Origin of the sequence: Paenibacillus oryzisoli (assembly GCF_001653565.1) — a bacterium.
Lineage (GTDB): Bacteria > Bacillota > Bacilli > Paenibacillales > NBRC-103111 > Paenibacillus_E > Paenibacillus_E oryzisoli.
This window is the reverse complement of record NZ_LYPB01000089.1, coordinates 57672-173014: the sequence shown is the minus strand read 5'-3', so window position 1 is coordinate 173014 and position 115343 is coordinate 57672. Positions and strand designations below refer to the sequence as shown.

The window sequence follows — 115343 nt, the reverse complement described above, 5'->3', positions numbered from 1 at the left end:
CACTATTGATGATCGGGATTACCACAGTTATCGTGCTAATTCTTGCTATTGCAGGAGCGAGCCGAGCATCCGTAACAAATCCTTCGAAACTTCAAAACTTCATGGAATGGACGATTGAGTTCGTAGAAGGCATTATTGGAAGCACGATCGGTTCCAAGCATGGCAAAGGGTTTATCGCACTTGGTCTTACGCTCATCATGTATATCTTTATCGGCAACATGCTCGGCCTTCCTTTCTCAATCGTGACGGAAGATCATGTATCTTGGTGGAAATCACCGACTGCTGATATTGCGGTTACAGGAGCACTAACGGTTGTTGTTATCGTACTAAGTCACTACTTAGGGATAACGCGTAACACGAAGCATTACTTCGCGCATTATTTTGAGTTCAAAGGGGCAATGTTGATCCTTCATTTAATTGAAGTTGTATCGAAGCCGCTTACGCTTGCGTTCCGTCTTTACGGTAACATTTATGCAGGTGAAATTATGATATCTGTCATTATTGGAGCAGGTTGGTTTGGAATTGCGCCTCTCTTCGTATGGCAGGGCTTCAGTGTGTTCGTAGGTGCGATTCAAGCCTTCGTATTCACGATGCTAACCATGGTTTATATCTCACAAACATTGATTCATGAAGAAAAGCACTAAGCATTAGACTTACCTCGGGAAGTCTCGAGTCACTTATAAAAACAACAAAAACCTAAGAGTTTAAGGGAGGATTTTATCAATGGGAGCAATAGCATTAGTAGCAGCAGGTATCGTATTCGGTTTGGGAGCACTAGGTGCAGGTATTGGTAACGGTTTGATCGTAGGTCGTGCTTTGGAAGGTATTTCTCGTCAACCAGAACTTCGTGGTACGCTTCAAACAACAATGTTTATCGGGGTAGGTCTAGTTGAGGCAATGCCGGTCGTTGCATTGGTTCTTGCGTTCATCTTTATGGGAAAAGCTTAAGAAACCGCTTGGCGTTGATGGCCGAAGTTGCCACCACGCCTTCGTTTTGCCCATGTTATCAGAAGGGAGTGACGTTACTTGCATATTGAATGGTCCACATTTTGGATACAACTTGTCGCGTTTTTAATTTTATATTTGTTGCTTTCTAAATTTGCGTTCGGTCCTCTGTTCGGCATGATGGAGAAACGCAGACAATTGGTGAAAGACCAAATTCAAACAGCTGAAACTAGCCGCAAACAGGCAGAGCAACTGTTGGAGGAACAAAAGCAAGCGCTGCAACAAACTCGTAAGGAAGCTTACGACATCATTGAGCAAGCGAAGCACACAGGCTCCAAGCAAGCGGATGATATTATTCATGCAGCTAGTGCAGAAGCAAACCGTCTGAAAGACGAAGCGCTTAAAGATATCGAAAATGAGAAGAACAAAGCGGTTGCCGCTCTTCGCAGCCAAGTTGGCGCGATGTCCGTTCTGATCGCATCCAAAATTATTGAGAAACAAATCGACGAAAAGTCACAAGAAGAACTTGTTGAGCATTACCTCAAAGAGGTAGGAGGCAACGTATGAGTGACATCGTCGTAGCGAAGCGTTATGCCAAAGCTCTATTCGAAGTAGCGAAGGAAAAGAATATCATTTCCCAAGTTGAAGATGAGCTTAAATCTGTAGCTAGTGCGATTAGGGATAATGCAGACTTGCAGAAGTTCCTGAACCATCCGAACATCGGGAATACCGCTAAAACGGACCTGCTGAAGCAGATTTTCGAAGGCAAAGTTTCCGAACCGGTGTGGAACACGCTGCTTGTCTTGATTGATAAAGGTAGACAGTCCATTGTTAGTGCTTTGGCGAATGATTATGCCAAGGTTGCGAATGAGGCACTTGGTCAAGCGAGTGCGACCGTATACTCTGCATACGTACTTTCGGATGCACAGCAAGCTGAGATTGCTTCACATTTCAGTAAAGTAACTGGTAAAACGATTCGTGTCTCGTCTGTAGTTGAGCCTAAGCTGCTCGGCGGCATTCAAGTGCGTATCGGTGATCGTTTATATGATGGAAGCTTGGCAGGCAAACTTGATCGGTTGGCCAAAGCGTTAGTTTAATATAACCACTGTAAGAATAGGGGTGAAGTTCGTTGAGTATCAAACCTGAAGAAATCAGCTCATTGATTAAACAACAGATCGAAAACTATAATTCCGATATCCAAGTAGTTGATGTAGGTACAGTCATTCAAGTAGGTGACGGTATTGCTCGTGCTCACGGCTTGGAAAACGTTATGGCAGGCGAGCTGCTTGAGTTCCCGAGCGGCGTACTAGGCTATGCTTTTAACCTTGAGGAAAGCAACGTAGGTATCGTTATCCTTGGACCTTACCGTGATATTCGTGAAGGCGACCAAGTTAAACGTACAGGCCGTATCATGGAGGTTCCTGTTGGTGAAGAACTTCTAGGTCGTGTAGTTAACTCCTTGGGTCAACCTGTCGATGGCAGAGGTCCAATCAACACAACAGCATTCCGCCCTGTAGAGAACATGGCTCCAGGCGTTATGGCTCGTAAATCCGTACATGAACCAATGCAAACAGGTATTAAAGCGATTGACGCTATGGTACCAGTTGGCCGTGGTCAACGTGAGTTGATCATTGGTGACCGTCAAACAGGTAAAACGGCGATTGCGATCGACGCGATCATCAACCAAAAAGGCAATGGCGTGAAATGTATCTACGTTGCTATCGGTCAAAAACAATCTACAGTTGTAGGTGTTGTTGAAACACTGCGTGCTGCTGGTGCGCTTGACTACACAATCGTAGTAACAGCTTCCGCTTCCGAGCCTTCACCGATGCTATGGTTAGCTCCATACTCCGGTTGTGCGATGGCTGAGTATTTCATGTACAAAGGCGAGCACGTTCTTATCGTATACGATGACTTGTCCAAACAAGCTGCCGCATACCGTGAGTTGTCCCTCTTGCTTCGTCGTCCACCAGGTCGTGAAGCTTATCCAGGGGACGTATTCTACTTGCACTCCCGTTTGCTTGAGCGTGCTGCGAAATTGAACGATGAGCTTGGCGGCGGTTCCATTACGGCGCTTCCATTCATCGAAACACAAGCAGGCGACATCTCAGCTTACATTCCAACGAACGTAATTTCCATCACCGATGGTCAAATTTTCTTAGAATCCGATTTGTTCTACTCCGGTCAGCGTCCAGCGGTTAACGTTGGTAACTCTGTATCCCGTGTAGGGGGCTCCGCTCAAACGAAAGCGATGAAAAAAGTTGCCGGTACACTTCGTGTTGACTTGGCACAATATCGTGAGCTTGCTGCGTTTGCCGCATTCGGATCCGATTTGGATAGAGCGACTAAAGCTCGTTTGGATCGTGGGGTTCGTACGCTTGAAATCTTGAAACAAGGCGTTCACCAACCAATGTCTTTGGAGAAGCAAGTTGCTTCCCTATACACGGTTGTCAAAGGTCATGTGGATGATATTCCAGTTCAAGACGTAACGCGTTTCGAAGCACAATTCCTTGCTTTCTTGGAATCCAACCGTCCTGAAATTCTGCATAGCATTCGTGACACGAAAGATATTACTGCGGATAACGATAAAGCATTGGTTGATGCAATCAATACATTTAAAAAGAGCTTTGCAGTTTCAGAATAATTCATGATGGCAGGGCTTCATGATGTAATGAAGCTCTTGCTACCATGTGAATCCTGGGCAGGCGGACGCCTGATTTCAGGTCTTCGAATGAAGGCTTTTCTAAGCCTCAAAAGAGAGGTGAGCAGGTATGGCAAAAGGAATGCGCGAGATTAAGCGCCAAATTAAATCCACACAAAGCACGAAGCAAATCACGAGAGCAATGGAAATGGTTGCAGCAGCGAACTTACGTAGAGCACAGCAATCAGCGGAAGCGGCACGTCCGTACTCCGAGAAGTTGAAAGAAGTGGTTGCAAGCATTGCAGCTGGCACGAAAGGCGTGAAGCACCCGATGCTACAATCACGTGAAGTGAAGAAAACGGCCTATTTGGTCATTACTTCCGATCGTGGTCTCGCTGGTGGTTACAACGCAAACGTGTTGCGTAAAGCAATGACTGAAATTCGTGAAAATCATAAATCTACAGCTGAGTACTCCGTCTTCGTAATCGGACGTAAAGGAAGCAATTTCTTCTCGAAACGAAATATTCCGATTGTTGAAGAGGTAACCGGTGTTCCGGATACGCCGAAATTCTCGGATATTAAGCCTGTTGCCACAGCAGCGGTTTCTAATTTCGTTAACGGCACGTATGACCAACTGTTCTTGATTTACAACAAGTTCCAAAACGCGATTACCCAAATTCCAACCATGATTCGTCTACTTCCTATGGAAGATGTATCCGGCGTGGCTGCTGCTAGCTATGAGTATGAGCCGTCACCGGAAGGCGTTCTGGAAGTACTGCTCCCTAAATATGCTGAGACGCTTATTTACAGTGCTGTTCTGGAAGGTAAAGCGAGTGAGTTTGGCGCGAGAATGACAGCGATGAACTCCGCTACGAAGAATGCAACGAAGATGATCAGCAGCTACACATTGGCTTACAACCGTGCACGCCAAGCTTCGATTACGCAAGAGATTTCGGAAATCGTTGCTGGAGCAAACGCGAACGCATAATGAAAAACGGTCTCGATGGAGACACAAGCTTTACTTAGGAGGGAAACCATGAGCAAAGGGCGCGTTGTGAATATTACAGGGCCCGTCGTCGACATTGAGTTCGAACGCGGACAACTCCCTGAAATTCTGAATGCAATCAAAATTGAAAGAACCGAAGGTGGAGTATCCTCCACTATGACGGTTGAAGCGGCTGTTCACCTTGGTGACAACCTCGTACGTTGCGTAGCAATGTCCTCAACAGACGGACTTGTACGTGGTGCCGTAGCAACAGATACTGGCGCAGCGATTACTGTACCTGTTGGTGCAGCAACACTTGGTCGTGTATTTAACGTATTGGGCGATCCGATCGATGGTGTTGAAACGGTTGACCGTACATTTACAAGCCCGATCCACAAAGAAGCTCCTGCATTCGACAACTTGTCGACAAAATCAGAGATTCTTGAAACGGGTATTAAAGTTATTGACTTGATGGCTCCTTATGCAAAAGGTGGTAAAATTGGTCTCTTCGGTGGTGCCGGCGTAGGTAAAACGGTAACAATGCAAGAGCTAATTCACAACATTGCACAAGAGCACGGCGGTATCTCCGTATTTGCGGGCGTTGGCGAGCGTACTCGTGAAGGTAATGACCTTTACCACGAGATGAAAGACTCCGGCGTTATTGCAAAAACAGCGATGGTATTCGGTCAAATGAACGAGCCTCCAGGCGCGCGTCTTCGCGTAGCATTGTCCGGTTTGACAATGGCTGAGTATTTCCGTGACGAAGAAGGAAGAGACGTTCTTCTTTTCATCGACAACATCTTCCGTTTCACACAAGCAGGTTCCGAGGTTTCCGCTTTGTTAGGCCGTATGCCTTCCGCAGTAGGTTACCAACCAACCCTAGCTACAGAAATGGGTCAATTGCAAGAGCGTATTACCTCCACGAAAAAAGGTTCCGTTACTTCCATTCAAGCGATTTACGTTCCTGCCGATGACTATACGGATCCGGCTCCAGCAACGGCTTTCGCCCACTTGGACGCAACTACGAACTTGGAGCGTAGTATCGCGGCTGCAGGTATTTTCCCTGCGGTAGATCCACTAGCTTCATCTTCCCGTGTATTGACACCAGAAATCGTTGGTGAAGAGCACTATAAAGTAGCACAAGGCGTTAAACAAATTCTTCAACGTTACAAAGAGCTTCTGGATATCATCGCGATCTTGGGTATGGATGAGTTGTCTGATGAGGACAAATTGGTCGTTACTCGTGCGCGTCGTCTTCGTTTGTTCTTGTCTCAGCCGCTTCACGTTGCTGAGCCGTTCAACGGATTCCCAGGCTTGTATGTACCAATGAAAGATACCGTGCGTAGCTTCAAAGAAGTTCTTGAAGGTAAGCACGACAATCTTCCTGAAGTTGCTTTCCACAACGTGGGAACAATTGAGGATGCGATCGCGAAAGCTAAAACGCTGTAAGTTGCATTTGCATACTCGCTAAGTTAGCTTAGGAAGGAGAATCCAAGTGAGTACATTCCTACTGGAAATTGTAACACCGGAGCGCAAAGTGTACGCTGAACAAGTGGACATGGTAAGCGTGAAGGGGTCTGAAGGGGAGCTTGGAATTCTGCCGAATCACATTCCATTGGTCACTCCACTTAGAATTGCACCGATTACTGTGAAGAAGGCGGGCTCCAAAGACGCAGTCATCGCAGTGAACGGCGGTTTCATGGAAGTGCGCAAGGATAAGGTGGTTATTTTGGCGGAAAGCGCCGAGCTACCTGAACAAATTGATATCGATCGTGCGAGAGCAGCGAAAGAGCGTGCGGAGAAACGTCTTGCAGAAACAAAGCAAGATAACGTAGATTTCAAACGTGCTGAAGCTTCTTTACAAAGAGCATTGAATCGTATCGGTGTGTCCGGGAAATAAATAAATGAATGAAAAGCGGGGGAACTTCGGTTCTTCCGCTTTTTCTGCGTGTAATGGCGCAGAAAAAAAGCTGCTCCTCTCGGGGGAGAGGAGCAGCTCGTTGATTTCTTTTATGCGTGGTGCCAGACTGTAGATTCGCCTGTTTTCGGGCATGGAGGGAACGTTTGACCTGCTACAAGCTCGACGCTTTGCCCGTCGGCATCGCGATAGCGACCAGTTTCGGTAACCTTGTCATTGGTTCTATGTTGGTGATTAGCGTTTGATGCATTTGCCATAAAAAATCATTCCTTTCGTATCGTAAAGTAGGGGAATTGGACAAAACTAGAATGCCCAGTGAATAGTATTACCCACAATTGTGTAATGCTACTCATAGGCGAAAAGAATTAATGTCGACGCCCATACCCCTTTTTGGTATACTAATAAAGGTGATTATTACCAAAATGACGGAAATCGTAAGGAATGCAAATAAGAAATGGAGGCGGTTACATTCACATGATGTATACAAATAACTATGTAATCGTAGCGGTTTTTCTAGGGCTAGGTATTTTCCTTCCCATAGCAGCGCTGACGATTGGCAAATGGTTAAGACCGAGTAAACCCATCGATGAGAAGTATACGACGTATGAGAGTGGTAATGAGCCTGTAGGTGAGGGGCAAATCCGGTTTAACATTCGATATTATTTGTACGCTTTGATGTTTGTTATCTTTGATGTGGAGACCGTATTCCTCTATCCGTGGGCAGTTGCCTTTAATCAACTAGGGTTATTTGCTTTAATTGAAATGTGTATTTTTGTAGCCTTGCTTGCCATAGGATTAATATACGCTTGGAAGAAGAAGGTGCTACGATGGACTTCAGTCTAGAGTCAATCTCTCCCGAGGAACGGGAAGAAATAAACCGTAATGTATTTATGACAACACTGGAGCAGGTGAAAGCTTGGGCTCGCAGTAATTCGCTTTGGCCATTAACCTTTGGCTTGGCTTGTTGTGCGATCGAAATGATGGGAACAGGTGGTTCTCACTATGATTTAGACCGATTCGGAGTCATCTTCCGTACATCCCCGAGACAATCAGACGTCATGATTGTAGCAGGGACTGTTACGAAGAAAATGGCTCCTTTGTTGCGCCGACTTTATGAACAAATGCCTGAACCGAAATGGGTTATTGCCATGGGCTCTTGTGCAACAGCAGGCGGACCCTATGTCAAATCGTATTCGGTTGTGAAAGGTGTCGACCAAATTGTTCCGGTGGACGTGTATATCCCTGGTTGTCCGCCGAATCCAGCTGCGCTGATCTATGGCATCAACAAGCTTCAGGAGAAGATTCGCTATGAAGCGAAGACTGGGAAGCAGGTGATCAATCGATGAGCGAGGAGAAAAAGCCGGATGAATCTACGGTTCCGACTCCTCCTGTTGGCGAGGATGGGAATGAGGAAGGCAAGGCAGTAGGCAATGAGCCCGCTAAAGCGGAGAGCTCACCGATTGAGAACAAACCGGAAGTTGTGCAGACCAATCCGACGGTAGGGAGCTCTGAGGGCCAAGCGGAAGGAAGCTCAGAGAGCAAACCGGCAGCTGGCGCTACGGACGCGGCGGCAGAGCGCGCCGCGGCAAGAGCCGCGCGCCTCGCAGCGCGCGCGGCCGCAGAGTCGGGCGAGCCTGCGCCCGCCGGAGCGGCAACGCCAGCGTCCGCAGACGCTGGCACAGATGAAGAGAAGGCGGCCAAAGCCCAGGCCGCCGCAGAAGCCCGCGCTGCGCGAGCCGCAGCGCGCGCCGGAGCGAAGCCCGAATCGGCGGAGCCAGCCGCGCCGAAGGAGCCTTCCCCGAACCAGCCGCTGCTGGACCGGCTGGTCGCGATCTTGAAGGCCGACGTAGGCGAAGACGCCGTCGTCGAAGCTTTCATCAACGAAAGGGACGCGCATCGTCCTTACGTCGTCATTCACAGCTCGCGCTGGCCGCAGGCCGCGCTGACGCTTCGCGATCACGAGGAGTTGCGCTGTGATTACTTGCGCAATCTCTCGGGCGTAGACCAAGAAACGCACCTCGAGGTGGCGTATCATCTCCTTTCGCTCACTCACAAGCATGAGTATTGCGTGAAGGTGAAGACAGACCGCGAGCAAGCCAGCATACCTTCGGTAGCTGATGTCTGGCCGACGGCCAACTGGAACGAGCGTGAAGCCTTTGACCTGTTCGGCATCGATTTCCCTGGCCACCCGAACTTAGTAAGGATCATGATGCCTGATGATTGGGTGGGTCATCCACTGCGCAAAGACTACGAACCGCTTGACCCGGAGGTGTAGCACGTGTTACGGACAGAAGAGCTCCTGTTAAACGTTGGTCCTCAGCATCCAAGTACGCATGGCGTTTTCCGCGTGATTGTAAAGTTGGATGGTGAAATCATTCGAGAAGCCATACCCGTTATGGGCTACTTACATAGAGGAACAGAGAAACTGGCTGAGAACCTCAGCTATACCCAAATTATCCCGTACACAGACCGCATGGATTATGTATCGGCGATGACGACCAACTACGCGTTAGTTAACGCTGTAGAGAGAATGATGCAATTAGAAGTCCCAGAACGCGCAGAATTCCTCCGATTAATCGTGATGGAGCTGCAGCGAATCGCCTCTCACATGGTGTGGTGGGGAACATACTTGCTGGATATCGGGGCTATGAGCCCGTTCTTGTATGCGTTCCGTGACCGTGAGATTATTATCGATCTATTCAATGAACTATGCGGCGCGCGTTTGACGTACAACTACATGCGTGTTGGCGGCGTGAAATGGGACGCACCTGATGGTTGGATTGAAAAGGTCCGGAAATTCGTGCCTTATATGTACGGCAAATTAGAAGAGTATCACACACTTGTCACCGGAAATGAGATCTTCCTTTCACGTATCAAGGGCGTGGGCAAATATGACGCAGAGACAGCCATTGCGTATGGCCTTAGTGGAGCGAACCTGCGTTGTACGGGTGTAGATTGGGATATTCGCAAAACGCAGCCCTACAGCCTGTACAGCCGCTTTAAATTCGATGTGCCTGTGCGCAGTGGCGGGGATTGCTATGACCGATATTTGATTCGTATGGAAGAAATAAAACAGTCTCTTCGCATCCTGGAACAAGCCCTAGACGTGTTCCCTGAGGGAGGCGAAACGATGGGCAAAGTGCCGAGAGTCATCCGCCCGCCAGAAGGCGAAATCTATGCAGCAATTGAGTCTCCGCGTGGGGAAATTGGCTGTCATATTATTTCCCGAGGTAAGCAAGAGCCTTACCGCCTGAAATTCCGTAGACCATCCTTCGTGAATCTGCAAATATTGCCCAAGCTGCTGGTTGGCGAGTCGATGACCAATCTAATTACGATTCTTGGCGGCATTGATATTGTCGTTGGGGAGGTGGATGCCTAATGGTCAATTTATTAGAAGAGAGTCTGACATGGACGAACTTCTTCGTGTTTCTATTCTGGGGCGTCGTGATGCTCATGCTCGTTCTCGGTTTCGTTACATATGCGATCTACTTCGAGCGTAAAGTTATCGGGTGGATGCAATTGCGGATTGGGCCGAACCGTACAGGACCATTCGGGCTGTTGCAGAGCGTTGCCGACGTATTCAAGCTCCTCATTAAGGAAGATACAATTCCTAAGAAGGCTGAGCGTGAACTTTTCATACTCGCACCGATCATTACCTTTATCCCGTCTTTTACGATCATTGCGACGATTCCCTTCTCTGATCGGATGTTTGGCGCGAATCTGAATGTGGGATTGCTTTATTACGTAGCACTAACAGGAATCTCAACCATCGGAATTATTCTGGGCGGTTGGGCATCCAACAATAAATATGCGTTACTCGGCGGCATGCGTTCCGCAGCCCAAATGATTAGTTATGAAGTTCCGTTAGTCATTTCCGTTGTTGGTGTCATTATGATGACGGGCAGTCTCAATCTGCATACCATTGTCGATCATCAAACAGGCGGCTTCTGGCACTGGAATTTCATTCCGCAGATCCTAGGTTTCATTATCTTCGTGATTGCGGGTGTGTCGGAGCTGAATCGGACGCCGTTTGACTTGCCTGAGGCAGAATCTGAGCTCGTTGCGGGCTACCATGTGGAATACAGCGGATTCCGCTTCGCTTTTTTCATGCTATCCGAGTATGTGTACGTCTTCGTCATTGCTTCACTGGTGAGTCTGATTTTCCTTGGTGGATGGCATGCGCCATTCGGATTCCTTGATTTCATTCCAGGTGTTATCTGGTTCCTGTTGAAATTCTCATCGGTCGTGTTCTTCCTCTTCTGGCTGCGGGCGACACTGCCACGTGTTCGAATTGATCAATTGATGGGGTTCGGCTGGAAAGTGCTATTACCACTGGCACTAGTCAATATGTTGGTGACGGCGATTATCATGACCATCTTTTAAGTATAGTTGCTTAAGAAGTAGTTAGTTTTGCTCTCGCGAAACTTGAAGGAGTTGAAACACATGAAGGGCATTATGAAAGGTTTAGGCTTCACGTTCAAGCATTTGACTGAGAAGAAAGTAACGTACGCATATCCCGAAGTTCCGATTAAAATGCCGGATCGCTTTCGTGGTATTCAATATTTTGATCCTGAGAAATGCATTGTGTGCAATCAATGTGCGCGTGTGTGCCCGACGGAGTGTATTACGTTAACTGGAAAAGCAAACCCAGACCCTGAGAAAAAGGGGAAGGTCATTGATACGTATGACATCAACTTCGAAATTTGTATTCTGTGCGACCTGTGCACAGAGGTGTGTCCGACAGAAGCGATCGTGATGACGAACAATTTTGAGCTTAGTTCCTACAGTCGGGATGACTTGTTCAAGAATATGGAGTGGCTGAGCAACAACACCCAAAACATTCGTCAAGAGAACAACTCTGCGATGCCTAAAGGGGGCGCGAAGAAAGATGTTTAGTGGACTCGGCGATTTCTTATCCAGCGGTACGAGTTGGGCGTTCTTCATTTTCGCGCTGCTCGCGATCGGTGGGGCGATCTTCATGATCTCTTTTACGAAAGTCGTGCACATGGTTGTAGCAGTGGCCCTGACGTTTATCAGCCTGGCTGGCTTATATGTCATCCTTGAAGCAGAGTTTGTCGCTTTCGTGCAGGTCTTGATTTATGCCGGTGCCATCTCCATTCTGATGATTTTCGGGATTATGATGACGAAGCATAGACAAGGTGAAGACGAGGGACCTAAACGTCCATGGCATGAAGGCTTGGCGATACTTGGAGCAGTCGGATTGTTCGGCGTTTTGTTCTATGCGATTCAGAAGTCGACTTTCGTCTCTTCAGGGACATTGGATGCAGGCAAGGATAATACGCTCGAAATCGGGAAGCTGCTGTATAACGTACATGTTATTCCCTTCGAAATCATGTCCGTGCTGCTGACGGTAGCGTTCATCGGTGCTATCGTAGTTGCCAAGAGAGAGGAGGATTAGCGTTGGGTAACATAATTACTCCTTATCTGACCTTAGCGGCGATCCTATTCTGCATTGGGCTATACGGTGCATTAACGAAGAAAAACGGGGTAATCGTCCTGCTCTCCATCGAGCTTATGCTTAATGCGGTGAACTTGAATTTGATTGCCTTCTCGAAGCTAGGAGATCACCCCGCATTGACGGGGCATATCTTCTCTCTCTTCAACATTACGATTGCAGCTGCTGAGGCGGCTGTGGGAATTGCCATATTGATCACGATTTACCGAAATAAAGGTACCGTCGAAGTGACAGATTTGGATTCTATGAAGCGCTAGGAGGCTAACAAGGCTATGGTATCGGACTATTCACAGTACGCCTGGCTCATTCCATTGTTTCCGTTGCTTGCTTTTCTAGCGCTTACGGCAATGGGGCGTCAACTAAAAGATTTAGGAATTTACATTAGCATTTTTGCGATGCTGCTTTCATTTATTGTGGCTTTGCTCATTTTTGTGGAGCGCATTGGCGGCAATGTTGAGGATTTCACGTGGGATAAAATGAACTGGCTGCAGGTTGGCGATTTTACGCTGAAAATGGGGTTTGAGGTCACGAATTTGAACTCCCTCATGCTTGTAATTGTCACTCTAGTTTCGCTTCTGGTGAACATTTATTCCAAGGGCTACATGAAAGGCGACGAGCGTATTCACGTGTTCTTCAGTTATATCGCGCTGTTCTCCTTCTCCATGCTAGGCCTTGTTATTTCTGAAAATATGCTAGAGCTATACATCTTCTGGGAGCTAGTCGGGGTATGTTCCTTCTTGCTCGTTGGATTCTGGTACTTCAAGCCGGAGGCGAAGGCTGCCGCCAAAAAGGCATTCATCGTCACCCGCATTGGAGATGTGGGCTTGTTTATTGCGATCCTGTTGCTGTATCTCTACATGCCAGGGCACGCGCTAGACTTCACATCCATACATAATGCCTTCACCACTGGCAAAATAGACCCTACGATCGTCACATGGATCGCAGTTCTGATTTTCATCGGAGCGATGGGGAAATCAGGGCAATTCCCGCTGCACACATGGCTACCTGATGCCATGGAAGGGCCAACGCCGATTTCGGCGCTAATCCATGCCGCAACGATGGTTGCTGCAGGGGTATACCTTGTGGCGCGGACGTTTGATATTTTCCACGCTTCACCGGATGCTTTGATGGTCGTTGCTTATGTAGGTGGGTTTACCGCCATCTTTGCAGCAACAATCGGTGTTGCCCAGAACGATATCAAGCGGATTCTCGCTTACTCTACGGTGAGTCAACTCGGCTACATGATGATGGCGCTAGGGATTGGCGTTTCGATTACGTCTGGTATGTTCCACTTATTCACGCACGCCTTCTTCAAAGCGCTGCTCTTCTTGGGTGCAGGTAGCGTGATTCACGCTGTTCATACGCAGAATATTAACGAAATGGGCGGCTTATCCCGCAAAATGAAAATCACCACATGGACCTTTGCGATTGGTACGCTGGCTTTAGCTGGTATCTTCCCATTCGCAGGCTTCTGGTCGAAGGATATGATTCTAACGGAAGCGTACGAGCATAACCAGCTTCTGTTCTGGGTTGGTGTGATCGCGGCGTTCTTCACCGCCTTCTACATGTCCCGCCTGTTCTTCCTCGTCTTTATGGGCTCGTCTAGAGCGAAGCCAGTGGCTTCGGAGGATCAAGATGATCATGCTCATGGCCACGCGCATGAACCGCATGAATCACCTGCGTCCATGACGGCACCGCTGATTATTCTGGCTGTGCTTGCTGTAGTTGCAGGCTTCGTGAATACGCCATTCAACGAATGGCTGGGTCATTGGCTGACAGGGCAGGAGCATGAGGAAACGGCCAATTGGATGGTTATTATTTTATCCACGTTAGCTGGCTTGTTAGGAATTGGATTGGGCTATCTGATGTACCTCAAACGCACGATCCCTCGGGACGTCGTTTCGGGTAAAATGCCTTGGTTGTACACGTTGCTTAATCGCAAATATTTCATCGATGAGATCTATGAGGCTATTATTGTCAAACCGCTTCGCGGTCTAGGCTATATCCTAGAATTCATTGATATTTATATCATTGATGGGATTGTGCGCTTAGTTGCTTTCACCGTGGTCAGTCTTGGACGCTTAGGCTCTCGACTCCAAAATGGTCAACTGCAGTCCTACGGGGTCATCATGCTGCTCGGGATGCTGATTCTGGCACTTGCCATTGCAGGAAGGAGGTTCATACATGCCGGCTAACTTACCTATTCTTAGTATGATTGCCTTCTCACCTCTGCTTGGTGTGCTTGTCCTGCTCTTCCTTCGAGGAGATCGTGGACGTCTGATCAAAACCGTTGGAATTGTTACGACGCTGATTCCGTTAATTCTGGCAGCATGGCTGTATGTGGACTATAACTATCAAGGGGATCCACTTCAATACAAAGAACAGTTAAGTTGGATCAAAGTCCCCTTAAATCATGAGGGAATTCAGCAAATTACACAATTCTTCTTCGAGTTTAAATATTCGTTAGCTGTCGATGGCATTTCGTTGCCACTCGTCTTCCTAACGGCACTGATTTCGTCGATGGCCGCATTGGCGTCCGTTTACATTAAGAAACGTTGGAAAACGTATTTCATTCTGTTTCTTTTGCTAGAAGTGGGGATGTTCGGCGTATTCATGGCGCAGGATCTGTTCTTGTTCTTCCTGTTCTTCGAAATTACACTCGTGCCGATGTTCTTCTTGATCGGAATTTGGGGGTATATGAACCGAGAGCAGGCAGCTAATCGCTTCTTGCTGTATAACGGTTTAGGCTCAGCGATTATGCTGATTGCCTTCCTGATTCTGGTTACGACTGCAGGGTTTAATCAAGATCCATCGCAGACAGAGGCTATCATCTACTATAGCGGCGACATTCATACGATTGCACACAATCTATTGCAAGCCCCTGAGGCTTATGTGAATCAGAGCGGTACGCCATTCTTTATGAGTCAAGCGATGAAATGGACCGTGTTCATCATGCTGCTGGTTGCATTCGGGATCAAGCTACCGATCTTCCCGTTCCATACGTGGATGCTGAAAGTGCATACTGAGGCTCCGCCTGCTGTTGTTATGATTCACTCCGGGATTTTGCTCAAAATGGGGGCCTACGGCCTTATCCGTTTCGGCATTCTGTTCTTCCCGGGAGAAGCCCAGCAATGGGCGTGGGTACTCGCTCTCCTTGGCGTCATTAACATCGTGTATGGCGCACTTCTCGCGATGGTCCAAAAGGACTTCAAACTCGTGCTCGCCTACTCGAGTATCAGCCACATGGGCATCGTCCTGTTGGGACTTGCCGCTTTCAACATCGCAGGTCTGCAAGGGGCCGTGTTCCAGTTGATCTCGCACGGGTTGATTTCAGCTCTGATGTTCCTGCTCGTCGGCAGCATCTACGAGCGAACCGAGACCACGCAGCTCGATCGCTTGGGCGGCCTCGCTCGCAATATCCCCTTCATCAGCGGTATTCTGCTGATTGGGGGCATGGCCTCGCTCGGATTGCCAGGCTTATCCGGTTTCATCAGTGAGTTCCTCGCGTTCGTCGGACTCTTTGAAACGCACCGCGTGTACGCCATTGTCGGTACATTGGGTATTATCTTCGCAGCGGTTTACGTGCTGCGTGGGGTACTGAACATTACGTTCGGCCCTCAGCAGCCGAGCCTCTTGCAGCAAGGGATGCGCGACGCGCGTCTCATCGAGGCTGTGCCGATGATTACCTTGGTCGCGTTCATTCTCTTGCTGGGCGTGTACCCAAGCGTGCTGAGTCAGCCGCTTCAACAAACCATTGGCAGCTTGGATCAATTGATCCATAGCGTAGCCGGGAAGATAGGAGGTTAGTCCAGTGGAACAGATTAGACTCCATGCCAGTGATTTATTGTATCTGCTCCCTGAGCTTGCGCTGGTTGCTACCGCGATCATCCTATCTCTCTTGGATTTGGTCCTGCCGAACCGAGTCAGTCGTTCCATAATCGGATGGTTGACCCTGGTCGGCATCGTGATCTCCGCCGTTTTCGTTGTCTTACAATTGAATCCGGATGAAGCGATTCAACTGCTGAATCAAAGCTATCGCGTCGACGATTTCTCGAATTTACTTAAATTATGTACCCTTGTCGGTACGGGACTGATCGTTTTCATGAGCTTAGGCTTCGTGAAAGAAGAAAGCATCCCGCATGTCGGGGAGTATTATTACTTCTATTTGCCGGCTGCCCTAGGGGCCATGATCATGTCATCCTCGGGGGATTTGATTACACTCTATGTTGGCTTGGAATTGCTGAGCATTACGTCTTACCTCATGGTGGCTATGAAGAAGAAAGACAAGAAATCCAATGAAGGAGCATTCAAATACTTGGTGATGGGCGGTATTTCATCCGCAATTATCCTGTATGGTATGTCCTTCTTGTATGGGATGGTTGGTTCTGCGAATCTGCAAGAGATTGGCGCAGCTCTTCCAACGTTGGTCACTTCGTACGAGCCGCTATTGTATGTTGCTTTCTTCTTGCTGCTGGCAGGATTCGGGTTCAAAATTGCGGCCGCACCATTCCACAGCTGGGCGCCGGATGTTTATGAAGGTGCGCCAACACCGGTTACGGCATTCTTGGCTGTCGTGTCCAAAGCGGCCGGTTTCGCGATCTTGTTCCGCGTATTCTATATCTTGTTCGGATTTAGCGATTTCGGAGAGAGCAAGTTACAATCCGATGTATTCCTAGCGATATCCGTTATGGCCGCAATTGCCATGGTCGTGGGGAATTTCATTGCGCTGAAGCAAACGAATATGAAGAGGCTACTTGCCTATTCGGGAATTGCGAATGCCGGTTATCTACTCGTTCCAATCGGAACGTATTTCTCGGCTACGCATTATGCCAACTTCTCTGAATTCATTTTCTATTTGATTGCGTATATGTTCATGAACATCGGTGCTTTCGCCGTATTGATGATTATCGAGCAGGCAGAGGGTCATACTGAAGCCAAGGGCTACGCGGGTCTCTACTATCGTGCACCTTTAACAGCTGTAGCGATGGTATTGATCATTCTTTCTTTAGCGGGTATACCGTTATCCGGCGGATTCTTCGGTAAGCTGTACATCATCCTCGGAACGATGCAGACACAACAATACTGGCTAGGTGCTTTAATGATCGCAACCAGCGTAGTTTCGTTCTACTACTATTTCAGCATTGTGCGTCAAATGTTCATGCGCAGTGATTATGAGCCAGCCCCGATCAAAGTGTCTATGCCATTAGGCATAACTGTCTGGTTATGTGCGCTAATCAGCGTGGCGCTTGGCGTGGTTCCTCATTTGGTGCTGAAAGGTATCGAGAATGTCTTTATGTTGACCAAGGATTTTATTATCCAATAATCCTTATATTAAGAAACCCTTCCTACTTGAATGTAGGGAGGGTTTTTTTTGGATGAATAGATGGATTTTATCCAGTTAAATATGGGTGATATCTGCCCAAAAATAGTATAGATGGAAAACCTGCAGTTAAATCTGATTAATTGACTCGATCTGAACGAAAAAGGCATTTTTAACTACATATTTTACAGTTAAATCAAGTTTTCGAGGGAATTTTACTTAAATAACTGTACAATTTCCAGTTAATACAATTCCATGCGCAGTGATCACATATCGCACCCCGAACGCCCGTACTAGGCCCTCAATTTGACAATATGTAATCCATCTCATTTCCCCGGAAATATAGGCTGATTGGCCCATCGGTCCTTACTTGTACGCCTCAATAGACGAGCTTTCAACCATTCCCAGAAAATACATTAAAAAATATTTCATAATATCTGAACTTTTTGCGAAGTTAAGCCGTTATAGGTATCGAGAAGATGTTTAATATGGTATAGATATATGAGGAAACTTTTATCGAAGCCCCTCGAAGATGAGCGAGCGCATTCGATGTAAGTTTGTTGCCATGGTGAGGAAATGACAAATAGATTTAATTTGGGATAAAGGACCTGATGTGATGACTTATTTGCGATACGTAGGCCCCATGATACTGATATCAATGCTGGTCCTAGGACTAACGAATTTCGTGCCTAATGTAGATGCGGCATACGCGGTATCTTCGGATCCCATGAGAGTGAAACAAACTTATCTGGATATGATTCGCGTCGATCAAGCATGGGCTGCAGCAGGCGATGCTCGTACGCCAATTGTTGTCGCTGTTGTTGATACAGGTGTTGATCTTGGACATCCCGATTTAACAGGTAATCTAGTGGATGGTGTGAATTTACTTCAGGCTTCGAAGAAGCCTTTTGATGATAATGGACATGGAACGAACGTAGCTGGCTTGATTGCCGCTGTGGTTAATAATGATAAAGGTATCGCGGGAATTGCCCCCAATGCCAGAATTATGCCTATTAAAGCACTAGAAGCTGATGGGACTGGCGGCGAAGCGAAGCTGGGCGAAGGCATTAAATATGCGGTCGATCACGGGGCCAAAATCGTTGTGCTTTCCTTGGGTTTGAACAAATACTCAGATTATCTGGCAGGCATTGTGCAGTATGCAGAAGATCATAACGTATTACTTGTTGCAGCAGTTGGTAATGAAAGCACGAGTGTCAAATACCCCGCAGCGTATCCAACTGTGCTGTCTGTGGGTGGTGTAGGCCCCAATAAACAGGCTGATTCACGATCGAATTACGGCTCTGAGCTTGATATTATGGCGCCTTGGGATGTGTACACGACGGCACTTGGCGGTGGTTATCAGTATCAAGATGGGAGCTCAATGGCTGCCCCTCAAGTGGCGGCTGCCGCTGCGCTAGTATGGGGGAAATACCCGGCTATGTCGGCGTATCAAGTGCGCTCACAGCTAGAGCAAACAGCCACGGACCTCATGTCCAAAGGGTGGGATGCTAAGACGGGGTACGGTTTACTAAATATTGAGAAGGCGTTGACAGAACCTTATAAGCAAGATCGCTTCGAACCGAATGATCTTGCTAGCCAGGCAGCTTCGCTGCCTAATCATACAATAGTCAAAGCGAATCTTAGCTCGGGGCAGGATCTGGACTGGTATGCGATTGATGCAGCGTATGACGGTTTCATTCAGGTAGTCGTACAGCCCGAAGATGGGGCAGGTATTCGTGTAAAGTTCGATTCCGGACAGAGCTTTGATGCAACAAGCGGTACTGATGAAGGAAAACAGACGTTCACTGTGGCTGTGACCAAAGGTATTACATATGTGCAATTGGAGAATGTTGATCGCGCACGCCAGACCCTGCTTAATTACACATTGCGAACGGATTTTATTATTTATACGGATCCGTTTGAGGATAATGATAAGCAGTATAAAGCTTTTACATTACCAGAGCGCAGTCAGACCATCAAAGGTACGTTTCATAAAACAGACGATATCGATTGGTTCGCCATGACGCTTGAACACTCAGGTACGATGCGCCTTAGACTATCCACAGATACGGGAAGGATTGATCCGATGCTTCTTTTTCAGAAAGAAGGGGAGAAGTCGACGACCATCGATCAGGCGGGTGATGGCGGTATTGAAGTAAGTTCTCAGATGGATGTTCTGCCTGGGCAATATTATATTCGTGTTAGTAATGTGAAGGATTACGCTGGACCTATCACGGGTGAATACACGTTAGAGATTGAGTATACGCCTAAACTAATCGATGCGAATGAACCGAATGATAAATCGTATCAAGCTACATTTGCCGCGATGAATGCCGGATATGAAGGTGTTTTTAATACTAATGAAGACGTTGATTGGTTCGAGTTTCGATTGACTTCAAATAGTTTGGCCCAAATTAGATTAACCAATATTCCTACCTCACGAACATTATATGCTACTTTGTATAATCATTCGTTGCAGGAGCAGGGCACTTACCGGAGTGAAAGTGGTTCCAATCAATTGAATTTCGAGAAGCCATTGCCCGAAGGGACGTATTATATTAAACTACAGGCGAATCAGTGGTTCATGAGTCAGATGTATCGTTTGCAGGTGAGCAGTTATGGACTGGTCAGCGGGTATGTTGACATTACTGGGCATTGGGCCCGGGATGCCATTAGCAAGCTTACTGAGCAAGGAATGATTAGCGGCTATGGAGATTATCGTTTTGCACCAAATCAATCCATTACAAGGGCTGAGGCGGCTACGGTGCTATCGCGTGCTTTGCGTTTATCGAAACGCAAGGATTTGCGATTCAGCGATTTAGCCGTTTCGCATTGGGCTTACGCGGATATAGCCAAAACCGTTCAGGCTGCCATCGTAGATGGTTATCCGGATGGGACATTCAAGCCTGACGGCAAGCTGACCCGTATGGAAATGACGCAAATGCTTGCGCGCAGTATGAATATGACAGGGAAGCTGAGAGGCAGTACACCTTTTAGTGATGTGAATGAATCTTACTGGGGGATCGGCATTCTTAAACAGATGGCGGCAGATGGCTGGATCAGCGGCTTTCCTGACGGTACCTTTCATCCCGAAGCTCAAGCAACACGGGCTGAATTTGTAACCATGCTGGACAGAGTCGTTAGTCGGTAAAATTCGAAGAGGAGTGACCTATGGGCGAGACGGACAAATGGAGTGAAGTGGCGCAATACGCGTCGCTGATGAACATAGCTAGTATAGCTGTCTATATTCTTTGCATTGGTTTGGCATGGTGGTCGCTGCAGGCGTTCCGTTTTGATGTTTTCCTACGAAATCCCAAAGGTGCACAATCGATTATGCTGCAAATTTTACTTTCGATTGGACTTGGGCAGCTGGTTGCAGGCTTTTTCATACAGTATTTAGGTCTCTCAATGAGCTTTAGTAAGATGTTTTAATGTGATTTTCCGAATAATGAACAAGTTTGTTGTCAACAATGGATAATAGAACGGCATGAAAATCACAATACGCTTCGAACTCTATGTAGGGCATCTCTGACTGCCAAAAGAACACAGTTGTATCTATGTGGCTTCCAATGATAAACTTAGGAAATGTGCAAACCTGTCTTTTAAAATAAGTGCGCGGAGGGACCATGATGAGCAAAATTATCGTCCGCGGTGGCCGAAAGCTAGCTGGCAATGTAAAAATCAACGGGGCAAAAAATGCGGTACTGCCGATTATTGCGGCTTCCATTCTGGGGTCGGAAGGTGAAAGCGTCATCCACGATGCGCCTCCCCTTGACGATGTACTAGTCATTAATAAAGTATTACAAAGCTTAGGAATTGAAGTCGAATACAACCGTCAGGTGATTCGAGTAAGAGCTGGGCAGATTAATACCTGTGAAGCTTCCTATGATCTAGTCCGTAAAATGAGAGCCTCTTTCCTCGTAATGGGTCCTTTGTTAGCTAGGTTGGGTCAAGCGAGAATTTCGCTTCCAGGTGGTTGTGCGATTGGCACAAGACCGATTGATCAGCATCTCAAAGGCTTTGAAGCGATGGGTGCCGATATTGAACTGGGTCAAGGGTACATCGAAGCCAAAGTGAAAGGGCGCCTGAAGGGTGCCAAGATTTATTTGGATGTGGCCAGCGTAGGCGCAACCGAGAATATTATGATGGCCGCAACACTTGCGGAAGGAACAACAACCATCGAGAACGCGGCCAAAGAGCCGGAAATTGTTGATTTGGCCAATTATCTGAATGCGATGGGCGCTGTGATCCGCGGTGCGGGAACGGGTGTTATTCGTATTGAGGGTGTAGAGAAGCTTCGTGGTTGCGTACATACGGTGATTCCGGATCGTGTTGAAGCAGGTACATACATGATTGCCGCGGCTATTACAGGCAGTGATTTGTATATGGAAGGCGCGATTGGAGACCACCTTCGTCCTGTCATTTCCAAAATGCAGGAAATGGGTGTAACGATTGAAGAAGATGAGAATGGTATTCGCGTTCGAGCTACAGGCCCGTTGCGCGCGGTAGACGTGAAAACGTTGCCTTACCCTGGCTTCCCAACCGATATGCAGTCACAAATGATGGCACTTTTGATGGTTGCGGACGGAACGAGCCTGGTTACGGAGACGGTTTTTGAGAACCGTTTCATGCATGTAGAAGAATTCGCGAACATGAATGCAAATATTAAAGTAGACGGCCGGACAGCGATTATTAGCGGTAACTCCAAGCTGCGTGGTGCCAAGGTTTGCGCAACAGACTTGCGAGCTGGTGCAGCACTCATTCTAGCGGCGTTAGCGGCTGATGGTGAGACGGAGATCACGGGTGTTCACCACATTGATCGTGGCTATGTCGATATCACAGACGTTCTGCGCGAACTCGGTGCCGATATTCATCGCTCGGTTCCACAAGAGATTGAACAAGAAGTGGCAGAGCTTGGATTTTTCAATATCCAGCCAACGCTAGCGTAAGTCAAAGGAATCATCAGGGAACAGACCTGATGGTTCTTTTTTTGAATCAACTTCTATAAAAATTTCAAACGGACTGAATTAGCGCGGCAGTAACTCTACACTTCAGCTTGGCATTACAGCCACAATACACCGGGCACGGGCACCAGCCAGCACCCACCACCAGCACCCCCAAACCCCAAACCCCAAACCAACCACCACCATATTAGGTCGTAGCGCTGTCCCCACCTTGCAGCAGTCTATACAGGTACCTGTACCCTAATCCTTTCTACATCTTTCTACTACTATGACCTGAATGTTGCCGACTCGCATGTTTAACTGTAAAAACTACAGCTAATCCCATCGTTTTTATCAGATTAGATAAACTAAATGGATTTCCTGTAGTTAATTCCGCGAGATTTTGCTGATATAGGTAATTACGGCGAATTTACCTGTAGGTTTTCTTAGGTTTTCCATCTATTGCGCAATTTCATGTGTTTTCAGCGAGAATAGCGGGAGGTTTTTCAGTTAAATCGTAGCAGGTAGAGCGTGGCGCTCCACTGCCCTATCTCGCACCCGTTCCAAATAAAATACTAGACAGAGGACGTATTCACCTCACATTTTGCCCAACTAGCAGGTATCTATTTAGGTCGTTTTGGGCGCCTTCCAGTCTCGTTCGGGTTCTATTCTAGCAACCCCTCTCATAAGCTAAGACATACCAAAATTGCTGCTAGTAATCGCGCTAATGGAGGCTGCACAGACATATGTTCAAAAAGAAACGCGTGCTCAGAAAAGAAGTCATCCTGTGGATGGCTGTTTGCTTATCTTCCATGTTGTGTGTCACTATCATTGTTCCTGGATTGCTAGTCAAGAAGATTCCGACCAACCAGGTGTACCCGGTGCCTATTGAAGACGCCTCAACTCTGCAACAGACTAGCACAGAACAAGGGTTGATGATTCCCGTGTATTTGACAAAACAAGCCACCATTCAAACCGTTCCGTTAGAACAATATGTAAGAGGTGTGTTAGCTGCTGAAATGCCAGTAGATTTCGAGTTGGAAGCCCTCAAGGCACAAGCGATGGCAGCGAGAACCTATGTTGTGCGTAGAGTCATAGAGAAGGATTATAGCAATATGCCTGTGAATGATGCACTTGTGACAGACACGACAGCCCATCAAGCGTATCTGACTGACGAAGAACTTAGAGCGAAGTGGGACAAGACCAAGTACGAAACGAATATGGCGAAAATTGATAGAGCCGTCAATGAGACTAAGGATAAGATACTTACTTATGGACATGTGCCGATTAATGCGACGTTTTTCTCAACTAGCAATGGATATACCGAGAATTCGGAAGAATATTGGCCCTTCAAGAGCCCCTATTTGCGCAGCGTACCTAGTCCATGGGATATCAAGCTTTCCTCTCGCTATCAAGATAGCATCACGATCTCTTATAAAACAATGCTACAGAAGTTAGGTGTGCCGAGTATTGCAACGACGGATACCAGTGCTAAAGGCATGAAAGTCCTCTCCTGGTCGACTGGACATCGGATTAAAAGCATGACAATCGGAGGCAAGGTATTCACAGGACGTGAAGTCAGAGAGAAGCTAGGTCTAGCATCCTCTCAATTCGCTTGGAAATGGGCGGGGTCTCAAATCACGATTACCACGTACGGATACGGCCACGGCGTAGGTCTCAGTCAATGGGGGGCCAACGGAATGGCGAAGGAAGGGAAAACCGCAGAGGAGATTGTAACCTATTATTACACGGGCATCTCTATTGAAAATGCAGCCTCTTTTCTTAACAAATCGTAAACTTGTAATGTTTATATAAAAATATCTTTCTTCAAGTATAAAACCTTGTAAAGTGTCAAGAATGGTTGATGAGGTGATAACCATGAGTGATAATAACAAAGGTTTTCAGAAAGAAGAAGCTCCTAAAACTGTTCAAGGAGCACAAAGTTCAACATCTGCATGGAAGAAGTTGCTTGCTAAAAAATGGGTATTCCCAGCGACGTATGTGGCAGCAGCAGCAATTATCTTAACCTTAATGTGGGTGTACCAGGGAGCAGGAACGAAAACAGTCAGCCTAGATGATCCAGGTCTTAAGGTTAGCAGCAGCGAACAAACCGATAATCCGAAAGCACCACAAGATGGGGCTCTCGCGGTTAACGGAACGACGGAAGCCATGCAATGGCCTGTGAAGGACAGAGCAGCAGTCGAAGTAGCAATTCCTTACTATGACACGAATGCATCCAATGATGTGAAGGCAGCGGCTATGATCGAATACCTCGATCAACTAACACCGCACACCGCAATCGACTTGAAAGCCAAAGATGGTGCAGCATTTGATGTACTAGCCGCACTAGGTGGTAAAGTTACAGCAGTTGAGCAAAGCCCTGTTGTTGGTAAGCTAGTTGAGATTACACACAGCAACGGTTTGATCAGTATTTACCAAAGCTTGTCTGATGTGAAGGTAACGAAGGGTGCTGAAGTGAAGAAAGGCGATGTCATCGCCAAAGCTGGCAGCAACGATTTCGAGAAGGAAGATGGCGTGCATTTACACTTTGAAGTACGTCAAGTTAGCGACAATGCAGCCGTTAACCCAGAAAGCCTCTTGAACGTAAAGCAATAAATAGCATTTCGAGCATTACGATACATGGGGCTAAGGCCTACATATAGTGAACGGCAGCGGGTATATTCCTGCTGCTTTTTCACATTTTTCTTGAACATTGGCTCGTTTTGGCGCCTAAAGCTCATTTTTAGTGATTATTTTGAAAATAAATATGGGAAATGAGCTTGTCAGGCTTGGTTACGTAGAATATCTAGTCATGCCCCTCATATACTTTACCAAACTATCTCGAGTAGGGAGGCGAGGGGAGTGCACGATTACATCAAAGAGCGAACCATTAAGATTGGTACCTGTATCGTCGAGACCAAGAATACGGTTCGCACCATTGCTAAGGAATTCGGCGTTTCCAAAAGCACAGTGCATAAGGATTTGACGGAAAGACTACCGGAAATCAACCCGGACCTGGCCAATCAGGTGAAGCACATTCTAGAGTATCACAAGTCAATTCGGCACCTTAGGGGAGGAGAAGCGACGAAAATTAAGTATCGGAAGACCCGTAATCCCAAGCTTTCCGAGATCCTGGTTACGGTTAAGTCCTAAGATACCCTTCATCCCGAGATGTTTCCTATGTTTCCTTTAACTCGGTGTGTCGAAATTTCACGGAAAAAGAGGAAAACATGCATTTATAGCGAATTTAGCTTATAATTAGAACTGTATATCAGAGCGCCGATTCTTCACGGGATGGACGGTAGGTTTAGGGAGGATTAATTAGAAATGTTCAGCAAGGATATTGGAATAGATCTTGGCACGGCAAATGTGCTTATTCATGTAAAAGGTCGCGGGGTTGTGCTTGATGAGCCATCCGTCGTTGCGATTGAAAGCGATACGAAACGTGTGTTAGCTGTTGGGGAAGAAGCCTTCCGCATGGTAGGTAGAACACCTGGTAACATTATTGCGATTCGTCCCCTTAAGGACGGTGTTATCGCGGATTTTGATATTACGGAAATGATGTTGAAGCATTTTATTGCCAAAATTGGGGGCAAGAATTGGTATTCTCATCCGAGAATACTGATCTGTGCCCCTACCAACATTACCTCAGTTGAGCAGAAAGCGATTCGCGAAGCAGCTGAGCGCAGCGGTGCCCGAGAGGTATTCATGGAAGAAGAACCGAAGGCGGCGGCTATTGGCGCTGGCATGGATATATTCCAACCTAGCGGTAACATGGTTGTTGATATTGGTGGAGGGACGACGGATGTTGCCGTGTTATCCATGGGCGACATCGTCACCTCCTCTTCCATCAAGATTGCGGGCGACAAGTTCGATATTGCGATCATGAAGTATATCAAAAATAAGTACAAGCTATTGATCGGTGAGCGGACAAGCGAAGACATTAAGTTGAAAATTGGAACGGTATATCCACATGGTCGTGATCAAGAAATGGATATTCGCGGAAGGGACATGGTTTCTGGACTTCCATTGACGATTACGATTCACTCCAGCGAGGTACAGGAAGCGCTATGGGATCCGGTTTATTCGATCGTCACAGCGGCGAAGAGCGTACTTGAGCGGACACCACCTGAGTTGTCTGCGGACATTATTGACCGTGGCGTTATTCTGACAGGCGGCGGTGCCTTGTTGCACGGGCTTGATCAATTGCTTGCGGATGAGTTGAAAGTACCTGTACTTATCGCTGAAGATCCAATGTCTTGTGTCGTTAAAGGCACGGGGATCATGTTGGATAATTTAGATAAAGTAACCAAACGTAAATTTTAGAAGATAACCTAATTTAAGACTTTCTAAGAGGTGACTAGATGTTAAGAGGACTGTATACCGCGGCGGCAGGGATGATTTCTGAGCAACGTAGACACGATACCATAACGAATAATATTGCGAATTTGAATTCCCCGGGCTTTAAACAGGGTAATGCCTTGTCGCGTTCCTTTCCAGAAATGCTGATCTCTACGATTCGCGGTGGAAAAGATGCCTCTCCAGCGCCGCTTGGAAAAATGAGCTTAGGTGTGTTCTCAGAGGAGAGCATCTCCGTTCACACCCAGGGTGATCTGCAGGAAACACAGAATCCCTTCGATTTTGCATTGGTGTCTAACATTCAACTACCAGGAGTTGTATTTGATGCAACGGGTAAATATGTAAATGCGGAAGGGGAGCGAACATTCCAACCGCAGGCACTATTTACCGTCTTGAACCCGAATGGCGAGCAGCGTTACTCCCTGAACGGGAAGTTCACTGTCGATGCAGCAGGTCAGCTAGTGAATGCCAATGGCGAACTAGTATTGGGACGAGATGGACAAGCTTTAGTCTTGTTGGATGGCGCGGGGCAACCGATCTCCAATTTCAAAGTAACAGCCAAGGGCGAGTTCATGGACAGCAATGGCAGACCGATTCTGGATGCGGCAGGTGATCCAGTCGGTTTGATGCTTTCGCGTGCGGAGAATCCGAATCTGTTACTTCGTGAGGGGAATGGGTTATTACGAATTAATCCAGGGGATGAAGCGACGATCTCGCAAGTAGCGCCGGGCGATCAAGTTGAAGTGCGCCAAGGCTTTATCGAGCGGTCGAACGTGGATTCCGCACAATCGATGGTCGATATGATGTCTGCGCTTCGTGCCTATGAAGCCAATCAGAAGGTCATTCAATCCTATGATAAAAGTATGGACAAAGCAGCCAACGAAGTAGGACGCGTCTAAATCTAGCATGCGGAGGAGCCAAACATGAACAATTCCATGATCAATTCATCGGTATCCATGCATAGCTTGCAGCAAAAGCTGGATATTCTGTCCAATAACATAGCAAACGTGAATACAAACGGTTTCAAGAAGAAGGAAGCTTCCTTCGAGGATGTGTTGACGAACGTGCAAGCACAGCCAGAGGGGTTTCGCCAACAAGGCCGCTTCTCGCCGCTTGGGTTTAACCAAGGTTGGGGATCGAGACTTGTGCAAATTCAAACGAATTTGGCACAAGGGCCGATTCAGCCGACAGGTAATACGACCGACTTCGCCATTCAAGGTGACGGCTTGTTTGAAGTAGCCGTTAGCAAGGTCGACGAGAATGGTGATCAAGTATTTCAACCCGCTTGGACACGTAACGGAGCATTCAGCTTAACACCGGACGGACAAGGCGGAACGGTGCTTACGACCAAAGAAGGTCATTATGTTGCCGATATCGATGGAAGCCCGATTAATGTACCAACAGGACTTCGACCTGTCGTTGAGCAAGATGGTACCATCCAAGGTTACGATAAACAAGATCCAGCAGCAGCACCCGTAACATTAGGGCAAATCAAGCTGGTGCGTGTCGTACGACCGCAGCTTCTTCAAGATATGGGAGATAATTTGTACACACTTCCAGCGGGGATTACAGCGGGTGAGAAAGCAAATATCTTGCAAGATGTGAACGGTGTAGCCGCGACACAGGCAACTCGCGTTAGCTTAATGCAGGGCTTTCTCGAACAATCCAATGTGACACTCTCGGATGAAATGACAGACCTAGTTATTGTCCAACGCGCATTGCAGCTGAATTCCCGAGCTATCACATCCTCTGACCAGATGATGAACATGGCGAACAATTTACGTGCATAGTCGTAGAAAGGAAGGGATAGGCTATGGTGGCAGATAAGCCTGCTCCAGTCAAGAAGAAGCCTAGGCCGAGATGGCAGAAGATTCTATGGCTTATTTTCAAAATTGTACGAATTCCCGTGCTGGCCATTGCAGCGATCTATATTGGTTTATGGGTGGGCTACACGAAGTTCGGCAATCAACCTTCATCAGAAATCTTACATGTGAGCACATGGCGGCATTTATACGATCTCGTTTTTGCGAATTAATCGAACTCCCGTATGGGAGTTTTATTTTCAATATAGACATTATAAGTTTCACTTCATAAGTGAGCTATATTTCTTGATAAACCCATCCGTCCAAGAAGGACGGGTTAGTGGTTTATTTTGTGTAAGAGCAGTTGTATAATGGAGAAAGACTTTATCTACCAAAAATTCAAATTCGGATCGGATACTTAAGCGCAGGAGGAGTACTTTGAATATACCGAACATGCTCACGATCAGCAGGTTTGTACTAATCCCCGTGTACCTCGTGCTTTTTTTCAATGGCTACATCCGAACCTCTTTCATCATTTTACTTGTAGCGGGATTAACGGATATTCTAGATGGTTACATCGCTAGAACGCGCAAGATGATCACTCCGATGGGTGTCATGTTAGACCCGTTAGCAGATAAATGCATGATGATTGCAGTCATCCTCTCTCTCCTCATCTCAGAGATGATTCCTTGGCAGGCAGCCCTGGCTATGTTCATTCGTGATGCAGGTATGATTATTGGCTCCGCCTTCTTTCATTTCAGAGGCAAAATGACCGTTCCAGCGAATGTTATGGGGAAGCTAACGACAGTACTCTACTACTTCGCCATCCTCTTTATTGTGTTTGAGTTCACCTTTGGCATCACCTATTTGTGGTATGTAATCGGGGTCTCTTTTTTGACATCATTCATTTATATTTTTCAGTTTCTTCTATTGAATCGTGGGGCTCGAGCCAAATAAGAAGTACAAACAAATTGGAAAAAGAGCCTATGTAGGGGTCTGTGATACAGACCGTTACATAAGCTCCCCTTATATGAACCTTCACTTCTGCAGGATATGAAGGGACTTCCCTATTGTGGGTAATTTTCTTGTATTTTATGACAAGTGTTTGAAAGGAGTATGAACAACGATGTTAGATATTAATCAAATTCAAGAGATCATTCCTCATCGCCCGCCGTTCCTTCTGGTTGACCGTATATTGGAGGTAGAAGAAGGGGTTAGAGCGGTAGGGATCAAGAATGTTACGATCAATGAACCTTTCTTTGCAGGGCATTTTCCTGGTTACCCGGTGATGCCGGGGGTTCTAATTGTGGAAGCTTTAGCGCAAGTTGGTGCTGTAGCTGTGTTGTCGATGCCTGAATATAAAGGCAAAATTGGCCTTTTTGCAGGTGCAGATGGCATTCGCTGGCGTCAGCAAGTTGTGCCTGGCGATACGCTTACCTTAGAAATGACCATTACACGGGTAAAAGGTACCATTGTTAAAGGTCAAGCTGTGGCTAAAGTTGGCGATAAAGTGGTAGTTGAAGGTGAACTTATGTTCGCCCTTGCTAATAAATAGCCCATACATATAAAGGAGATGAACCTACGACGATGACGCGTGTGCAAACAGAGTATCAATTATGGCTCCAAGATCCAGCTGTCGATGAGCAAACGAAGCAAGAACTTCAAGCTATTCGGGAAGACGAGAGAGAAATCGAGGATCGCTTTTATAAAGATCTTGAATTTGGGACGGGCGGTCTCCGTGGGGTCATTGGCGCGGGTACCAATCGTATTAATGTATATACCGTGGGTCGTGCAAGCCAAGGCTTAGCTCAATATGTAAACGGGACAGGAGCGGTTAATCCGGCTATCGTTCTAGCTTATGATTCCCGCCATATGTCTCCTGAGTTTGCATTGGAGTCTGCGCTAGTATTTGCGGGTAATGGAATTAAGGCGTATTTGTTCAAGACGTTGCATGCGACACCGCAGCTTTCTTTTGCCGTGAGATACTTAGGCGCGACAGCGGGTGTTGTTGTGACGGCGAGCCACAACCCGCCAGAATACAATGGATATAAAGTGTACGGTGCAGACGGTGGGCAATTGGTGCCTGAGTTTGCAGAGCAAGTCATTGATCACGTACAAAGTATCAATACTTTTGATAAAGTGAAAAAGTTGTCTCAGCAGGAAGCAGAAGCGCAAGGGCTTCTCGCTTGGTTAGGCGATGATGTTGATCAGGCTTACATAAAGGCCGTTACGGCTGTTAGTCAAAATCCAGACATTATTAAGGAAATCAGCGATGATTTCCGAGTGGTTTTCACGCCGCTGCATGGCGCAGGGAATATACCGGTACGCGAAGTTCTCAAGGCCGTGGGCTTTGAACAAGTACGTGTTGTTCCCGAGCAAGAGTTGCCAGATGCACAGTTCTCAACGGTTAAATCGCCGAATCCGGAAGAGCGTGAAGCATTCACACTAGCCATTGCACAAGCGAAGGACTGGAATGCCGATATCATCATCGGAACCGATCCGGATGCTGACCGCATGGGCGCTGTTGTGAAAGATCCGAATGGTGAATACGTCGTGTTATCGGGCAATCAATCCGGTGCGATCATTGTGAACTATTTATTGTCGAGTATGAAGGAACGTGGAACGCTTCCAGCTAATGGCGTTGTGATCAAAACGATCGTAACGAGTGAGATGGGCGCAGTTATCGCGAATCACTATGGTATTCCAACACTGAATACCTTAACGGGCTTTAAGTATATCGGTGAAAAGATGTCGCAATTCGAGAAAACAGGTGAATACACGTATCTGTTTGGCTATGAAGAGAGCTATGGCTACTTAGCTGGCGATTATGCAAGGGATAAAGATGCTGTCATCGCAGCGATGTTAATCGCGGAAGCTGCTGCGTACTATAAGAAGCAAGGCAAAACCCTGTATGAGGTGCTGCAAGAGCTATACGAATCCTTTGGGTACTTTTTGGAAAAACTGGAATCAAGAACCCTTAAAGGGAAAGATGGCGTGGAGCAAATTGGCCGCATGGTGGAAGCGTGGAGAACGAATCCGCCAACCGAGATTAGCGGTACACGTGTAAGCTCCGTTGAAGACTATGCACAAGGGATTAATGGCTTACCTCGGGAGAACGTGTTGAAGTTCAAACTAGAGGACGGTTCATGGTTCTGCTTACGTCCATCCGGTACGGAGCCGAAAATTAAATTTTACTTTGCAGTCCAAGGAGCAACAGGGCCTGAGGCTGCGCAGCAACTAGATGGTATCATTCAATACGTGCTTAATCGTATAGACGGATAGCATAATAGGTGTACAAAACCTCTTCAGAACCTAAGTGAGGGATAGCTCGTCTAATTCATGGCTGGATACGAAATCTACCATGTATTGGGCGTATTCCCCGCGTTTGGGGGCGGAGAGGTTTTCGAGTGTATACGGGATTGGAAAGTAAAATGCTCTAAGGAGTGGACGAACTAGTGAATTTGTATCAAACCTGGAATAACCCGTTAAGAAATATGTTGTGGTGGATCGTGATTGTGGGGATGCTGTGTTCCTTGCCGCTCGCTTATACACGTCACCAAACGGAAACGTCCGCGAATCAAGTTGAGTTCGTGTTCGACTATCGTGATTTATTGGATATTGCCGATGTGCAGACCAATCCTCAGAACTTTGTGAACACAGAGCTGAAGAACATGAAAGCCGCGGGCATTAGCTCTATGGCTGTCTACGAGAGTACGTTGGGGGAGTTCAAGGAAAGCCGTCGTATTGAGATGTACAACTCACGTGACGCGGCTATGCTGACCCAAACGCTTGGGAACCCGAGCGAGAACTATACCTATGTGCTGTTCGCAGATAACCAAACGCAGCAGAAGTTAGAGCCGCTGATCCAGAAGACATTTGGGGATCTTCAAGTGGGTGTCAAGCCTTGGAGCTTCAAGAATCGGAACGGGCTCATCATTCAGATGAGCATGGATGATGCCGCTATCAAGGCGATGGATCCAGATCCGATTACGCTGCAAATGTTGAAGGACCAAGGTTTCCAAATCGTCGTGCGGTTAGCAAATCGCAGACCGTTCCATACGAATGAGATGGATATTCTGTTGAAGCAGTTTCATAGTTACGGTGTTAAACGCATCATCGTGGACGGGAACGAAGTTCCTGGGTATACCGAAGAGGATACAGAAGTCAATTTGAATAAAATGGCGGATCTGCTTAATAAGTACGGCATTGGACTCGCAGCAATTGAGCTATTGAAGGAGCCGCAAAAAGGGTTTAGTACGTTAGCCAAACAAACGAATTATAACGTTGTGCGTCTGCACTCTTTTACAGAGAAGGATGGCGAGAAACTGACAGAGCCGCTGAAGAAAGCCGAGCTTGCAGATCGAGTGCAAGGCGTGTCAGATCGACTTGTATTAGCTGTGAAGGATCGCAATATCCGCATGGTGTTCCTGAATGCCAGACCAGTGAAAAGCTTAGATAAAGGCAAGCTTGTTGATCCTCTTTCGTCCTATTATGCAGCCTTGCAGGGGAAAGATGGTGCCATTCCTCGTATCCAAGATGTAGGCTTTACACTAGGACAGGCTGAGGCATTCGAGGTACAGACGACAGGGTGGCAGAAGATTGCTCGCTTCTTCTTGCTGTTAGGCGGATTAAGCTTAATCGTATGGATGATTTCGTTCTTCCTGCCTGAATTAACCATTGTTTTCTTTGTTGTTGGGTTGCTTGGATTGGTTGCGCTGCACACGCTATCGGCGAATTTGTACGCGCAAGGCCTTGCCTTGGCGACGGCCATTAGTGCACCTAGCGTTGCGGTCATGCTGGCCATTCGATCCGTACGATCGGGTGTTGCAGCAAAGTGGAAATCAGGACTCGCTTATGGGTTATGGCAACTGCTTCGAACATCGCTCATTTCGTGCTTAGGCATTGTTTATGTCGTTGCGTTGCTGAATCATGTGACCTATTCCTTGGTGCTGCAACAGTTTAGAGGGGTTGGGATGCTGCATTTGCTTCCAATTGCCATAGTTGGTGTGTATCTCTTATTCTTTAGTGAGAATAATACGTATAAGGAAAAAATCGCGAATATTCGCCAATTGCTTTCTTCCTATATAAGTGTGTTGTGGATTGTGATCGCAGGCGTAGGGCTTGCAGCTGTCTACTACTACTTGTCCCGCACAGGGAATGAAGGACAAGCTTCTTCGCTTGAGAAGTTATTCCGTTCTTTCTTGGAAAATACATTAGGCGTACGCCCACGAACGAAGGAATTCCTAGTTGCTCATCCGATATTCGTATTGGGAGCATACTTATCCGTTCGATATCGTCATGCGGTGTACTTGTTGTTCATCGGTGTCGTTGGCCAACTTTCCTTAGTGGATACGTTTGCTCATCTGCACACGCCGCTGCACATTTCCTTAATCCGTATTTTCTACGGACTTGTGCTAGGTGCAATCATCGGCTTAGTTCTCATAGCAGCTTGGGAAATACTCGCAAGGAGTTGGAAACGATGGGTACAGCCCCAATTGTCAAAATAGCGTTATCCGGCTACTATGGTTTCGATAATAGCGGGGATGAGGCTGTGCTGCAGTCGATACTGTTCGCTTTGCAGGAACAAAGTCAGGCGCAGGGCATTCAGATTGAACCTATCGTGCTTTCAGCCAATCCAGAGAAAACCGCAGCTATGTACGGAGTGAAAGCTTATCATCGGATGAAGCCAGGTTCGCTGTTGCGGGCTTTGCGCGAATCGGATGGTTTGATCAGTGGTGGCGGAAGCCTATTGCAAGATGCCACTAGCTCGAAGACGATCCCGTATTACTTGGCTGTGTTAAAAATAGCGCAATGGCTCGGGAAGCCAACGTTTATTTATTCGCAAGGCATCGGGCCGGTGAGCCGGCCGATGTTCTTTGGCTGGATCCGCAGCGTGTTTAAGCGCTGCGCCTTCGTATCGGTCCGCGATACGGAGTCCGCGGACTTACTGGGTACGATGCGCCTCCCGCGGGAGCGCATCACGGTCGTGCCCGACCCGGTGATGGGCTTGCCCCTCCGGGAGGGCGGGGTTGGCGCGCCGTCGGAGGGCGGCGCGGCAGCAGTGGCGGTGCGGACGATCGGCGTATCCGTCCGCTTCTGGAACGAGGACCGCTCCGAGCTGGAAGCTCTCGCGCGGTCTCTGCAAGAACTGCTCGCAGCCCGCACGGATGTGCGGCTGCGGTTCTTGCCCTTCCACCTCCCCTCGGATGAGGTGGCGTCGCAGTTCGTGATCGACCGCTTGGGCGATCACAAGAGCAGGGCGGAGATGGTGCGTGGCATCACGCATCCGCAGGATATGCTCGCGCAGGTCGCGGGATGCGACCTGCTGATCGGGATGAGGCTGCATTCATTGATCTATGCAGCCTCGCAGTACGTGCCTATGGTGGGGATCTCGTACGATCCGAAGATCGACCAGTTCCTCCATAGGCTTGGTATGAAAGCTGCCGCATCGACAGCTCGCTTCGATGCTTCGGCCTTTGCCGAGGAGGCGCTTGGCCTCCTCGATGGTCGTGAGCAGTGGGCGGCTGCCTCGCGCGCCGCCATCGAGCAGCTGAAGGCGCAAGCCCAGCTGCCCGCGCAGCGGATTGTTTCTTTTTATAAGAGGAGTGGAAGTTGATTAGTTCGACTTTCCTATTAATTACAATTTAATGCTAATTAGCAACCAAAACGTAACCTATAACGTCAATAATAAGGAAGAGATAAGATGAGCTCTACTTCTGTTACCAATCAGCCAGGAACACTGGCCGCATTGAAAGCCATACCGAAAGTGCGCATTTACGGTGTGCCTATCTCCAAAATGAGCATGAAACAAACCGTCGATTACTTAACGAGAGTCATCGAATTGAGACAGCCGCATCAGGTTATTACGGCTAACCCAATTATGGTGATGGCTGCGCAGGACGATCCTTCTTATCTGAAGATGATGCAGCGCGCAGAATTAATCGTTCCAGATGGAACGGGTGTTGTTTGGGCAGCTAATCACGTTGGTCAACCTGTGGCAGAAAGAGTGCCGGGCTACGATTTAATCCACGAGCTTATGAAGGTCGGGGAGAAGAAGGCTTGGAAGGTTTACCTTTTAGGTGCTTCAAATGAAGTGATTCAAGCGGCGGCTGAGAAAATTCGGACGACTTATCCCAAGGTGAACCTAGTCGGTGTAAGAGATGGCTATTTCGGCGATGCCGAGGATGCGCAAGTGATCCAAGCGATTAAGGATGCTGAACCTGATCTTCTTCTAGTAGGTAGAGCTGCGGCTAACCAAGAGCCTTGGATCGGGAAATACAAAGAACAATTGGGTGTACCAGTCATGATGGGAGTTGGCGGAAGTTTTGATGTGCTTTCGGGCAAACTAAAGCGAGCACCACTTTTTTTTCAAAAACTACGTCTGGAATGGTTTTACCGCCTTCTTCAGGAGCCGTGGCGCTATAAAAGAATGCTTCTACTCCCGAAATTCGCAGTGAAAGTGATGCGCGACAAAGAGAACGTCACAAAACCATGAAAATATCTTTGAAAATTGGCTGAAAACGGTCATTTCAGATGAATTTAGCAGTAGTATTTGTGACGGAATGGGAGTATAATTCATTTCGGCGGAGACCTGCCACCCATGATAAGAGGAGCTGTGAAGAAGACATGTATGGATTATATGCGATAGGGTTTATTGCTGCGTGCGTTATGGCGTTGTTGCTGACACCCCTGGTCAAAAAATTTGCCTTCTGGGTAGGAGCCGTTGATGCCCCCAACCACCGGAAGGTACATACGCGAATTATGCCGCGTCTAGGAGGATTAGCGATTTTCCTTGCGTTCGTCGGAGCTTATTTCGTCGTCTCTCCAGCACTTGATGCCGTGAACTCGGATGCTGCTTTTGGACTTCTGCTCGGAGGCTTTGTGATTGTTGTCACAGGTGCTCTGGATGATCGCTTTCAATTATCTCCCAAATGGAAGCTGCTAGGACAGCTTATCGCTGCCTGTATCGTTGTTTCTTTTGGACTCAAAATAGATTTGGTCAATATTCCGTTTGGTGAAACAAACTTGCCAATTGGTTGGTTGAGTATCCCGATTACGATCGTATGGATTGTTGGTGTATCCAATGCAGTTAACTTGATTGATGGCCTTGATGGCTTGTCGGCAGGTGTGTCGGGTATTGCAACAACTACAATTCTGATTCTTGCCTTAATGATGGGGAATGTCACGGTAATTTTACTTTGTGTGATTTTGCTAGGAAGTATTTCAGGCTTTATGTTCTTTAACTTCCATCCGGCCAAAATCTTCATGGGCGACTCCGGCGCCTTGTTCCTGGGCTTCGCCCTTGCGACACTTTCGATTCTCGGCTTTAAGCAAGCCGCTGTTGTTTCACTGTTAATCCCGATTATGATTTTAGGTGTGCCCTTATCTGATACATTCTTCGCGATGCTTCGCCGTTATGTGAATAAACTGCCGATCTCGGCACCGGACAAAAGCCACTTGCATCACTGCTTATTGCAAATGGGGTTCAGCCATCGTACAAGCGTCCTGATCATCTATGGAATTGCTGCTATTTTCGGTGGTAGCGCGGTTGTCTGCTCGGTATTTATTTCCCAAGATTCCACGTGGGGACTTATTATGATCATCGTTGCGCTCTTTCTTGTTATGCTAGTTGGGGCAGAAGCTATCGGTATTATTAGCAAAAGCCGTAAGCCTGTAATCAACTTCCTGCAAAAACTAGTTGGTAAGCAAGTACAGAGCGATCGTGTAGGTAAGTAACTTCTCATTTATAGCAAGTATGTAATCCAGCCCTTGTGGCTGGATTTTTTGTATTTATAAGGAAAAACCTTTCTTTCTCTAAACATTTACCTGCAATCAACCGATAAGTAATATACAGTAACTTGTAACTTTTGGCGATTAGCCGCGTCTAATCATGTAGAATGATAGAAGAATTTGGGAGGGATTGTCGAAATCTAGTAAGTGATGATTGATAAGTGGTACAATCCGTCCCCACATAACAGCTAATAACATTTAGATTACATAAGGAGGAACTTGTTTTGAAACGATTACGGACCAAATTAGCAAGCATACTGTTGATCATGTCATTGATGATTAGTTTAATGCCTGCGATGACAGCGAGTGCAGCTTCAACGCTAGTTATCAAAAATTTATACACGGACACGGATAATGCCGGCACATCCTTAGCCAAGCCGAAGGATAACAACTTAGTTACCCGAATTACGCAATTACCTTTCACATTAAATGTAGAAACAACCAATGTAACAGATTCGCAGATTCCATCCATTTATTTCGAGATTACGAACATGAATTCAGGCGCGGTGTCAACAGAGAAGAATAATAAAGCGGTTGTTACTGCAACCAATCTAGTTAAATTCGATAATATTCAGTTAACAGAGGGTTTGAATAAAGTCGTTGTTTACCTAGGAGATTCTAATGCTATTGCTTCTGCACCAGGATGGTTGTACTATGCTCCAACGACCAATTTATCCGATATTACGGTAAATAACGCTCAACTGGAAGATGGAAAGATCTATCCAGTCGATCGCGGTCCTTTGAAAGCTGGGACGACAGGTATTCAAATTAAAACGAAGGCATCCAATGCTAATGCTGTTCAAGCTACATTAACTGGCGATAGTCTGCCTAAACAAGGCTTTAAAAGTAATGATGGTTACTTTTATTTTACTGGGGATGATAAGAACAAATCTGCATCGACTTGTGCATCTGTTACCAGTTTCTGTTTGAATCCAGGTGACAACATCATCAACTTTATTGCGAGTAATGATACGAATAAATATCAAGTAGTCAAAAAACTTTGGTACGATAATGGTCAACCGTTTGCTTTTAACGGGAAAATACAAGATACATTAGCTACACTGCCTCAAAAGGATTTAATTACGATTCCAACATTCCAAACAAGTGCTTTGACTTTCACAGCTAGCGTAAAAAGCGATTTGGAAGCATCAGGGTCATTGCGATACCGCTATGTAGATGTGGCAGTTAACGACGCTTCCGTGGCTACAATTGATCTAGGGGGAGTTGACTTTTCGCCAGTAACAGTATCGGGAGTTACCTACTCAGCATCTAAAAATACTTCATTGTCTCGTAGCAACGAATATCTAGTTAAAGACTTGAAGATTGCGATACCTAACATTACTTCTGTCGCGGCGAATGAGCAACGTCTAACATTTACTTTTAGAGATGTTACGAATAGCTTAATTCCAGCTATAACAGAATATAAATTCAAATATGTTGATCCTAGTCATCCTTACATTGATAGATCAACAATAAGTAATGGAACGATTGAAAATGAACTTAGCCTAAGTGATGCAACGCTTGTTAATGAGCTTCCAGCTGACATTCATGTGTATGCAAATGACAAAACACTTGCAGTTAAAGCTCTGATTGATGGCGTTTATTACCCTGATCCAATTGTAGGAACATGGGATTCCGTAGCCCAGTTATTTAAGTATGACCTTAGGTTGCAAGGTTTAACTGACGGCTACAAGAAATTGAGTATCGAGCTTTATAGTGACTCTACGGGAACAACGCGATATAGCACGGTTGATTATAAGTTGAACATCAGTAACGCTCCTTATGTTCTGGTTAATAATATCTCTAACAGCATGACGATCAAGAATATTAAGAATCTAACATGTGGAGCGACAGAAGCATGTATTTCGGGTAGACTTGTTAACTTCTATCAAGATCCAGTAACTGCCCCCGCGGTACCTGTTAATAAGGTGGAAGTATCTTTAAATGAGAGTGTTTATACACTAGATTCTAGAACTGTTGAAGCGATATTTGGGAAAGTCCCTTCTACACCAACAGTTCCAGGGACATTGAATACATTCACATTACCATTGACTTTATTTAATGCTGATCTCACGAAGGTAATGGTTGAAGGCAAAAATACGTTGAAGTTCAAAATTTACGTCAATAATGTATTTATCACTGAGCAGTCCTATGACATCTATTTATTCTCAACAGACGCTCCTCAATTTACGGCTATTAAACCAGTGGAAAGTGGTACTTCGGGAATTCAATTCATAGCAAACAGCAATCCAGATACGTATACCACTACACAGCGTACTGTATCATTTGACGGGTTATATTCAAGTCTAGATGCGAATGGCGTGGCGTCACCCATTAAAGCTTTAACGCTAGTTGTGCATACGAAAGATGCCAAGGGAGATGCGCTGGTCTATCAGCAAACGATAGGCAGTTCCAGCTCGATTGCTGTTATTGATCAAACGCCGAACTCACAATCCGTGACTTCCGCTGGCACTAATTATTTTACATCGATTAGCAGTACAAACTTTAAAACAACAGCATTTAAATTACTGGATGACTCTGATGTTGTTTTTGAGTTTAGAATCACCAACAATTCCAATATCACAGCAACGAAGTCTATTACGATTACAAGACAGAATGTTCCTTACACGGTTGTCCAACCCCTCTTGATTAAGAATCCTAAAGGGGAGTTGCAATCCAACATTAATAGTGATTTTTATAATATCATTATTGAAGCTGAGAACGCTGAAAGTGTTTTGTTCGATAAAAATGAAGCAACCAAACGTACAGTGAATTCTGTGGATCAATATTTATATCAAGTCACTAATTTGAAGCCTGGTGCAAACCAAATTAAGTTTACGATTAATCGTAACGGGGCTAAGGTGAATGGTAGTTTTATTCTTTTCAATACCAATACCAATGTTCAGGGTGCAGCAACGCTTCAAAATATGAATACGAAGTTTAAACTCTTTAATAGTGGTCTACAGCTATCTTTCCCTAAAGACACTAAACTAATGAGAAATGTACCCGATAGCAATAACAATCAGTATATTACAACAGGACGTAAGATATTGTTTGGTATCGCGGATACTGATGATGGCCGAGTAGATAAAGCATTATTTCCAGTGCCGAATGGATACTATAAATCCAAGATTAATGTCAAAGTTGTTGAGGATACCTTCCATTCAGCAAGTAATCTCTACTATATGGACGCAGGTTTCATTCCAGCACCTAACTCAACTACGACAACACCTGAAGACTTAACAAAAGGACTTAATGGCACTGGTGTTGATCCATATGACACTACGAATTCAGGAAGAGCCTATTTTAACCGTCTGAATGATGAGATCGTTGTACCTACGCAAGATGGAGAACTGACACTACAGTTTGATCAGTCCATCCGTCAAGATGCTGGCAAGTACATTACTGTATTCTTCTATGATATTTATGCGAATTATTCAAATACAACAGACTATGGCTGGAAGAACCTCGGCGGCGTTGTAGATAACAAAAACAATACGATCACAGTGCCATTCCGGAAGTTCGGCTACTATCAAGTCATGTACATGGATCGTAGCTTCGATGATATGACGGGGCACTCATTCGCAAGAACTGAGCTCGAGACACTGTACTCCAAAGGATTAATGAGAGCAAAAACTACGTTCTCATTTGGCCCGAATGACTACATTACACGTGGCGAGTTTGCTCAAGTATTAGTCAAGATTTTTAAACTTCCTTTGAATTATGCTGGTAACTCAACTTTCTCCGATGTTCTGAAAATCGATAACGCAATTGGTATGCTTTACGACTACAAGTACATCGAGACAGCTGCAAGAGCTGGGATTATCCGTGGTCAGGCGAGTAATCGATTTAATCCAGGAGGATCCATTACGCGTCAAGATGCTGCTGTAATGATAGCCAGAGCGGCTGAAATGAAAATGAACACTGATCTTGCTAAATCTCTCGTTACGTTGCAAAAAGCGTTCACAGATGGAGATCGAATTGAGTCATATTCCAGACCTGCTGTTGAAGCTGTGTCTAAAGCTGGGCTCATTGAAGGTATTCCGAATACATTGCTTCCAGGAGAAAAGAAAGAAACAGTGCGATTTGACCCAACTGAGCTACTAACACGTGCCCAAGCATCCATAATCGGATATCGTGTTATGAAACAACAAAAGATGGTTCCATAAAGCAACTTCTAATAAAAAGAGATCCAACAGCCGAATCTGGGGCTTGGATCTCTTTTTTGTTTTAGGCCATTTTTGAAAAGGTTGCACTTTATCATTTGGAAAATACTTATCAATGAAATGTAGTATAGAGTGTCGTATACTAAGTTTGTAGCCGAGGTGATAGACGCGAAGCTACACGAAAGTGAATCAGAGCTCATCGAGCAAAAGGATTCAAAAGTCGCCCCGTTGGTTATAAGTTTTTATAACAAAAAAACTTTAAAATATTAGGAGGAAACACACTTTATGAAGAAAACTTTATCCGTAGTTCTTACGTCCGCAATGGCTTTTTCCATGTTCTCAGCTGTAGCTTTTGGTAAAACATCTGCTGATTTCACGGATTTGAAAGACCTTGATGCAGCAACAAAAGCAAAGTTTGACGCGATGATCTCCGCTGAAATCTTTGATGGCGTAAGCGACACAACATTTGGTCTTAAAGAAGAAATGAACCGCGCACAATTCGCTAAAGTGGCAGCTTTGATCATGGGTCTTGAAGTAAATAAAGATCTTAAAACATCAAGCTTCACTGACGTTAGTGTAACCGACCCAGCGAATGGCTATGCACTTCCTTACATCGAAGCTTTGAAAACTGCTAATGTAACTGATGGTTATGCAGAAGGCCAGTACAACCCGGCTGGTAAAGTAACAAAAGAACAACTAGCTACTTTCTTGGTTCGTGTTCTTGGTAAAGATGCAGAAGCAAAAGCATTGACTGGCACAGACAAAACAGTTTCTGGTTGGGCACAAGGTTATGTTGCTGAAGCACTTGCATTGAAAGTTCTTTCCAACAATGCAGACGGCACTTTCGGCGGCACAACTAATGCAGTTCGTGAACTTCTTGTAACTGGTGCATACGAAGCGAAACAACAATACGTACCAGCTGGTAAAGTTTCCGTAACAGAAGCAAAAGCGACAGGTGTGTATAAAGCGACTGTAACGTTTAATAAACCAGTTGATACAACTAAAGCAGTAGTATCTTTAACAAAAGGGACACTTGCTGTTTCTGCAACGACAACTTGGTCTGAAGATAAAAAAGTCGCGACACTAACAACTGACACGAAAATTGGTGAAGGTGAGTATAAAGCGACTGTTTCAGGTCTTGATGCAGCAACTGTAGAGAAGACTACTGCTACTTTTACTGCTAAAGAGGAGCAAGTTAGCAAAATTGATTTCGTAAATGCTGGGGATACTGTAGCTTACAGCAAAAATGCTGTTATTAAATTGAAAGCTGAGAACCAATATGGCGAAGCTGTTTCTATGGGAACTTCAAGTTTTACAGCACTAGTATCTGGGCAAGCTCCGGCAAGTTTCAAAAAAGATGCAGCGGGTAACTTAGTAATTACTGCTGATATTACAGGATCTGGAATTAGTCAAGGTAACGGAATTGTTCCTGTGACAGTTTACTTGAATAATAGCAATGTAACAGTATCTAAAAACTTTAAAGTAGGTACAGTGCCGATTCTAAGTAAAATCGAGACAGGTGCAGTTACTTACTCTAATAACGGAACAAAATTGGTAGCAGCAGATGAAAAAGCTTCAGTTGCTCTGGACTTATTTGACCAATATGGTAACCCAATTACTAAAGGGCAATTCGTATCTGGAGAAATCGCAGCAAGTAATATCAACCCAGTCATTACACCATATGAGCAAAACCTTGAAATCGTCAAAGCAGGTTCATCTTTTGCAGCGGGTGACTTATTCGATGAGAATGACAATGCTCGTGTACAAGTGAAATTAAAAGCAAAAGTTGATAAAACTGCTGATTACACAGTAAATATCTATGGTGGTTCTTCATCTGCGACAGCGACAGTAAGCGTAAGTGCGGCTAACTTGCCAGCAAAAGTTGAGTTTGATACTTCCGCTGTTACACTAGCATCAAATGATGCAAGCGTGTATGTACCTTTAAATGTAACTGATGCGAATGGAAACAAACTTAGCGCGCAAGATATTGTAGACAACAAAGACCGTATGAATTTTAGTGTTACAAATGGTACGTGGTCAATTCAACCTACTGGTACAAATAAAGGGAAATTGAAATTGAGCTTTACAACAGACAACGTAGTGGGAACGAAAGTGTATGTAACAGGTCAAATTAACCAATCGCAATCCAACACGTTTGTACAAACAAGCATTCCAGTACAAGATGCACGGATCGCTGAACGTATTACAGTTACGGAAGAGCCAGCAGCTAAAGCTATCCTTGGTGCATCTGATGACGTTGAATTCCAATTGAAAGATCAATACGGTAAAGATATTTCTGATATCGATTCCAACATCGCAAATGCAAATGGTCAAACATCTAACTACCGTATTAAAGTCGAAGTGACAACCGAAGGTGCTGGTACAGCAGCGGCACCAAAAACGGCACATGCACCAACAGCAGTAACAGGAGCACCGGCCAATGTAACAACATACTACTACGACAATACGCAATTTGATGACTTCAGCAATGGATTTAACTTAACATCTACTTCAGGTAGTGAAGGTAAAGTAACTGTTAAAGCAGTTATTGAGAAAGCATCCAATGGAACTAGCAACTACTCTGATTACTCTTCAGCAGTAACGCGTACATTTGAGGCAGTTAAGTCTGACACAGCTTTAACGTATTCTATCGACACGGTAGGGACGTTGTTCGCAGCGCAAGATAAATTAACAGCAGGCTTTACCTCAGGAGAAGCATTAACAGCGGGTAACAGCCAATTTGATAAAAAAGTAACTGTAATCGCGAAAGATTCAGCGGGTAATAAAGTTATTCTTCCTTCAAACAATGTACGTGGTATTTCAAGCTCTGACCCATCTGTACTTGCAGTAGACGGAGATGGAACAGATGCTTATGTACTTGGTAACAAAGCAGGATCAGCTACACTATCTGCAGTAGTATACACGAACAAAGGTGAAACAATTAACTTGACGCAAGAAGTTACTGTAAAAGCGGATGCAATTGCAGTAGATAAGCTTGTGGCTGGGGCAACAAGTGCAACATATACAGGTCTTGGATATGCGTACACTTACTTCACAGATGGCGATGATACACTGAAAGTGACAGACCAATACGGAATTGAATACAAAAATGCTGATATTGCAAAATATGATGCAGTTCTAGGTTTACGTTACACAGTATCTGTAGTAAGCGGAACTGGCGCTGTTGAACTAAATGCAAAAACAGGCCAAATTACAGCAGTTGGTAATGATGTACAAGAGTTCTTAGTTACAGCAATTGCACCGAATGGTAAATCCGTTCAAGTATTGGTAGCTAGACCATAATAGAAAAGTAAGTATAAATAAAGACCCCTCGGGGTCTTTATTTATTGGCGTTTTAACAATATTTTGATTTGCATTCAGAAATTTTTAAGCAAATTTTTAGCCAGTATTAAGTTGCCTTTCTTATTTTATTTACAATTGGGCATTAAAATTAACTTATAGCTAAGTAGCGAGAGTGATAGGGAATACTTTTGGAAAATACTTAGCAGTGATATGTAGTATATAGTGTCGTATACTAAGTTTGTAGACGAGATGATACACGAAGTGCTACACGGAATGCTAAACGATATTATATCGAGAAAATCCAAAAGTCGCTCTGTTGGTTATAAGTTTTTATAAAAAACTTTTAAATATTAGGAGGAAATACCCTTTATGAAGAAAACATTATCCGTAGTTCTAACATCTGCAATGGCTCTTTCCATGTTCTCAGCTGTCGCTTTCGGTAAAACATCTGCTGATTTCACAGATTTGAAAGACCTAGACGCAGCAACACAAACGAAATTTGATGCTATGATCGCTGCTGGCATCTTCGACGGCGTGAGCGATACAACTTTCGGTCTGAAAGACGAAATGAACCGTGCACAATTCGCTAAAGTAGCAGCTTTGATCATGGGTCTTGAAGTAAATAAAGATCTTACAACATCCAGCTTTACTGATGTTAGTGTAACCGACCCAGCGAATGGTTATGCACTTCCTTACATCGAAGCTTTGAAAACTGCTAATGTAACTGATGGTTATGCTGAAGGTCAATACAACCCAGCTGGTAAAGTAACGAAAGAACAACTAGCTACTTTCTTGGTACGTGTACTTGATAAAGACGCAGAAGCAAAAGCTTTGACGGGAACAGACGCTACAGTTTCCGGTTGGGCACAAGGCTATGTGGCTGAGGCACTTGCATTGAAAGTTCTAGCAAACAATGCTGATGGTACTTTCGGTGGTATCACAAATGCAACTCGTGATCTTCTTGTAACTGGTGCATATGAAGCGAAACAACAATATGTACCAGCTGGTAAAGTTTCTGTAACAGAAGCAAAAGCAACAGGTGTGTATAAAGCGACTGTAACGTTTAATAAACCAGTTGATACAACTAAAGCTGTAGTATCTTTGACAAAAGGTACACTTGCTGTATCTGCAACGACAACTTGGTCTGAAGATAAAAAAGTTGCCACACTGACAACTGACACGAAAATTGGTGAAGGTGAATATACAGCGACTGTTTCTGGCCTTGATGCAGCAACTGTAGAGAAAACGACTGCTACTTTTAGCGCTAAGGATGAACAAGTTAGCAAAATTGATTTCGTAAATGCTGGGGATACTGTAGCTTATAGTAAAAATGCAGTAATTAAACTAAAGGCTGAGAATCAATATGGCGAAGCTGTTTCCATGGGAACTTCAAGCTTTACAGCGTTGGTATCTGGCCAAGCACCAGCAAGCTTCAAAAAAGACGCTGCAGGTAACTTAGTAATCACTGCTGATATTACAGGGTCTGGTATTAGCCAAGGCAACGGAATTGTTCCTGTGACAGTTTACTTGAACAATAGCAATATAACAGTATCTAAAAACTTTAAAGTAGGTACAGTGCCGATTCTAAGCAAAATTGAAACGGGTGCAGTAACATACTCCAATGATGCAACGAAATTAGTAGCAGCAGATGAAACGGCATCTATTGCATTAAATCTATTTGATCAATATGGTAACCCAATTACTAAAGGGCAATTTGTATCTGGAGAAATCGCAGCAAGTAATATCAACCCAGTCATTACACCGTACGAGCAAAATCTCGAAATCGTCAAAGCGGGTTCATCTTTTGCAACAGCTGACTTGTTCGATGAGAACGACAATGCTCGTGTACAAGTGAAATTAATAGCAAAAGTGGATAAAACTGCTGATTACACAGTAAATATCTATGGCGGTTCTTCATCTGCGACAGCGACAGTAAGCGTAAGTGCGGCTAACTTGCCTACAAAAGTTGAGTTTGATACTTCCGCTGTCACACTAGCGGCAAATGATGCAAGCGTGTATGTACCTTTAAATGTAACTGATGCAAATGGAAACAAACTTAGTGCGCAAGATATTGTAGACAACAAAGATCGCATGAACTTCAGCGTAACAAATGGTACGTGGTCAATTCAACCTACAGGTTCCGATAAAGGGAAGTTGAAATTAACCTTTACAACAAATAATGTAGTTGGAACGAAAGTGTACGTAACAGGTCAAATTAACCAATCGCAATCCAACACATTTGTACAAACAAGCATTCCAGTACAAGATGCTCGTATCGCTGAACGTATTACAGTTTCAGAAGAGCCAGCAGCTAAAGCAATTTTGGGTGCATCTGATGACGTAGAATTCCAGTTGAAAGACCAATATGGTAAAGATATTTCCGATATTGATTCCAACATCGCAAATGCAAATGGTCAAACATCTAACTACCGTATTAAAGTTGAAGTAACAACAGAAGGTACTGGCACAGCAGCGGCGCCGAAAACTGCACACGCACCAACGGTAGTAACAGGAGCGCCAGCCAATGTAACAACATATTACTACGACAATACACAATTTGATGACTTCAGCAATGGATTTAACTTAACATCTACTTCAGGTAGTGAAGGTAAAGTAACTGTTAAAGCAGTTATTGAGAAAGCGTCCAATGGTACTAGCAACTACTCAGACTATTCGTCAGCAGTAACACGTGCCTTTGAGGCAGTTAAGTCTGACACGGCTTTAACGTACTCTATCGACACGGTAGGAACATTGTTCGCAGCGCAAGATAAATTAACAGCAGGTTTTACATCAGGAGAAGCGTTAACAGCGGGTAACAGCCAATTTGACAAAAAAGTAACAGTAATCGCGAAAGATTCAGCAGGTAATAAAGTTATTCTTCCTTCGAACTATGTACGTGGTATTTCAAGCTCTGACCCATCTGTACTTGCAGTAGACGGAGATGGAACAGATGCTTATGTACTTGGTAACAAAGCAGGGTCAGCTACAGTATCTGCAGTAGTATACACGAACAAAGGTGAAACAATTAACTTGACGCAAGAAGTTACTGTAAAAGCCGATGCAATTGCAGTAGAAAAGCTTGTGGCTGGGGAAACAAGTGCGACGTATACAGGTCTTGGTTATGCGTACACTTACTTCACAGATGGTGATGATACACTAAAGGTAACTGACCAATACGGAATTGAATACAAAAATGCTGACATTGCAAAGTATGATGCAGTTCTAGGTTTACGTTACACAGTATCTGTAGTAAGCGGAACTGGTAATGTTGATTTAGACGCAAAAACAGGTGAGATTACTGCGGTTGGTACAGATGTACAAGAGTTTTTGATTACAGCAGTTTCGCCAAACGGTAAATCGGTTCAAGTATTAGTTGCTAGACCATAATTGATAGAATCAAAACAAACCCAGTACATTTGTACTGGGTTTGTTTTGTCTACTTCAATATTTAAGTCAACTAAAGTGCTATTTAGTAGTTGATTTGGTCTTTTAAAGTCGTGGCTATGTATGAAAAAAACTTTTTTGCATGAAACGCAACTTTTTACGAAACAGTGCGTTTAATACATTGAACAAGAAAGATAAAGGCAAAAGGAAACATTCTGAGAAGTTTATAACGACGAAAATATTTCTTTACGATCTAGTTTGATCAATGTATAATGTAAATTGGTCTAGGTTCCTATTTTATTTAATTGCAGTTTACTAGTTTCAAATGCAGCATGGAATGCTGCAAGCGAACCTTAGTTATATTATGCTCTAACTCTGGAGGGGGGGTGAACAATAAAATGAGTAAATCGAGCTGGAATAAAGAAAATATCAACATAAAAAATAAAACTCACGATATTCAAGGAGGAGAAAAAAAGGTTATGAAAAAAAGTTTAAAAGTAATCGCAACAGCAACACTAGCATTCTCCATGTTCGCTTCCGTAGCAATGGCTGCTGAAACAACAACAACTCCAACGGCTACTACTACAGCAGCTGTTAAGACTTCCAAAGATTTCAAGGACCTTGCAGATTTGGATGCAGCTACGCTTGCGAAAATTGACGCTATGCTTGCTAAAAAATACTTCGAAGGTACAGCTGATGATTCCTTTGGTATCAAAGAAAACATGACTCGTGCACAATTTGCTAAAGTTCTTGCTTTAGTAACTGGTGTTACGGTTGACACTACTGTAAAAGAATCAAGCTTTGCTGATGTTAAAGCTGATGATACAGCTAATGGTTGGGCAATTCCTTTCATCGAAGCAGCTAAAAAAGCTGGCTTGATTGATGGTAAATCCAACACTTCCTTTGACCCATCTGCTAACGTAACTCTTGGTGAGTTCGCAACTGCATTGATCAAAGGTCTTGGAGTCAAACCAGATACAACAGGTACTCCTTGGTATGCCGATGCAATCAAACAAGCAGTTGACAAAAAGTTGCTTGCAGAAGGTACTGACGGTTCCAAATTCGCAACTCGTGCTGACCTAGTAGTTGGTGCATTCACAGCTGATGCAGCTATCGCAAGCATTGGTAAAGTATCCCTAACTGAAGCTAAAGCAGTAGGCGTATACAAAGTGAAAGTAACATTCAGCAAAGCAGTTGATACTGCTGTTGCGAAATTGGCTTTGACTAAAGGGACACTAGCTGTTGGCACTTCAACTACTGCTCCAGTTTGGTCTGAAGACAAAAAATCCGTAACACTAACTACTGATACAAGAATCGGTGAAGGTGATTACACGGTAACTTTGTCAGGTCTAGCTGCGGATGCTGTTGATAAAACAACTGCAACTTTCAAAGCTACTGACGAGACTGTTAATAAAATCGACTTCCTAAACGCTGGCGACACTGTTGCTTATAGCAAAGTTGCTACAATTAAACTTAAAGCAACAAACCAATATGATGAGGCTGTTTCTCTTGGTACTTCTAGCTTTACAGCTCTTGTATCCGGTCAAACTCCAACTAGCTTCAAAAAAGATGCTGATGGCAATCTAGTTATCACAGCTAATGTTTCTGGTACTGCTGGTGTGACACAAGGTAATGGTATTATTCCAGTAACAGTTTACTTGAACAATAGCAATGTAACAGTTTCCAAAAACTTCAAAGTAGGTACAGTGCCGATCTTGAGCAAAATTGAAGCTGGTAAAGTAACGTACCCTAACAACGGTACTAAGCTTTCTGCTAAAGATGAAACTGCTTCAATCGCATTGAGTCTAATTGACCAATACGGCAATTCAATTGTAAAAAGCCAATTGCAACCACAGGACCATGATAGCAACAATGCGACACCTCTTGTAGCAGAAATTTCTGCAACAACGATCAACCCTGTAATTACACCTTATGAGCAAAAATTGGCTGTAGTACGCACAAATAACGACTACACAGACTTCTTCGATGATAACGATAATGCTCGTATTAAAGTTCAATTGACAGAGAAACTTGACAAATCAGCTGACTACACTGTTAACATTTATGGTGGCTCTTCTTCAGCTACTGCAACAATTAGTGTAGGTGCTGCTAACCTAGCTACTAAATTTGAGTTTGATGCTGGTGCAGTAGTAATTGCTGCTGGTGATGCAACTTCAATTGTTCCTTTAATTGCTACTGATGCTAATGGCAATAAGTTAAGTGCTCAAGATATTGTTGACCAAAAGGCTCGTTTTAACATCAGTGCTAGCAATGCTACTGCTGCAATTGTTGAAACAGGTTCTGACAAAGGTAAAGTGAAACTGACTTATACTGCTACAAACACTGTTGGTGGTAAAGTTTACGTTTCTGGAACAATCAATCAATCACAAACTAACACATTCGTACAAACTAGTATTGCAGTTAGCGATGCTCGTGTTCCTGAAAGCATTTCAGTGAAAACTGAACCTACTGCGAAAGCAATTCTTGGTGCGGATAGTGAAGTTGTATATCAACTTAAAGATCAATACGGTAAAGATGTTAAAAATATTGCAGCTAATATCGCAAGTGCAAATGGCCAAACTTCTAAATATCAAGTTAAAGTAGTTGTAACTGCTACTGGTACGACAAGTGTTACTTTGAAAGGTGCTCAAAATTTAACTAATACTGATACAAGCGATGATGCAGCGCTTCCTACTCCAACATCGACTGGTACAAATGAAACAACTTATGTTTTCGGACCTGATCAATTGGTATACTTCAACAAAGGCTTTAACTTGTTGACTAACACAGCTGAAGGTAAGGTAACAGTTAAGGCGACAATCGAGAAGGCTCCAAACGGAACGTCCAACTTCTCAGATTACTCTTCCGCTATCACTCGTTCACTTGAGTCTATCAAACCAGACACTGCTTTGACATACTCACTTAATACTGTTGGTAGCCTATTTGCAGCAAAAGATAAATTTGCAAGCAATGCAGCAGTTGTTGGAACTAACCCTGGCCAAGCAGCCGACGGACTTGTTGCTGGAAACAGCCGTTTTGACAAAAAGCTTGGTGTTGTTGCTAAGGATTCCGCAGGAAACACAGTTAAGCTTCCTCTAAACTATGTTCGTGGTATCTCCAGCTCTGATCCGAATGTATTAGCTGTTGACACATACACTACTGGTGGAGTAGAAGATGGATATGTTCTTGGTAACAAAGCAGGTACAGCTACTGTATCCGCAGTTGTTTACACTAATAAAGGTCAAACACTTAACTTGACTCAAGAAATTACTGTAAAAGCTGATACAATTGCAGTTGAAACACTGACTGCAGACAACAGCACAGCAACTTATGCTGCAGGAAATGACTATGCTTACAAGTACTTCAATAACTTGAAAGTTGTTGACAACTACGGTATCGAGTACAAAACGGATGCAGCAAACAGCGTTGATCCAATCGCTCAATACTTCGCAGTACTTGGTGTTCAGTACACTGTACAAACACTTCAAGGTACTGGATCAGTAGAAATTGACTCCAAAACAGGTCAAATTATTACTGTTCCTACTACAGTAACAGAATTCTTAATTACAGCAATTGCACCTAACGGTAAATCCCTAACAATGCTAGTATCGAAATAATATTTAAATTTTATAAAAAAGATTGAGACCCTTAGGGGTCTTTTTCTTTTTAAATGATGAGGTGAACTCCAATGAAAACATTCATAAGACAATTAATATGTACTATTGTAATCTTACTCACTTTAAGTCAGGGTACCCAGGCCGAAGCCCCATCTCCAGGGACAACCGACCCGGTGATTACCCAAAGCTACTTCGAACTGCACACCTTAAGCGAAGCAAAGGTGAAGGAGATTGTTGCCTCCGCGATCGCAGCGAATGCTGGCGGGAGCAACGGAGGCACGAGCACTACCCCTACGGCAGCGGCGAATATGAAGGTTGTCCAATTGGCAAATGGACAAACGTTGTATGCTGGAGCTGGCTCGGAATTTATCGTGCGCAGCGGCAAATTATTAGCCGTGAGCAACGATGAGAACGGCATCCCGGATGTCACGGGAGGTAAAGATCTGCCAGCGGGGACGGAAGTCGCGCTGAATCATCTTTTGATTTTCCCGACAGAGGGCCGCGGTATCAAGCCTTCGCCAAAAAATGACACGTCCATTTATGTCATGGTACGTGGTTCATATTTAATTTTAAATGCGGATGGAAGTAAAGTTTCGCAATAAATGTTTACTCCATAATTTTACCCAAAATGACAACTTCTTATTCGTTTCAGCATGCCGATTCTAGCCATACTATTAGCGTACCCCATAGATCGGGTAGCTGCTTATTGAGTACATGATCTGAACTAAAACTCTTAGGGAGGCGTTTGGTTATGGCTAGAAGTAAAGTGGTTCCAGAATCGAAAAAGGCGTTAGATATCTTAAAATACGAGATTGCTGCTGAGTTAGGTCTTCCAGTAAGTTATTCTATGTCAGCTCATGCGGATACTGAATTTGCTGGTGAGCTTGGTTCTATCCCTTCAGCTCCTACGAAAAAAGACTACTGGGGGCATATCACGTCTAGAGATAACGGGGCCGTTGGTGGCCGCATGACTCAGCGTCTGATTCAAAGAGCAGAAGAAACTTTATTTACTTTGTAGTTATTATTATTTCCTAATTATTGTAATGAGAAAGAGGTCGGCTATAGGCTGACCTCTTTCTTCAAATTTAAGAGATTGCGAATGTTATCGAATGCTGTAGTTTCATATAAAAAGTATTATAGACAATAGCTGTGAAAAAAAAGTGAAGCGTACCTTAAAGTAAACTTAATAAGAAAATTGCTAAGATTTAAAATTATAAATTGACATTACACGACAAATAAAGTAGGATGGTTAATTGAAGGTCAATATTCAATTTAACCTTTTCCAATAGGGGAAGGTTCATTTTAATGTTGTCTTTATTCATGTAATGTCTTTATTTATGTGTTATCCATTTGTACCAGAGCGGAATTCAGAGATCTTGTCAGCGCATGAGCGCAAAAGAGGGATTCCGTTTGGCGAGAAAAGCTACCGCTAAAGCCGGGCCCACTTTTTTTATCATAGAGGCATCGAGTAGAAGCTTTTCAAACATACTAATTGTAATGTAGGAGGATGAATAATATGGCTCAAGTTCGTGGACGTCGTTTATTTACATCCGAATCCGTAACAGAAGGTCATCCAGATAAAATTTGTGACCAAATTTCTGACTCGGTTTTGGATGCATTTCTAGCTAATGATCCGAATGCTCGTGTAGCATGTGAGGTATCTGTAGCAACTGGTTTGGTTTTGGTAATTGGTGAAATCACGTCGAAGTCTGAATATGTAGATATTCAAGCTATCGCAAGACAAACAATTAAAGAAATTGGTTATACACGCGCGAAGTATGGTTTCGACTCCCAAACGTGTGCGGTTCTTGTTTCGTTGAACGAGCAATCTCCTGATATTGCACAAGGTGTAGATAGAGCTCTTGAAGCAAGAGAAGGTAACATGTCTGATGAAGAAATCGAAGCAATTGGTGCTGGTGACCAAGGTTTGATGTTCGGTTTCGCAGTAAATGAGACGCCTGAGCTTATGCCTCTTCCGATCTCAATTTCTCACCAATTGGCTCGTCGTTTGACTGAAGTTCGTAAGAACGGCACTCTTCCATACCTACGTCCAGATGGTAAAACTCAAGTAACGGTTGAATACATCGATGATAAACCTGTTCGTGTAGATGCAATCGTTGTATCCACACAGCATGATGAAAACACAACTTTGGAGCAAATCCAAAAAGACATTAAAGAACATGTTATTCTTCCAATCGTTCCAGCACACTTGTTGGATGAGAAGACGAACTACTTCATCAACCCAACTGGCCGTTTCGTTATCGGCGGACCTCAAGGGGATGCAGGTCTTACAGGTCGTAAAATTATCGTTGATACGTACGGTGGTTATGCTCGTCATGGCGGCGGTGCATTCTCCGGTAAAGATCCGACAAAAGTTGACCGTTCTGGCGCATACGCGGCGCGTTATGTTGCGAAGAATATCGTAGCAGCTGGTCTTGCAGAGAAATGTGAAGTTCAATTGGCTTATGCGATTGGTGTTGCTCGTCCTGTATCTATTGCTGTAGATACATTCGGTACGGCTAAAGTAAGTGAAGAGAAGCTTGTTGAGCTGATCCACAATAACTTTGACCTTCGCCCAGCGGGTATCATTAAAGAGCTTGATCTTCGTCGTCCGATCTACCGTCAAACAGCGGCTTATGGTCACTTCGGCCGTAATGATCTAGATGTTCCTTGGGAGCGTACAGATAAAGCAGAATCATTGAAAGCGCAAGCGTTAGAGCTTAAGCATTAATATAGAGAGGCCGTCCTTCATGGGCGGCTTTTTGTTTTGGATTTCGCCAAGAAATTAATTTGCTAAAGTAAATAATTATGTATTCTTTTGTTAATAATAGTGGTATTATATGTATATGTCATCTGATGCTAATTCATAGGGAATTATGTTATGATGAATATTAGATAAGTTCTGTTTTATTAAAAGAAGGGAGAGCGATGTATTGGAAAACGAATTGAAAGACGCACTTACCGCTATACTTAAGGCAGAATTATCACCAGTACTTGTAAGGTTTGATGGTATTGATTCTCGATTAGATGGCATTGATACAAGACTAGACAGACTAGAATTAGAACAGTCTCAAATCAAACAAGCTGTACTAGAAACGAATGAAATCGTGAAGCGGTTGGAAAATGTACAAGAGCAACAACACAGGATTATTGAGCTCCTCTCAGCGCGTTCGATTGAACAAGAAGCTAAACTTAAAAAGATCATATAAATATCACATATAAGCATCTCAAGCAGAGAGCAAACCCGGAAGGGTTGTGCTCTTTTTTACTTTTTCACAGTTAATCTATGACATATGAATACAACATGGGGAATTTCGTAACTTTTTCCATAGTTTAAGAGTCTATATAGTTATCGCTATAAAGATAGATACTAGACTTAGATGAAAAAGAGGAGTGGAACGGCAACGTGAAGGTACAGAGGCAAGTAGGAGTGGCTGCAGTGGCTTGCGCTATGGTGTGGCAGTTGGTGTCGGGAGTAACAGTGAGCGCGGCGGGATCGAAGCTAACATTGAGCTCGCAGGAGACGATCACATCAGGTGCAATTATGAAGAACTACGTATGGTCGACAACGCGAAGCAATAAGGAAGTATCGGTGAACGCCAATGTGATCGAAGTGGATCTGACGAACCCGAACGTGAAGATAGACGCAATGGCAGGAACGAACAATCAGTTCACGAAAAACCAGAGTGTGCTCGGCATGGTGAAGGATACAGGTGCTGTAGCCGGGGTAAACGGGGATTTCTACAATACCCAGGCAGAAGGAGTACCAGAGGGTGCGCAGATCACAAACGGACAGGTGATGGCGACGCCGGCGAAGATTTCGGGGCTGTACTCTTTTGCTATTACGAAGACGAATCAGCCGATTATTGATATTTTCGATTTCCAAGGTACGGTTACGGCTAAGGATGGGACTAAGTTCGAGCTGGGTGGCGTGAACAAAACGTTCTACTGGGACGATAATGATGTTCCGCTGATTGCAGACGGTCTTTTCCTTTATACAAGTGCTTGGGCGATGACACAGCGCGCTGTGGATGGTACACACGTGCCTACGGAGGCACTCATTCAGAATGATATCGTCAAGGAAATTCAAGTGGATACGAATGTGAAAATGATTGCTCCAGCGGATGGTTATATCCTGAGAGGCTCCGGTTTAGCAAGAGAGTTTATTGTAAACCATCTCAAAGTTGGTGATAAAATTACGACGAAATATGATATGGTTCCACATGATGCATCCAAGACGTACGATTGGAAAAACTTCAAAATGCTCATCGGCGGCAGCACGCTGCTAGTGGATGAAGCAAAGCCGAGCTATTTTACGCGGAATATTAATGATTTTAGCGGATATAGTCCTGTTTCTAGGACAGCAGTAGGTTACTCCAAGGATCTGAAGAAGGCATATATCATAACAGCAGACCGGAACGGTCCTAGTGCAGGGATGACGCTGCCAGAGCTGCAGCAATTCATGATCGATGCCGGAGTTTGGAGAGGGATGGTCCTCGATGGCGGTGGATCGACGCAGATGGTGTCTAGGCCGCTTGGTGATGTAGATCCGAAACTAGTAAACAAAACACAGAATGGGAATCAACGTGCGGTAGCCAATGGTTTGGGTGTATATTCGACAGCGCCGAAGGGCGAGTTGTTAGGTCTTATTTTAAAAGGACAATCCCTATTATTCGTAAATGAATCCAGCACTTATCAATTTAAAGCGTATGATGACTATTATAATCCAATCGCCGTAACAGGAATTGTCCCACAATGGAGCAGCACGGTGGCTAATGGCTCGTTCAAGGATAATGTATACACACCAACAATGCCTGGAAAAACACAGATTGTCGCCAAATCAGGCAAAGGATCCGCAACGATGGATGTTGAAGTTGTCGGGCGTGATCAGATTACGTCGATGGCATTCAGCTCGGGGTCCTTCTCATTGACAGAGGGCGGCGATTTCAAGCTTCCGATTACCGTTACAACACGAAGTGGAGCAACGAGAGAGTTACCCGCGGCATCAGCGACTTGGGAGCTAAGCGGAGTTAAGGGGACAATCACCAACGGTGTCCTCCACGTAGATAGCACTGCTGGTGCGCAAACGGCGCAAGTCATTGCACGCTATGATGGGTATAGCACCATGGTAACTTTACCTGTCGGGCAGGAGAAAGTGTGGTACGATTTAGATAAGTTTGCTGTCATGACAACAGGGGACAAATATCCGGCAGAGGTTGTTTCGACTGTCAATATTGTTCCTAACAATGGCAACAAGAACTTGGAAATTGCATATGATTTCTCCAAAGGACTAGGAACGAAAGCTGCTTATGCAAGGTTTAATAATGGAAATGGTGCTCCGATCGAAGGTGCTCCCGAATTTATAACGGCTAAAGTCATGGGAGATGGCAGCTTCAATTGGGTGCGTGCAGAGGTCATTGATGCAGATGGCAAGCTGAATTACGTTAGTTTTACGGAAAATATGAACTGGACAGGCTGGCGCAAGGTGACGGCAGATGTTTCGGGTCTGAAGGCTCCTTTGCTCGTGAAAAGCGTTTATGTGGCAAATCCACTCAACGGGCAGGATGAAAGAGCCACTAAAGGGAAAATTAATATTGACGATATTTCATTTATTTATAAAGGACAATTGCCAACACTGCCGAAGAATGCAATTAAACTGACTGTCAATAAGAAACAAGCAACATTGAATAGCAAACCGATGACATTGGAACAAGCACCGACGATCGTGAAGGATAATACGTTGGTTCCGATTCGTTTTGTTACAGAAGCATTGGGTGGCACTGTGAAGTGGGACGACAAAGAGCGTAAGGTAACCGTCCTGCGTGGCGATAAATTAATTGACCTATGGATTGATCAAACAGATCTGCTTGTAAATGGTGTTCGCGTCACGGCAGAAGTGGCTCCAGCGATCATGAATAATGTGACAATGGTCCCATTACGCCTCATTTCAGAGAGGTTAGGCTTCAAAGTAGGCTGGGATCCCCAAAATTACGGAATATCAATTGAATAAATAGTACTAGAAGTACACGGCAAACGGCGAGAACTATGCTACAATATGGGGTAGACAACTTACTATTATAAGGTTTTATTAAAAGGAGCTCGTTTCATGTGCAACCAGACGCTATAGACAAGGTCATAACCAACGCCATTAACGTCATGGAAAGCAGCAAGTATCAACTATTTGAGATTGCTGAGTCATCACGCTTAGAGAAGGAGTCGCTTACTCGGGAGCTTAATGACATTAAGCATGAGACGGGTGTCACGATTGATCTCGTGGATATGTTAGAGAAAGAATACAAACGGTCGCGGATCCGGCTTACGGAAGTTAGTCGAGATTTCAACAAGTATCGTGAAGAAGATATCAAGATTGCTTATGAAGCCGCTATCGCTTTTCAATTACAGCTAACCGTTGCGCGGGAAAAAGAGAATAATCTCAAGATTCGCCGCAATGACTTGCAGGTTCGCATGAAGAATGTGGACAAACAGGTAGAACGCGCTGAAACGATCGTCTCACAGATGAATGTTGCACTGGAATATTTATCTGGCGATCTTAATCAGTTAACACGTATTATTGAGTCTGCTAAGAATCGACAGCTGCTGGGGTTGAAAATTATTTTGGCCCAAGAAGAAGAACGCAAACGCATCGCGCGAGAAATTCATGATGGGATGGCTCAAACCTTGGCGAATGTTGTCCTTCGGACTGAGATTGCTCATCGGATGCTCGTTAAGGAAGATATTTCAGCGGTGAAGGATGAGTTAGTCGATTTAAAGGGACAAGTCAGAAATGGCCTTGAAGAGGTGCGCAAAATTATTTTCAACCTCCGGCCAATGGCGCTCGATGATTTAGGGATTGTACCTACATTACGGAAGTATGTGCAGGATTTTGAAGATAAACATCGAATTCACACACAGTTTAACTTGGTCGGAAAAGAAACACGCATACCGTCTGGGTTGGAAATTGCCATTTTCCGCTTGGTGCAGGAAGCTCTATCGAATATAAACAAACATGCTAAGGCAACCTTCTTGTCTGTTGAACTCACGCTAGAACCAGATCAAGTACAGATTTATGTTGTGGATAACGGAATCGGTTTTGATGTTCCGCTAACAGAACAAAGAATAGCCAAGGGAAATAACTTTGGTTTACTGGGAATGAGAGAGCGTGTGGAGCTGCTGGAAGGTACCATGGTTCTGGAGTCCGAGAAAGATTCAGGAACAAAAATTACGATGCTCATCCCTATCGGCGGCGTTGGAGAGAACAAGGAGGATAACTAGAATGGACAACACGGCGAGTCACAAACGCAATGTGCATATTGTCATTGCAGACGATCATCAGCTTTTTCGTGAAGGTGTTAAACGGATTATTAATATGGAAGATGACATGGAAGTTATCGGTGAGTGTGGCGATGGCATCCAAGTTATTGAATTGTGTAATCAAATTACGCCCGATATCGTGCTCATGGACATCAATATGCCTCTTGAGAACGGAGTAATTGCAACAGAACGTCTGAAACTGATTTTTCCAGATATTAAAGTCATCATTCTATCTATTCATGATGATGAGAGCTACGTATTTGAGACGCTTCGTAAAGGGGCTTCAGGTTACTTGCTGAAGGATATGGAAGCAGAGTCGCTGATTAATGCGATTCGTTCTGTTGTTGCAGGACATGCCTACATTCATCCTAAGGTAACGGGTAAGCTTATCAATCAACTAAGACGTATGACGTATCTGGATGACGTTGGTGTGGTTGGTACGGGAACAGGCGTGAAGGATTCTGGATTGAAGTACATACATAATGCAAATAGTCCATTAACCAAGAGGGAAGCAGAAGTGCTTCGACTTATGGCAGAAGGCAAAAGCAATAAGCTGATTGGCGAGTTCTTGTATATCAGTGAGAAAACAGTGAAAAACCACGTGAGTAGTATTCTTCAAAAAATGGAAGTTGATGACCGTACACAAGCGGTAATTATCGCAATAAAAAATGGTTGGGTAACGCTGTAATCCACGATACCGCATTTCCGGGCCTATAGGAACCCCCCTTTGCTCTGCCGCATACACTGCAGGTAAGGGAGGGACCCGCTATGTGGATTGGATTGCTTTGTATCTTCGGTTGCTATGGCGTGAGCATTATCGTGCTGCATCTCTTATTACGTAAGGGAACGATGAAGAAACCAGCTACTGTTTTACTTGTTACCAAAAATAATCAAAATCAAATTGAGTGGGTAATTCGCTCATTATTTTTCTTTTCGCGTGTAAGAGGCAACCAGGTCAAGGCAACGATTATTGACGAGGGTTCGTCTGACGATACTAGAGAAATCATTGAGCGTTTATCCCATACGTATGCTCTTGAGCTGCGTTTACAGTCTGACTATGATGCCGTTGATCGTTTTTTAAGTCAGCATGATGAAGATCCTGTTGTACTCGTTCACCTCAGTAATAGAGAGGAACTTGTAAAGATTCCTGTTGTTTGATGGAAAACGCTTTAAGAATTGACTAACATAGACCTTCAACCAACACGCACGCTACACTATTTGATGAAGAGAGAACGGTGAGGAATGAAGGTTCAGATCTATGCTGTTCGCAAGAGACATGTGTGGGAGTGGAAATTTACGTTACATGCCCAGACAGATATCCAATATTGGTTCGAGCATTACGCAGCCGACGCCGGCCTCGTATTGTTCGAACCTTTTGTTTCGTTTGGGCAGGGGATTCGACTGCTCGAGGGGCTGAGAAAGAGGGATGCGGCTTCTAAAGATTACAGCGAGAGTCAGGTACTCGAGATGGTTAAACGGGAAGCTGCTTTGCGTGGAATGGCGCATGTGGATGCAATGTGTTCGGAAGTGATTGACTACATGTCTTGGTTTGGCAAAAATAATAGTAAGATTCAACTACACGCACCCACGTATATTAGTCTCGTAGAAGCTTGCAGGGGGCGCTCCCTATTGGTAGATGAGCTTCAGCAGCTAATCGAATCTCCTGGTGTCGAGACGGCAGGGTTGAAGGCTTCGTGGCCATCTTATTTGCAACTTGCCTATCTCAATGGCGATGTGTCGCTCACTAGCGGCCTGCTCTTGCAGGTGAAGCGCGACTGGCGGCGATGGCTTCGGAAGGCTTCGCATTACGCCTGTAAACGCTGTGGAAGCGGAGAAGCCCGGATGTTCTGGTCGCCCTGCTTGGATTGCGGACAAGACTGCCCCTATTGCGAGGAGTGCCTCACCATGGGCAGGGTCCGATCCTGCTCCTTGCTGGTGCTCGGCGGTTCGGGCAGTGGGCTGTCCGCCGCAGGCGAAGAGGCTGCCCACGAACTGCAAGCATACATCGAGCCCTGGGGGCTCAGTGATGCTCAGACCCATGCTTCCCTTGAGGGGCTTCGCTACATCCAAGGGAAGCAAACTGGCGGCCCAGGGAAGTTCCTCATTTGGGCCGTTACGGGCGCCGGGAAGACGGAGATGATCTTCCCGTTCATTCACTACACCGCCGCTCGTGGCGGGCGTGTGCTCATTGCTACACCACGCAAGGACGTGGTGTTAGAGCTAGAGCCGCGCATCCAGCGGGCGTTCGCAACGTACAGCGTGGTTACGCTGTACGGAGGGAGCGAGCAGCGCTGGGAGCAAGGGCAAATCACCATCGCAACAACGCACCAGTTGTTGCGGTTCCATCAAGCTTTTGACCTCGTCATCATCGATGAAATCGATGCCTTCCCGTACCACAACAACCCCATGCTTAGCTATGCAGCAGAGAAAGTGTGCAAACCTAGCGGGACGAATATCCTGCTATCAGCGACTCCACCTACGCGCGTTAGACACGCCGCCGAACGTGGGCGACTGCCACATGTCCGTGTCCCTGTAAGATTCCATAAACATCCCCTTCCAGTACCCCAGTTGATCTCTACGCCTGCTTTAAGACAATCCATCGCAGCCCAGTCAATCCCGCAGTCAATTCAAACCAGATTAGAAGTATCTATTGAGCGTGGAGCTCAAGTTTTCGTGTTCGTTCCGAATATTCAGCTAGTGGAACCGATGGTGGAGTTGTTAAGAAGTAAATTGAGGGGAACCGACCTGGATGTTCGGGTTGAAGGTACCTCCTCCAAAGACATCTCGCGTACGGAGAAGGTTCAGCTTTTCCGAAGTCGGGAAATTCGCGTGCTCGTCACGACAACCATCCTCGAACGTGGGGTAACTGTACCCCAATCTGATGTATTTATTTTGGATGCAGACTCGAAGTTATTCGATGAAGCAGCGCTTGTCCAGATGGCAGGTCGGGCTGGGAGATCGAAGGATGACCCCTATGGAAAGGTTTATTTGGCGGCAGCGGAAATAACAAAATCACAGAAAGAAGCCCTTCGACAGATTCGCACGATGAATCGTATTGCACGAAAACAAGGCTTTCTACAAGGAGGTAAGGTATGAGCGAGTGGTGGAGGCGGATGGGGGACTCGTTATTTTCACTATTAAGTCCTAAGCGTGAAGCGTGCTTATTATGTAAACAGGTGACCAGTCTAGAGAGAGGTCAGTTGGGGCTATGTCCTGTGTGTTACACACGGATTCCGTGGATTCGTAAGGTCGTTTGTGTATCTTGTGGGCGGGGTGAGTATTGTCCAGATTGTCGCCGAAGGTCTAACACCAATTTTACGAAAAGCCGAAGTGCCGTTCGCTATGATGAGACGATGAAAGAACTGCTAGCCAGATATAAGTACCGTGGGGATGAGCGATTAAAGACCGCGTTCGGTCAGATGTTGGTACATGCCATGCAGCAACTACGGATAGATAGGCGGCCATCTCCATCAACGGAGCAGGTCCGAGAGATTATCACCTACGTTCCCGTAAGTGAGCAGCGCATGCAAGAGCGTGGATTTAATCAAGCGGAGCAAATGGCGAGAGAGTTAGGCCGGCTAGCTGGCTTCCCGGTCGTGCGTTTACTCACTCGTTCTAAACATACCGCGAAACAAAGTTTCAAAAAACGAAACGAGCGGATCGACGATCTAGCGCATGTTTTTGAGTGTGATGCCATAGAGTTGAGGGAAATTGTTGCTCAAGGAGGAGCTGTCCTTATTTATATCGTAGACGATGTGTACACAACGGGGAGTACGATGAATCAGTGCGCGATGGTGATCAAAGAGAGAATGTCGATACCTGTCGAAATATGCGGATTAACTTGGGCGAGGTAAATGGGGGATCGTCTTATTTTCACAAAAATAGTATTAGGCAAAAGCTGTCGAATTGCGGTAAACTGGAATTAAAAAGTGGAAAATGGGAATACTGAGAGGGGGATATACAATGAGTATGAATGTGCAGAATTGTTCGCGTTGTGGGAAAATATTTGTAAAAGGCTTCGCTGATTTTTGTCCGAATTGCATGAAGGACTTAGAGTTACAATATGAGAAATGTGTGAAGTATCTTCGTGAAAATAAAGGGGTCAATATTAACGATTTAAGTGAAGCGACAGGTGTCTCTCTTAAACAAATTACAAAGTTTATTCGTGAAGGCCGCATTTCTATTCTGCATGCGCCTAACATGTCGTATCCATGTGAAGTATGTGGAACTCTGATCCGTGAAAATACGATTTGCGAACCTTGCCGAATGAAGCTCGTAAAGGATGTAAGGAATAATTCGGAGGATGAGCGGCGTAAACAGGATAATGCTTCTCAGGAAAGTAAAGTTAGCTTTAAAATTCAAGAACGCTTACGGGACCGCCATTAATTTAGAAATAGGTCAGTAGAGATATAAAGTTTCATATAGAAGATGCCGATAATAGTTCTAACGATTATCGGCATTTTATTTTTTAGGTCAGAGAATATAGGAGTGTATCGGTATGAAAATTAATGATAATGGGCGCATTGGTAATGTGAATCCATATAAGAAATCGGGAGAATCGACATTCGCACAGGCTGCAGGGAAGAAGGGTAAAGCGAAGGATCAGGTTGAGATATCTGCTGAAGCGAAAGAGCTGCTTGGTGCTCAAGGAAATCGAACAGAAGAGCGATCCCTCCGAATTGATCAATTGAAATCTTCTGTTGTATCTGGCACTTACCATGTGGACGCAGGTAAAATCGCAGAGAAGTTGTTACCATACTTGAAATAAACAACTCGTTTATACATTAGATAAAAGTGGGTGACGACCATGTCCATACAGCCTTTATTGGAAACGATGAACACACTGCAGGAAGCACATGAGGCGCTTCTTGAACTATCCAAGGTAAAGAAGCAGGTTCTTGTCAACAACAATATTGATGAGCTCAATATGATTGTTAATCGAGAGAATAAGTGGGTTAGAGCGATTGCAGAAGCCAATCAACAACGTATTATATTCATCGGTTCTTACTTGATATCGAGAGGTTACAATCCTAATCCCAATATCACGGTAAGTGATTTAATTAAAGTTATTTTTAAAGCTGAAGAGAAGCAAGCACTTACGAAAGCTCAACAAACACTGCTTGTTACCATAGAGGAATTGAAATTAAATAACGTAATCAATCAACAATTGATTGAGCAATCATTGGCTTTTGTAGACTATTCACTGGATCTTATTATTGGACCGCCAGATGATGATATGATGTACAAAAATCCGAACCAAGTTAAGAGCGTAAATCGGCAAGGTCTTTTCGATCGAAGAGGTTAGGTTAAAAACGTAATCAGAATACCCAGTAGGGCATAGGAGAGAGAACCATGAGATCAACTTTTGGCGGAATTGAGATTTCCAAGCGTGGGATTCTAACGCAGCAAGCAGCACTTACTACAGCTGGACATAACGTCGCGAATGCGAATACGCCAGGCTTTTCACGCCAGGTTGTCAAAATGGTTGCTTCTGAGCCTATTGAGGCATTAAGTTTTAACCGTTCAACCATCCCTGGTCAAATGGGGCAGGGTGTCCAGTTTACAGAAGTGAAACGTATTCGTGAAGCTTTTCTAGATAAGCAATATGCGAATGAAAATAAGAGTCTAGGCGAGTGGACTGTTCGCCAAGATACTCTAGAGAAATTAGAAGCGATTATTAATGAGCCTTCTAATACAGGTCTTCGCCAAGTTCTTGATAACTTCTGGAATTCTTGGCAAGAGCTGAGTAAGCAGCCAGATAATTTGGAGACAAGAGCTGTTGTTAAAGAGAGTGCATTAGCAGTCACTGACGCGTTTAATCATGCAGCGAAGCAATTGAACGATCTTGCGTCCGACTTAAACGACAATATTACGGTTAAAGTCACACAAGTGAATACAACACTAAAGCAAATTGCCGGCTTGAATAATGAGATTTTCCGGGTTGAGGGTCTTGGCAATAATGCGAATGATCTTCGTGACCAACGGGACTTGTTAGTCGATGAATTGTCTAAGGTTATCAATGTTTCCGTTCAAGAAGAATCCGGCGGTTATCGGGTGAAGATGGGTAATCAGGATTTGGTGGTGGCAAGCACTGCAACGGAGTTCGATGAGAATACGGTAGCTTCAGCGTATCCAGCTGATTTGAACAGCGGTGAGCTTTATGGACTTGTACTATCTAATCAACGTTACGTTACAGAGTATAAGAATCAACTAAATTCGATGGTTTCTACCATTGTAACTTCAGTGAATACGGCGCATAAAGAAGGATACACGTTGCAAGACCCTCCTACAAAGGGTGGCGATTTCTTCGCTCCGGTTACTGATTTCAGTACAGCTGCAGCCACATTCAAAGTTAGTGCGAATATTACAGATAATGTTGAAAATATTGCAGCTTCTTCGAAGACTTATTTTGATGCCAGTGGTGTTGAGCATGTTGTCAAAGGTAATAATGAGCTAGCGCTGAAAATGGCGGGAATCAAAAATCAGAAATATAATTTTGACGGATCGGGTGTTACCAAAATCATTTTGAATGGTGGGACATTTGACGAGTTCCTTCGTGCAGTAGTCTCCGAAATCGGGGTCCAAACGCAAGAGGCTCAACGTCAGGTTTCTAACCAGAAAATACTCGTCGATCAAGTGGATGCAAGACGTCAATCCGTAAGCGGTGTTTCGTTAGATGAAGAAATGGCCGATATGATTAAATACCAGCACGCATACAACGCGGCAGCGCGTTCCTTAACTACATTTGATGAGATGCTAGATAAAGTAATCAATTCAATGGGTATGGTAGGCAGATAGAAGTAAGTAACAAAACTAGAGGTATGGGGTGGAATTGGTATGGCTCTTCGCGTCACACAAGGCATGTTGAATACACAATTGTTACGTAATTTAAATGGGAATTTGTCTCGGATGGATAAGCTTCAAGATCAATTGTCGACTGGTCGCAAGATCAATAAGCCTTCAGATGATCCAGTGGGAATTAGTTTCTCTATGCGCTATCGCAGTGAGTTAGAAACGAACGATCAATATCAGAGAAATGTCGATGCGACGGTTTCTTTTCTAGATTATACGGATACGATGTTGGATCAAACAGGAAGCGTATTACAAAGAGCTCGTGAACTTGCTGTAACAGCTGCGAATGGCACTAACTCGGAAGAGTCGTTGAATGCGATGAAAACGGAGATTGACCAGTTGTATAATCAGTTAACGAACATCGGAAACAGTCAATTCAATGGGAAATTTGTCTTCAATGGGCAAATCACAGATAAGGCGCCATTTCCTGATCCGGATAATGCAGCTAATGCTGTAACGGATAGTGGTGAAATTAAGTTCGAAATTGGTGCTGGCGTTCAAATCGCCATGAATAAAACTGCGGAAGAGATTTTTGGTAAATCCGGTGATGTTAATAACGCTTTTCAAATTCTAAAAGATTTGTCTGCGGCTTTAGCATCAGGTACAACACCAGGTATTCAGAAGTCTATTGAACTTATGGATCAACGAATGAGTGGAGTCCTAGGAGCACGTGCGGATATTGGTGCCAAAACAAATCGTGTTCAGCTCGCGGAGGAACGCCTGCAAGACATTGGTATTAACTTGCAAAGTCTGCAATCGAAGACGGAAGATGCAGACATGTCATTGGTCATCACTAATTTGAAAATGGAAGAGAATGTCTATCAGGCTTCGCTTTCTGCCGGATCCAAAGTGATTGTTCCTACATTAGTTGATTTCTTGCGATAATAATTTCGATTAGGAGGCGGTTGAAGTGCCAAGTATTCCACAAATACAAATAAGCCAGCAACCAGCTCTAATTGGAATAGATGCCGACCTCGGAACGCAAGATATTCGACAGCCTAGAGCTACTTATGAAATGCAAGTCGATCGTCCTAAACAGGACATAAGACAGCCTAGAGGAGAATTAGAGATAGATCAAAGCCGAGCTTGGGATGCCCTTGGGCAAGGACCAATTCTAACAGCGTTGAGCCGGATCTATTCTCAGTGCTCTCAAATCGCTATGCAAGGAATCGCCAGGCGCGTAGAGGATGGCAATAGAATGGCTGCCATTCATCGTGGCGGGAATGCAATTGCTGATATTGCGAAAGACCTTAGTATTAGCCGTCCACAATTCGATTACTACGGTGAAGCGAGTTATGACAATGTCGATATAACGTACACTGCACGTAAAGCTGAAATCAACGTTACGGACGGCAAAATAAATGTTAATGCGCAAGTAAACAAGCCTGAGATTGATTACAATCGAGGTAAGCTGGATATTTACATGAGACAATATCCTAAGGTAGATATCTCGGTCTCACAAATTGATTTCAAAACATAATGGGGTATAATCAAGCTATAGATGATTTCTATAGCTTTTTTTATTCGTTCAAATGAAGGAGCTAGGTAGATGAAGATAACGACTTTATTTTTCGGAGAGATCGAAGTGCAGGACTCAGATATAGTCACGTTTACACAAGGAGTGCCAGGCTTTGAAGAACTAACCAAGTTTACCCTGGTTCAGCCAGCTGATAGTGCTCCTTTCTCATATTTCCAATCCGTGCAAGAAGGCGGTCTTACTTTTTTGGTAACAGACCCTTTTCTTTTCTTTAAAGATTATGAATTAAGTATTCCCGACGCTGTGCAGACTGAATTAAACATTGAGAAACCTGAGGATGTGCAAGTCTGGTCCGTCGTTACGGTAAATGATGATTTTACGAAAATTACACTTAACCTCCTGGCGCCTATCATATGGAATGTAGAAGAGCAGTTAGCCAAGCAGATTATCTTGCACGACTCGGAGTACAACGTCAAACATGAAATCGTGTTAAGCGAAGTAGGCGAACCAACACAAGTGGAGGGGTGAGGAGTATGCTCGTATTGGCCAGGAAAAAAGGAGAGTCGATTATGATCGGTGATCAGATCGAGATCGTCGTTCTGGGCAGCGAGGGAGACACGATTCGTGTCGGCATTCGCGCTCCAAAACATGTCGAAGTTTTCCGCAAAGAGATCTATCAGAACATACAGGAATCGAATAAAGAGGCGATTTCTAATCCGATTAGTCCTTTAAACCTAAGCAAATTAATGAATAAGTCCAAATAAAGCGGAATGTCGACCCTGGTCGACATTTTTTTGTAATTACCTATAAACTTTCGGAATCGCTAGGACGATATATATAACAACGGGCCTCAAGCTGGGCGGCCGACCCGCTTGTGAGCTCAAAATAAATCCACATGGATGTGGATCAAACGAACCTTCAGGAGGAAGAAACACATGAGAATTAATCACAATATCGCAGCAGCGAACACTCACCGTCAATTGACGGGTAACACAGCAGCAGCAAGCAAATCCCTTGAGAAATTGTCTTCCGGTCTTCGCATCAACCGCGCTGGTGATGATGCAGCTGGTCTAGCAATCTCCGAGAAAATGAGAGCACAAATCCGTGGTTTGGATATGGCTTCCAAAAATGCTCAAGATGGTATCTCCTTGATCCAAACAGCTGAGGGTGCATTGAACGAAACTCACTCCATCCTTCAGCGTATGCGCGAATTGGCTGACCAATCCGCAAACGGAACGAACACAAACGACGATCGTACAGCGATTCAAGAAGAAGTAAAACAATTGAAAGACGAAATCGATCGTATCGGTAACACAACTGAGTTCAATACTCAAAAATTGTTGAATGGTAACTTGAAGAATGGTGGCGGTGCAAGCGTTGCTACTGATTCAACAACTGGGGCTGTTGTAGCTAAGTTATCTGGGGCTGTTCTTACTGGTGGTGCTTCAATCGATAGTGGGACTTTAAGTTCAGCTTCATTTACTGAAGAAACGCTAAAAATTGATGGAAACGAAATTAAAATCAACTGGCAAAACCTTACTAGTTCTGAAAAAGGTATTCTGAGCGGTGTTACAAGCAGTTCCACTTCACAGAATGCTGCTAAAGACTTGATTATCAATAAAATTAATGAGGCAATTGATGCATCAGGTAAGAATGTTGCGCATGTATCAGGCTATATAGATTCAAGCGGCGCTTTAGTATTGAAAAGTGGAACTGCAGGAAAAGACTCTAAGTTAGAAGTAGCGTCTGGTGGCGTTCTTGCAGCTACTGGATTAAGTACAACGGCAACTTCAGGAAGCACATTATACAATGGAACAACAGTAGGTAGTAATTCAACAGCATGGTTGAAAATTGGTGATATTGATTTTAGAGAAATCACGTTTTCATCTGCCATTACTGGCGGAACTACAACCATGAGTGGCGCTGCATCAACTATCCAAAGTGCGATTAATACTGCAATTGCGACTCATAACACAGGTAAAACTGAAAGTGACCCTGGGTACTTGCAAGATGTTGTTGTTAACGTGACGAAGGATGGCAGATTCCAAATTACTAGCGAATCCGGTGCTGTTCAGCTATCTGATAAAGAGGGCAGTACATTTATTAAAGATCTTGGATTGAGCGCAGCTCAAACAGAAGGCATGAGTGGTGGCGGAGTTACTTTCCAAATTGGTGCGAACCGTGGACAAACAATCAGTTTTGGTATTGGCGATATGAGAGCGACTGCTCTTGGTGTAGCTGATGTAGATGTTTCAACGGCTACAAGTGCATCCCAAGCTCTAGATAAACTTGATAGTGCAATCAAAAACGTTTCTTCCCAACGTTCCAAAATGGGTGCTGTACAAAACCGTTTGGAGCACACAATCAACAACTTGCAAACAGCTTCTGAGAACTTGACTTCCGCTGAATCCCGTATTCGTGACGTTGATATGGCGAAAGAAATGATGGACTTCACGAAGAACAACATCCTTTCCCAAGCAGCTCAAGCTATGTTGGCTCAAGCAAACCAACAACCACAAGGCGTTCTGCAATTGCTTCGTTAATATCTATTTTATATTTATCAAGACTGGGGCTTTTCTTCCCAGTCTTTTCTTGTTATTACCTCTTTATTATTGTTCGACAAAAACCGATAATATTGTATAAGACTACATAACACAGGATATATATTGAAGAGGTGCCTTATGCAAAATAACCCTATTAACTCCCAATTAAACGAAGTAATAATGAGCTGGGAGCAATATCTGAATCGTTCTTTGCCTTTGATGAAGGAGTTAGCGGATCGTTTTTATAAATCTATTGAACAACAGCCATGGGGGGAATTGCCGCAACTAACTGAAGCGTTTTTGTGGATCTTTCAGGTGTTTGAAACGTTGGCGCAAGCTGGGGGTTCTTCCTATGAAGCTTGGAAAGATGTTGAACAAGCGATGAACGCGATTTCTCACGAATTGCAGACGCTGAATGATGCGATAAGCGATAAAGATCCGGTCGCAGTTGGGGATATCTTGAATTACGAAGTGTTGCCTAAATTAGAAGGACTGCATAGCGTTGTTTCGATGATAATTAAACATGAGGTTGCTCAAAATGAAACTAACTGACAATGTAGTGTTTTTAAAGTCCAGATATCCCTTTCTTACAAACAGAATCGATTTAAATGGTCGTAATGATACTGTAGAAGTTATAGAAACGAAGTCGGGGCATCCAACATTAGCAGCTAGTCATTCTGGACATATCGATTACTTACATAGTAAGTATAATCCGGTGCATGAGGCTGAGAAGTTTATCGAACAGTTTGTCGATGTTGAGCATAATCACGTGCTTTTTTATGGTGTGGGGCTCGGATATCATATCGAATCGTTTATAAAGCATTTTCCAGCAATTCCGTTTTCAATTTTTGAGCCAGACATTGAAGTGTTTCGCGCTTTTATATCGTACCAAAACCTAAAAAAATGGAAAATGCTCAGACATATTTATGTGGGAAGCGATGCAGAGCAATGCAAGGCCAGTGTACAAGATTTTGTAAACCAAACTGACGGACAAGTTACGATTATTACTTTGCCGAGCTACGAGCGTGTCTATGCGGCTGCGTATAAAATATTTTCTGAGAGTATGCAGTATTATCTTCAAGAAGCTCGAAAAATGTTTCAGGTAAGATATGCATTCGAGAAGAAATGGATTATTAACAGTCTTGATAACTTTAAATATACAGTTCAAGCGGGCAATATATTTGATAAAAAAACCTCTTTTGAAGGGAAGCCTGTTCTTATCGTCGCTGCAGGGCCTTCATTAGTTGAAGAAATCGAAAACCTCAAATATATTAAGGAGCAAAAATCTGCGTATATCTTTGCTGTTGGTTCAGCGATTACACCTTTATTAAACCATGGTATTATTCCTGACGGAGCTTGTACCTATGATCCTCATTTTCATAATGTGAATGTCTTCAAAAAAGTGATTGACGAGAAGATTACAGACATTCCACTTATTTATGGATCAACTGTAGGTGCTGGAACACTGAAGGACTATCCTGGACCGTTGTTGTCTCTTTTTACAAATAAAGATCCCATTGCGGGTATGATATTAAAAAAGGAAAATGATAAAGCGCTTGTGAAGGTTGATGATGCTCCATCAATTGCGGTAATAGCTTTGCAATTATTTTCTGAAATGCGCTGCAATCCAATTGTTTTGGTCGGTCAAAATCTTGGTTACCGTAATAATAACTATTATGCAAGTGGTCTTGAAAACGTCAAGGTACTTGTCCAAAGTGATCTAGATGCTTCTTTCCAAGTGGAAGATGTTTTTGGTAGTCTTATTCAAACTGACTGGTCACTTAATACAATGAGACTTGAGATGGAGTTACATCTGAAAAAGTACCCAGATAGAACCTTTATTAATACAACACAAGGTGGCGCTAAGATTCAAGGAACTCAATTTATGGATTTAAGCGATGTCATAAAGAAGTATTTAAATGAAGAAGTCGTGGATTTGAAATGGTATGCCAATGAAGGGCCAGGATATGATCCGAATTACCTAATGGAGCGAGCAAAGTTCTTGGAAGAGAAGAGAGTGCTCTTTGTTAAGCAGATCGATGAAGTTATTGGGATTTTTAATGATATGAATCGCAGTGTTAATCAAAAAAATGCTAAAAAAGCGTTCAAACTAACGCAAAAGTTTGATACTGTGTTTGATGCTTTTCAAACAAATGAATTTTACAAAACCGTTCTTAAGCCGATGAATATGCTTCAGCTTGAGTGGCTAACTAAACAATTCGATGCTATAGTGCATGAACCAGACATATTGGTTAAAACAACGAAGATTATTGAGAAGATCGGCAAAGTTGTTTATGATATCCAGAGGGATTTGGTAATGATTGATCCGTTATACTTAAATATGCAAAGATCTTTGCAATCTGCCCTGGATCAAAAAAGTGCGATGATCAATTAGAAGTGGGGCTGTATTTCATATGTACACAAATAAAAAAGTTTTAATAACTGGCGGAACTGGCACAATTGGGCAGCACTTGCTGAAAGCGATTCTGTCTTATAGTCCTTCTGTAGTTCGTATTTATAGCAGAGATGAGCATAAGCAGTATGAAATGCAGCAGGAGTTTAAGGAACATAGGAATATCCGCTATTTAATTGGGGATATTCGTGATGAGGTAAGACTTCTGAGGGCAATGGAAGACATCGACTATGTGTTTCATCTTGCTGCGATGAAGCATGTACCAGCTTGTGAGTACAATCCATTCGAAGCTGTGAAAACGAATGTATTAGGGACTCAAAATGTGATTCAAGCTGCAATTGCAGCAAAGGTAAAGAAGGTCCTATTCACCAGTACGGATAAAGCGATATCTCCTACAAACACGTATGGAGCTACTAAGCTTACTTCTGAGCGATTAATTTCCGCGGCCGAATATCAGAAGGGCCCGAAACAGACGGTATTCTCGTCGGTACGCTTTGGAAATGTAATGTGTTCTCGAGGCTCGGTAATTCCTCTGTTTAAGAAACAAATTTTAGAGGACCATTGCATTACAGTAACAGATATGATGATGAAAAGGTATATGATGACCCCGAATCAAGCAATTTCTCTTATGCTCAAGGCTAACGAGTTAGCTAAGGGGGGAGAGGTATTCGTTCTGAAGATGCCTGTAATTAATTTATCAGATTTGGCTGAGGTTATGATCGAGAAAGTATCCGAAAAACATCGTATCACTGAGTCGGTTGAAATTAAAGAGATTGGTTTACGCCCTGGTGAAAAGATGTACGAGGAACTGATGTCTGATGACGAGGTTATCGGTTCGTTTGAGACGCCCGACATGTACATCATCCCTTCGCATTTTACCGACCATGAATACAACGAAGCAGTTAGAACACTGGCAAAACCCTCGATAGGAACAGATGCTTCGATTAGTAAAGAGGTTTTGGGAGAATGGCTGCTGTCTGAAAAGTTGATCTAGGGTAGTTATCCAGCTATTTAGCAGCAACCGGATATACACTCGTAAGTGAAATCCAAAAGTTTCTATATTAAATTAGTAGAAAATAAAAAATTAGAAAGCTGGACGCTGCAAAAGCGACGTAGAAAAAGAGGGCAGAAAAAAGGAGGATGGATTCGGAAGGTCACCTTATGTAAGGTGACTTTATTTAATAACTGATGAACAAAGGGCTAATATGCTGCCGTATGGAGTGCCATGGTGATGCTATCAATGAACAAGTTTAAAGTGAAAGTCGTTACTATTTGGTGGGCGTTTTCTTCTTGTATTGGACATTGTTTTTTGGTCGGAACAACGGTTATTCCCAGTATAGTAAAGGAACTTATTTTTGAAATGATTGAGGAGGCCGCGTAATCATTATTATTTAATGGGAAGTAATATTAGGGTAGTTTATAGAGAGTAGGAAACCACAATGAATTGGAAAGATATAGTTGTGTCCTTCGAAACTACAATTGTAAGGGTCCTAGGGGTTATTGATTCATCTGCTATGCAGATTGCTTTGATCGTAGATAGACAATACAAATTACTTGGGACGGTTACTGATGGTGATATTAGAAGGGCTATCTTAAAAGGAGTATCCTTGCAAGAGCCAGTAGGCTTCATTATGAATCGGAATCCAATCTGTTTAACCGAGGAATATACTCAAGAACTAGCACTGAATGTCATGAGGCAAAAAAACATTCGACATTTGCCTATCGTTGATAGTGAGGGAAGAATTGTTTTTTTAGAGACGTTGAATCATATATTGGAACCGGATCCCATGGATCATTGGGTTGTGTTAATGGCTGGAGGTTTAGGAACAAGATTAATGCCGTTAACTGAAAATTGTCCCAAGCCGCTGCTACCAATTGGCGGAAAGCCATTACTTGAAACTATAATTGAAAATTTCAAAAGCTATGGATTTACGAAGTTCTATATATCTGTTAATTATAAAGCGGAAATGGTTGAAGATTATTTCGGTGACGGATCAAAATGGGGGGTCGTTATTCGGTATATCCGAGAAGATCAGCGTATGGGTACTGCAGGAGCGCTATCGTTGTTACCTTCGTTACTTACATCCCCATTAGTTATTATGAATGGTGATTTGTTAACAAAAACAAACTTTAAGCATCTAGTGGATTTTCACAGTAAAGAGAACACTGCCGCAACGATGTGTGTCAGGGAATATGAATATCAGGTTCCTTATGGCGTAGTTGAAGTGAGGAAAAATAGATTTGTAAACATCGTAGAAAAACCATTACAACGGTATTATGTCAGTGCGGGCATTTATGTTTTGAACCCCAATGTAATCGAATACATACCTAGGAATACTTATTATGATATGCCTACACTGTTTGCCTCATTATCCGAGCAAGAGATAGAGGCAGCTATTTATTCTATTCGAGAATACTGGATGGATATTGGGAGGATAGATGACTTTCAAAAGGCCAATAACGAGTACAGAGGTGTTTTTGAATGATTCAAAACAAAAAAATATTAGCTCTCATTCCTGCAAGAGGTGGATCGAAAGGTGTTCCAGGGAAAAATATTCTTGTTGTTCAAGACAAACCATTAATTGCATGGACGATAGAAGAGGCTAAAAAATCAAAGTATATAGATAGAGTTGTCTTATCCTCGGAAGATGAAGAAATAATAAAAGTTGCAGATCAATGGGGTTGTGATATTCCTTTTGTTAGACCTGCAAATTTAGCGAAAGATGATACGCCAGGAATTGATCCGGTATTGCATGCTCTAGATCACTTACCGGATTATGATTATGTTATAATGCTTCAGCCTACGTCGCCGCTAAGAAGTGTTGAGGATATAGATAATGCAATTGAGTATTGTTTCAGTAAAAATGCTTTATGTTGTGTTTCAGTATGCAGAACAAGTGAGAACCCATACTGGATGTACAAAGTAATTGACGGAAATCTAAGACCAATAGTTAATGATAATGAAACAATGTATTTAAGAAGACAAGATTTGCCGCCAACATTTATACTAAATGGTGCTATCTACATTGCTAATTGCAACTGGCTCAAAGAGAGTAAATCATTTCTAACAGACAAAACTGTGGCTTATATCATGGATTCTGCACGGTCTCTAGATATAGATAACGAGATTGACTTTGTATTACTTGAGTATTATTTGGGATTGCGATGTTAGATGGAGGGAATGAAATGGATTTAACCAATAAAAAGATTCTTGTAACAGGCGCGGATGGTTTTATTGGATCTCATTTAACGGAAGAATTGATCCGAAGAGGACATGATGTCCGTGCTTTTGTACTTTATAATTCTTTTAATTCTTGGGGATGGTTAGATCAAGCTCCAAATGACATAAAAGGGAGTCTGGATGTGTTTGCAGGGGATATTCGTGACCCATACGGCGTAAAAGTCGCGGTGAAGAGTTGCGATGTTGTTTTACATCTCGCGGCTTTAATAGCCATCCCGTATTCATATCATTCACCGGATACGTATATAGACACGAATGTGAAGGGTACCTTAAACGTCATACAAGCAGCACGTGAATTAGAAGTTCAAAAAGTTGTCCATACTTCAACTAGTGAGGTTTATGGAACAGCTCAGTTCGTGCCCATCACTGAACAGCATCCACTACGAGGGCAATCTCCATATTCGGCCTCTAAAATTGGCGCAGATCAGATTGCGATGTCATTTTACGATTCATTTAGTCTGCCTGTTTCCATTATTAGACCTTTCAATACCTACGGTCCTCGTCAATCTGCTCGTGCCGTAATCCCAACTATCATTACGCAAATTGCAAATGGGTTAACGAACATTAAACTAGGCGCTCTGAATACGACGCGGGACTTTAACTTTGTAAAAGATACTGTGGACGGTTTCATCTCTGTCGCACAATCAGACCAGTCGCTCGGTGAGGTAATCAATATTGGCAGTAATTTTGAAATCTCAATTGGTGAAACGGTTGAATTAATAGCTGAAGTCATGAATGAAAAGGTGAAGGTTAATACCGACGAGATGCGAATTCGACCTGAAAAGAGTGAGGTTGAACGACTTTGGGCGGATAATGCTAAAGCTAAACGAATATTAGGCTGGGAACCAAAGTATGGTGGACGTGAAGGGTTTAAAAGAGGTTTAAGGGAAACTGTAGAGTGGTTCACAAACCCTCATAATCTGTCGACTTATAAAGCGGATCGGTACAACATATGAGGGATTCAGGGGATTTAGACAAATTAGTGAAAGTAGTTTCATCAGCTTTACCTGGTGACCAAAAATTTATTGCTTTGCACGAACCTCGTTTTTGTGGAAACGAGTGGGAATATGTGAAAGAATGCTTGGATACAGGCTGGGTCTCTTCGGTCGGCAAATTCGTTGATAGATTTGAGCAAGATTTAGCGGAATATACAGGTGTTAATAATGCGATTGCCGTTGTTAATGGGACAGCAGCCCTACATATTTGTCTAAAATTAGCTGGCGTAGAACAGAATGATGAAGTTCTCATTCCTTCTTTTACATTCATAGCAACGGCGAACGCGGTTTCTTATTGTGGAGCGATTCCGCACTTTGCCGATAGTGAAATGAGAACCTTGGGGCTTGACCCGTTCAAGCTAAGTAACTATTTAAGGGATATTACCGAAGTTAAACGAGGTCATTGTTATAACAAAATAACGGGTCGTCGTATTAAAGCAGTCGTACCCATGCATACTTTTGGCCATCCTGTGGATCTAGATCCACTAATGGAAATATGCGCCAATTATCATATAGAACTCATAGAAGACGCAGCTGAATCACTAGGTTCCTATTATAAGGGTCAACATACAGGCAATTTTGGAAAACTATCCGCTTTAAGTTTTAATGGGAATAAAGTCATTACTACCGGCGGTGGTGGTGCCATTCTAACGAATGATGAGTCGTTGGCGAAGTTCGCTAAACATATAACAACTACTGCTAAAATTCCGCATAAATGGGCGTTTAATCATGATCAAATAGGCTTTAACTACCGGCTTCCAAATATTAATGCAGCTTTGGGATGTGCGCAATTGGAACAGCTTGAGCAATTCTTAATTAAGAAACGAGCACTGGCTGATTCTTATCGAAAAGTTATTACAGAAGTGGATTGTGTTTCTTTCATGGTCGAACCCGAATTTGCGAAAAGTAATTATTGGTTAAATGCAATTTTATTGAATAAACCAGATATAACAAAACGCGATTATTTATTAGAAAAATTAAATGATCAAGGAATCATGTCAAGACCAGCTTGGACCTTAATGCATAAATTGCCGATGTTTGCGGAGTATCCGAAAATGGATTTAACTATTGCAGAAGGCCTTGAAATGCAACTGATTAATATACCAAGTAGTGTGGTGCTAGGTGAGACAAATGAGTAAAAGGAAGATTTGCGTAGTTACGGGTACTAGAGCTGAATATGGATTGTTATATTGGATTTTAAGGGAGTTACAGCAAGATGAGTCAATAGATCTTCAAATCGTTGCAACCGGAATGCACCTGTCGCAAGAATTCGGTTTAACTTATAAACAAATCGAAAATGATGGGTTTATTATTAATGAAAAAGTTGAGATGTTATTGTCCAGTGACACTCCAGTCGGGATCGCCAAATCAGTTGGACTTGGAACAATTAGCTTTGCAGAAACGTTGCAACGTTTAAATCCAAATATAATAGTTGTGCTTGGTGATAGATTTGAAATTTTTTCTGCTGTTCAATCAGCGATGATTCTTAGAATTCCTATAGCACATATTCATGGTGGAGAATTGACAGAAGGGTTGATTGACGAAGGTTTAAGGCATTCAATTACGAAAATGTCTCAAATTCACTTTGTTGCAACTGAGGCATACCGGAGAAGAGTTATTCAGTTAGGAGAACAACCTGACAATGTCTTTAATTTCGGTGCACCCGGTCTTGACTATATTGGAAATCTGAATTTATTAAGTAAAGAAGAATTACAGGAAAGCATCGGTATTCGATTTAATGAGCAAACATTCCTAGTGACATATCATCCTGTTACTTTAGAAGAGAATACGTCAGAGGAACATGTTAAGGAGTTATTGGCCGCGCTGGACTACTTTCCGAATGCTTCAATTATCTTTACGAAATCAAATTCAGATACCAACGGTCGAATCATTAATCAATTGCTTGGAGAGTATGTAGAAAACAATAAAGGACGTTGCAAAATATTCGCATCTTTAGGTCAAAAGAGGTATTTAAGTGCTATAAAACATTGCGATGTAGTGATAGGCAATTCCTCGAGTGGGCTAATTGAAGTACCAGCATTTAAAAAACCTACAGTTAATATTGGAGATCGTCAAAAAGGACGGATTAAAACTGCATCTGTTATTGACTGTGATGATCAAGCAACAGAGATTAAAAATAGTATTCAAAAAGCACTCACCAAAGATTTCAATTCTCAATTATTAAATATGAGATCAGAATATGGTGGACACGGAAACACATCGAAGCAAATTGCACAAATTTTAAAGACTATCCAACTTGATGGTATAGTGAAAAAAACATTCTACGATGTGGATGTGAATGTATGAGAATAATTTTTATTGGTTGTGTCGCTTTTAGTTACAAAGCACTGCAATGTATTTTAAGAGATACAGAGGCGGAGGTAGTAGGTGTTGTTACAAAAAAACAATCCCCCTTTAATGCAGATTTTCAATCTTTAGAACCACTATGTAGTGAGTATCAAATCCCAGTTTTACTATATGAAAAAAACAATCTTCAGTTAAAGGATTGGATAAAAGAATTTAACCCGGATGTTATTTATTGTTTAGGTTGGTCCCACTTATTGGATCAAGACGTACTAGATATTCCTGAAAAAGGGATTATTGGATTTCATCCAGCGGCACTCCCCCAAAATCGTGGAAGGCACCCAATTATATGGGCATTAGCGTTGGGGCTAAGAAAAACGGCATCCACTTATTTTTTAATGACGAATGAAGCGGATACTGGAGATATTATTAGCCAAGAGGAAATTGAAATTAGTGATCATGATGATGCGGGCACACTTTATAGAAAAATAGAAGAAAAGGCATTATTACAAATACCAAGCTTTACTGAACAACTTATTCAAAATACGTATAAGAAAGTCCCTCAGAAACATGATCAATCAAATTCTTGGAGAAAAAGAAATAAGCAGGATGGGCAGATAGATTGGCGAATGTCCGCGAAAAGCATATATAATTTAATTCGAGCATTAACTAAGCCCTATGTAGGAGCTCATTTTGTATACCAGGAAAAAGAAGTGAAAGTATGGAAATCAAGAGTTGTTAACCCCGATGATACATCTGAGAATATTGAGCCAGGTAAGATACTTAAGGTTACTAATAATACTGTGTATATTAAGTGTGGGGAAGGAATAATAAGCCTTCTTGAACATGATCTTGATGAACTCCCAACAGAAGGGGGATATCTATGAATAAGGTTTTGGTAGTAGCACCTCATCCAGATGATGAAACGCTAGGCTGTGGTGGAACATTATTAAAGCATTTAGAAAATGGTGATGAAATTCATTGGCTGATCGTCACACATATAAATGAAGAAAATGGATTCTCTAAAGAGCGCATCAATTGTAGAGAAGAGGAGATTGAGAAAACGTCATTGCTTTATCAGTTTACTACAGTCCATCAACTAAAGTTCCCAACTACACAATTAGATTCTATTCCAATGTACAAGCTCGTTGGAGAGATTGGTAAGATTTTTCAAAAAATTCAGCCTACAATTTGCTTAGTCCCTTATCGTGGGGATGCTCATTCGGATCATGCTGCTGTTTTTGATGCGACAATTTCTTGTACGAAGTGGTTTCGTTATCCAAGTGTGAATCGGGTGCTAGTGTACGAAACTTTATCGGAAACTGATTTTGGAGTAAATCCAGACAATAACGGTTTTTCACCAAATGTATTTGTCGACATCAGTACTTTCCTTAATAAAAAAATAGAAATAATGAATGTGTTTGCAAGTGAAATGGGTGAATTTCCATTCCCAAGGAGTGAAAAAGCGATTAAATCTTTAGCCTATTTAAGAGGGGCAGCTTCGGGGTTTGATGCAGCGGAAGCGTTTATGTTAATAAGGGAGAGGCTATGAGATGGAAAGGACTTTTATCGTTGCCGAAGCAGGTGTGAACCATAACGGTGATATCGAGCTGGCTAAAAGGCTGATTGAAGTAGCCGCAGATTGTGGTGCCGATGTTGTAAAATTCCAAACATTTAGATCGGAAAAGCTAGTCAGTAAATTAGCAGAAAAAGCTGGTTATCAGAAATCAACAACAGATGCCACTGAAAATCAACTCAATATGTTAAAAAAGTTAGAGTTATCAATTGAGGATCACCACTTACTAATAGATCATTGTAAAAAGAATGGCATTATGTTTTTATCAACACCCTTTGACGAAGATAGCTTGTACTTCTTAGCAGAAGATTTGAAATTACCAATTATTAAAATTCCATCAGGTGAAATAACAAATGCGCCTTTTTTATTGAAAATAGCAAGATTTAAAAAGAAAATTATATTATCGACTGGAATGAGTTCCCTCGGTGAGATTGAGCATGCACTTTCAATTCTAGCATTCGGATTACTTCATGAAAAAGGAAATCCTTCCGAAGAGAGTATTCAAAGATCATATGCATCTGTTGAAGGTCATAGACTCCTCAAGGAATATGTTTCAATATTACATTGTACAACGGAATATCCAACCCCATTTGTTGAAGTGAATTTGCGAGCAATGGATACACTAAAGTTGGCATTTCAATTGCCTGTCGGGTTGTCAGATCATACGGAAGGAATTGCAATACCAATCGCAGCAGTTGCAAGAGGGGCTTATTTGATTGAGAAACATTTCACTTTAGATCGAACAATGCCTGGTCCAGATCATAGAGCCTCATTAGAGCCCCAAGAATTAAAAGCAATGATTCACTCAATTCGTCAAGTTGAAGAATCACTTGGAATAAAGATAAAAAGTGCCACGCAATCCGAAATAAAAAATAAATTAGTCGTACGTAAAAGTTTAGTCGCAATTAAGCCAATTCAAAAGGGTGAATATTTCACAGAAGAAAATATTGGCGTAAAGCGTCCTGGAAATGGTGTCTCACCAATTTATTATTGGGACTATATTGGGGAGACTGCCCAAAAAGATTATGATGAGGATGATTTGATTTGACAAAAACACCAGTCATTATACTTGGCAGTGGCGGCCATGCAAAAGTATTAATCGATATTTTACAAATCCAGAATATCGAAATTACTGGTATTTGCTCGCCGGATATGACTTTTATTCAGAATGTTGACAATGGTATCCACGTTTTAAGTAGCGATGCTGATATATTTGAACATCAGCCTGATAAAGTTTTGCTTGTAAATGGATTGGGATCGGTTAAATCCACAGCAAAAAGAGAAGAGATTTTCAAAATGTTCAAAAGTAAAGGATATACATTCGCAACTGTAGTTCATCCATCAGCCATTATCAGTCAGAACGCGCGGCTGCTAGAAGGAGCGCAAATAATGGCCGGAGCGATCATTCAAACAGATAGTGTAATTGGGGTGAATTCAATCGTGAGTACAAAGGCTTCTGTTGACCACGATTGTAAGATTGGTAATCACGTACACGTTGCGCCAGGGGCAACATTGTCTGGTGGGATTACAGTTGATGATGGCGTTCATATCGGTACGGGAGCCACAATTATTCAGGGTATACATATTGGAAGAAATAGTTTAGTCGCAGCAGGCGCTGTGGTTACGAAGGAAGTTAGAGAATTCAGTGTCGTACGTGGTATTCCGGCGAAGGAACTTTAACTAGGAGTTTAGGAGTATTCTAGAGGGGAAGGGGTACGTTAAGAAAACTTGGTAGTCACGACTGTAAATAGCTGTTATCTGATCTTGCATTTGTGTCTGTTACTATTTATGTAACAATTCCAATGTAGATGGAATCGACTTTCTGGCGGATAGGGGATTACTTTGACGGATAATTTGGCGTTGGTTAGATGATGGAAAGTGGTTTTACCTTATCTTCCTTCGCACTTGCATAAGTCGTTCGTGAGTAAACGTAGACGTAGGTTCATTTATTTGACGATCTCAAACTTACACTAGCTTCCTTTAGGTATTCGAATACTCTTATTGCTTGAAGCATTCATGATCAATTAAATTGGAATAATGGTTTGTCAGTAGATATTTGTAAGAAAAAATATACTTAAGCAGGTGGGCTGAGTGTTATTTAACCAACAGGCGCTGTTGTTTAAAGGGTTTTTAAATAAAAGTTCATTCTCAAATGATATTTCTCAAAAGCTAAAATATAAGGTTGGGTTTGTTGTAACACCTTGGGTTTTCACAGCAGTTCCATGGTACTCTGTTGTACTAGCTGTAATGAGTAAGAGGAGGGGGGCTGAACCAGTCATTATATTTGACAATTTAGGCTTTGAAAAGAATGATGATGAGCAGATTCCAATAATAGAAGAGATTCTAGATGAGGTATCACATTACATAAAAGTAATTAAGTTGAATGAATGCACAACGAGTAACATTTTGTTAGAGAAAAACGAACTAGAAGAAATTAATCGATTATCACATCTAAATACAGTTTGGAAATTGAGAACAGATGATTATGGAAACGAAGGAAAAGAGTTAGAAGAGTATTGTAGAGGGAAATTAATTAAGAATGCTATTTATATAAAATCATTTTTCAAGAATAGTTTGTTAGATCGCATAGTTGTACCAGGTGGCATATATAGTATGAGTGGTTTGTATCGTTTTTACGGTAAAAAGTGTGGAATTCGAGTAACAACTTTTGATTCTGGTCCTAATACGGTAATTTCAGGATTTGAAGATGTAGCTGCATATCAAATGGATACAAAGGAAGTAGTTAATAATATAGAATTTTTATTTAGCGATGAAGAGATCCTTGAGATAAAAGAGTGTGCAAAAAAAGAATTAAAACTAAGGCAGGCAGGAAAAGGCCTAGTGAATTATCAATCAATCGATTTTGATTTAGCTCAAATGAACGTTAAATTTGATGTGTTGTTTCCTCTTAATATTGTGTGGGATGCAGCAGCATTAGGGAAGCATAGGTTTTTTAAAGATTCACATTCTTGGATAGAAGAAACTCTTGAATTTATACTAAAGCAAACTAATGCAACTGTTGCAGTGAGGCAGCACCCTGCTGAAAGCATGTTTAAAGAAAAATACAATGTGATAGAAAGCTTGAGTTCAAAATACTGCGAGAATAATAGAGTTGTTATATACTCTTATGATAAGTGCATAAACACATATGAATTATTAGGGAGTACAAAGATAGTATTGCCTCATACATCAACAGTAGGTATTGAAGCAAGTATTTTACTGAAGAAAGTGATTATTGAAAGTGATTGTTACTATTCAGAAGCTAACTTTGTCGAAAAAGCAAATACGAAAGATGAGTATTTTAATTTAATAATGCAAGCTTTACAAAAAGATGCCGATAATAAAGAAGAAAGTGAAGCATTGCTCTATTATTATTTCTCACAAGTTTGTGGTTTTCTAAGGACTAATTTTACGCCACAACCTGATGATTTTTTAGTGTGGGTCAAAAAAGATTTCGATGAACTATTGTTTAATGAGGAAATATCTATTCTAATCGAATCATTCCTTGGCGAAAAATCGTTGACTTTATTGAACGCTCTAAAAAAAATTAGAAAGGAGAGTCAAAATTGACTGATAATTTCGAAAGATTTCCAGACGTTTCATTCGGAAATATGGTGCAGGTGTTAGGTGTGGAAAATATTGAAATTGATAGAGGTAGTTGTATTGGAGATAATACTTGGCTAAATATTTGTGTTAGAGATGATAAGACACGTATGAAGATTGGAAAGTGTGTGCTTGTAGGTCGTCAGTCAATGATATCAACTGGAGGATATTTAGAAATTGGTGATTATTGCTTACTCGCTCCTAGAGTTTACATATCAGATGCAGATCACTTGTTTGACGACATATATAGACCTATCATTGAACAAGGGGCAACGTTAAATCGTAGTGTGATTATTGAAGAAAATTGCTGGATAGGAATTAATGTAGTGATAACAGGTAACGTTAATATTGGAAGAGGCAGTATAGTAGCAGCAAACACAGTTGTGAATAAGGATATTCCACCATTTTCACTCGTAGCAGGAAATCCGTTTCAAGTTGTTAAACTATACAACCCGAAGAGTCAGAAATGGGAGAGAGTAAGAAACGAAGCGGAAATGTTTAAGGTTTTTGCTGATCGAAATGAAGTGGGTTTACCAGATAGAGAAGAGTATAGGGGTACTTTAGTAGAGAGAAGCAAGATAAAAAGGTTGGATCCTATTTTGGCAGGGAACGGAATGCATTTATAGTCATAAGGGGATGTTTAAAAAGATGAATAATTCATTATTTTATTATAAAGAGAACTACTTCGGACCTGTTTTGTTAAATGCGACAACGCTTGCAAATTTCGCAGTATCTCAAGAGTTAATGGAAGAACTATTAACTTTCCATAATCTATTTGTAAATGATAAATATGTTGAATATGTTGATGCTTTTTATAGAGAAGGTTTGAAAAGATTTGGAAAGTATTGGTCGTATATGGACATTATTAATGTTCTATTCGCAGCTTCTAAATTAGTAAAACCAACAAATTATCTCGAAATTGGTGTTCGCCGCGGGAGATCTTTATGTACTGTAGTAAGAGGCAATCCAGATGTAAATGTATATGCATTTGATATGTGGTTATCAAATTATGCTGGTATGGATAATCCAGGACCCGATTTTGTATTAAATGAATTGAAAATAAATGGACACCGAGGGCAGGTGAGTTTTGTTAATGGGAACAGTCATGAAACAATCCCGCAGTTTTTTAAAGAAAACCCAGAGTTAAATTTTGACCTCATCACAGTTGATGGTGATCATTCTGAAGAAGGTGCTTTAAAAGACTTATTAAACGTTATACCAAGATTAAATGTTGGTGGTGTGATTGTATTTGATGATATTTCACATCCTGCTCACCTGTACCTATATGATGTATGGAAAAAAGTGCTTAATGAATTTCCGGAATTGTCTAGCATTGAATTTGTTGAATCGGGCTACGGTATCGCTTTTGCTATTAAGAAAGGGGAATAAGCTTTGAAATTCTTAATAACAGGTGCTGGAGGGTTTATTGGACAGCATTTGTGCGCATATTTTAGTCAACTTGGTCATGAAGTCATTGCCCTAGGAAGAATAAGTCAAGCGAATGAACTGCTATTAAATCAACATGCAATTCTAAAAGTAATTAACCTTGATATAAAGTTGAATGATCAGCTAGTTCATGTTTTCAATGAATACAAACCAGATGTATGTATTCATTGTGCAGGAGGAGCTTCAGTTAAAGAAAGTTTTCAATCACCTAGTAAAGATTACTATGATACAGTTGAATCTTGTTTCAGTATTCTTGAGGCTATTCGCCAAATTTCTAACAGTACGGTTTTTGTGTACTTGTCAAGTGCGGCTGTTTATGGAAACCCTGCTAGTCTTCCGATTATAGAATCAAGTCCTATTCGTCCGATCTCTCCCTATGGATATAATAAAATGATCTGTGAGAAAATAGTCGAAGAATATACTACGATTTACGGGATTCAATCTTTAATTTTCAGGATTTTCTCTGTATATGGTAATGGATTGAAAAAACAAATTTTGTTTGATCTATGTAACAAGTTTACGAATGATGAAAATGATTATGTGGAGCTTTTTGGAACAGGTAAAGAAACAAGGGATTTTATTCATATAAATGATTTAGTTAAATGCATAGAATTATTTGTATCTAATAAAGAAATTGGAATTTTTAATTTAGCTTCAGGAATTCATACGGAAATTGCTAAACTAGCTTCCGTGATAAAAAAAGAATTTAAAAGCGATAAGGAAATTATCTTTAAAGGTAATTCACGTCTAGGTGATCCTGATTTTTGGGAAGTTGATACTCGTTTAATAAGTAAAGGTTTTTCTCCAGAAGTTAGCTTAGATGAAGGAGTGGCTTCTTATTGTAAATGGTTTATGGAAAAAGGTGGTCATGGCGAATGGGGAATTTAAAAGTTGCAGTTCCGATTATTGGTGGAGAACACTGGGGGGGGGGCGTTACTTATTTAGAGTATTTAGCGAAGTCTAGTTCGTTATTACAAGAAAATAAGAAATTGGATCTTTTTTTAATAGTGCGACAACATCAATTAAGGGATTATGCGATGCATAAGTCATTTTTAAACTATTTTGCAGGGGTTATTTTTATTGGTGGCCATTCGGATGAAGTAGAGCTTACTATAGGGGATTCAGTAATTTTTTGCGATTCATATGATGAACTCGCAAAAATGACAGACGTGTATTTCCCAGCTAGCAGTATTGCATTACCGAACCGTTGTTCTGTTTCATGGATACCAGACTTTCAACATAAATATTTATCTAATTTTTTCTCACAAGAAGAAATAGTGCATAGAGATAATAAGTTTAAAGAAATTGCAGATCAGGCAAAAATCGTCATATTTAGTAGTGAGAGTGCAAAAAATGATTTCTTGAAATTTTATCCTGAGTCAAAAGCAATGACTGATGTGTTAAGATTTTATCTTCTTCCCAATGAGAAGTGGTACAATAGCTATTCAAATGAAATATTAGATAAATATGGGATAGATTCCGAGTATATTATATGTAGCAATCAGTTTTGGATACATAAAAACCACAAATTATTATTTCAATCAATTAAAGTTTTGAAGGATATGGGAATTGAAATAAAAGTTGTTTGTACAGGCGGAACTATTGATAACAGAAATGATAAGTATTTCGGTAATTTAATGAGTTATATTGAGCAAAATAATCTTACTCAAAACATAAAAATTCTAGGATTCATTCCTAGAGAAGAACAAATTCAGTTAATAAGAAATAGTCTGTTTGTTGTACAACCTTCTCATTTTGAAGGGTGGAGCACGATTGTTGAAGATTGTAGAGTTTTAGGCAAGATGATTCTTATGTCTGACATTGATGTCCATATCGAACAAGCACCCAGATATGGGTATTATTTTAAACAAAATGACCCTGACCATCTTGCCTCACAAATTCGTTTATTGATAGATCAGAAAGTAGATCCTGAACAGCAGAGAAAAAGAGAACGTGAAGCTAAGGACGATGCGTATAAAAATGTTGAGCGTTATGCAGAAACACTTTATTCAATTCTTACTTCTGCAGTCGTTAATTTTAATAATTGAAAATAAAAAATTAATGCAAACTTGTTTTGTGAAGAAATAGATGAATTTGTGAATGTTGGAGCAGGGAAAAATATAACCATTCATGAACTCACCAAACTACTGTTTAACATAATTAGTTACGAGGGTCATAAATTTGATTCTTCTAATCCAGATGGAAAACTTAGAAAAGCAGCGGATGAAGCCATAATAAACTAGGAGTCCATCATCGGGTAGATTTAGAAGAGGGGATTGAAAAAATACTCGTGGTTTAAAGGCAATGTAATGCGATAATTATACAAACTTAAACTAAGGGGGGGTTTTTATGGAGAAAATATCTATAATTATGCCTACATATAACAGCGAGAAGTATGTAGGAAGAGCTTTGAAAAGTGTCATTGAACAAACCTATCCTATGATCGAATTGATTATTATTGATGGTGATTCAAAAGATAGGACTATGGATATTATTAATAATCACAGAGAGCATATTTCTATCGTTGTATCTGAACCGGATGATGGAATTTACGATGCCTTTAATAAAGGAATATTATGTGCAACAGGCGATATTATTTATTTTTTAAATTCAGACGATTACTTAATACACTCAATTATTATTGAAGAAATGATGGCTTGTTTTGATAAGCAACACTCAATAGTGTATGGAGACATCTCACTTATTTATGAAAATGACCAAGAATCACGGACATATGGAAGGGAATTTAGTTTAGATGATTTGTCAAAGGGGTATGTTCCTCCTCATCAGGCTTTCTTTGTAAGAAAACAATTATTTGAAATTTATGGGCTTTTTGATAAAAAATATAAGATAGCAGGGGATTTTGAGAGGGCTATCTGTTTTTTTAAGAATGAAGTTGGCAAGATTAAGTATATCAATAAAAATGTTGCAGCTTTTCGTGTAGGTGGAATTTCTTCGAACTATGTAACAAGAGCTGTAGGACTCTTGGAGAAAGAAAAGATTATTAAAGAATCTCTTCACATAGATAGACCGCTAGCAGAGGTAGAAATTCAAAATAATGCACTATATAGACAATGGTTAGAGATGATTTTAGTGGAAAAAGTGGGAATTACACGGCGGCTACATCAACTTACGTGCAAAAATGTTGCTGTTTTCGGATCATTAGAGACTGCGGATTATCTCATACAAGATTTGAGTTTAGAAGGATTTGTAACTGGATTTATTATTGATAATTTCAATAGTAGTCCATTTTACAAATTTAATATCCCTATTATTAAGGAAGCAGATATTGACCAACACTTAGAACACATAGATTGTGTTATCGTTTCGATTGAGAGTGCAATTGGTTATGATATTACAGCTAGATTAAAAGCACGATACGGTCATAAAATAGCAATTTTTTGGTGGAAGGAGTTTTTTAATAATGGGAAAATTGCTTAATGGGGAGAAATAATGTATAAAATAACCGCGATTATACCAGCGTACAATGCAGAACTATTTATAGAGGCGGCATTAAGTAGCGTTTTTGAGCAGACATATTCGGTTGATGAAATAATTGTTGTCAATGACTGTAGTCAAGATGATACTTCCAAAGTTGTTAATGAATTATCTTCACTACATGAGAATATTCATGTCTACAGTTTAGGTAAGAATAAGGGAGTATCTTATGCACGCAATTTTGGATTAGCGAAGGCAAGAAATAACTGGATACTTTTTTTAGATGCTGACGATGTTTTAGAACCGAATATTGTAGAAAAAGCAAATGCCTATCTAGAGAATAGTGATGATCTTAGCAAACTTGCTATGATTCATACTTCGTATAAACAAATCGACATTGAAGGAAATATATTTGATGGCATAATAAAGGGTAAAGAATTAAAGCAAGGGGAAGCGTTTGGTGAACTTCTTGTTCGTAATCAAATTATTACGCCTTCAGGTCTGTTATTAAACAAGGAATTCGTGTTGAAGTATGGTAATTTTAACGAAAAATTAAGCTCTAAAAACGAAGACTGGGATTTATGGCTTAGACTATCTCAATTTGGAGATATTGGATATATTGATGAACCATTAGTTAGAGTAAGAAGACACAATAGTAATGCAACAAGGGTATTAAATGTTGTTGTTGCAGGTTCACCTGAGCAGACGATTTTAGATCAATACAATTTAGATGTGATAAGAGCAGCAATTCTCTGTCGTTCCTACTCTAAAGTGAAAAACATACTGGATTATGTATCGATGTTATATCGATTTCAAAAGTGGAGAGAAGGCGTCATAGAATTAGAGCAACTAGTGTCCGAGGATGTCAAAGAAAAGAGTTCAATTTTATTTCTTAAGGCAGTATATTTCTTACACAATGAACAATTCGAGGCAAGCAAAAGTTTATTTGAGCAAATACTTAAAATAACGCCTCAACATGGAGCGTCTTTAAATAATTTAGCAGTATTAAATGCAATGAACTCTAATTTTTTACAAGCTAAACATTTGCTCGAAAGTGCATTGGATCTCAATCCTAATTATATGGATGCCATAATAAATATGCGTTTGTTACATACAGATGGTGAATTCCGGAATAGTTATCGTTTTACACTAAGAGAATTAAGGCCGGTATTATTGAGTTACGAAGGGTAGAAAACAATTCCGAGTGCTGAAATGAAATTGTATTATTATCAGGAGGGTCTGGCTCTCGATTAGGGCCACTTTCCAATGATTCCGTGCAAAGCAACTTTTGAAAGGTTTTGATTATGAAATCGTTGAACATCTTCGTCATATCATTACATTAAAGAAAGATCTTGGAATATGAAGTAAAGAAGGGATGTCTCAAGAAACCATCGGCAATGGTAGAATGAGCAGTGATTACGAAGACACCTACATTACTAATGAATTAGATTTGCCAGTAAAGGTATTAGGGATTTCTAATCCTGTATTTGCTGTAAGTGTAGAAGCATTCTTGGTGACAGACAAATTGGTCAGTTCAAGAATGAAGGAAATGTTAAATGATGGACTGTTTGCACGAGGTTGTATCACGTTCTTGACTACAATAAGCAAGACGACACAGAAATTCTTTCAAAACACCTTACATGAAGATACAGGCAAAAACGTAAGCTTCCAGTACCAACATTTTCGTAGAGTCACGTGGACAATTATTTCTAGCAAAGGTCGGTTTATTCAAAATGGCATTTGGATCGAAGTTTGGTGAAGAGGATAGTATCCCCTTATCAAATGATTGGGGCAATATTGAAATAAATAAGTAGAGTATAGATTGTTTGGATTTTTTATTTCTTTGGACCTTGGAGGAACTGACATGAACGAACAAAAGCTTAAAACCATTTTCGCAGAAGCTTTAGACACTGCAGAAAATATGATTCAAGACGACTTAGCTTATAACAGCATTGAACAATGGGACTCAATCGCTCATATGACGCTAATTGCTGCGATCGACGAAGGTTTCGATATTATGATGGACACAGATGATGTCATTGATTTGAGTTCATACGCAAAGGCGAAAGAGATTTTAGGGAAGTATGGAGTGGCGTTCTAAAATGTTGCTTGAGGGAAAAGTAGCATTGATTACGGGTGCTTCAAAAGGGATAGGAAGGGCGACGGCTCTTGTCTTTGCGAAGAACGGGGCTTCAGTTATTTTGAATGGGCGGAACGAAGAGGACCTACAGTCCATAGCGGTCGAAATCAACGAAATATCGGAACATGCCCCGCTTGTTCTACGTTATGATATTACGAATGTAGAGGAGGTTAAGCAGGCATTTCAACAGATTCATGGCCAGTATAAACGGTTAGATGTCCTCGTCAATAATGCCGGTATTTTGCATGATGGCTTGCTTGGCTACATGCAACAAGACAAAATTAATGAGATGTATGATGTTAATGTGATGGCAACCATATTACATATGCAGTACGCGACACGCTTAATGATGCGCAAAAAAAGTGGATCGATTATTAATCTCAGCTCCATTCTCGGCCGTTTCGGAGATGTTGGACAAGTTGGCTACGCGGCAAGTAAGGCGGCCGTGATCGGTGCTACTCTAGCGGCAGCCAAAGAGTTTGCTTCTTCCAATATACGGATAAATGCGGTGGCTCCCGGTTTCATTGAAACGGATATGACGGTCAAGCTATCGGAAGAGAAATATAAGGATCGTTTATCTAGCATCCATATGGGGCGAGCTGGAAAACCCGAAGAGGTAGCGAATACGATTTTATTTTTAGCTTCGGAATTATCTTCCTATGTGACAGGGCAATTACTTGGTGTTGATGGCGGAATGGTTGTGTAACGATTTGACATTCTTCAGAGGGTGTCTCAAGTGGCGCTTGTTTTGCGACATTGGAGATAGCTTCTTTGTTTTTTCTCATTACATTCCTGTTAAAAGCCGATAATATAAAGAGAAACTTGTGTAAGAAGAAAAAGGGAAGTGTGCACGTGTCTACGTTTTGGAACCTTAGCCATCACAAAGAGCTAAAAGCAGTTGTTTTGACCGATCATAATGGCATGACATATGGCGAACTGCAGCAGCGTGTGGATGATTTTAAAGCAATGCTGCCTAGTTCTACGAACAAACAGCTCGGACTATTGCTTTGTTCGAACGACACTGCCACACTCGTTGCCTATCTTGCCTGTCTGCAGGCAGGTCATGCCGTAATGTTAGTGGATGGGCAATTAGAACAGACATTACTTGAGAAGATCGTTTATTCATATAAACCTAACTGGATTGCTTCACCTTATACAGAACATACATTTGAGGGCTATCATCAGTCGTCATCAGTCTTGTGGGTCGAGGAGCGATCCTCCTATCCCGCGTTACCGGGCATTCATACAGATTTGGCCGTATTACTTAGCACATCAGGAACGACAGGTAGTGCCAAATTTGTTCGTCTTTCTTATAGAAATTTACAAGCTAATGCCCTTTCAATCGCCTCTTACCTGCAGTTGGATGAGACAGAACGGGGGATTACAACGTTGCCATTTCAATATTCCTACGGCTTGTCCGTTATTAATAGTCATCTGCTCGTAGGCGGTACATTAATTATGACGAATGCCTCAATCGTATCTAAGGAGTTTTGGATTTTATTTAAAGAACAAGAGGCAACATCATTAGCGGGTGTTCCGTATACGTATCAGATGCTCCAGCGTCTTCGATTTGGCAGCATGCAGCTGCCGTCGTTACGTTATTTTACACAGGCGGGTGGCAGGTTAGCGCCTAATCTGGTGCAGGCCTTCAGGCAAATTTCGGTTGAGACAGGAAGACGCTTCTATGTGATGTATGGTCAAACGGAAGCGACGGCGCGGATGAGTTATGTTCCTCCGGAACAACTTGTGGACAAAGCAGATTCTGTCGGCATTGCGATTCCGAACGGAACGTTCTGGATTGACGAGGAGACTTCGGAGTTGATCTACGAGGGTTCAAACGTTATGCTCGGGTATGCCGAAGCACGCGAGGACCTAACTAGAGGAGATGAGCTACAAGGACGGCTTCACACGGGCGATGTTGCTTACAGGGATGAGGATGGCTACATCTATATTAAAGGACGAATAAAACGGTTTATCAAGTTATTCGGACTTCGAATTAATTTAGATGAGATCGAAAAGCAGATCGAGACTGAATTCTCTTTGCCTGTTGCTTGCACAGGAGATGATGATTATTTAATCATTTTCACAGAAAACGAGACAAATGCGGAGCAGATCAGAGTATATATACGCCAGTTGTACAAGCTGCATCCAACGTCTTTTTCGGTTAGAACGGTTCCGGTGCTGCCGCGATTAGACAATGGGAAAATGAACTATATGAAATTGAAGGACATGATGTCATGAATGAAGCCATTTTTCAACACCCCTATGCGATGAATCGTGCCGCTAAGCAGGCTTTTTTAATGGACGAGCTGACGCGCTTAACGGATTTCCATAAGTGCCATTGTGAGCCCTATGATCATATTTTGAGGACAGTTCCATTTGAGAGTGAAATCACTCAAGTCGAACATCTGCCATACTTGCCTGTACAGCTTTTTAAAATGATGGATCTACGTTCTGTTCCTAAAGATGAAGTAATTAAAACATTGACATCAAGCGGGACGACTTCGCAACAAGTATCTAAAATCTACATTAACCGTGAGACATCAGAGCTGCAGTCTAAAGCCCTTGTATCTATAGTAAGGGATTTTATTGGTAAGCAGCGACTGCCAATGATCATCATTGATACGAAAAATGTGATCAAAGATCGCAAAGCGTTCAGTGCAAGAGGAGCGGGAATAGTCGGCTTTTCAAACTTTGGTCGCAACCATTTTTATTTGTTAGATGACAACATGGAGATTGATTGGGATGGCTTATATGCTTTTTTAGAAAAGTATAAAGATGAGCGTATCTTTTTATTTGGCTTTACCTTTATGATTTGGCAATACTTTTTAAAAGTCTGTCTCGATAAGAACATTCAACTTCCTCTCGATAATAGTATTTTAATTCACGGCGGCGGATGGAAAAAGCTAAGCGATGAATCGGTTAGCAATGAGATCTTCAAACAATCCTTGTTTGAGCAATTTCATATACCGCTAGTCCACAACTATTACGGCATGGTCGAACAAGTGGGCTCGATATTTATGGAATGTGAACATGGACATTTTCATACTCCTAACTTTGCAGATGTGATGATTCGAGATTTTGAAACATTGAAGCCGGTTATGAATGAAAAAAGGGGCATTGTTCAAGTCATTAGTATTTTGCCCAAAAGTTATCCCGGACACAGCTTGCTGACGGAGGATGTTGGAACCGTACATGGAGAGGATAATTGCCCGTGTGGTCGAATGGGAAGACATTTCACAATTGAAGGTCGAATTCCGAAAGCCGAAATAAGGGGTTGCAGCGACACGCATGCGTTCGACCAACAGAATGGAGTGAATATGTAGATGGAATCTCTTTTGCCAAGGGGGCTGCCTATAACAGGATGGCAAGAACATACTGCTAATATGGCGAAGCAGAAACCTTTGCATCCGTTTTCTTCCGTTGTCGTACAGTTTCTGAATGAAGTGTCTGGCGTTATTTTGAATAACAAACAAATGCGCGCTTATCCAGAGTTGATGACCACCGGGTATTGGCTCAGAAAAGCAAATATAGCACGAATTCAACAGGATTTTGAGAAGCGCAATGCGAACATGATACTACTGGCCAGAGGGGTAGTTTTGCATTTTGCACCTTCAAATGTGGATACGATTTTTTTCTATTCATGGGTGTTGTCTATGCTGGTTGGGAATATAAATATCGTTCGTCTATCTCAAAAAAGAAATGAGCAACTCGAGGTTTTGCTTGAGGTGATCGGCAGCATATTGGATCAAGACAAATATGAGGATATCAAGCAGCGGACACTGTTTGTAACATACGCGCATAATCAGCAAATTTCACAATATCTCTCAAACCTATGCCATGCTCGGGTTATATGGGGTGGTGACCAAACGATTCGAACGATTAGGGACATTCCTTTACCGCCTTTGGCAACAGAGATCGTATTCGCGGATCGTTTTTCAATGGTCGTGTTAGCAGCAGATAGACTTATTTCTTCAACGGACGAACAGTTATCCAAGCTTGCACATGACTTTTATAATGACGCTTTCTGGTTTCAGCAGATGGCTTGTTCCTCACCGAGATTAGTGTACTGGGTCGGAGATGATAAGCGGATAGAAGAAGCGAAAACAAGGTTTTGGGGTGCGCTCACAGCTAAACTTCAAGCCGTACAGTATGAATTGCCGACAGCTCTGCAAATAACGCGGTTGACTACAGCATTTTTCTATGGTGCACATGCGTATACAGATGCTGTATCCTCGGCATTGCTGCATACTCCAACACGTGTTAAAGTGACTGAAATCAATGATCAAATTAGAGAAATGCATTGTGGCGGTGGGCTGTTCTTAGAAATATCCTGTGCATCGCTGTTGCAAATTTCGACATTTGTAATAGATAAAGACCAAACATTATCTTACTTCGGATTTACAAAAGAAGAGCTTAAGGAATTCGTTTATTCCTTGCAAGGAAGAGGAATTGATCGCATCATTCCAGTCGGGAAAGCATTGGATTTTGCAGAAGTTTGGGATGGTTACTACTTATTAAGCTATTTGACAAGGGAAGTCGATTTGCGTTAAGGAAGTGATATTCATGGAATTTTTGAAGGTGAAAGAGGAACACTTGGAACAAATTTTAAAATGGCGTACGAGTGAACATATAACCCAATATATGTTTACAGATATTGAATACAGCCTGGATAATCAAAAACGTTGGTTCGAATATATATCTTGCGATACTTCGAGTAAATACTGGATAATTGCCTCTAAGGGGCAGTTAATCGGTTTGGTATCATTATCGAATATAGATTGGCAAAATTTAAGGGCTTACTGGGCCTATTATATCGGTGATACAAAGTATAATATGGTTGGTGCAATGATAGGTCCGTACGTATATAATTATGCTTTTCAAAAACTGGGTTTCCATAAATTGCTTGGTGAAGTTATGTCGCATAACGAAAATGTAAAGAAAATTCATTTGAAACATGGTTGTACCGAAGTGGGGTACTATCGGGAGCATATATACAAAAGCGGTTCATTTTACGATGTGTACATATATGAAATGCTGGCAAGCGAGTGGATCAAGAACGGAGAACAACTCAAACGCTTTGTTGGTAGTTTTGAAGAATAGGCGGTAAACTTGCATGAAAACAATAATCATTATCCAAGCGAGAATGGGTTCTTCACGTCTACCAGGGAAAGTATTGATGCCTCTTGGTGAGACTGTTGTATTGAACTATGTTGTGAAGCGTTGTCGTCAAGTCTTGGGAGTTGCGGAAGTTATAGTTGCTACCTCGACTTTGTTGCAAGACAATGCTATTGCAGATTGGTGTAGGCAAAACGGAGTTACCTGTTTCAGAGGTTCAGAAGATGATGTGTTGTCACGTTACTACACGTGTGCGGTCCCTTATAATCCTGACTATGTTATTCGTGTAACATCTGATTGTCCGTTCGTTGATTACGAAATGGCGAGTGATCTTGTCAAGATGATGGATCAAGAACAGGTAGACATTATAGACGTGGAGGGAGAAATTCCTCGCGGCCTTGTTGTTGAGATTGTTTCATTCGCAGCACTAGAAAGAATGTATCAAGTAGGAATAGAGCCGCGTCATCGTGAACATGTAACGTATTATGCTTATGAACATCGTGAGCAGTTTACACGAAAAACATATAAAATGAACCCTACACTGTGCCAACCACAGCTCAGAATTACACTCGATACAGAAGAGGATTATGCATTATGTGAAAAAATCGGAGAACATTTCCGAGATGATCTTTTCGTTGCTTCTGAAAAAGTAGTGGAGTTCCTGCTGAAGAACCCTGATATAGCCGTAATAAATGCACACATAGAGCAGAAACCGGTCGTTTAGATGGGCTAGATATGGGTTGGAGAGTGAGGCGTCGCCATGCATGTATATATACGCGTTGACGGCTCAACGTCAATAGGGACAGGCCATGTCATGAGATGCGTGCTGCTAGCAGAAATGCTTATACAGGCAGGAGCAGCCGTTTCCTTTTTGATGAGGACTGGGCAAGGTCATTTATGTGATTGGATGGAACAAAAGGGATTCCAGGTGTTTTCAATGCGTGAGGGAACGTTTACGCAAAGTGAAGATGCTGATGAAGTGATTGCGATTTTGAATGATCAAGCTAGGCTTGACTGGATGATTGTCGATCACTATGGATTAGATGAACAGTGGGATAATAAGATCCGGCCGCATGTTAGACATATCGCTGTAATTGATGATTTAGCCAACAGAAAGCATACTTGTAAGCTGCTGTTAGACCAGAATTATGCCCCGAATTTCGAACAACGGTACGATTCTCTGGTTCCATCTTCTTGCCAGTTGTTTCTTGGGCCATCCTACCTATTATTACGACCAGAATTTTTGCATATAAGACAGCTAGTTCGCAAACGTGCAGGTAATATCGAGCGCCTTCTAGTTTTTTATGGTGGAAGCGATCCGACGAATGAAACGATGAAGGTGCTAGAGGCATTAGAATTTAGTCGTATTAACGGAATTTACGTGGACGTTGTCGTGGGTAATGCCAATCCAGTTCGATCTGCAATTCAGGAACAATGCGCGCGGCTAAATTTTCAGTATCATTGTCAAATTGATTATTTAAGTTTATTAATGGACGGGGCTGATTTTTCGTTTGGTGCAGGAGGTGTGACGATGTGGGAACGTTGTTATCTCGGACTTCCTTCAGTAGTCACCATTGTTGCGGATAACCAGAGAGAATCAACAGAAGCGACGGCACGATTCGGAGCGATCTGGAATATTGGCTTTTATGATGATGTTTGTGTACAAGATTATGTAAATGTGCTACATAGAGCTCTAATAAATCCAATTAGTATGGTAAAAATGAGCGAGCGAGCGCTACGTTTATTAGGCAATTCAACAGAAGCTGGCATGCATCCGGTAGTGAAGACGATATTGGAGGGATAATTGATGATTAAGGATATTCAAATTGGGCACCGTTTAATCGGGCAAACGCATGAGCCATTCATTATCGCCGAGATGTCTGGGAATCACAATCAGTCGTTAGAGCGAGCTTTGGAAATTGTAGAAGCTGCAGCCGCAGCGGGTGTCGATGCCCTCAAATTGCAAACCTACACGGCGGACACGATGACGATTGACATCAATAGTGGTGATTTCTGGATCGATGATCCAAACAGTTTGTGGAAGGGAACCTCGCTCTATAAACTTTATCAAGAAGCCTATACCCCATGGGAGTGGCATGAGCCCATCTTCAAAAGATGCAGAGAATTAGGTATTATCCCTTTCAGTACGCCTTTTGACGAGACAGCTGTTGATTTCTTGGAACAGTTACAAGTAGATTGCTACAAAATAGCCTCGTTTGAAAATACAGATATTACGCTTATTCGTAAGGTGGCTAGCACAGGCAAGCCAATAATAATTTCGACGGGGATGGCATCGATTGCAGAGCTAGATGAGACGGTTCGGGCTGCAAGAGAAGCAGGCTGTGAAAATCTTGTGTTATTGAAATGTACCAGCACGTACCCCGCTTCCCCTGAGAATACAAATCTGCTTACTTTGCCACACTTGGGGGAATTATTCAAGTGCCACGTCGGATTATCCGATCATACAATGGGTATTGGTGTCAGTGTAGGTAGCGTAGCGCTTGGTGCCACTGTGATTGAAAAGCATTTTACCTTATCTCGTGCAGATGGTGGAGTGGATTCGGCTTTTTCAATGGAGCCGGATGAAATGAAGATGTTGGTGATCGAAACGAAGCGTGTGTCTAAGAGTCTTGGTCAAGTCCACTTCGGTCCGACAGAAGCAGAGAAGGTTTCTTTAAAGCATAGAAGATCTTTATACGTGACTCAAGATTTGAAACAGGGAGACATTTTAACCAAGGAAAACATTAAATCCATTCGTCCTGGAGCAGGTCTGCCAACTAAAAATTTAGAACTAGTACTTGGGAGGAAAGTCACAAGTGATGTTGCAAGGGGAACTCCGTTAACGTGGGAGATACTATAGCAATAGGATTAAAAGGGTGGGTAAACGATGGATAGAGCAGACAGCTTGGAGCTAACACCGGATAAGACTTTTGAGTTAAACGAAATGGATAGGTTATTTGACCGCCTGTTCCCAATTTGTAGAAGTATTACTGGCCCTGGTGTTAGAGAGACAATTGCAATATTACAGGAATATGTACCATTGGAGCAATTCGCAGTGCCTACAGGAATGAAGGTGTTTGACTGGGAGGTACCCCGAGAGTGGCGGATTCGTGATGCGTGGTTGAAGGGGCCTGATGGAGAGACGATTGTGGATTTTAAAGAACATAATCTGCATGTTCTCAATTACAGTATTCCAGTTAATCGAAAGTTGGCGCTGGAAGAGTTAAAAGATCATCTATACAGTGTTCCCCACTTGCCAGATGCCATTCCATATGTGATTTCTTATTATAAGGAGCGATGGGGATTTTGTCTGCCTCATAACGTATTGGAGAAACTGGGGAAGGGTCAGTATCATGCCTATGTCGATAGTGAATTAGTACAAGGTGAACTTAATTATGCCCATGTAGTTTTGCCTGGGGAGTCAGATCAAGAAGTGATGTTCAGCTCCTACATCTGTCATCCTTCTATGGCCAATAATGAACTTAGTGGTCCCATTGTAACGGCTTTCTTATATATGCGATTGGCAAAATGGAAACATCGGCGGTTTACTTATAGATTCGTACTAGCCCCCGAGACGATTGGTGCCATTGCTTATTTGCATCAGTTTGGCGAAGAGATGAGAGAAAAACTGTTTGCGGGAATGGTTTTAACTTGCGTAGGCGGTAAGGAATCTTTGAGCTTTAAGAAAACAAGACGAGAGAATTCAGAACTAGATACGATGGTTTCTCATTTGGTTCATCATAAAAAGTTGAATGCAAGATTAAGAGCCTTTACGCCTATTAACGGCTCAGATGAACGACAATTTTGTTCTCCAGGGTTTAATCTCCCGGTAGGCCAAATGTCAAGAGGGCTGCATTCCGGCTTTCCTGGTTACCATAATTCATTGGATACCAAAGAGACCATGACCATAGAGGCTCTTCAGAGTAGTTTGGATGATCTTGAACAAATATGTAAAGCACTGGAATTGGACGGCTATTATATCAATCGCTCCCCGTACGGTGAGGTCAAATTGGATCAGCATGGCCTCTATCCAGATATGAATGCGCCGACGATGAGAGGTCACTCGAATAACGAAGTTGTGGATCATCGTACGCAGTTAAACCGTATTCTGACAGTTTTGAACTATAGTGATGGGCAGCATACCATGCAGAATATTGCTGATCGTTGTGCATGTTCGATATTGGATCTAAAGCATGTTATCACAATCTTAAAAGAGAAGCAGCTTATAGACGGTCCATTTATCAACAAAAGGGGATTATAAACTTATGAAAGTTGTATTATTCACAGGCTCTCACCCAAGGCATTTATTTGTAGCTGAAACATTGCTAAGACATGGATTCTTAAGTGGAGTTGTATTAGAAAAAAGGGAAGATTTTATGCCCACTCCCTCCTCGGGATTAATGGAAATAGACCGCATGAACTTCATCCGTCATTTTGCTGATCGTGATGCTGCGGAAACTAGGTATTTTGGGCATTCACGTCAACTGGCGATGGAACCGGATGCAATGTTACACGTTGATTATCACACGCTTAATAGCAATGAGGTCAAAGACTGGGTGAGTGCGATCCGACCGGACGTCGTGCTTACTTATGGCGTACATAAAATCTCGACAGAACTACTTGAGTCTTTCCCGGAACATAGGTGGAATATACATGGGGGATTGTCGCCATGGTACCGCGGCAATACGACGCTGTTTTGGCCATTCTATTTCATGAAACCAAATTGGGCGGGAATGACAATCCATCAATTGACGGCAAAGTTGGACGGTGGGGCGATCGTTCATCATTCTGTTCCGGAACTGGTACGTGGTGATGGTCTTCATGACGTTGCGTGTCGTGCTGTTAAACAAGCAGCTGAAGATATTGTGATGATTCTGCGCAAGTTAGACAGAGGGGAATCTGTTCAATTATTACCTCAGAAATCTTCGGGCAAGCTGTTTATGACGGAGGATTGGCATCCTCAGCATCTTAGGGTAGTTTACAATCTGTTTGACAATGATATTGTTGATCGCTTTCTCGATGGTGAATTCGGGTTCCATGAACCTCCACTGATCAAGGCTTTTTAGTAAAGGAGTGGACTGCAGTGAACATTTTATTAACAGGCGGAGCGGGTTTTATCGGTCGATGGGTGACCAAGCGTTTGTTGGATGACGGCCATCAAGTTTGGGTGCTTGACGATTTTTCGAACGGTAGCAGAGAGAACGTTCAGGAATTTCAACAACATCGTGGTTTCAAAGAAATGGTCGTCGGAGACATCAAGGATGAAAGTCTGTTAACACGATTATTTGCTTCTCATTCTTTCGATATATGTTATCATCTTGGGGCCTCGATTAATGTACAGGACTCCATTGATGACCCAAGAACAACGTTCAATAACGATACGGTTGGCACGTTCAATATCATGGAGCAGTGCCGTAAACATCAAGTCAAAGTGGTATTTATGAGCACATGCATGGTTTATGATCGTTGTACAGATGAAGAAGGAATTACGGAGTTGCATCCAACTAAGCCTGCTTCCCCATACGCAGGTTCCAAGATTGCAGCTGAGAATATGGTGCTTTCGTATTATTATGCATACAATTTACCTGTCGTCGTTATTCGTCCTTTTAATACATACGGTCCGTTTCAAAAGACTGGTGGTGAAGGCGGCGTAGTAGCGATCTTTATCAATAATAAGTTGGCAGGCAAAGATTTGAATATTTATGGAGAAGGTACGCAAACTCGGGATTTATTGTATGTGGATGATTGTGCTCGCTTTGTTGTAGAAGCGGGTTATTCGGACAGTGTTAATGGGCATATTGTTAATGCTGGATTAGGACGTGACATATCTGTTAATGATTTAGCCAAGCTCGTGGTAGGGGATGCCTCCCGAATCAAACATGTCCCCCATATCCATCCTCAAAGTGAAATACAGAAACTATTATGTAATTATTCAAAAGCAAAAGACCTTCTTGGATGGGAACCTAAGGTTACTTTGGAAGAAGGAATTTCACGTACAGAAGAATGGATTCGAACAGGCTACCTTATCTAACAGGTAGCTTGTTTACTATATTGGAGGCTTAGAAGATGAAGCTTGCTATTGATGGCGGAAATCCTGTAAGAAAATCCCTGCTTCCGTATGGACAGCAATGGATTGATAGCGATGATATAACTGCGGTAATTGCAACGCTTGAAAGTAATTTTATTACGCAAGGACCAATAATTACGGAGTTTGAGCAGGCAGTGGCAACTTATGTTGGTGCACAATATGCTGTTGCTTTTTGTAATGGTACCGCGGCGTTACATGCTGCGTGTTTTGCAGCCGAGATCACGGCTGGGGATGAAGTTATTACTTCGCCTATTACTTTTTTGGCAAGTAGTAACTGTGTACTGTACCAAGGGGGAACTCCGGTATTTGCTGATATCAAATCAGATACATACAATATTGATCCTAATGAAATTAGAGCTAAAATTACACCAAAAACAAAAGCGATCATTGCTGTTGATTTCTCTGGTCAGCCTGCAGAAATGGATGAAATTAGTCGTATCGCGAAAGATCATGGATTAGTAGTTATTGAAGATGCTGCACATTCTTTGGGCGCTGATTATGATGGTTGTAAAGTTGGCTCTTTGGCTGATATGACGATGTTTAGTTTCCATCCGGTTAAGCATATAACCTCGGGTGAAGGAGGCATTATTACTACAGATTCTAAGGATTACTTCGACAAGTTGCAGCTTTTTAGGAGTCATGGGATGACGAAAGATCCATCAAAGTTGCTTCAGAATGATGGCCCATGGTATTACGAAATGCAAGAGCTTGGGTATAACTACAGAATTACGGATATTCAGGCGGCTTTAGGTCTTTCACAGATGCGTAAGCTAACTTCATTTGTTGAACGAAGAAGAGAGATTGCAGCAACGTACCAGGACGCTTTTGAACATTTAGAAGGAATAATTACACCCTTTCAGCATGCCAAATCAAATTCGAGCTGGCATTTATATATTTTGAGATTTGTAAATGGGTATTTGAAAAAAAGTAGAAAAGAAGTCTTCGAAGCATTGAAGGCAGAAAATATAGGTGTTAACGTACACTATATTCCGGTATATAATCAGCCATTCTACCAAAAACTGGGGTATCAAAAAGGTCAATGTACGCAAGCAGAAAAATATTATGAAGAAGCGATTACGTTTCCTTTATTTCCCAAAATGACAGAGCAAGATATTCAGGATGTTATTTCGGCAGTTTTGAAGGTTTATCAAGCTTATAAATAAAAAATAACCAAATACTCTGTGAATTCACTAATATCTTAATCTCCTCCATCCGATATATAAGATATATGTATATTTTCGGCTGGAGGTTGTTTCTATGAGTATTAATAACCCTGTAAGTGGTTTCGGAATTCCGGGAGATAGCAGACCTTCTCCTGAACCGGTAAAAGTTCATAAAGTGGATGAGATTGGAACTAGTAACGCAGCAGCAATCATTGCGTCCAATTTTACGAATACATCAGATCTCAGACAAGCGGAAATGCAAGGTGAAAATGTCACGATTAGTGATGCGCAGGTCGTTAAAGCAATTGAGCACGCCATTAAAGCTATGCAAGGAAGAACAACTTCACTAGAGTTTTCTATTCATCAAAAAACGAAGTTAATCTCTGTGAAAGTGCTAGATAAGGATACAGGTGAAACGATTCGTGAAATTCCTCCAGAAAAGAGTTTGGATTTTGTAGCTAAGCTTTGGAAAATGGCAGGAATTCTTGTCGATGAGAAGAGATAAAAGCTAGTATTCCAGCATGAAAGGTAGGATAATATGGTACTACGATTGAGTGGATTTTCAAACTCCGGTATAGATATCGATGAGACAGTCAAGAAGCTAATGGCAGCAGCTAAAATCCCACAAGATAAGCTGAAGCAGCAAAAGCAATTACTCGAATGGCAACGTGATGATTATCGTGCGATTAATACAAAAATATTAAGCTTCCGTAGTGCAGCATCTGACATGAACCGCCAGGGGGTTTTCCAATCTAAGAAATCTGCTTCAGCAGATGAAAGTGTATTTTCAGTCACTTCAACTGCTACAGCACCAGAAGGTATATACTCGTTGAAAGTAACCAAGCTAGCTACATCTGCTTCAACCACTTCTGGAAAAATCAATGCATCTTCCGATACCGTAAAGCTTAGAGATATCAATCCAGGTAATGATTTTACTAAAAAAACTACATTAACTATCGGTGGAGAAAAAGGCACAGCGACTATTAGTGTAGATCCGGATGATACAATAGCTACTTTAGTCGCTGCAGTTAATGGAAAGTCAAGTACAACAGGGGTCACGATGAGTTATGATGCAAACATCGACAAATTCTTCTTTGCATCATCATCGACAGGAAGCAAAGCGGCAATTGATCTAAAGATGGGCACAGAGGAGACTCCACCAGTTAACTTACTGTCATCTCTCTTAAAGATAGTGCCAACTGATGATGATGGTGATAGCGGAACCCCATTAATTTCGCCTACCGACGAAACGGGAGGAATAAAGGTTACTGGAAAGAGTGGATTATTTACTGGTATTACTTCACTAATTGATAAGGATCTAACGACTACCAAGAAATTCCATATTGATGTTAATGGAAGTAGTGCAGATTTTGAAATATCTAAAACTACAACTATTGGGCAATTAATTGATCAAATCAATAGTTCTGATATTGGTAAAGTAGCAGGTGTTTCTGCATATCTAGACGGTAACAAACTTGCTTTCACGAACTTGAAACCTGATGCCGATCCAGCAAAAGCTCTTAAATTTAGCAACGTTGGTACTCCTGCATACGACGCCGTTGGTAAGCTTGGCTTGGATTCAGGTGATCTTTCTACTAGTACAGTAGATTTCTCGTCTTTTAAAATTAAAGGCCAAAAGGCTCAAATCGAATTCAATGGGGCATCTGCTGAGTACGATACCAACACCTTTGCCATCAGCGGGATGAATATTACTATTAAAAAGACTTCAGCAACCGCGGTTAATATCACAAACACACGCGATGTGGATACGGTCTTCAACTCCATCAAATCGTTTGTAGATAAATATAACGAGCTTATTGACACGGTTAATACGAAGACTTCCGAAAAGAAATATAAAGATTTCATCCCACTTACTGACGAGCAGCGAGAAGCCATGAAGGAAGATCAGATCACAATTTGGGAATCCAAAGCGAAAAGCGGTATGCTCCGCGGTGATCAATTACTTAAAAGTGGTTTAAGTAATTTTAGACAAGCCTTCTCGAGTGTTGTTGATGGACTTCCTGTTGGCAATGCCAAAACCCTTTCTCAAATCGGGATATCAACAGCCAATATTAGTGGGAAAAGTATTTCGGGTAGTTATTTAGAAAACGGTAAAATTTATATCGATGATGACAAGTTAAAGAAAGCGATAGCAGAAAAGCCGGACGAAGTGATGGCGTTGTTTACCGCAAATGACGGGGTCAAAGATTCGAATAAAGGTGACGGATTGGCAAGGCGCCTTTCTGACCAGGCTGATGCTTTATTTAAAAACATCTCAGCTAAGGCAGGTATCACGAATAGTGTGGATTCTAGTTATCTCATGGGTAAAACGCTAAAAGATATGAACACGCGCATCGACAATTTCACTGACAAGCTTGAAGCACTTGAAACTCGCTACTACAATCAATTCACAGCCATGGAAAAATACATGAATCAAATGACGGCACAAAGTGCACAACTAACACAGCAAATGGGCGGCTAGTAAGAGTCCTACTTTAAACTAGGGGGAAATATCCATGATTCAAGCCCAACGTAATAAATACTTGGAGAACACTGTTCAAACTGCAAGCCCAGCGCAATTGTTAATCATGCTTTGTGATGGGGCTATTCGTTTTTGCCGTGCGGGTATTGAGGCTTTGAAAAATACCAACTACCAAGACGCTAACACCAACCTAGTCAAGGTACAGGACATTATTAGCGAATTCTCCATCACGATTGATCGTAATGCTCCAATTGCCGTTGAGTTGTTGCGATTATATGAGTACTTTAATCATCGTTTAATTGAGGCTAATATGAAGAAATCGGTGGAGCCAGCTGAAGAAGTGTTAGGTTTTCTGATTCAGTTGAAAGAAACTTGGATGCAAGCTGCCATACAAGTGAAAAGCGGCGCAGCAAGTACTGCACCTGCTGGAGCTTCCCATGGATGAGTTGGTTTCTGAGTTAGAACAACGAACACAGCAAGCGCTAGCCGAGCTTACAACGATGGATATCGAACAGCTCTCCAGTTATATGGAGCAGCGAGGCATGCTGATGCAAGCGTTAATTAACGCTACAGAAGGGGCTTCACCCCGGGATAAGGAGAAGTTAAAGGATCGTATTCAAGCGATCGTGAGTCTTGATCCCATCTTCCTTCAAAAGCTAACAAAATTCCGTGATCAGGCTAGAGCCCAATTGACTAAGATTGACAACGGGAAAACGCAAAAGAATGCGTATGATAACCAATATGACGGAGATAGTTATTTCTTCGACAAGAAAAAGTAGTCTATCCACACCAACCTTTTGCCGCGGGCAAAAGGTTTTTCTTTTATCCCCCGTTTTCCTCGACTGCCTACCGATTTCCGTGGATAAGCAATCTAATCTAGCCCCAGTATGTGAACAAATGACCTGTTAAAGCACGAGTTATCCATAGTTCTCTCTATTCTGCCTGTGGATAATGTGCATAAACCTGTGAGTAACTTTGTTAATAACATGTAAAGAAGCCCGCCGTGACAGGATTCTACATATTCTGCAGTTATCCACGGGATGTAAATACTTGAATTTTCTAAATATTCAATTTTATTAAAAGTTATAAATTGACAGGTCAAGCAGATAGATGGTATAGTCAAAAAGAAAGGGCTTACATTTTTGATTTGGACTCTTTTTACATTTTTAAAAACGAAAGGATTGTGTACGATATGCAAGGTAAAGTGAAATGGTTTAACGCAGAAAAAGGTTATGGGTTCATCGAACGTGAAGATGGTGGGGATGTATTCGTGCATTTCTCAGCGATTCAGTCCGAAGGGTTCAAAACGCTAGACGAAGGTCAAGCTGTTGAGTTTGACATCGTAGAAGGCGCACGCGGACCACAAGCTGCCAACGTAAGCAGATTATAATTTTTGGCACATATTGTGCCATCGCATACAACGATGAACAAGATCACCCTGGGGAAATATACTCTGGGGTGTTTTTTATATTTTTCCTAGAGGTTTAGCTCGGAATTTAAAGGAATTATGAAGTTGGAGTGGAATGTAGTATAATGTAAGAAGGAAGGGAGATGTTTAACTATGGAAATTAGCATTCGCGGAGAACACCTTGAAGTTACTGAAGCCCTCGGAGACTATGTTGACAAGAAGTTGAATAGACTAGAGAGGTATTTTGAAGCTCCCCTTACATCTGATGTACAAGTAAAGCTAAGCGTGGTTAAAGGTCTTCAAAGCATTGAGGTAAGCATCCTCTTAACAGGTGGCGTGCTACTGAGAGCAGAAGAACGGAACAGCGATATGTACGCATCCATTGATCTGGTTGTGGACAAACTAGAGCGTCAAATTCGTAAGCATAAGACCAAAACAAATCGTAAAATTCGCCAAGATGGTGGCAAACGTGATTTATTCAAGTCAGAAGTCGCAGCAGCTTCCTATATGGAAGAAGAAGAGGACTTCGAACTCGTGCGTAACAAACGCTTCACATTGAAGCCGATGGACGTGGAAGAGGCGATTCTCCAAATGAATATGGTGGGTCATAACTTCTTTGTCTTCTCGAACATGGAGACTGACACAGTCAATGTGGTTTACAAACGGGACGATGGCAAGTACGGTTTAATTGAACCGGCGATGTAATTCATAATCAATTGCCTCATACATTTAGTCAAGATTCCTATAAAAAATAATCAAATGAGCTTAATTCGATATCATCGGATTAAGCTCTTTCCTTTAAAATATAAGACTTTATAAGTTTCACATACTAAATTGTCTTATATTTCTGGATAAACGCTCCCGTTCTTGAAGGACGGCGTAGCCGTTTATTTCGGAACATAAAGTCATAAACGTGGCTATGCATGTTAGCGGCAACTCCATTTCATACTAGAAATACGAAGAGCATGGTTTATAAGTCCTATTTCTATAGGTTTTAGAAGGAAGAGAAGGCACGTTTGTTGCTACAAGACTGTCATAAGTGGTACAATTTAAGGATACGAACGTAAGGGAAAGGGGTTCACCGATGCTAGGACTAGTGAAGAAAATTTTTGGTGATTCCAATGATCGGGAAATTAAACGGATGCTCAAGGCCGTTGACTACATCAACGAGCTTGAAGCCAGTATTAAACCGCTGACTGATGAAGAGTTAAAAGGGAAAACAGTTGAGTTCAGAGAACGTCTTGAGAAAGGCGAAGAAATCGATGATCTCTTGCCTGAAGCTTTTGCGGTAGTCAGAGAAGCAGGGATCCGTGTACTAGGAAAACGTCATTATGACGTTCAACTTATCGGGGGTATGGTGCTGCACGAAGGCCGTATCGCAGAGATGAGAACAGGGGAAGGGAAAACGTTAGTTGGAACACTTCCTGTTTATTTGAATGCTTTGCTTGGTAAAGGCGTACACGTTGTTACCGTCAATGACTATTTGGCACAGCGGGATAGCGGCGAAATGGGTCAAATCTACGAGTTCCTCGGCTTAACCGTAGGGGTTAACTTGCATGACTTGTCTCACGAAGAGAAGCAAGCAGCTTATGCTTGTGATATTACGTATGGAACGAATAATGAATACGGGTTCGACTACCTGCGTGACAACATGGTGCTGTACAAAGAGCAGATGGTTCAACGTCCACTGTACTATGCGGTAATCGATGAGGTGGATTCCATCCTAGTCGATGAAGCGAGAACGCCATTAATTATTTCTGGACAAGCTGCGAAATCGACTGATATGTATTTTACGGCTGACCGTTTCGTTTCGACGTTGAAAGAAGAAGAAGACTACACGATCGATATCAAAGTGCGTGCTGTCGCATTAACGGAAGATGGCGTGGCGAAGGCTGAGCGAGCTTTCGGTATTGAGAACTTATTTGATCATCAGAACGTAAACATTAATCACCACATCACACAAGCGCTTAAAGCACGTTTCATTATGAAACGTGACGTGGACTACGTAGTACAAGATGAAGAAGTTATGATCGTTGATGAATTTACGGGCCGTATCATGACGGGCCGTCGCTATAGTGATGGGTTGCACCAAGCCATTGAGGCGAAAGAGCAGCTGAAAGTTCAGAATGAGAGCATGACACTTGCTACGATTACGTTCCAGAACTATTTCCGTATGTACCGCAAGCTAGCGGGAATGACGGGAACGGCGAAGACGGAAGAAGAAGAGTTGAAGAAAATTTACGGCCTTGAAGTTATTATCGTTCCGACGAACCGTCCAATGATCCGTAAGGATTTACCGGACGTGGTGTATAAGTCAGAGAACGGTAAGTTCAGAGCCGTCGTTGAGCAGATCCTAGAGCGTCATAAACTTAATCAGCCAGTGCTTGTCGGTACGGTATCCATTGAGAACTCAGAGAGACTTTCCGACATGCTGAAGAAGAAGGGCGTCCAACATAAAGTATTGAATGCGAAGTACCATGCCGAGGAAGCCGAAATTGTTTCACGTGCAGGTCAACCAGGTTCCGTTACGATTGCAACGAACATGGCAGGCCGTGGTACGGACATTATGCTTGGTCAAGGCGTACATGATGCTGGTGGCTTGCATATCATAGGTACAGAACGTCATGAGAGCAGACGGATTGACAATCAGCTGCGCGGACGTGCAGGACGTCAGGGTGACCCAGGTTCTTCGCAGTTCTACCTCTCCTTAGAGGACGAATTGATGAAACGTTTTGGCGCTGAAAATATTATGGCCATGATGGACCGTCTTGGGATGGAAGAAGATCAGCCGATTGAGAGCAAATTGATCTCCCGTGCTGTAGAATCTGCCCAAAAACGTGTAGAAGGTAACAACTTCGACGTGCGTAAAGTCGTCCTTCAATATGACGATGTGATGAATCAACAACGTGAGATTATATATAAACAGCGCCGCGAGCTTCTGGAGTCCGAGAATATCCGCGAAGTTATTGAGGGCATGATCAGTTCCGTCATCGAGCGCATCGTGAAAGCACACTGTCCTGAGGAGCAAATCCCAGAAGAGTGGGAACTGCAAGAGGTTGCGAACTTTGTGAACAATAACTTGCTGCATGACGATGCTCAGATTAGCGATCAAACTATTTGGGGCAAAGAGCAAGATGAGATCATCGAGCTAATCAAAGATCTTGTGAGCAAACGGTACGATGAGCGTGAAACAGAAATTGGCGCAGAGTTCATGCGCGAGTTCGAGAAAGTCGTAGCACTTCGTGCGGTAGACAGCAAATGGATGGATCACATCGATGCGATGGATCAACTACGCCAAGGTATTCACTTACGTGCATACGGCGGTACAGATCCACTTCGTGAGTATCAGTTCGAAGGCTTCGAAATGTTCCAAGAGATGATCGATAACATTCGTGAAGAAGTCGCGATGTACATTATGAAAGCACACGTACAGAGCAACCTGGAGCGCCAAGCGGTAGCAGAGGGTCAGGCTGTTGACACGAAGAATGAAGCTGGCGGCAAAAAACCGTTAGTACGCGACGAAGAGCAGCGTATTGGACGCAACGACCCATGCCCATGCGGCAGCGGCAAGAAGTTCAAGCAGTGCCACGGGCAAGGCATGTAAGAAACTTAACAACCTAGCCCTGGTACATGCAAGCAGAATAAACGAGGTGTACAACATGCTAGAACCAGAAGTGAAACAAGACTTAAGAGAAACAGCGAAGCGACTAACCGAATTACGGGGGTCTCTTTGACTTAGATCATAAGCTAGAAGCAATCGGGGATTTCGAGGAAAAAATGGGCGCGCCAGACTTCTGGGACGATAATGAACGTGCCCAGAAGACGATCGCAGAACTCAACGTGATCAAGAGCGTTGTTGAGGAATTCCAAGGCTTCACAAATGCGTTCGAGGATATTCAGGTCATGGTCGAACTCGAAGAAGAAGAGAGCGATGCGGGTCTCGTCAAAGACATCGAAGTCGGCATCGCGGCACTCGTCAAGAAGCTCGAAACCTTCGAGCTTGGCTTGCTGCTTAATCAGCCGTACGATCGGCTGAATGCCATTCTAGAGCTGCATCCAGGCGCCGGCGGCACCGAGTCGCAGGACTGGGCAGAGATGCTGCTGCGGATGTACCGCCGCTGGGCGGAGAAGCGGGGCTACAAAGTCGAGGTACTCGACTATTTGCCCGGCGACGAAGCCGGCGTGAAGAGTGTCACGCTGCAGATCACAGGTTTCAACGCCTACGGCTACTTGAAGGCCGAGAAGGGTGTGCATCGACTCGTTCGGATCTCGCCGTTCGATGCCTCTGGCCGTCGTCACACTTCGTTCGCATCGTGTGACGTGATGCCAGAGATTGAAGACGACACCGACGTGGGCGAGATCCGCTCCGAGGATCTCAAGATCGATACGTACCGCGCGAGCGGCGCCGGCGGTCAGCACATCAACACCACGGATTCGGCTGTGCGGATTACGCACATTCCGACTGGGGTCGTGGTGAGCTGTCAGCAAGAGCGCTCGCAGATTAAGAACCGCGAGAAAGCGATGAAGATGCTTCGTTCCAAGCTCTATGAGCGGAAGATCGAAGAGCAATTGAAGCACCTAGCAGAGATCCGCGGCGAGCAGTCGGACATTGCGTGGGGCAGCCAGATTCGCTCCTACGTTTTCCATCCGTACAGCATGGTGAAGGATCACAGAACTTCTGCGGAGACTGGGAACGTTGGAGCTGTAATGGACGGCGATCTCGATACCTTCATTGACGCGTATTTGCGTCACCAAATCCGGAAGCCAGAGTAAAGCCTGCACAACGGCTCGAGCCAAACATAAGCAAACTGATTTGCCGGGCTGTGCATGGTTCATGTCATAAACGTTGATCCTACACCTAATGGGTGTAGGATTTTTGATGTGTAAAGGAGGGCTGCCTGTGGCCAGCAGAAGAGAACCACGCATACAGATCGGAAGTCCGAGTCATACCGCTTTCGAATACATACTACTCATTAGCGGATCACTGATTATGGCAGCAAGCTTTAATAGTTTTTTGAACCCGAACCAAATCGCAACAGGCGGGGTATCGGGGATTTCGACCATTTTGCAGAAAGTGACCCAGATCAATCCAGCGTACACACAGTGGGCACTCAATATTCCAATTTTATTGTTAGCGTTATGGCTGCTTGGGAAGAAATTCGGCATTAAAGCCATTGTGGGATCAGTTATTTTTCCATTCTGCGTACTGATCACGAGTCACCTAGGCGTACCTACACATAATCCACTGCTTGCCGCTGTGTATGGGGGCATTGGGGTAGGATTGGGGCTAGGATTTGTTTTTAAAGGGCGCGGCTCTACAGGTGGACTTGGGCTGGCGGCACAACTCTTACATAAATACTCCGGCTTAAGCCTTGGCTTCTCGGTAGCTATATTCGATGGACTTGTCATCATCAGTTCCGCCCTGGTGTTTACGCCAGAGAATGCCCTGTACGGGATGATCGGCTTATTCGTTACGACCAAAACAATTGATATCGTACAGCTCGGCTTCAACTATGCCAAAGTGGCCTTTATTATTTCGGATCATACGGATGCAATTCGGAAGGCGATTTTGTATGATTTGGATCGCGGGTTAACCGAACTTAGCGGCTCAGGCGGATTCACGGGAGAATCGCGGACAGTTATGATGGTCGTCGTAAAACAGAATGAAGTCAGTCGGTTAAAAACACTCGTGCAATCTGTGGATCCACAGGCTTTTGTTATTTTGAGTGAAACGAATGAAGTGTTGGGAGAAGGGTTTAAGCGCCATGCGTAGAGGGGGACCATCAGGAGAAAAATGCCTGATGGTTCTTTTTGTGGATAACTTGTTGGCAAATTGTGCTTAATACCCTGACTTATGCACAACGCCTGTGTACAAGTGTGTATAACTTAGTTCTATCTAACATAATTTGCCTTCTGACTATCGTCTTTGGGATAATGGATAGGGCGGAGCCCATGGGTAACGAAAGAAGCTTGGGAAACAATTGCGCTTTCTTTATGCACAACTTGCGAAAATTGATGCATAATGTGCATACAAGTCGATAAAGTCAGACTATTCAGTTAACTATAATTAATTCGATTTTAACGGATGAAAGCCTTGAAATACCTTGCCCAAAAGCATTTGTGGTCAAAGCCAGAGCGTAAAAAAATTCATTGAATTATTATGTATACGAATGTATAATAATACATATATTTTCGGAACATCGGGAGGTCATGGGAATGAGTCAAAGCATTAGAGCGGCTATTATTGGAGCAACAGGGTATGGTGGTGCGGAATTGATTCGTCTTTTGCAGGCGCATCCACTTGTACAGATTACATCCGTTATTTCTACATCAAATGCAGGCGCGCCGCTTGCGGAGCACTTTCCACATTTACAGGAAATAGTCGTGGATATCCTCGATGTCCTTGATGTCGATTTGATTGCTGGTAAAGCAGACGTTGTGTTTCTAGCTACGCCAGCAGGCGTGAGTGCGGGGTTGTCGCCTCAGTTGATCGAAGCGGGCCTGAAGGTAATTGATATTTCGGGGGATTTGAGACTGAAGTCCGCTAGCGACTATGAAAAATGGTACAAAAAGCCGGCTGCTTCTGAAGAAGCTTTGGCTCGTTCGATTTACGGTCTATCCGAAGTGTTCGGAGATGAAGTGAAGGGCAGTGATCTGATCGCGAATCCAGGCTGTTACCCAACAGCGACGCTGCTAGGACTTATTCCTGCAGTTGAAGCAGGGTGGATCGATCCGTCCACGATTATCATTGATGCCAAATCCGGTGTATCTGGTGCAGGCCGTGGTCTGGGCCTAGGTGCACACTACTCTGAAGTGAATGAGAATTTATCGGCTTACAAAATAAATAAGCACCAACACATCCCGGAAATTGAGCAAGCGCTGAGCCGCATTGCGGGTAAACCGGTTGTGACAACGTTCACGACGCACCTTGTCCCAATGACACGTGGTATTATGGCGACGATGTATGCGACGCTAACAGGTGAACATACAGCGGAAGCGTTCATCGAGAAGTACCAACAGTACTATGAAGGCCGCAAATTCGTAAGGATTCGCCCGCTTGGGAAATATCCTTCAACGAAGGAAGTGATGGGTTCGAACTACTGTGACATCGGCTTCGCGGTGGATGAACGTACGGGGCGTGTAACCATCGTGTCGGTGATCGACAATGTGGTGAAGGGCGCTGCGGGTCAAGCGATTCAGAATTTAAATATTATGCAAGGCTGGGACGAAACGACAGGATTGTTGTTCGCACCGGTATATCCATAACTAGAAGATGAGGATAGGTGAGTAGACGATCATGTCGGATCAAGTTAGCTTCACTATCGTGCCTGAGGGCACTGTAACAACACCGAAGGGCTTTCGTGCAGGCGGATTGCACTGCGGACTCAAGAAGACGGAGCGCTATGATCTTGGTGCGATCCTCTGTGATGTACCTGCATCAGCGGCAGGCGTGTATACGCTGAACGCGTTCCAAGCGGCACCGCTGCGCGTGACGCAAGAGAGCATCGGGGCCAGCGGCAAACTGCAGGCGATGATCGTGAACAGCGGCAACGCGAATGCGTGCACGGGGCAGCAAGGCGAAGACGACGCTTACGCGATGCGCGCGGCAAGTGCGAAGGCACTAGGCGTGGCGGAGCACCACGTCGGCGTGACGAGCACGGGCGTTATCGGCGAGTTGCTGCCGATGGGTAAAGTGCTGAGCGGCATCGAGCAGCTGCCGGCGAAGATCAAGCTGGACGGCGGCGAAGACTTCTGCCAGGCGATCCTGACAACGGATCTCGTGCAGAAGATAACGTGCGTCCGTGTTACCATTGGCGGCAAAGAAGTTCACATTGCCGGAGCGGCGAAAGGTTCGGGGATGATTCACCCGAACATGGCGACGATGCTCGGTTTCATGACAACCGACGCCCCGATTGAGAGCGAATACCTGCAGCTATTGCTTAGCAGGATTACAGATAACACGTTCAACATGATTACTGTTGACGGAGATACAAGCACCAACGACATGGTCGTGGTGATGGCAAGCGGGCTTGCCGGCGGCGACTCCCTGCATCCGGGGCACCCGGATTGGGAAGCTTTCGCGGCAGGGTTCCAAT

General features: G+C 43.0%; 104 protein-coding genes (2 of these 104 cut by a window edge). 103 read left to right on the top strand and 1 reads right to left on the bottom strand.

Annotation, left to right across the window (positions count from 1 at the left end; translation table 11 throughout):
• The 8 genes from atpB to A8708_RS29070 all read left to right on the top strand — a co-directional run.
• Positions 1 to 644: the 3' portion of a F0F1 ATP synthase subunit A gene (atpB, locus tag A8708_RS29105; RefSeq protein WP_310501116.1), read on the top strand. It extends 64 nt beyond the left edge of the window; the window shows 644 of its 708 coding nt (coding positions 65-708); its start codon lies off the left edge, out of view; the stop codon is at positions 642 to 644.
• Between the two features lie 79 nt (positions 645 to 723).
• Complete coding sequence (gene atpE, locus A8708_RS29100; RefSeq protein WP_028556930.1) at positions 724 to 948, top strand: F0F1 ATP synthase subunit C; 225 nt, start codon at positions 724 to 726, stop codon at positions 946 to 948.
• A gap of 78 nt (positions 949 to 1026) precedes the next feature.
• The gene (gene atpF / locus A8708_RS29095) at positions 1027 to 1512 is read left to right on the top strand and encodes a F0F1 ATP synthase subunit B (protein WP_056611682.1); all 486 of its coding nucleotides are present in this window, start codon (positions 1027 to 1029) and stop codon (positions 1510 to 1512) included.
• Positions 1509 to 2042, top strand: coding sequence for a F0F1 ATP synthase subunit delta (locus A8708_RS29090; RefSeq protein WP_056611679.1), 534 nt, complete (start codon positions 1509 to 1511; stop codon positions 2040 to 2042). Before atpF ends, A8708_RS29090 begins: the two co-directional genes overlap by 4 nt.
• A 32-nt stretch (positions 2043 to 2074) precedes the next feature.
• On the top strand, positions 2075 to 3589 hold the full coding sequence (gene atpA, locus A8708_RS29085; RefSeq protein WP_068669599.1) for a F0F1 ATP synthase subunit alpha: 1515 nt from the start codon (positions 2075 to 2077) through the stop codon (positions 3587 to 3589).
• A 127-nt stretch (positions 3590 to 3716) separates the two neighbouring features.
• Positions 3717 to 4574: an ATP synthase F1 subunit gamma gene (atpG, locus tag A8708_RS29080; RefSeq protein WP_068669597.1), complete on the top strand. Its 858-nt coding sequence runs from the start codon at positions 3717 to 3719 to the stop codon at positions 4572 to 4574.
• A gap of 48 nt (positions 4575 to 4622) precedes the next feature.
• Positions 4623 to 6020 carry a F0F1 ATP synthase subunit beta gene (gene atpD, locus A8708_RS29075; RefSeq protein ID WP_068669595.1) on the top strand — a complete coding sequence of 466 codons (1398 nt, stop codon included), beginning with the start codon at positions 4623 to 4625 and terminating at the stop codon, positions 6018 to 6020.
• 46 nt (positions 6021 to 6066) lie between these two features.
• Positions 6067 to 6471, top strand: coding sequence for a F0F1 ATP synthase subunit epsilon (locus tag A8708_RS29070; protein ID WP_068669593.1), 405 nt, complete (start codon positions 6067 to 6069; stop codon positions 6469 to 6471).
• A 110-nt stretch (positions 6472 to 6581) separates the two neighbouring features.
• Here the strand turns inward: A8708_RS29070 and A8708_RS35665 are convergent, their stop codons facing one another.
• On the bottom strand, positions 6582 to 6746 hold the full coding sequence (locus tag A8708_RS35665; RefSeq protein ID WP_155993848.1) for a hypothetical protein: 165 nt from the start codon (positions 6744 to 6746) through the stop codon (positions 6582 to 6584).
• 220 nt (positions 6747 to 6966) lie between these two features.
• Here A8708_RS35665 and A8708_RS29065 point away from each other — a divergent pair, with 220 nt between their 5' ends.
• The 95 genes from A8708_RS29065 to argJ all read left to right on the top strand — a co-directional run.
• Positions 6967 to 7332, top strand: coding sequence for an NADH-quinone oxidoreductase subunit A (locus A8708_RS29065; RefSeq protein WP_057313434.1), 366 nt, complete (start codon positions 6967 to 6969; stop codon positions 7330 to 7332).
• Positions 7317 to 7835 carry a NuoB/complex I 20 kDa subunit family protein gene (locus A8708_RS29060; protein ID WP_056611667.1) on the top strand — a complete coding sequence of 173 codons (519 nt, stop codon included), beginning with the start codon at positions 7317 to 7319 and terminating at the stop codon, positions 7833 to 7835. The genes A8708_RS29065 and A8708_RS29060 overlap by 16 nt, the downstream gene beginning before the upstream one ends.
• Positions 7832 to 8764: an NADH-quinone oxidoreductase subunit C gene (locus A8708_RS29055; RefSeq protein ID WP_068669591.1), complete on the top strand. Its 933-nt coding sequence runs from the start codon at positions 7832 to 7834 to the stop codon at positions 8762 to 8764. Before A8708_RS29060 ends, A8708_RS29055 begins: the two co-directional genes overlap by 4 nt.
• A 3-nt stretch (positions 8765 to 8767) precedes the next feature.
• A complete protein-coding gene (locus tag A8708_RS29050) occupies positions 8768 to 9868 on the top strand; it encodes an NADH-quinone oxidoreductase subunit D (RefSeq protein ID WP_068669589.1) in 1101 nt (366 codons plus the stop codon).
• Positions 9868 to 10872: an NADH-quinone oxidoreductase subunit NuoH gene (gene nuoH, locus A8708_RS29045; protein WP_068669587.1), complete on the top strand. Its 1005-nt coding sequence runs from the start codon at positions 9868 to 9870 to the stop codon at positions 10870 to 10872. The genes A8708_RS29050 and nuoH overlap by 1 nt, the downstream gene beginning before the upstream one ends.
• 60 nt (positions 10873 to 10932) lie before the next feature.
• Positions 10933 to 11385 (top strand): NADH-quinone oxidoreductase subunit NuoI, encoded by a 453-nt coding sequence (gene nuoI / locus A8708_RS29040; RefSeq protein WP_056611658.1) that lies wholly within the window; start codon positions 10933 to 10935, stop codon positions 11383 to 11385.
• A complete protein-coding gene (locus tag A8708_RS29035) occupies positions 11378 to 11908 on the top strand; it encodes an NADH-quinone oxidoreductase subunit J (protein WP_068669585.1) in 531 nt (176 codons plus the stop codon). The genes nuoI and A8708_RS29035 overlap by 8 nt, the downstream gene beginning before the upstream one ends.
• Positions 11909 to 11910: 2 nt before the next feature.
• Positions 11911 to 12222 carry an NADH-quinone oxidoreductase subunit NuoK gene (gene nuoK, locus A8708_RS29030; protein WP_068669583.1) on the top strand — a complete coding sequence of 104 codons (312 nt, stop codon included), beginning with the start codon at positions 11911 to 11913 and terminating at the stop codon, positions 12220 to 12222.
• Between the two features lie 15 nt (positions 12223 to 12237).
• Complete coding sequence (gene nuoL / locus A8708_RS29025; protein ID WP_068669581.1) at positions 12238 to 14160, top strand: NADH-quinone oxidoreductase subunit L; 1923 nt, start codon at positions 12238 to 12240, stop codon at positions 14158 to 14160.
• Positions 14150 to 15772, top strand: coding sequence for a complex I subunit 4 family protein (locus A8708_RS29020; protein ID WP_068669579.1), 1623 nt, complete (start codon positions 14150 to 14152; stop codon positions 15770 to 15772). Before nuoL ends, A8708_RS29020 begins: the two co-directional genes overlap by 11 nt.
• Before the next feature lie 4 nt (positions 15773 to 15776).
• On the top strand, positions 15777 to 17288 hold the full coding sequence (locus A8708_RS29015; RefSeq protein ID WP_068669577.1) for an NADH-quinone oxidoreductase subunit N: 1512 nt from the start codon (positions 15777 to 15779) through the stop codon (positions 17286 to 17288).
• 640 nt (positions 17289 to 17928) lie between these two features.
• Positions 17929 to 20436 carry a S8 family serine peptidase gene (locus A8708_RS29010; RefSeq protein WP_204787664.1) on the top strand — a complete coding sequence of 836 codons (2508 nt, stop codon included), beginning with the start codon at positions 17929 to 17931 and terminating at the stop codon, positions 20434 to 20436.
• Positions 20437 to 20456: 20 nt separating this feature from the next.
• Positions 20457 to 20717, top strand: a complete 261-nt coding sequence (locus A8708_RS29005; protein WP_239696886.1) for a DUF1146 domain-containing protein — start codon at positions 20457 to 20459, stop codon at positions 20715 to 20717.
• Between the two features lie 197 nt (positions 20718 to 20914).
• A complete protein-coding gene (gene murA, locus A8708_RS29000; RefSeq protein WP_068669571.1) occupies positions 20915 to 22234 on the top strand; it encodes a UDP-N-acetylglucosamine 1-carboxyvinyltransferase in 1320 nt (439 codons plus the stop codon).
• Between the two features lie 740 nt (positions 22235 to 22974).
• The gene (gene spoIID / locus A8708_RS28995; RefSeq protein WP_068669570.1) at positions 22975 to 24024 is read left to right on the top strand and encodes a stage II sporulation protein D; all 1050 of its coding nucleotides are present in this window, start codon (positions 22975 to 22977) and stop codon (positions 24022 to 24024) included.
• A gap of 82 nt (positions 24025 to 24106) precedes the next feature.
• The gene (locus A8708_RS28990) at positions 24107 to 24844 is read left to right on the top strand and encodes a M23 family metallopeptidase (protein WP_068669569.1); all 738 of its coding nucleotides are present in this window, start codon (positions 24107 to 24109) and stop codon (positions 24842 to 24844) included.
• Positions 24845 to 25090: 246 nt separating this feature from the next.
• Positions 25091 to 25381 (top strand): sporulation transcriptional regulator SpoIIID, encoded by a 291-nt coding sequence (gene spoIIID / locus A8708_RS28985; protein WP_056611628.1) that lies wholly within the window; start codon positions 25091 to 25093, stop codon positions 25379 to 25381.
• Positions 25382 to 25555: 174 nt separating this feature from the next.
• Positions 25556 to 26554: a rod shape-determining protein gene (mreB, locus tag A8708_RS28980; RefSeq protein WP_068669567.1), complete on the top strand. Its 999-nt coding sequence runs from the start codon at positions 25556 to 25558 to the stop codon at positions 26552 to 26554.
• A gap of 38 nt (positions 26555 to 26592) precedes the next feature.
• Complete coding sequence (locus A8708_RS28975; protein ID WP_068669565.1) at positions 26593 to 27486, top strand: flagellar hook-basal body protein; 894 nt, start codon at positions 26593 to 26595, stop codon at positions 27484 to 27486.
• 24 nt (positions 27487 to 27510) lie between these two features.
• Positions 27511 to 28377 (top strand): flagellar hook-basal body protein, encoded by an 867-nt coding sequence (locus A8708_RS28970; RefSeq protein ID WP_068669563.1) that lies wholly within the window; start codon positions 27511 to 27513, stop codon positions 28375 to 28377.
• A gap of 23 nt (positions 28378 to 28400) precedes the next feature.
• On the top strand, positions 28401 to 28622 hold the full coding sequence (locus tag A8708_RS28965; RefSeq protein ID WP_068669561.1) for a DNA-directed RNA polymerase subunit beta: 222 nt from the start codon (positions 28401 to 28403) through the stop codon (positions 28620 to 28622).
• Positions 28623 to 28827: 205 nt separating this feature from the next.
• On the top strand, positions 28828 to 29346 hold the full coding sequence (locus A8708_RS28960) for a CDP-alcohol phosphatidyltransferase family protein (protein ID WP_068669559.1): 519 nt from the start codon (positions 28828 to 28830) through the stop codon (positions 29344 to 29346).
• Positions 29347 to 29515: 169 nt separating this feature from the next.
• On the top strand, positions 29516 to 29944 hold the full coding sequence (gene fabZ, locus A8708_RS28955; RefSeq protein WP_029195635.1) for a 3-hydroxyacyl-ACP dehydratase FabZ: 429 nt from the start codon (positions 29516 to 29518) through the stop codon (positions 29942 to 29944).
• 32 nt (positions 29945 to 29976) lie between these two features.
• A complete protein-coding gene (locus A8708_RS28950) occupies positions 29977 to 31671 on the top strand; it encodes a phospho-sugar mutase (RefSeq protein ID WP_068669557.1) in 1695 nt (564 codons plus the stop codon).
• Positions 31672 to 31844: 173 nt separating this feature from the next.
• Positions 31845 to 33896: a DUF5693 family protein gene (locus tag A8708_RS28945; protein WP_338044248.1), complete on the top strand. Its 2052-nt coding sequence runs from the start codon at positions 31845 to 31847 to the stop codon at positions 33894 to 33896.
• Positions 33869 to 35005, top strand: coding sequence for a polysaccharide pyruvyl transferase CsaB (gene csaB, locus A8708_RS28940; RefSeq protein ID WP_068669554.1), 1137 nt, complete (start codon positions 33869 to 33871; stop codon positions 35003 to 35005). Before A8708_RS28945 ends, csaB begins: the two co-directional genes overlap by 28 nt.
• Positions 35006 to 35092: 87 nt before the next feature.
• Positions 35093 to 35884: a WecB/TagA/CpsF family glycosyltransferase gene (locus A8708_RS28935; protein ID WP_068669552.1), complete on the top strand. Its 792-nt coding sequence runs from the start codon at positions 35093 to 35095 to the stop codon at positions 35882 to 35884.
• A gap of 131 nt (positions 35885 to 36015) precedes the next feature.
• Positions 36016 to 37125, top strand: coding sequence for a glycosyltransferase family 4 protein (locus A8708_RS28930; protein ID WP_068669550.1), 1110 nt, complete (start codon positions 36016 to 36018; stop codon positions 37123 to 37125).
• Positions 37126 to 37403: 278 nt separating this feature from the next.
• A complete protein-coding gene (locus A8708_RS28925) occupies positions 37404 to 41348 on the top strand; it encodes an S-layer homology domain-containing protein (protein ID WP_068669547.1) in 3945 nt (1314 codons plus the stop codon).
• A gap of 282 nt (positions 41349 to 41630) precedes the next feature.
• Positions 41631 to 44648, top strand: a complete 3018-nt coding sequence (locus A8708_RS28920) for an S-layer homology domain-containing protein (RefSeq protein WP_068669545.1) — start codon at positions 41631 to 41633, stop codon at positions 44646 to 44648.
• Positions 44649 to 45017: 369 nt separating this feature from the next.
• Positions 45018 to 48035, top strand: coding sequence for an S-layer homology domain-containing protein (locus A8708_RS28915; RefSeq protein ID WP_068669544.1), 3018 nt, complete (start codon positions 45018 to 45020; stop codon positions 48033 to 48035).
• Between the two features lie 395 nt (positions 48036 to 48430).
• Positions 48431 to 51649, top strand: coding sequence for an S-layer homology domain-containing protein (locus tag A8708_RS28910; protein WP_068669542.1), 3219 nt, complete (start codon positions 48431 to 48433; stop codon positions 51647 to 51649).
• Between the two features lie 71 nt (positions 51650 to 51720).
• A complete protein-coding gene (locus A8708_RS28905; RefSeq protein ID WP_068669540.1) occupies positions 51721 to 52251 on the top strand; it encodes a hypothetical protein in 531 nt (176 codons plus the stop codon).
• A gap of 149 nt (positions 52252 to 52400) precedes the next feature.
• Positions 52401 to 52667 carry an alpha/beta-type small acid-soluble spore protein gene (locus A8708_RS28900; protein ID WP_068669538.1) on the top strand — a complete coding sequence of 89 codons (267 nt, stop codon included), beginning with the start codon at positions 52401 to 52403 and terminating at the stop codon, positions 52665 to 52667.
• Between the two features lie 498 nt (positions 52668 to 53165).
• Complete coding sequence (metK, locus tag A8708_RS28895) at positions 53166 to 54380, top strand: methionine adenosyltransferase (RefSeq protein ID WP_068669536.1); 1215 nt, start codon at positions 53166 to 53168, stop codon at positions 54378 to 54380.
• Positions 54381 to 54582: 202 nt separating this feature from the next.
• Positions 54583 to 54858, top strand: a complete 276-nt coding sequence (locus A8708_RS28890) for a hypothetical protein (RefSeq protein WP_068669535.1) — start codon at positions 54583 to 54585, stop codon at positions 54856 to 54858.
• 197 nt (positions 54859 to 55055) lie between these two features.
• On the top strand, positions 55056 to 57659 hold the full coding sequence (locus tag A8708_RS28885; protein WP_068669532.1) for a stalk domain-containing protein: 2604 nt from the start codon (positions 55056 to 55058) through the stop codon (positions 57657 to 57659).
• Between the two features lie 98 nt (positions 57660 to 57757).
• Entirely contained in the window at positions 57758 to 58921 is a 1164-nt protein-coding gene (locus A8708_RS28880) for a sensor histidine kinase (protein ID WP_082927876.1), read from the top strand.
• A gap of 1 nt (position 58922) precedes the next feature.
• On the top strand, positions 58923 to 59648 hold the full coding sequence (locus A8708_RS28875; RefSeq protein WP_056611570.1) for a response regulator: 726 nt from the start codon (positions 58923 to 58925) through the stop codon (positions 59646 to 59648).
• 80 nt (positions 59649 to 59728) lie between these two features.
• Positions 59729 to 60118: a glycosyltransferase family 2 protein gene (locus A8708_RS28870; RefSeq protein WP_068669530.1), complete on the top strand. Its 390-nt coding sequence runs from the start codon at positions 59729 to 59731 to the stop codon at positions 60116 to 60118.
• Positions 60119 to 60202: 84 nt separating this feature from the next.
• Positions 60203 to 62056, top strand: a complete 1854-nt coding sequence (locus A8708_RS28865) for a DEAD/DEAH box helicase (protein WP_068669528.1) — start codon at positions 60203 to 60205, stop codon at positions 62054 to 62056.
• Positions 62053 to 62814 carry a ComF family protein gene (locus A8708_RS28860; protein WP_068669526.1) on the top strand — a complete coding sequence of 254 codons (762 nt, stop codon included), beginning with the start codon at positions 62053 to 62055 and terminating at the stop codon, positions 62812 to 62814. Before A8708_RS28865 ends, A8708_RS28860 begins: the two co-directional genes overlap by 4 nt.
• 115 nt (positions 62815 to 62929) lie before the next feature.
• A complete protein-coding gene (locus A8708_RS28855; protein WP_239696890.1) occupies positions 62930 to 63346 on the top strand; it encodes a flagellar protein in 417 nt (138 codons plus the stop codon).
• Positions 63347 to 63458: 112 nt separating this feature from the next.
• Positions 63459 to 63728: a flagellar biosynthesis anti-sigma factor FlgM gene (gene flgM / locus A8708_RS28850; protein WP_068669522.1), complete on the top strand. Its 270-nt coding sequence runs from the start codon at positions 63459 to 63461 to the stop codon at positions 63726 to 63728.
• A 39-nt stretch (positions 63729 to 63767) separates the two neighbouring features.
• A complete protein-coding gene (locus tag A8708_RS28845; RefSeq protein ID WP_068669519.1) occupies positions 63768 to 64265 on the top strand; it encodes a flagellar protein FlgN in 498 nt (165 codons plus the stop codon).
• A 47-nt stretch (positions 64266 to 64312) separates the two neighbouring features.
• Entirely contained in the window at positions 64313 to 65758 is a 1446-nt protein-coding gene (gene flgK, locus A8708_RS28840; protein ID WP_068669518.1) for a flagellar hook-associated protein FlgK, read from the top strand.
• Between the two features lie 39 nt (positions 65759 to 65797).
• The gene (gene flgL, locus A8708_RS28835; protein ID WP_068669517.1) at positions 65798 to 66697 is read left to right on the top strand and encodes a flagellar hook-associated protein FlgL; all 900 of its coding nucleotides are present in this window, start codon (positions 65798 to 65800) and stop codon (positions 66695 to 66697) included.
• Positions 66698 to 66722: 25 nt separating this feature from the next.
• Entirely contained in the window at positions 66723 to 67292 is a 570-nt protein-coding gene (locus A8708_RS28830) for a DUF6470 family protein (RefSeq protein ID WP_068669516.1), read from the top strand.
• Positions 67293 to 67361: 69 nt separating this feature from the next.
• Positions 67362 to 67817: a flagellar assembly protein FliW gene (gene fliW, locus A8708_RS28825; RefSeq protein WP_068669515.1), complete on the top strand. Its 456-nt coding sequence runs from the start codon at positions 67362 to 67364 to the stop codon at positions 67815 to 67817.
• Positions 67818 to 67822: 5 nt separating this feature from the next.
• The gene (gene csrA, locus A8708_RS28820) at positions 67823 to 68053 is read left to right on the top strand and encodes a carbon storage regulator CsrA (protein ID WP_068669513.1); all 231 of its coding nucleotides are present in this window, start codon (positions 67823 to 67825) and stop codon (positions 68051 to 68053) included.
• Positions 68054 to 68224: 171 nt separating this feature from the next.
• Complete coding sequence (locus A8708_RS36910) at positions 68225 to 69832, top strand: flagellin N-terminal helical domain-containing protein (protein WP_068669511.1); 1608 nt, start codon at positions 68225 to 68227, stop codon at positions 69830 to 69832.
• A 138-nt stretch (positions 69833 to 69970) separates the two neighbouring features.
• Positions 69971 to 70384, top strand: a complete 414-nt coding sequence (locus A8708_RS28810) for a hypothetical protein (protein WP_068669509.1) — start codon at positions 69971 to 69973, stop codon at positions 70382 to 70384.
• Positions 70371 to 72227, top strand: coding sequence for a motility associated factor glycosyltransferase family protein (locus A8708_RS28805; RefSeq protein WP_068669508.1), 1857 nt, complete (start codon positions 70371 to 70373; stop codon positions 72225 to 72227). Before A8708_RS28810 ends, A8708_RS28805 begins: the two co-directional genes overlap by 14 nt.
• 19 nt (positions 72228 to 72246) lie before the next feature.
• Positions 72247 to 73239: a UDP-N-acetylglucosamine 4,6-dehydratase family protein gene (locus A8708_RS28800; protein ID WP_068669506.1), complete on the top strand. Its 993-nt coding sequence runs from the start codon at positions 72247 to 72249 to the stop codon at positions 73237 to 73239.
• A 445-nt stretch (positions 73240 to 73684) separates the two neighbouring features.
• Positions 73685 to 74731, top strand: a complete 1047-nt coding sequence (locus A8708_RS28795) for a nucleotidyltransferase family protein (protein WP_068669505.1) — start codon at positions 73685 to 73687, stop codon at positions 74729 to 74731.
• Positions 74728 to 75417 carry an acylneuraminate cytidylyltransferase family protein gene (locus tag A8708_RS28790; protein WP_068669504.1) on the top strand — a complete coding sequence of 230 codons (690 nt, stop codon included), beginning with the start codon at positions 74728 to 74730 and terminating at the stop codon, positions 75415 to 75417. Before A8708_RS28795 ends, A8708_RS28790 begins: the two co-directional genes overlap by 4 nt.
• Before the next feature lie 14 nt (positions 75418 to 75431).
• Positions 75432 to 76442 (top strand): NAD-dependent 4,6-dehydratase LegB, encoded by a 1011-nt coding sequence (locus A8708_RS28785; RefSeq protein ID WP_068669502.1) that lies wholly within the window; start codon positions 75432 to 75434, stop codon positions 76440 to 76442.
• Complete coding sequence (locus tag A8708_RS28780; RefSeq protein WP_068669501.1) at positions 76439 to 77620, top strand: LegC family aminotransferase; 1182 nt, start codon at positions 76439 to 76441, stop codon at positions 77618 to 77620. The genes A8708_RS28785 and A8708_RS28780 overlap by 4 nt, the downstream gene beginning before the upstream one ends.
• The gene (gene neuC, locus A8708_RS28775) at positions 77613 to 78788 is read left to right on the top strand and encodes a UDP-N-acetylglucosamine 2-epimerase (RefSeq protein ID WP_068669500.1); all 1176 of its coding nucleotides are present in this window, start codon (positions 77613 to 77615) and stop codon (positions 78786 to 78788) included. Before A8708_RS28780 ends, neuC begins: the two co-directional genes overlap by 8 nt.
• Positions 78785 to 79672, top strand: a complete 888-nt coding sequence (locus tag A8708_RS28770; protein WP_068669498.1) for a methionyl-tRNA formyltransferase — start codon at positions 78785 to 78787, stop codon at positions 79670 to 79672. The genes neuC and A8708_RS28770 overlap by 4 nt, the downstream gene beginning before the upstream one ends.
• Positions 79669 to 80337 carry a PIG-L deacetylase family protein gene (locus A8708_RS28765; protein ID WP_068669497.1) on the top strand — a complete coding sequence of 223 codons (669 nt, stop codon included), beginning with the start codon at positions 79669 to 79671 and terminating at the stop codon, positions 80335 to 80337. Before A8708_RS28770 ends, A8708_RS28765 begins: the two co-directional genes overlap by 4 nt.
• Before the next feature lies 1 nt (position 80338).
• Entirely contained in the window at positions 80339 to 81409 is a 1071-nt protein-coding gene (gene neuB, locus A8708_RS28760; RefSeq protein WP_068669495.1) for an N-acetylneuraminate synthase, read from the top strand.
• Entirely contained in the window at positions 81406 to 82041 is a 636-nt protein-coding gene (locus A8708_RS28755; protein ID WP_068669493.1) for an acetyltransferase, read from the top strand. The genes neuB and A8708_RS28755 overlap by 4 nt, the downstream gene beginning before the upstream one ends.
• 411 nt (positions 82042 to 82452) lie before the next feature.
• Complete coding sequence (locus A8708_RS28750; RefSeq protein WP_068669491.1) at positions 82453 to 83931, top strand: capsular polysaccharide export protein, LipB/KpsS family; 1479 nt, start codon at positions 82453 to 82455, stop codon at positions 83929 to 83931.
• Positions 83928 to 84590, top strand: a complete 663-nt coding sequence (locus A8708_RS28745; RefSeq protein WP_239696885.1) for an acyltransferase — start codon at positions 83928 to 83930, stop codon at positions 84588 to 84590. The genes A8708_RS28750 and A8708_RS28745 overlap by 4 nt, the downstream gene beginning before the upstream one ends.
• A 10-nt stretch (positions 84591 to 84600) precedes the next feature.
• Positions 84601 to 85353, top strand: coding sequence for a class I SAM-dependent methyltransferase (locus A8708_RS28740; protein WP_082927874.1), 753 nt, complete (start codon positions 84601 to 84603; stop codon positions 85351 to 85353).
• A gap of 3 nt (positions 85354 to 85356) precedes the next feature.
• Positions 85357 to 86298 carry an NAD-dependent epimerase/dehydratase family protein gene (locus A8708_RS28735; RefSeq protein ID WP_068669489.1) on the top strand — a complete coding sequence of 314 codons (942 nt, stop codon included), beginning with the start codon at positions 85357 to 85359 and terminating at the stop codon, positions 86296 to 86298.
• The gene (locus tag A8708_RS28730; protein ID WP_068669487.1) at positions 86286 to 87458 is read left to right on the top strand and encodes a glycosyltransferase; all 1173 of its coding nucleotides are present in this window, start codon (positions 86286 to 86288) and stop codon (positions 87456 to 87458) included. The genes A8708_RS28735 and A8708_RS28730 overlap by 13 nt, the downstream gene beginning before the upstream one ends.
• Before the next feature lie 301 nt (positions 87459 to 87759).
• The gene (locus A8708_RS28725; RefSeq protein WP_068669485.1) at positions 87760 to 88851 is read left to right on the top strand and encodes a glycosyltransferase family 2 protein; all 1092 of its coding nucleotides are present in this window, start codon (positions 87760 to 87762) and stop codon (positions 88849 to 88851) included.
• A 12-nt stretch (positions 88852 to 88863) separates the two neighbouring features.
• Positions 88864 to 90039, top strand: coding sequence for a glycosyltransferase family A protein (locus tag A8708_RS28720; protein WP_068669484.1), 1176 nt, complete (start codon positions 88864 to 88866; stop codon positions 90037 to 90039).
• A 214-nt stretch (positions 90040 to 90253) separates the two neighbouring features.
• Complete coding sequence (locus A8708_RS28715) at positions 90254 to 90607, top strand: hypothetical protein (protein WP_204787663.1); 354 nt, start codon at positions 90254 to 90256, stop codon at positions 90605 to 90607.
• Positions 90608 to 90712: 105 nt separating this feature from the next.
• Positions 90713 to 90949, top strand: a complete 237-nt coding sequence (locus A8708_RS28710; RefSeq protein ID WP_068669479.1) for an acyl carrier protein — start codon at positions 90713 to 90715, stop codon at positions 90947 to 90949.
• Position 90950: 1 nt separating this feature from the next.
• Entirely contained in the window at positions 90951 to 91694 is a 744-nt protein-coding gene (locus A8708_RS28705; protein WP_082927872.1) for an SDR family NAD(P)-dependent oxidoreductase, read from the top strand.
• A gap of 146 nt (positions 91695 to 91840) precedes the next feature.
• Positions 91841 to 93229 (top strand): AMP-binding protein, encoded by a 1389-nt coding sequence (locus A8708_RS28700; RefSeq protein ID WP_068669675.1) that lies wholly within the window; start codon positions 91841 to 91843, stop codon positions 93227 to 93229.
• On the top strand, positions 93226 to 94314 hold the full coding sequence (locus A8708_RS28695; RefSeq protein ID WP_068669475.1) for a LuxE/PaaK family acyltransferase: 1089 nt from the start codon (positions 93226 to 93228) through the stop codon (positions 94312 to 94314). The genes A8708_RS28700 and A8708_RS28695 overlap by 4 nt, the downstream gene beginning before the upstream one ends.
• Complete coding sequence (locus A8708_RS28690; RefSeq protein ID WP_068669473.1) at positions 94315 to 95541, top strand: acyl-CoA reductase; 1227 nt, start codon at positions 94315 to 94317, stop codon at positions 95539 to 95541.
• Positions 95542 to 95554: 13 nt separating this feature from the next.
• Positions 95555 to 96091, top strand: coding sequence for a UDP-4-amino-4,6-dideoxy-N-acetyl-beta-L-altrosamine N-acetyltransferase (pseH, locus tag A8708_RS28685; RefSeq protein ID WP_068669463.1), 537 nt, complete (start codon positions 95555 to 95557; stop codon positions 96089 to 96091).
• 13 nt (positions 96092 to 96104) lie between these two features.
• Complete coding sequence (locus A8708_RS28680) at positions 96105 to 96830, top strand: cytidylyltransferase domain-containing protein (protein WP_068669461.1); 726 nt, start codon at positions 96105 to 96107, stop codon at positions 96828 to 96830.
• A 36-nt stretch (positions 96831 to 96866) separates the two neighbouring features.
• Positions 96867 to 97910: a UDP-2,4-diacetamido-2,4,6-trideoxy-beta-L-altropyranose hydrolase gene (gene pseG, locus A8708_RS28675; RefSeq protein WP_068669459.1), complete on the top strand. Its 1044-nt coding sequence runs from the start codon at positions 96867 to 96869 to the stop codon at positions 97908 to 97910.
• Between the two features lie 3 nt (positions 97911 to 97913).
• A complete protein-coding gene (gene pseI, locus A8708_RS28670; RefSeq protein WP_204787662.1) occupies positions 97914 to 98966 on the top strand; it encodes a pseudaminic acid synthase in 1053 nt (350 codons plus the stop codon).
• Between the two features lie 27 nt (positions 98967 to 98993).
• On the top strand, positions 98994 to 100367 hold the full coding sequence (locus A8708_RS28665; RefSeq protein ID WP_068669457.1) for a DUF4910 domain-containing protein: 1374 nt from the start codon (positions 98994 to 98996) through the stop codon (positions 100365 to 100367).
• A gap of 139 nt (positions 100368 to 100506) precedes the next feature.
• A complete protein-coding gene (locus tag A8708_RS28660) occupies positions 100507 to 101172 on the top strand; it encodes a formyltransferase family protein (protein ID WP_239696884.1) in 666 nt (221 codons plus the stop codon).
• Positions 101173 to 101189: 17 nt separating this feature from the next.
• Positions 101190 to 102137 carry a dTDP-glucose 4,6-dehydratase gene (locus A8708_RS28655; RefSeq protein ID WP_068669453.1) on the top strand — a complete coding sequence of 316 codons (948 nt, stop codon included), beginning with the start codon at positions 101190 to 101192 and terminating at the stop codon, positions 102135 to 102137.
• A gap of 35 nt (positions 102138 to 102172) precedes the next feature.
• A complete protein-coding gene (gene pseC / locus A8708_RS28650) occupies positions 102173 to 103357 on the top strand; it encodes a UDP-4-amino-4,6-dideoxy-N-acetyl-beta-L-altrosamine transaminase (RefSeq protein WP_068669452.1) in 1185 nt (394 codons plus the stop codon).
• Positions 103358 to 103451: 94 nt separating this feature from the next.
• Entirely contained in the window at positions 103452 to 103862 is a 411-nt protein-coding gene (locus tag A8708_RS28645; protein WP_068669450.1) for a flagellar protein FlaG, read from the top strand.
• 45 nt (positions 103863 to 103907) lie between these two features.
• Positions 103908 to 105839 carry a flagellar filament capping protein FliD gene (gene fliD, locus A8708_RS28640; protein ID WP_204787661.1) on the top strand — a complete coding sequence of 644 codons (1932 nt, stop codon included), beginning with the start codon at positions 103908 to 103910 and terminating at the stop codon, positions 105837 to 105839.
• A 34-nt stretch (positions 105840 to 105873) separates the two neighbouring features.
• The gene (gene fliS, locus A8708_RS28635; RefSeq protein WP_068669446.1) at positions 105874 to 106284 is read left to right on the top strand and encodes a flagellar export chaperone FliS; all 411 of its coding nucleotides are present in this window, start codon (positions 105874 to 105876) and stop codon (positions 106282 to 106284) included.
• Positions 106277 to 106618 (top strand): hypothetical protein, encoded by a 342-nt coding sequence (locus A8708_RS28630; RefSeq protein ID WP_068669444.1) that lies wholly within the window; start codon positions 106277 to 106279, stop codon positions 106616 to 106618. Before fliS ends, A8708_RS28630 begins: the two co-directional genes overlap by 8 nt.
• 413 nt (positions 106619 to 107031) lie before the next feature.
• The gene (locus A8708_RS28625) at positions 107032 to 107229 is read left to right on the top strand and encodes a cold shock domain-containing protein (protein WP_028556842.1); all 198 of its coding nucleotides are present in this window, start codon (positions 107032 to 107034) and stop codon (positions 107227 to 107229) included.
• Positions 107230 to 107400: 171 nt separating this feature from the next.
• Positions 107401 to 107952, top strand: coding sequence for a ribosome hibernation-promoting factor, HPF/YfiA family (gene hpf / locus A8708_RS28620; RefSeq protein ID WP_068669442.1), 552 nt, complete (start codon positions 107401 to 107403; stop codon positions 107950 to 107952).
• A 379-nt stretch (positions 107953 to 108331) separates the two neighbouring features.
• Positions 108332 to 110851, top strand: a complete 2520-nt coding sequence (secA, locus tag A8708_RS28615) for a preprotein translocase subunit SecA (protein ID WP_068669440.1) — start codon at positions 108332 to 108334, stop codon at positions 110849 to 110851.
• A gap of 55 nt (positions 110852 to 110906) precedes the next feature.
• Positions 110907 to 112020, top strand: a protein-coding gene (gene prfB / locus A8708_RS28610; RefSeq protein WP_157265099.1) for a peptide chain release factor 2 whose coding sequence is annotated in 2 segments (ribosomal slippage) — positions 110907 to 110978 and positions 110980 to 112020 — 1113 coding nt in all. Because the reading frame shifts where the segments join, the coding sequence is not laid out codon by codon here.
• A 127-nt stretch (positions 112021 to 112147) separates the two neighbouring features.
• Positions 112148 to 113020 carry a YitT family protein gene (locus A8708_RS28605; protein ID WP_239696883.1) on the top strand — a complete coding sequence of 291 codons (873 nt, stop codon included), beginning with the start codon at positions 112148 to 112150 and terminating at the stop codon, positions 113018 to 113020.
• A gap of 443 nt (positions 113021 to 113463) precedes the next feature.
• Positions 113464 to 114513 (top strand): N-acetyl-gamma-glutamyl-phosphate reductase, encoded by a 1050-nt coding sequence (gene argC, locus A8708_RS28600; RefSeq protein WP_068669433.1) that lies wholly within the window; start codon positions 113464 to 113466, stop codon positions 114511 to 114513.
• A 31-nt stretch (positions 114514 to 114544) separates the two neighbouring features.
• Positions 114545 to 115343: the 5' portion of a bifunctional glutamate N-acetyltransferase/amino-acid acetyltransferase ArgJ gene (gene argJ / locus A8708_RS28595; protein WP_068669431.1), read on the top strand. The gene runs 428 nt beyond the window's last position; the window shows 799 of its 1227 coding nt (coding positions 1-799); its start codon is at positions 114545 to 114547; the stop codon falls past the right edge of the window.

What these genes read in the sequence shown, in the direction of transcription:
- A8708_RS28765 (WP_068669497.1), top strand. Translation starts at nt 79,669, where the DNA reads ATGAATAAGGTTTTGGTAGTAGCACCTCATCCAGATGATGAAACGCTA.
- A8708_RS28645 (WP_068669450.1), top strand. Translation starts at nt 103,452, where the DNA reads ATGAGTATTAATAACCCTGTAAGTGGTTTCGGAATTCCGGGAGATAGC.
- flgK (WP_068669518.1), top strand. Translation starts at nt 64,313, where the DNA reads ATGAGATCAACTTTTGGCGGAATTGAGATTTCCAAGCGTGGGATTCTA.
- A8708_RS28950 (WP_068669557.1), top strand. Translation starts at nt 29,977, where the DNA reads ATGACGCGTGTGCAAACAGAGTATCAATTATGGCTCCAAGATCCAGCT.
- atpG (WP_068669597.1), top strand. Translation starts at nt 3,717, where the DNA reads ATGGCAAAAGGAATGCGCGAGATTAAGCGCCAAATTAAATCCACACAA.
- A8708_RS28690 (WP_068669473.1), top strand. Translation starts at nt 94,315, where the DNA reads ATGGAATCTCTTTTGCCAAGGGGGCTGCCTATAACAGGATGGCAAGAA.
- A8708_RS28920 (WP_068669545.1), top strand. Translation starts at nt 41,631, where the DNA reads ATGAAGAAAACTTTATCCGTAGTTCTTACGTCCGCAATGGCTTTTTCC.
- fliS (WP_068669446.1), top strand. Translation starts at nt 105,874, where the DNA reads ATGATTCAAGCCCAACGTAATAAATACTTGGAGAACACTGTTCAAACT.
- A8708_RS35665 (WP_155993848.1), bottom strand. Translation starts at nt 6,746, where the DNA reads ATGGCAAATGCATCAAACGCTAATCACCAACATAGAACCAATGACAAG.
- A8708_RS28665 (WP_068669457.1), top strand. Translation starts at nt 98,994, where the DNA reads ATGGATAGAGCAGACAGCTTGGAGCTAACACCGGATAAGACTTTTGAG.
- A8708_RS28970 (WP_068669563.1), top strand. Translation starts at nt 27,511, where the DNA reads ATGAACAATTCCATGATCAATTCATCGGTATCCATGCATAGCTTGCAG.
- argC (WP_068669433.1), top strand. Translation starts at nt 113,464, where the DNA reads ATGAGTCAAAGCATTAGAGCGGCTATTATTGGAGCAACAGGGTATGGT.
- hpf (WP_068669442.1), top strand. Translation starts at nt 107,401, where the DNA reads ATGGAAATTAGCATTCGCGGAGAACACCTTGAAGTTACTGAAGCCCTC.
- neuC (WP_068669500.1), top strand. Translation starts at nt 77,613, where the DNA reads ATGAGTAAAAGGAAGATTTGCGTAGTTACGGGTACTAGAGCTGAATAT.
- A8708_RS28805 (WP_068669508.1), top strand. Translation starts at nt 70,371, where the DNA reads ATGAAACTAACTGACAATGTAGTGTTTTTAAAGTCCAGATATCCCTTT.
- A8708_RS28715 (WP_204787663.1), top strand. Translation starts at nt 90,254, where the DNA reads ATGAGCAGTGATTACGAAGACACCTACATTACTAATGAATTAGATTTG.
- A8708_RS28930 (WP_068669550.1), top strand. Translation starts at nt 36,016, where the DNA reads ATGTATGGATTATATGCGATAGGGTTTATTGCTGCGTGCGTTATGGCG.
- A8708_RS29060 (WP_056611667.1), top strand. Translation starts at nt 7,317, where the DNA reads ATGGACTTCAGTCTAGAGTCAATCTCTCCCGAGGAACGGGAAGAAATA.
- atpE (WP_028556930.1), top strand. Translation starts at nt 724, where the DNA reads ATGGGAGCAATAGCATTAGTAGCAGCAGGTATCGTATTCGGTTTGGGA.
- A8708_RS29020 (WP_068669579.1), top strand. Translation starts at nt 14,150, where the DNA reads ATGCCGGCTAACTTACCTATTCTTAGTATGATTGCCTTCTCACCTCTG.
- A8708_RS28905 (WP_068669540.1), top strand. Translation starts at nt 51,721, where the DNA reads ATGAAAACATTCATAAGACAATTAATATGTACTATTGTAATCTTACTC.
- A8708_RS28870 (WP_068669530.1), top strand. Translation starts at nt 59,729, where the DNA reads ATGTGGATTGGATTGCTTTGTATCTTCGGTTGCTATGGCGTGAGCATT.
- A8708_RS28845 (WP_068669519.1), top strand. Translation starts at nt 63,768, where the DNA reads ATGTCCATACAGCCTTTATTGGAAACGATGAACACACTGCAGGAAGCA.
- A8708_RS28800 (WP_068669506.1), top strand. Translation starts at nt 72,247, where the DNA reads ATGTACACAAATAAAAAAGTTTTAATAACTGGCGGAACTGGCACAATT.
- A8708_RS28915 (WP_068669544.1), top strand. Translation starts at nt 45,018, where the DNA reads ATGAAGAAAACATTATCCGTAGTTCTAACATCTGCAATGGCTCTTTCC.
- A8708_RS29065 (WP_057313434.1), top strand. Translation starts at nt 6,967, where the DNA reads ATGTATACAAATAACTATGTAATCGTAGCGGTTTTTCTAGGGCTAGGT.
- A8708_RS28875 (WP_056611570.1), top strand. Translation starts at nt 58,923, where the DNA reads ATGGACAACACGGCGAGTCACAAACGCAATGTGCATATTGTCATTGCA.
- pseI (WP_204787662.1), top strand. Translation starts at nt 97,914, where the DNA reads ATGATTAAGGATATTCAAATTGGGCACCGTTTAATCGGGCAAACGCAT.
- A8708_RS29010 (WP_204787664.1), top strand. Translation starts at nt 17,929, where the DNA reads ATGATACTGATATCAATGCTGGTCCTAGGACTAACGAATTTCGTGCCT.
- spoIID (WP_068669570.1), top strand. Translation starts at nt 22,975, where the DNA reads ATGTTCAAAAAGAAACGCGTGCTCAGAAAAGAAGTCATCCTGTGGATG.
- A8708_RS28965 (WP_068669561.1), top strand. Translation starts at nt 28,401, where the DNA reads ATGGTGGCAGATAAGCCTGCTCCAGTCAAGAAGAAGCCTAGGCCGAGA.
- A8708_RS28860 (WP_068669526.1), top strand. Translation starts at nt 62,053, where the DNA reads ATGAGCGAGTGGTGGAGGCGGATGGGGGACTCGTTATTTTCACTATTA.
- secA (WP_068669440.1), top strand. Translation starts at nt 108,332, where the DNA reads ATGCTAGGACTAGTGAAGAAAATTTTTGGTGATTCCAATGATCGGGAA.
- A8708_RS28730 (WP_068669487.1), top strand. Translation starts at nt 86,286, where the DNA reads ATGGGGAATTTAAAAGTTGCAGTTCCGATTATTGGTGGAGAACACTGG.
- A8708_RS28810 (WP_068669509.1), top strand. Translation starts at nt 69,971, where the DNA reads ATGCAAAATAACCCTATTAACTCCCAATTAAACGAAGTAATAATGAGC.
- pseC (WP_068669452.1), top strand. Translation starts at nt 102,173, where the DNA reads ATGAAGCTTGCTATTGATGGCGGAAATCCTGTAAGAAAATCCCTGCTT.
- A8708_RS28795 (WP_068669505.1), top strand. Translation starts at nt 73,685, where the DNA reads ATGAATTGGAAAGATATAGTTGTGTCCTTCGAAACTACAATTGTAAGG.
- A8708_RS28900 (WP_068669538.1), top strand. Translation starts at nt 52,401, where the DNA reads ATGGCTAGAAGTAAAGTGGTTCCAGAATCGAAAAAGGCGTTAGATATC.
- neuB (WP_068669495.1), top strand. Translation starts at nt 80,339, where the DNA reads ATGGAAAGGACTTTTATCGTTGCCGAAGCAGGTGTGAACCATAACGGT.
- A8708_RS28725 (WP_068669485.1), top strand. Translation starts at nt 87,760, where the DNA reads ATGGAGAAAATATCTATAATTATGCCTACATATAACAGCGAGAAGTAT.
- A8708_RS28625 (WP_028556842.1), top strand. Translation starts at nt 107,032, where the DNA reads ATGCAAGGTAAAGTGAAATGGTTTAACGCAGAAAAAGGTTATGGGTTC.
- A8708_RS28990 (WP_068669569.1), top strand. Translation starts at nt 24,107, where the DNA reads ATGAGTGATAATAACAAAGGTTTTCAGAAAGAAGAAGCTCCTAAAACT.
- A8708_RS28780 (WP_068669501.1), top strand. Translation starts at nt 76,439, where the DNA reads ATGAGGGATTCAGGGGATTTAGACAAATTAGTGAAAGTAGTTTCATCA.
- csaB (WP_068669554.1), top strand. Translation starts at nt 33,869, where the DNA reads ATGGGTACAGCCCCAATTGTCAAAATAGCGTTATCCGGCTACTATGGT.
- A8708_RS28630 (WP_068669444.1), top strand. Translation starts at nt 106,277, where the DNA reads ATGGATGAGTTGGTTTCTGAGTTAGAACAACGAACACAGCAAGCGCTA.
- A8708_RS28740 (WP_082927874.1), top strand. Translation starts at nt 84,601, where the DNA reads ATGTTTAAAAAGATGAATAATTCATTATTTTATTATAAAGAGAACTAC.
- mreB (WP_068669567.1), top strand. Translation starts at nt 25,556, where the DNA reads ATGTTCAGCAAGGATATTGGAATAGATCTTGGCACGGCAAATGTGCTT.
- fabZ (WP_029195635.1), top strand. Translation starts at nt 29,516, where the DNA reads ATGTTAGATATTAATCAAATTCAAGAGATCATTCCTCATCGCCCGCCG.
- A8708_RS29055 (WP_068669591.1), top strand. Translation starts at nt 7,832, where the DNA reads ATGAGCGAGGAGAAAAAGCCGGATGAATCTACGGTTCCGACTCCTCCT.
- A8708_RS28680 (WP_068669461.1), top strand. Translation starts at nt 96,105, where the DNA reads ATGAAAACAATAATCATTATCCAAGCGAGAATGGGTTCTTCACGTCTA.
- nuoL (WP_068669581.1), top strand. Translation starts at nt 12,238, where the DNA reads ATGGTATCGGACTATTCACAGTACGCCTGGCTCATTCCATTGTTTCCG.
- atpD (WP_068669595.1), top strand. Translation starts at nt 4,623, where the DNA reads ATGAGCAAAGGGCGCGTTGTGAATATTACAGGGCCCGTCGTCGACATT.
- csrA (WP_068669513.1), top strand. Translation starts at nt 67,823, where the DNA reads ATGCTCGTATTGGCCAGGAAAAAAGGAGAGTCGATTATGATCGGTGAT.
- A8708_RS28660 (WP_239696884.1), top strand. Translation starts at nt 100,507, where the DNA reads ATGGAAATAGACCGCATGAACTTCATCCGTCATTTTGCTGATCGTGAT.
- A8708_RS29005 (WP_239696886.1), top strand. Translation starts at nt 20,457, where the DNA reads ATGGGCGAGACGGACAAATGGAGTGAAGTGGCGCAATACGCGTCGCTG.
- A8708_RS28910 (WP_068669542.1), top strand. Translation starts at nt 48,431, where the DNA reads ATGAGTAAATCGAGCTGGAATAAAGAAAATATCAACATAAAAAATAAA.
- A8708_RS28695 (WP_068669475.1), top strand. Translation starts at nt 93,226, where the DNA reads ATGAATGAAGCCATTTTTCAACACCCCTATGCGATGAATCGTGCCGCT.
- pseG (WP_068669459.1), top strand. Translation starts at nt 96,867, where the DNA reads ATGCATGTATATATACGCGTTGACGGCTCAACGTCAATAGGGACAGGC.
- A8708_RS29035 (WP_068669585.1), top strand. Translation starts at nt 11,378, where the DNA reads ATGTTTAGTGGACTCGGCGATTTCTTATCCAGCGGTACGAGTTGGGCG.
- A8708_RS36910 (WP_068669511.1), top strand. Translation starts at nt 68,225, where the DNA reads ATGAGAATTAATCACAATATCGCAGCAGCGAACACTCACCGTCAATTG.
- A8708_RS28785 (WP_068669502.1), top strand. Translation starts at nt 75,432, where the DNA reads ATGGATTTAACCAATAAAAAGATTCTTGTAACAGGCGCGGATGGTTTT.
- flgL (WP_068669517.1), top strand. Translation starts at nt 65,798, where the DNA reads ATGGCTCTTCGCGTCACACAAGGCATGTTGAATACACAATTGTTACGT.
- A8708_RS28710 (WP_068669479.1), top strand. Translation starts at nt 90,713, where the DNA reads ATGAACGAACAAAAGCTTAAAACCATTTTCGCAGAAGCTTTAGACACT.
- A8708_RS29090 (WP_056611679.1), top strand. Translation starts at nt 1,509, where the DNA reads ATGAGTGACATCGTCGTAGCGAAGCGTTATGCCAAAGCTCTATTCGAA.
- flgM (WP_068669522.1), top strand. Translation starts at nt 63,459, where the DNA reads ATGAAAATTAATGATAATGGGCGCATTGGTAATGTGAATCCATATAAG.
- murA (WP_068669571.1), top strand. Translation starts at nt 20,915, where the DNA reads ATGAGCAAAATTATCGTCCGCGGTGGCCGAAAGCTAGCTGGCAATGTA.
- metK (WP_068669536.1), top strand. Translation starts at nt 53,166, where the DNA reads ATGGCTCAAGTTCGTGGACGTCGTTTATTTACATCCGAATCCGTAACA.
- fliW (WP_068669515.1), top strand. Translation starts at nt 67,362, where the DNA reads ATGAAGATAACGACTTTATTTTTCGGAGAGATCGAAGTGCAGGACTCA.
- A8708_RS28720 (WP_068669484.1), top strand. Translation starts at nt 88,864, where the DNA reads ATGTATAAAATAACCGCGATTATACCAGCGTACAATGCAGAACTATTT.
- A8708_RS28790 (WP_068669504.1), top strand. Translation starts at nt 74,728, where the DNA reads ATGATTCAAAACAAAAAAATATTAGCTCTCATTCCTGCAAGAGGTGGA.
- nuoH (WP_068669587.1), top strand. Translation starts at nt 9,868, where the DNA reads ATGGTCAATTTATTAGAAGAGAGTCTGACATGGACGAACTTCTTCGTG.
- A8708_RS28855 (WP_239696890.1), top strand. Translation starts at nt 62,930, where the DNA reads ATGAATGTGCAGAATTGTTCGCGTTGTGGGAAAATATTTGTAAAAGGC.
- nuoI (WP_056611658.1), top strand. Translation starts at nt 10,933, where the DNA reads ATGAAGGGCATTATGAAAGGTTTAGGCTTCACGTTCAAGCATTTGACT.
- A8708_RS28865 (WP_068669528.1), top strand. Translation starts at nt 60,203, where the DNA reads ATGAAGGTTCAGATCTATGCTGTTCGCAAGAGACATGTGTGGGAGTGG.
- pseH (WP_068669463.1), top strand. Translation starts at nt 95,555, where the DNA reads ATGGAATTTTTGAAGGTGAAAGAGGAACACTTGGAACAAATTTTAAAA.
- A8708_RS28935 (WP_068669552.1), top strand. Translation starts at nt 35,093, where the DNA reads ATGAGCTCTACTTCTGTTACCAATCAGCCAGGAACACTGGCCGCATTG.
- A8708_RS28975 (WP_068669565.1), top strand. Translation starts at nt 26,593, where the DNA reads ATGTTAAGAGGACTGTATACCGCGGCGGCAGGGATGATTTCTGAGCAA.
- A8708_RS28705 (WP_082927872.1), top strand. Translation starts at nt 90,951, where the DNA reads ATGTTGCTTGAGGGAAAAGTAGCATTGATTACGGGTGCTTCAAAAGGG.
- A8708_RS28770 (WP_068669498.1), top strand. Translation starts at nt 78,785, where the DNA reads ATGAGAATAATTTTTATTGGTTGTGTCGCTTTTAGTTACAAAGCACTG.